This is a genomic window from Pseudoflavitalea sp. G-6-1-2 (assembly GCF_012927185.1).
Classification (GTDB): domain Bacteria; phylum Bacteroidota; class Bacteroidia; order Chitinophagales; family Chitinophagaceae; genus Pseudobacter.
Genome location: NZ_JABBGB010000003.1, coordinates 1325483 through 1440825 on the forward strand (window position 1 = coordinate 1325483; position 115343 = coordinate 1440825).

Consider the following 115343-nt stretch of genomic DNA (forward strand, 5'->3'; position numbering starts at 1 on the left):
CTGCAACATATCTTTTCTTCAGGCGACCTTCCCTGCATGAGAAAATTGCTGTTCATTGTAATCATCCTCCTGATGGCTTCGGCAAGCCAGGCACAAAACCAGGCCTGCATTACGGAAGACATCCATCGTTTCTGGGAAGCTTACGAAAAAATCATCACTACTTCAGATTCTGTAAAGCAACTCGAATACATCAAAACGATTTATATCGATAAAGGCACGCCAGGGCTGAAAAGCATCATGGCTGCCCGGCGATACACTGCCGAAGAGTATGTGAAAAACATCAACAGTTTTCCCCGCTTCTGGAAATCCATCAGAAGCAATACCCTCAAAGCAGACAGCGTTGCCAGAGAGATCGAAAAGGAGATCGGCAAACTGCGGAAGATCTATCCTGCGATGAAACCTGCACCGGTTTATTTTACTGTCGGCGCTTTCAGAACCGGCGGTACAGTAAGGGATGGCATGGTACTTATCGGAGCGGAAATAGCCATGACCGACCGGCAAACAGTTACGGATGAGTTTCCGGAAAGTATGGCACATCTCAAAAACATTCAATCGGACAGAATAAAAGAAATGGTCTTTCTGAATTTCCACGAGTACGTGCATACGCAACAGAAGGTAGCGTACGGCAATCACCTGCTGGCACAATGCCTGATGGAAGGTGGGGCCGAGTTTGTAGCCGAGAAAGGAAGTGGTCAGAAAACCACTGCAGCCTCCGTGATATATGGAAATGCCAATCGGGACAAAGTAAGAAACGTTTTCAGCAAAGTGCTCTTTTCTCCCAATTTCGGCTACTGGTTCTGGAGCAACGAAAAAAATGAATTCGGTACCCGCGATATGGGCTACTATGTTGGATATGCCATCTGTGAAGGCTATTACAAAAAACAAAAAAACAAAGAGAAAGCCATCAGCTCTATCATCGAACTCGATTACAACAACGATACGGCCATCGCTGCATTTGTAGATCAGTCCGGTTATTTCTCCGAACCGCTTTTTGCACTCCGCAAAAAATACGAAGCAGCACGACCGGTAGTAACAGGCATCAAAGAATTTGCAAACGGAAGCACCAGTATTGATACAGGCATCAAACAAATCACCATTCAGTTCTCTGCACCAATGGATACCCGTTACAGGAGTTTCGATTTTGGTCCGCTGGGAGAATCCAATGTGCTGAAATTAGTGAGCCTGATCGGCTGGTCCGAAGATCGGAAATCTGTAAGCTTTATTGTTGATCTGAAACCCGCATTGCGTCAGCAGATATTGCTGAACTACGGATTCAGAACTACGGAAGGCTTGCAGCTGGTGCCTTACCTGATCGATATCGAAACTGCGAAGTGATTATCGGGTGAAGCAACGGTCTGTTGTTGCCTTTTTTGCCCTTTGGCAGACTTTTCTTAAAAAATCTTTTCTGTGTCTCAACAAAATCGTTAACACGCTGTTAAGTGCAGCGGAAACGGGTGGCTCACCCTAACTAACTGGTAATGAATACCTATTTATCACAGGTTAAAAATTGGGCCGCCTACTTAATTTCACCCCCGGGGTAGGGTTTTTTGGACTAATTTTGCCCCCGGAATTGTTCCACATTATGAAAAAAACGCACGTTGTTATTTTGGTGGCCATTGCAGCCGGTATTATGATCCTGCTCAGCTTCATGGGCGATCTGTCTACGTATGAAACCCTCGCTTCTGCCCGTCAGAAAGAAGGAAAAACCGTAACAGTGATAACGCAGCTCGACAAATCCGTGCCTGTGCCCATCGAATACGATGCAGTAAAAAATCCAAATCTCACGAAATTCCATGTAGTGGATTCTCTTGGCAACAAGGCGCAGGTGATGTACTATTTCGAGAAACCGATGGATATGGAAAAGAGCGACCGTATTGTACTCAAAGGAAAAATGAAAGGAGACGTTTTCGAGATCTCACGCAAAGACGGTATTCTCATCAAGTGCCCATCCAAGTACAAGGATGATCCTAAAGCAGCCTACAATAATCTCACTACAAAAAGCTAATTGAAATCATGAACTATATCGGCGAACACCTGTTTCCGGGGCAGCTCGGTCATTTCCTGGTGGTGCTCTCTTTTATTGCGTCCCTCATTGCAACGATCGCTTATTACAAAAGTGCACAGGCGGTAATCCCCGATGATGCTGCCCGATGGAAAAAGCTGGGCCGCATGGCCTTCGCCGTGGACTTCGCTTCCATTCTGATTGTATTCGCAATCATCTTCTACCTCATCTGGAATCATTACTTCGAATACTATTACGTTTATAATCACTCCGATATTTCTCTTGAACCGAAATATCTCCTCAGCAGTATCTGGGAAGGACAGGAGGGAAGTTTTCTCCTCTGGGCTGTATGGCATGGTGTACTCGGAATGATTCTCATGCGCACTGCAAAAAAATGGGAAGCTCCTGTTATGACCGTGATCAGCTTTGCACAACTTGTGCTCGCTACCATGGTGCTGGGCCTTTATGTGTTTGATCTGAAAGTGGGCAGTTCTCCATTTCTGTTCACCCGCGATCAGTTTGCCGATGCTCCGATATTTCAACGTGCCGATTATCTCAGCCTGAGCTCCATGCAGGATGGCCGTGGTCTCAACCAGTTGCTGCAAAACTACTGGATGGTGATTCACCCACCCATTCTCTTCCTCGGCTTCGCTTCTACCATTGTGCCTTTTGCATATGCTACTGCCGGTCTCTGGAAAAAAGATTTCGGTGGCTGGACCAAAGACGCACTCCCCTGGAGTCTGTTCTCTGCAGCCATCCTTGGCCTTGGCATCATGATGGGCGCCAAATGGGCGTATGAATCACTCACTTTCGGGGGATACTGGGCATGGGATCCTGTAGAGAATGCTTCGCTGGTTCCATGGCTGATAATGATTGCAGGTTTGCATACACAACTGGTGTACAATTCAACCGGCCACTCACTCAGACCCACATATTTTTTCTTCATACTCAGCTTCATCCTCATTCTGTATTCCAGCTACCTCACCAAAAGCGGCGACCTGCAGGATACATCCGTACACGCATTCACCGGGTCGGGTATGAACTGGCAGCTGCGCCTTTTTGTTGCTGCATTTGCCCTTCCTTCTTTATTCCTTTTCATCAAACGATACAAACAGATACCCACCATCGCGAAAGAAGAAAGCACTTATTCGCGCGAGTTCTGGATGTTCATCGGATCGCTGGTACTGCTGCTTTCCGGCATGTACATCATCACCGCCACTTCGTTACCGGTGCTCAACAAGATCTTCGGCACCAACTGGGTGATCGGTGAAGACAGAGAGTTCGCTTACAACCGCATTCTGATCTTTGTAGCGATTGTACTGGGCCTGCTCACTGCATTCACGCAATTCCTCAAATACAAGAATACAGCGAAGAAAGAATTTCTGAAAAAGATATTGCCGGCAACTGTGATCGCTGCAGCTATTGCAGCTGCCATCAGCATCTGGGGCGGTATCAATTACGATAAATATGGCATGGGCTTTCTTTTCTCCATTCACCTGGCCATCTTCGCCGGTGTGTATGCTGTGATTGCCAATGCCGATTATATCCGTGTTGGACTGAAAGGCAAACTCAAAGCTGCCGGCGCTTCCGTTGCGCATATTGGTTTCGGTATGATGCTGGTGGGCATGCTCATCTCATCTTCCAAAACAGAAGTGCTGAGCAGGAACTTTCTGAACCCGCTCGATTTCGGTCCCGAAGCAAAAGAAAAAGGCGTAGAGAACATGACCCTCTATCAGGGTGTGAAAATGGATATGGGCAAGTACTGGGTAACGTATGTACGCGACTCCACTACTGCGAAGAACAAGATGTATTACTTTATGGTGGAGTTCGAATCGAAAGATGGCAAAGAGAAGTTCACACTCAAGCCGGATCTCATCAAGAACACCAAAGGGCAGGAGCAATATTCCAATAACCCCGATGCCAAACATTACCTCACGCGCGATGTATTCAGCTATATCAGTGCGGCGGATAAACTGGCTGAAGGTCCGGATACGGCTCAGTTCAAAAGTCATATCGCGAAAGTGGGAGATACCATTTTCTATTCAACCGGACTGATGCGTTTCGACAGCGTAACCGTTAATCCGAATAACGACAAACACAAATTTACTTCGAACGATACCGCTGTGATGGCCAACTTCACGCTCATCACCCGCGACCAGCGCAAGCTGAGAGCCAATCCTGTATTCTACCTCGAAGATGGTCAGCCACGTTATGCTATCGATACTGTGTTCTCACAGAGCATGGCTATTGCGTTGAGTCCGTCTGAGAAGCAGGGATACTTCAATATTGGTGTGAAAGAATCCTCCAAACTGGTGCCTTTTGTTGGATTGAAAGTATTACAATTTCCTTTCATCAATCTGGTATGGTTAGGAACTGTGATAATGGTGATCGGAACGGGAATGGCCGTTGTATGGAGAGCGAGGCGGCTGAAATAAGATTTTCACATTTCTTTTACATTAAGCATGGCTCTTTAGGGGCCATGCAGCTATTTGCTGTGGGGGAATTGTCTTATTTTAGTAACCGCCAATGAACCCTGCGCGAAACATATCATTCAATGTATTGTCTTCAATTGTACTGGTGCTGATTTTCGGTACGCAGTCTGTTGCGCAAACGCAGGATACATCTATTCTCAAAAACATTCCGCCTCCGGAGCTGGGTCCCAACGACACCATTCTTGTTTCAGCGAAAATAGTCGATCACGAACTGGTGCCTGCCGGAACACTTGATTGGTACTGGGTAAAAGCGCCCTATCCTAAAGAGCTGCTGAAACGCAGGCAGGAGTGGAACAGGCTGCGCAATGCTATTTATGTCACCCTTCCTTATGCGAAAAGAGCGGGCGCTATTTTGAATGATATCAATGCAAAATTGCGCGGCGTGGAGGATAAAGACGAACGCAAGAAGATCATCAAGAGCCGCGAAGCGGAGCTGAAAAAAGAATTCACACAACCATTATCGGATCTCTCCATTTATCAGGGCAAAGTGCTGATGAAACTCATCAACCGGCAAACTGGCAATAACTGTTACGAGATCATCAAAGAATACAAGGGTGGACTCACTGCCCGTTTTTATCAGACAGTTGCTTTCTTCTTCAACAGCAGTCTGAAGCAACCGTACAATGCCAACGGCGATGAACGCGAGATGGAAATCATTGTACAGGAAGTAGAGCGGATGTACCGGCTTTAATTATTTTCCCGACTTCATTTTTTCGATGGTGCCTGTGGTAGAGAATCCTTCCACGATGGGGTTGATCACTACGCGTCCGCCATTAGCGATCACTTCTTTTGATCCTGCAATTTGTTCAACGGTGTAGTCGCCGCCTTTTACCAGCACATCGGGCATGAGAGTTTTGATGAGTTCGAGCGGAGTATCTTCTTCGAAGATCACAACGGCATCTACCATCAGCTGGGAGGCGAGCAGCAGCGCACGGCTCTGTTCGTCGTTCACCGGTCTGGATGGGCCTTTAAGGCGTTTGCAGCTGGCGTCGGAGTTGAGGCCAACAATGAGGTAATCGGCTTCTACAGCGGCTTGCGAAAGAGAGAATACATGCCCGCGATGCAGAATGTCGAAGCAGCCATTGGTGAACGAAATGGTTTTGCCGAGCAATCTCCATTGGGCGATTGTTCTTTTGGCGTCTTCAATGGAGAGGATCTTTGTTTCAATTACCTGAGGCGATTTCATTGCTTTCTTTTTGTTTGTTCAGGTAGGGCAGGAGTACGAGTGCGATAAGTCCGAATACGAGTATCTGGAAGAACTGAACGGTCCAGAGTAGCCATCCGAAGGCTTTTCCGTAGGCTTCGTTGAGGCCGTAGAGTTCCAGTGTTTTGTATACCAGTATGGGGTAAGCGCCGATGCCGCTGGGGGTGATGATCATGGCAATGCTGCCGCTGAAAAGCACGGCCATGCTGGCGCCGATGCCGAGGCCGGATGTTTCTTTGAGTGCAAACATGCCAACCTGAACGCTACCGAGGTACATCGTCCAGATAAACAGGGTATGGAAAATGAACCAGCCTTTGCGTTTGATATGGCGGAAGCTGATCAATCCCTGCCAGATGCCATCCACAATTGTTCTGATCTTCTGGATGAACTTCACATGGCTGAATCTTTTGAAAACCCAGATGGCAGCGAGGAAACAGAATACGACTATGCCTGCGAGCAGGAGAATTTTTGTTAGGGAGATGCCCTTGGTTTTGGAACCGAAGAGATCGGCGGCCTGGCCGTATAGAAAATCTCCGATAATGCCAGATTGGGTAACGATGGTGATCACCATTACGATGATCAGGCAGATAAGATCAAAAGCGCGTTCAGCTACGATAGTGCCTACCAGTTTATCAGCGGGAACCTTTTCATAACGGGCCAGCACAGTGCATTTGAGCACTTCGCCCAAACGGGGCAGGGCGAGGTTGGCGGCGTATCCGATGAGCACGGCCATATAGGTATTGCCGAGCTTAGGTTTATAGCCCATTGGTTCCATCAGCATTTTCCAGCGGATGGCCCTGCTCAGATGGCTGGCCAGCAGCGCAAGTACCACAGGTACCAGCAACCAGTAATTGGCGTTGGAAAGTGATTGTTTTATCAGCGGCCACTGATCGGCGTTGATAGTGCTGAGAGACCACCAGCAGAGAAATACAACCAGGGCCAGGATGATCGCATACTGAATAAGGCTTTTGAGCTTTTTGTTCATAAGGGGCAGACCCTGCTGTTTTTTTTACAAGATATTACCTTCCTTGGGAAATACGATCCATGGTTTGAAAGTTTTTGCCTTTTCAAAATCCATTCTCGCATAGGAAATGATAATAACTGTATCGCCAACGGCGCCCTGGCGGGCTGCGGGCCCATTGAGGCAACAAACGCCTGAACCACGTTTTCCTTTGATGAGATATGTTTCGATACGTGTACCGTTGTTTACGTTCACTACCTGTATCTTTTCGTTCTCGATCATATTGGCCGCTTCCATCAGATTTTCGTCCAATGTAAGACTACCTACATAATTGAGATTTGCTTCGGTAATTACTGCCCTGTGTACCTTCGATTTGAGCACTTCGATATCCATGATCGGGTGGTTTGTTGTTAGGTGTAGGCGGCATATTTCAAAAGTCGCCTGTAATAAAACGGCCGCAAGCTAAAAAAGTTTGCTGACATAAATCGCAGCCTGCGGGCAATTATCATTTTCAATTGGTTACAATCATATTATCGATCAGCCTCACGCCTCCGATAAAGGCTGCTACCAACGCTACCAGCGGCGCTTTGCCATCCCAGTTCTCTGTCAGCTCCAGATTGTCTGCATTCGCGATCTCCACATAATCCACAGTGAACCCTGCTTTTTCCAATGTTGCCACTGCGTTCGATTTCAGTGTTGCAACAGGTTGCTGGCCCAGATTGGCTTTGATCTCTTTCAATGCCTGCGAAATGGTGGTTGCTGCATCTTTTGCTTCGGCGCTGAGACGCATATTGCGACTGCTCATGGCAAGTCCGCTTTCCTCCCGAACCGTAGGAGCGGGGATGAGTTGCGTTGAACTTTGCATGATCTCCAGCAGTTTTTTCACCACCATGCATTGCTGAAAATCTTTCTGTCCCATGAACAGCAGATCGGGTTTTACCAGACTGAGCAGGCGGAACATCACCTGACATACTCCCTGAAAGTGACCGGGACGGAACTTCCCTTCGAGAATTGTTTCGAGGTAACCCAGCTCATAATGTTCAAGATTTGTTAAACCGGTTGGATAAACCTCCTCAACGGATGGTAAAAAAAGTATATCTGTTCCTGCTTTTTCGAGCAGCAACACATCTTGTTCAATTGTTTTTGGATACTTGTCGAAATCCGATGGATCGTTGAACTGCGTAGGATTCACAAATATGCTGCAAACCGTTATGCCAGCTTGTTTGCGGGCTTCTGCAATGAGCGAGATATGGCCCTGATGGAGGGCTCCCATGGTTGGTACGAATCCGGAAATCAGTCCGCGTTCAGCCTGTTGCTGAAGGTATTGCTGCAGGCGGGCTGCTTGTTTGATAATAAGCATTGGTCTGTTATGTTATGGGCGGAAGGCCGGGTCTGGCCCCTTGTTTAATTAAAAAACCTTAACTTTGCACCCTGTTTTTCAAGGGTGGCTTAAACAATTAATATCATAATGCTGACAAAGAAAAGAATTTTATTTATTGCCAACGAAATGTCTCCTTATCTGGAAATGACAGAATTTTCAGAAACTGTCAATCGTCTGGCGATAAAAGCAAATGAAAATGGATATGAAGTACGTTGCATTATGCCCCGGTTCGGAGTGATCAATGAACGCAGGCACCGTTTGCACGAAGTGGTGCGCCTTTCAGGGATCAATGTAAGTGTTGATAACGACGATTACCCGCTGCAGATCAAAGTGGCTTCTCTCCCCAATGCCCGTTTGCAGGTTTATTTTCTCGACAACGAAGATCTTTTCAAACGCAAGTATATTTTTCATGATGAGCAGGAAAAATGGTTCGACGACAATGGTCTCAGAGCTGTTTTCTTCGCAAAAGGCGCCATGGAAACCGTAAAAAAATTCGGATGGCCGCCAGACATCATTCATTGCTCAGGCTGGATGACCGGCCTCATACCCCTGTTCCAGAAAACAGCGTATAAGAAAGAACCCGTATTTGCCCACAGCAAAATGATCTACACCATCGGCAATACCACTTTCAAGGAAAAACTGGGTGCAGACTTTCTCAAAATCTCCAACATCAACCCAAACATCAAGGAAAAAGACCTTGAACCGTACAAGGATGCCAATAACGTGGGTATGATGAGAGGAGGTGCCACTTATGCCGACGCCATCACTTTCGGTGCCGATAAAGTTGATAAGAAACTGATAGAAGAGTTTGGTAAAGTGAAGGGAAAGAAAGTGTTGACGTATAATGCTGAGTCTGATTTAACAGACTATTTACAATTGTATTCCGACCTTGCTAAATAAGCATTCAATTTCTGTAACCTACTTTTATAAATAACCATCTCTGCGTGAATAGGAAAATCTTTGCCCCGGTTGTAACGGCTATTGCCGGACTGTTGATTTATAGTTCCTGTACAAAACCTGATGCTACTGACCTGGGCACGGATCTGATCCCCGCGGTAGACAACGTGCATACGTTCGAGACCATTCTGGAAGTGGAAACCGATAACTTCCTTTATCCGGATACCACCCGTCTCAACTATAACGATATCTTCCCGCTCGGCCAGATCGGAGACGACCCTGTTTTCGGAAACACTACCGCAGACCTTTATGTAGGTTTTATCCCCACTTCGGCGAATCCTTTTATCAATAAAGACTCTGTGACGATCGATTCGGTGGTGGTATCACTCGCTTATCAGGGACTCTACGCAGATTCCACCTCCGTACAAAACATCGATGTTACGCAGATCAGCAATGCAGGTTCTAATTTCTGGGAGCCCAGCAATTACAGAATCAGCCATGCTCCATTTGCCACTACAGGCGGTGTGATCGGAACAAAATCGGTTGACTTCAGAACCCTCAACGATTCTGTGTACTACGTTAACAACGGAACCGACTCCATCCGCACAAACAATGAACTGAGAATCCGTCTCGATAACAATATCGGTCAGCAACTGCTGGCTCTCGATACGGCTACCGATTATAAAACAGATTCCAACTTCGTAAGAAAGTTCAGAGGCCTGGTTTTCAAAGCCAACAATGCTTCTCCGGCAAAGAGATCACTGGCATACTTCAACCTCGCTGCCGACAAGAGCAGGTTAATGGTTTATTGCCGCGTGATCAAGAATGGCATAAAAGATACCATTTCTCCTTACTTCGTTGCGGGCGCCACCGGTTATCCTGCCTACAGATATGCGGCCAACTACGCATCGCTGATCAGACAGACGCCTGCGCATGATTACAAAAATTACCTGCTGAACGGCAATGTCAAAGACGATAAAGTGTTTATCCAAAGCACTCCCGGATCTTATGCAACCGTTACCATTCCTGGCCTGGATACCTTCAAAACAGTGAACAGAGTGGTGCATAAAGCAGAACTCATATTGCCGCGCATCGATGCCACGGACGATAACCTGTATACGCCGCCATCGCTGATGTTTATCGATATGGTGAACGAAACACGCGACAGTTCATTTACCGTTCGCAACGATTTTGTGTATACCGGATCTGCCCCTAACTATTATGATGTGGCTAACCAGGGCGGTTTCTACAGTACCTCCAACAAGAATTACGTATTCAATCTTACCCGCTATATGCAAAGCCTCGTAACCAAGAACCTGCGGGCTTTCAAAACGATGCGCGTGTATGCTCCGCTCGAAACGCATCCGCATATTTCCACACCAGACGGAAAATCTGTGGCAAACATCAATTTCCCGTCCCTTACGATCAATACCCCCATTTCAAACGGAAGGGTAGTGCTGGGTGGAGGCAATCATGCCACACAGAAAGCGAGGATTCGAATTATTTATTCCAAAATCTGATCTGGCCACTTATATTTGCGCCACTATCTAACTAATTAAATCATCATGCCTTATTTATTTACTTCTGAAAGTGTGTCTGAAGGCCATCCTGATAAAGTAGCCGACCAGATCTCCGACGCGTTGATCGATAACTTTCTCGCATTCGACCCTCAATCAAAAGTAGCCTGCGAAACGCTGGTTACAACTGGTCAGGTTGTACTGGCCGGTGAGGTGAAATCTTCTGCATATCTCGATGTTCAGGAAATTGCAAGAGGTGTGATCCGCAAGATCGGATACACTAAGAGCGAGTATATGTTTGAAGCACATTCCTGTGGTGTACTGTCTGCTATTCACGAGCAATCATCAGACATCAATCAGGGTGTTGATAAGAAGAAGAAAGAAGAGCAAGGTGCAGGCGATCAGGGAATGATGTTCGGATACGCTACCAACGAAACCGAAGATTACATGCCGCTGGCACTCGATCTGGCTCACAAGCTGCTGATCGAACTGGCTGCTCTCCGTCGCGAAAATAAAGAGATCACTTACCTCCGTCCCGATGCAAAAAGTCAGGTAACACTGGAGTATGATGATAACAATAAACCTGTTCGCATCGATGCTATCGTGATCTCCACACAGCACGACGACTTTGCCACTGAAGCTAAAATGCAGGATAAGATCAAGAAAGACATGATCAATATCCTCATCCCACGCGTTCAGGCTAAATACAAGAAATACGCTCACCTGTTTGCAGGTAAGATCAAATATCATATCAACCCAACCGGTAAGTTCGTAATTGGCGGACCACACGGCGATACCGGTCTCACAGGCCGTAAGATCATCGTAGATACTTACGGTGGTAAAGGTGCACACGGTGGTGGTGCATTCAGCGGAAAAGATCCTTCCAAAGTAGACCGTTCAGCTGCTTACGCAACCCGTCACATTGCCAAGAACCTGGTAGCTGCCGGTGTTTGCGACGAAGTGCTGGTACAGGTTTCTTATGCAATCGGCGTAGCACAGCCAATGGGCATCTACGTTAACACCTACGGAACTTCCAAAGTGAAGAAAACCGACGGTCAGATTGCGAAGATCGTTTCCGAGTTGTTCGATATGCGTCCTTACTTCATCGAACAGCGCCTGAAACTCCGCAACCCCATCTACAGCGAAACTGCTGCATATGGTCATATGGGCCGCAAACCTGAAGTGGTTGAGAAAACCTTCAGCACGCCCGGCGGAAAAACAATCAAGAAAAAAGTAGAGCTCTTCACCTGGGAAAAACTCGATTACGTGAGCAAGGTGAAAAAAGCTTTCGCTATCAAATAATTTTGTCGGCACAAAAAAGAAAAAGCCTCTTCTTAACTGAAGAGGCTTTTTTGTTGGGGTAGCTTTAACTGATGCCCTATAAAGCAAAAGGATTGTTCGGAAAGAACAATCCCTTTGGTATGATGTGCAGGCAGTTTGTTTTACAGTGCCTCGATGGAGATTCTGGTATACTTCTCCTTTTTGTTGTATTCCGTAATGAGTATATGACCATCCTTGGCACGGGTTACCCCTCTTACGATATTCTTGTCGGAAGTAGGAATGCTTCGAACCACCTTCTTGGTAGCAACATTATAAATACTGCTTTTATTAGTTTCATTCACCACCAGATACTGTTGTTTAAGATCACTGTTGGCTACAGGCAAGTAGCTTTTGGAACCTGTATAATACAATGGTGATCTGGCCGGGTACCATTTGCTTTTTTCTCCCTCGAAAATAGTGCTGGTTGTAAGCTGCCCGTTAGCCCCCAATTTATAAATCAGGGGATCGCCCAGTTTCGCACTGCGGGTACCTACTGTAAGAAGAATAACGGGATTGAATACAGAAAGTGGTACAATAAATAAACTGCCGATAATTCTTCCGGGACGTACTTTTCTTCTTATTCCATCAGCAGCAAAATAAGTGTTGCCTTCAAAGTCTCTGAAAGAGTTTTGTATCAGCGGATAAGAATTATGCTCGATGTTGAATCCTTTTTGTGTGATCTGCGCATTGGAATTATCGTCCCAGTAGGTAAAGGTTTCCTTCATATCCTGTTTCTGGGTTCCTGTGATATCGTATGTGAACAGTCCTGCATATTCTCCTCTCATCAGAGAATTGGGAGAATAGTTGCTGGCTGATCCTCTGGTGCCTTTCAGCACTCCACTCATGAACGGTTTGCCTGTTGCAGGATCTGTACCGAAAGCCAGCAGCTCAAGCTGATGTCCCTTCTTGTCTTTGATCACTCTTTTGGCATAAGCGCTTCCTTCTTTCACATTGTATCCGAGTATCTCAAACGAGTTGGGTACATCGCTTCTTCTGATGTTCTTATTCTCCTTGCCATTTGTAAGCAGGTATACGCTGCTGTCTGAAGTAAGTATGCTGATATCACCAGCTATATCCTCTTCTACTTTTTTCTTCCAGATCTGTTTTCCCTGAGAACTGTAGAAAGAAAGTTCAACACCTTTTTTATCGCCGAATACACTTACAAATCCATGATTCGGTACCGACATTAATTGTGGCTTGCTCTTAAATTTTGCTGCAGGGCCAGTTTGTTTGAGTTCTGAAGCTCTCTCCACTACTACAGTTACAGGGATTGAATCAGTTCCGATTATCTTTCCATCCAGGCTAACAAACTGAAGCAACAGGCTGTTTTTGCGATCCGGAGCTGGTTCATCCTTCTGCTTCTTTTTTCTGACAACCCTTTTGCCCCAATCAGGTTTGACATAGGAGAGACAGATCACATCCTGCTCAAAGGCCACATGCTGCAGCATAAGATCCTTTTCCTTGAAATTGATTGTACCTATATCATTAAGGTTTTCATCCATCAGTGATATTCTGTAATTGAATTCCTCGTCAGTAATTTTTTCAAGCCGTGTAAAAGCCAGGTATCCGATCACTGCGCTATTCTGTGAGATAGCGCTTACCTGTGTGGAAATACCGGAATTGACTTCGTTGAATACTTTTGATTGCGAATAAGCCGTACTGGCTGCAATACCGATTGCCAGCAGGAGAGTGGTCACCTTTTTCATGTGAATTTCAAAGTGGGGGTTAATTATTTCTTTTCAAACGGGCTGGCGAATTCTATATATGGGCTGGTTGGAAATGCCTTGATAAATTCCTCTGCGGCTTTTGACCTGTTTTGACGGGAAACATCTGCGTCAAAAGTGAGCGTACTGAGGAAACTCTTCAGCGATTTTTCATCGGGCTGCGCCTTGCTCCAGAAGGAGGCTGATCCGAGCTTTTTAGCAATAGTTTCCAATTGCTCCCTCGGTATTTGCTCCAGCATGGTCTGCAGCTGGTAGTATTCCGAAGACACATTTTCTTTTTTCACCATACCGATGGTACCGAACCGGTGTAACTCGCGGTCTGCATAATACAGGCTGGTTATTGCATTGGCAAACATGAGATCGTACCAGTTGTTGTTGTTGCCTTTATCTTTCTCCAGAAGTATACGGTATAGTGAGCCGGTAATAACATCATTCCGGTAGAGATTCCAAACAATGATTCTGTTAGCGCGTTCTCTGATGGCTGCCGGAACAGGAGTGAGTGTTCTTCCTGCATCGGTAAGCAACTTGTTGCGTTCGTACCTCTCCTTACATTCAGGGTGGGTCTTCAACGAATCATCATTATTGGTGGAGTCTTTGAAATTATAGTTGCGGGTTGATAATCCTTTGGTGCGCTTCTTTGTCCAGGCATCGTCGATGGTGATGTCGTATGCCGCGAAATACTTACCCAGCTCCAGTTTCAGCGGTGTGTGATATTCCATATCGGCACTGTCGAGACGCAGAAAAAAACGGGAGTCGAAAGCAATATTGGCCTTTTTCATGAGCTGGATGGCCAGTGAATCTGCATCACCTTCGTGATAACGCTGGTGTTTTCTTCTGTTGAACGTGAAGTTCTTCAACACCTTGTTCAGCCTGGTAAGGCGTTCGTATTTTGATTTCAGGATAGCATTGAGCGAGTCTTTGTAGGCATCCGAAGCCAGCAGCTCCGCTCTGTCTTTCATAGAATTCTCAGCATGTGAGAGAATATTGTGAGACAGCTCATGCGCAATCACCAGCGACAATTCTTCCCGTGTCTGGCAGAAATTAACCAGTCCCATATTTACAGCGATGATGCCATTTCCGATGGCATAAGCATTCACTGAGCTGCTGCGATCGAGCAGCAGCATGGGTTTCGATTTGAAATGTGCAGGATTGGCCTTCATCAGCTGATCTATGATGCCATCGATATAGGCCGCAATCTCTTTTTCATAGACATAATCGTTATCCTCCAGTGAACCGGTGATAAACTTTGTGCGGCCGTCCCAGATCTCCTTGTATTTCTTCTGGGTTTCACGATCATCGAATACAGACGGACATTTCCATGCTTTCTGAATGGAGTCCGACTGATTTTTATAATATGTTTTGGAGAGATCCTGGTACTTGTACAACATTGGCTGCTGCGCCTGTGCAACGGAAATAAGAAACAGCAATGAAAGGAGGAGCTTTGAACAGGGGTTAAGGGAAAACATAAGGGTCAGAAATTTTCAGGGATATTTCTAGTAACGTAAAACTACCCGCGAAAGTACGCGAAGTTTAGGATAATTTTAAGTTTGAACAGACCTGGCTTTGCCTCAACTTTGCATACACGAAAATCTCACTATTAATTTTTACCCGCAATGAACCGCGCTATCCTAACCAAGATCACATTGATCGTTTGCCTTTTTACTGCTTCTTTTTCAGTTGTTGCCCAGCATGTGGAAGAACCCGCCAATCCTCCCAAAGAATGGACAACCTCTTATAAACCCTTCAGAATAGCCGGTAATCTCTACTATGTGGGAACTTATGATCTGGCTTGTTATCTTATCACCACTTCCGAAGGGAATATTCTCATCAATACCGGCATAGCTTCTTCTGCATCGCAGATCAAAGCGAGTATCGAAGCGCTCGGTTTCAAATACTCAGATACCAGAATTCTGCTCACCACGCAAGTGCATCACGATCACGTAGGCGCCATGGCAGCCGTAAAGAAAGCTACAGGAGCAGTGATGATGGTGAACGAAAAAGATGCACAGAACCTCGTTACCGGCGGCAAGAACGATTACTATTTCCATGCCGATCATGCCATCTTTCAACCCATCAAAGCAGAGCGCATGCTTCGCAACAACGATACCATCACGCTCGGCGATACAAAGCTCACCATGCTGCATCACCCCGGCCATACTCCCGGCAGCTGCAGCTACCTGCTCGATACAAAAGATGAAAAAAGAAGCTGGCACGTACTGATAGCAAACATGCCCAGCATCATCATCGAAAAGAAATTCTCCGAAGTGAAGGAGTATCCCGATATGCTGCGCGATTATGCTTACACGTTAGGCGTGATGAAAGACCTCAAGTTCGACCTCTGGTTAGCCTCCCATGCCAGCCAGTTCGATCTGCACGGCAAACGCAAAGAGACCGACGGTTACAAACCCGAAGCCTTCATCGACCAAAATGGTTACATCGAATCTATCGCCGAATTCCGTAAAGCTTTCGACAAAAAACTGGCCGAGGAATAGCCCGTCTGCAAACTGCCTCCATTATTGTACTTTTGCGCCATGAATGAAACTGAGAACCCCTGGAAGATCCTGAGTTCTGAGGAGAAATATGGCAATCCCTGGATCGGTGTCACCGAATTTCAGGTGATCAACCCCTCCGGCGGAAAAGGCATTTACGGGAAAGTACATTTCAGGAATATCGCAGTAGGAGTGGTTCCGCTCGACGAAGAACTGAATACCTGGCTCGTAGGCCAGTACAGGTTTACCATCGACCAATACAGCTGGGAGATTCCCGAAGGGGGAAGTCCGGAAGGCACTGATCCCATCGCATCCGCACACAGGGAACTGCTCGAAGAAACCGGACTGGTAGCTGCGAGCATGGAACCCATTCTTGAGATGCACCTCTCCAATTCAGTGAGTGACGAATATGCCGTAACTTACCTCGCCAGGCAGCTGACGCAGCAAACAGCCTGTCCCGAAGAAACAGAGCAGTTGCAGATAAAGAAACTGCCCTTTGAAGAAGCTTACCGGATGGTAGAACAGGGCCTCATCACAGACTCCATGTCGGTGGCCGCCATCCTGAAAATAAAACTCATGATCGCAGATGGAAGGATTTCATAGAAAACAATCGCCGGGTATCAAGAAATCGTCGATGATCATCGGCCGGCAACCGATCATCGAAGCAATAGAGGCAGGAAGGGCCATTGACAAGATCCTTTTCCAGCGCAATGTTACCGGAGACGCTATCGGCAAGATCCGTCAGCTCTCCAGAGACCACAATATTCCCATTCAGCAGGTGCCTCCTGAGAAGCTGAATGCCATGACAAAGGCCAATCATCAGGGAACCATTGCCATTGCCGGACTGGTACAGTACATGGACCTCCAGCAGGTGATCGATCACGTAGTGGGATCGGGCGAAGTGCCCTTGTTCGTAATGCTCGACGGCGTTACCGATGTACGCAATATCGGCGCCATCGCCCGTACCGCACTTTGCTGCGGAGCGCAGGCCATCATCATACCGGACAAAGGAGTGGGAGCCCTCAACGAAGAAGCCATCAAGAGTTCCGCCGGCGCACTCGAACGCATCCATATCTGCCGCGTAAACAGCCTCATGAAAGCAGTGGACAGCCTCCATCTCAACGGCATCAAAGTTTTTGCCTCCGAAATGACGGCCAATGAAACTGTTTTTGAACTGGAATACCGTGAGCCTTGTTGTATTATCGCAGGCAGTGAAGACAAGGGTGTTTTTTCGGGATTGCTGAAGATCAGCGACAGCATCTTCAAAATACCCATGGCTGGTGGATTTGAATCGCTGAACGTGTCCGTAGCAATGGGCATGATTCTGTACGAAGCAATGAAACAGCGCCTGTTCAGTACAGCACGCTAACCATAGAAATCATTATCCATGTCAACAGTGCATCTTGTAGAATGTCCGCGCGACGCCATGCAGGGCTGGCCAACCATCATACCGGTTGAGCAAAAGATCGAATACCTGAACTCCCTGCTGCGCGTAGGTTTTCAAACACTCGATTTCGGCAGCTTCGTATCGCCCAAAGCCATTCCGCAAATGGCCGATACGCGCTTTGTGCTGCCGCAGCTCGAACTCCACGATACCAAAACGGAGCTCCTTGCCATCGTAGCCAATGTTCGCGGTGCACTCGATGCGCTGGAATACGAACAGATCCGTTACCTCGGATTTCCTTTCTCCGTTTCTGAAACTTTTCAGCAACGCAATACCAACAGCTCCATTCAGGAATCATTGGCCACTGTTGCCGAGATGCAGACACTCTGTGTTCGCAAACGCAAGAAGCTGGTGGTGTATCTGTCCATGGGTTTTGGCAATCCGTATGGCGATGAATGGAACGAACAGATCGTATTCAAATGGGCGGAGAAACTGGTGGATATGGGCATCACCATCATCTCACTGGCAGATACCGTAGGGCTTGCTACGGCAGATCAGGTGGGCACTATCACCGGCTATCTCATCAAAGCCTTGCCCGATACGGAGATCGGCGTTCATCTTCATTCCACCCCATTCAACTGGCAGGAGAAAGTGGATGCAGCATTGCAGGCAGGATGCCTCCGCTTCGACGGTGCACTCAAAGGCATAGGCGGATGCCCCATGGCCGACGATGTGCTGGTGGGCAATATGAACACCGAACTGATGATACCTTATTTTGAAAGCAAAGGCATGCTGCCGCCACTCGATCAGCATGCACTCACATACAGCCTCAAACTGGCCGACAGGATCTTTGGAAAAACGCATAGGTAGTACTGTTATGAACTTCATGGTAGATATCAATATCACAGCTCCCGATCAGCGGATCGCCTATCAGCAACCTTTAATGCTGGTGGGTAGCTGCTTTACCGAACATATCGGTAACAGTTTGCAGGAGCTGAAATTCGACGTACTGCAAAATCCGAACGGCATTCTCTTCGATCCCATGAGTGTGGCCAACAGTCTCGTGAGCTGGGTGCAGAACAAACAATACACTACCAACGATCTTTTTCAGCTGAACGAAGTATGGCAGAGCTGGCATCATCATAGCCGCTTCTCCGGAATGGATGCGAATGCCGTTGTTGAAATGATCAACGCTTCGCAAACCGCCGCACATGAGTTTCTCAAAAAAGCGGAGTGGCTGGTGATTACGCTGGGCAGCTCTTTCAGTTATCGCCTCACAGACAGTACGCCTGCCAATCAATTCGCCGGCGTAGCGGTGGAAGGAGCTGTGGCCAACTGTCATCGTGCACCCAACCAGTGGTTCAGAAAACATATGATGACCATCGAAGAAACCAAATCGGTGCTGGATAATGCCCTGCATCAGGTTCGTTACTTCAACAGGAACATCAAAACCATCTTCACCATTTCTCCCGTTCGTCATCTCCGCGATGGCGTTACCGAAAACAACAGAAGCAAGGCACGCCTCATAGAAGTGGTGCATCATCTGGTGAATAAATTCGACAGGCTTTATTATTTCCCCGCATACGAACTGGTGGTGGATGTGCTGCGCGATTACCGGTTCTTCGATATCGATATGGCGCATCCGAATTATGCAGCCACACAATTTGTGCTGGATAAATTCATGGGCAATTTTGTGGAAGAACCTGCACAGCAGCTGGCGGCTGAACTGCGCAAGCTGGCGATTGCGCGGAAGCATAAGCCCTTTCATGCAGAAACAAATGCGCATCGGAAATTTCTGCAATCGCAGCATGAGAAAGCCAAGGAACTGAAGCAGCAATTTCCTTTTCTGAATCTGGACGATGAGCTGCAATATTTCGCAAAATCCTAGCGAAATCGCTCATCACATTCCTTTACTCCCGATAGAATAATCCTGTATCTTTAATACGATGAACGTAACTACCAAAGGAATGGAGATACCCTTGTATCTGCCTGCAAAAGATCAGGTGCCTGCAGAAGGTATCAATATCCTCGCAGGAGATATCGGAGGAACAAAAACACATCTCGCCATCTTCAGGGCCACCCCCGGAGAAATGGTATGCATCCGCGATCAGAAATTCAAATCATCGGATTATGCTTCTTTGCAGGATATCATTTCGGAATTTCTGAAAGGAAAGGAGGAGCATCGTCCGCAAAGGATCTGTTGCGGTGTTGCCGGTCCGGTGCTCGATGGGACTGTTGAACTCACCAATCTCAACTGGGTGCTCAGTGTGGCCGATCTGCAGCAAAGCACCGGTGTTGAAACTGTTCGTCTCATCAACGATCTGGAGGCAACCGCTTACGGGCTTGCCGCATTGCAGCCTACCGATTTCTTTACCCTTCATGGCGGCCATGAAAATGCAAAGGGGAATATGGCCATTCTGGCTCCCGGCACCGGATTGGGCGAAGCAGGGCTCTACTGGAATGGAAATCACTACTTTCCCTTCCCAACAGAAGGCGGACACTGCGATTTCTCGCCAAGATCGGGCCTCGATTTTGAACTCACTCAATACTTGCAGGAGCTCTATGGCGTTGTAAGCTGGGAGAAAGTGGTGGCAGGTCCCGGCATCTGGGACATCTATCAGTTTCTCCGCGATGTACAAAAAATGGAGGAACCCAAATGGCTTACAGAGGTCTGGAAAACAGAGGCTCACCCTTCAGCCCGCATCAGCAATGCCGCCGCACTCAACGAAGCAGAGATCTGTGTGCATACAATGAAACATTATGTTCGTTATCTTGGGCATGAAGCAGCCAATCTGGTATTGAAAATGAAAGCAACAGGCGGTCTCTTCCTCGGAGGAGGCATACCGCCGAAGATTGCCGGACTTTTACAAAGAGAGAATTTTTTCAGTCATTATATGGATAGCGACCGCATGCAGCATCTGCTTGAAGGTGTACCTATCCGCATCATCAACAACGAACAGACAGGATTGTCGGGCGCAGCATGGTTCGGCGCATACGGACAATCCAGCTAATTTCAACGATCATCAATAACCGCCTAAAGAGGGTAGAACATGAAGTGCTTTTCTTTTTTAAACCGTACATTGCTTGCAGGTGCCACCATTAGCCTGTTCAGTATCTCCGCTTTTGCACAAAAGAGCAAAGTGGCTGATAACATCGATCTGGTCTTTCACAATACCACCGGCATGCTGCAGCAGATCCATTATGCGCCGCAACCGCTGAACGATCATTTCTCCACGCAGGTGTTTAACGAATATCTGCAGCAGCTCGATCCCGGCAAACGTTTTTTCCTCAAAGCAGACATCACGCGATTCAAACAATTCGAATGGCAGCTCGACGATGAAATGCGCGGCAAAATGGTGCAGTTCTACAAAGTGGTGAACGAGGTTTACAAGCAGCGCGTGAAAGATGCTGAAAAGCTCATCAACGAATTGCTGGCACATCCATTCTCTTTCTCCAGCGACGAGTACTTCAACGATCAACCTAAAAATATCCTCTACAGCAAATCTGCGGACGAACTCAAAGCACGCTGGAAGAATTACCTCAAATACCAGGTGCTTGTTCACTTCGATGATCTTACCGAACAGAAGAAAAAAGATACAGCTGCCAGCAGCGAAGCACAGCTCGAAGCAAAAGCCCGCGAAACCGTTGGCCGCATCGAAAAACGCAGCATCGAAAATATTCTCAAACTCACAGTAGACGAAGAGGCATTCAATCTCTATCTCAACAGTGTGATAAACCTCTACGATCCGCATAGCAGCTACTTTCTGCCGGTTGACCGCAGAGAGTTTCAGGAAGGCATGAGCGGCATCTACTACGGCATCGGAGCGCTCTTGCAGGAAGCCCAGGGTAAAGTGAGCATCGCCGAACTGATGATCGGAGGACCAGCCTGGAAATCCGGACAAGTTGAAAAAGGCGACGTGCTCGTGAAAGTATCACAGGGTGGATCAGACAAAGGCACCGACCTCGCAGGTCTCGCCATCAGTGAAGTGATCAAACTCACACGCGGACAAAAAGGAACCACCGTAGTGATCACCTTCCGCAAGAACGATGGCTCGCTCCGCGAAGTGACCATGAAAAGAGAAGCGCTTCAACTCGAAGACACATTCGTGAAAAGCGCTATCATCAACAACGATTCAGGAAAGATCGGTTATATCACTTTCCCTAAATTCTACACCAACTTCGGCGATGCCAATGGCAGAAGCTGTGCTACGGACATGGCCGTTGAGCTGGAAAAACTCAAAGCGGAAAATGTAGATGGAGTAGTGATCGATATCCGCGACAATTCCGGAGGAAGTCTCTCCGAAGTGATCAACATGGTAGGACTCTTCATCAAGGAAGGTCCGGTGGTGCAGGTGAAATCCGCTACCGGAGCGCCTTACGTGAGCCAGGTGCGCAATGCCAATGTACTCTACGACGGACCGCTGGTAGTGATGGTGAACGAAATGAGTGCATCCGCTGCAGAGATCTTTGCAGCCGCCATTCAGGATTATCATCGCGGCATCGTTATCGGTGCAAGCTCTACCTACGGCAAAGGCTCCGTGCAACGCGGATTTGGCGTGAGCGACAACAAACAGACTTACAGCATCGACAACATAGATCTGGGAACCATCCATATCACGCTGCAGAAATATTACCGCATCACTGGCGGCACTACACAACTGAAAGGAGTGTCTCCGGATATTCTGCTGCCCGGAATTTATGAGCCATATAAAATTCAGGAGAAAGACAATCCAACTGCATTGAAATGGGATACCATCGCGCCGGCGCCATTTGTTGTATCCAATCACAGCGAAGAAGTGAAGAACACTATCGCTGCCGCAGGGAACAGGCTAACACAGGATTCGCTGCTGCTGGCACTTCGCAGGCAGATCAGCTGGCTCGATAACAGAAGCAGCATGCATGCCATGCAGCTCACCAAATTCAGAGCAGAGAAAAAACAACTGCAGCAGAACATCGCGCAGATCCGCAAAATGCTGATCACAACAGACAGCCTGCCGGTGATCAATACTGCCGATGTGCAGGAAGAGCTGAAAAACAAAGAACAATTCCGTAACGACAGCAATCGTTCATGGCTCAACAGCCTCAAGAAAGACCTCTTCCTCTCCGAAGCAGTTTGGGTAATGCAAACCTGGTTCAGAAGCAATCGTCATAACAGTTAAGCTGTTTTCACCTCATACATCATTGGCATCTGCGGCTGTTGAACGGTCGCAGATGCCAATCATTCCTTAATATTTTTGCTGCGCGCATACTTTGATAATCAACTGACGTCAATTGGGGTGATGAAAAAAATACTCTTCCTTCTTCTTTCTCTTTTCTTCGCATGGCAATCTTTCAGTCAGGCAATTACACATAACGAAAAACCGAAAGGCCGTTTGTACGGCAAAGTGGTGGATGGCAAAACAGGTAAAGGCATCGATGCAGCCAGTATCCGCCTGTATCTGTTATCCGGCGCGGGCGATAGCCTTGCCGGTGGAATGCTCACCCGGCAGAACGGCGACTTCAGCATCGATCAGCTGAATGCTGCTGATTCGTTTCGTTTGCAGATCACTGCTATCGGATACAAAGAGATCAGCCAGACAGTTGCCTTCAGCAGAAAAGGAAAAGGCGAGGGACCGGTAGAAACGGATCTCGGCAATATCAGGGCCGAAGCCGAAGCGCAGTACCTCAACACCGTAACGGTTGTTGGTTCCAAACCTGCATTGCAGATGGGCATCGACCGGAAAGTATTTGATGTGGAACGCAATATCACATCCAGCGGAGGAACAGCCATCGATGTAATGAAGAATATCCCTTCGGTGAATGTGGATGTGGATGGAAATGTAAATCTGAGAAACCGTGCACCGCAGATCTTTGTGGATGGACGCCCCACCATTCTTTCACTCGATCAGATACCAGCAGACAATATCGAACGCGTAGAGCTGATCACCAATCCATCTGCACAATTCGATGCGGCAAGCACCGGCGGTGTGATCAATATCATTCTGAAGAAGAACCGCAAACTCGGACTGAACGGACTGGCCACAGCAGGCATCGGAACACCCGGTATTCTCACCGGTGGATTGAGCCTGAATCTTCGCCAGAACAAATTCAATTTCTTTGTGAGCGGCAACTACAATAAATCCGGAGGCACAGCCAGAGGCGAAACCTATCGTACCAATTTCGCGAAAGGCGAAGTGAGCAATTACTTCAATCAATTCTCCAGAGGGGATCGCAGCAGATCGTTCACCTCACTGCGTTTCGGCGTCGATTATTTTCTCGATAACCGCAACACCATTACGTTATCGCATAACTTCACAGACGGACGTTTCACTACCGGCGAACGTCAGGAACAACAATATTTCACGGCAGCGAAACTCGCAGATCATTTCGGATACAGAACTTCGGACAACGAAGCAAAATTTCTGCGCAACAATTCTCAGCTGCTGTACAAACATAAATTTGCATCGCCCGGAAGAGAGCTGAGTGCCGATGTGAACTACAGCTGGAGCGACAGCCGCGATTTCACGCGCATCCTCAATACTTACCAGAAGCCCGATGGCAGTGCGTTTGCAGCCGACAACCTCGTGCACAACGATGGAACCAGCAATGGAGATCAACTCACCGTTCAGGTAGATTTCGTGAATCCGAAAGGAGAGCATGCCAAACTCGAAACAGGCGTGCGCAGCTTCATCAACAATTACACAACACGCTTCGATGCATTGTCGCTCAATACAGGTACACCAGTGAAACTGCCGCTGAGCAATCACTACAAGTATCGTGAGATGATCAATGCGGCTTATATAACCTACACCGATAAGATCGGCAGTATCGGTTATCAGGTGGGGCTTCGTGCAGAATATTCAAGGTTCGATGGCGATCTGATAGATAGCGCAAAGAAATTCGGGTACGAGTATCCAAAGGAGATCGGCAATTTGTTCAAATCGCTTTTCCCCAGTGTGTTCCTCACTAAAAAGCTCACAGATAACGATGAGCTGCAACTGAACTATACCCGCAGGATCCGCCGTCCGAACTTCTGGAACATGAATCCATTTGTAGACATCAACGATCCGTTGAACCTGCGTATGGGTAATCCGAATCTTACGCCGGAGTTCACCAATTCGTTCGAGTTCAACTACAATAAAACCTACACGGGAGGCAGCTTTCTTGGTGTGATCTATTTCCGACATTCAACCGACGAGATCACACAATTCAGCGATACTCTCACGGCAGAGCAATACAAGCAGCTCAACAATGCAGCGGTGGACCCGAATGCGATTCTCAGCACATTCATCAATGCCAACAGCGAACAAAATTACGGACTGGAATTAACGCTTCAGCAAAAGATCGGCAGCAGCTTCGATTTTACACCAACAGTAAATCTGCAATACACCAAAGTGAATGCAAAGCTTGCCCATACCGATCTCAGCAATGAAGGTTTCAACTGGGAAGGAAAGATCACTGCAAACTATAAGATCAGCAGCCGTTCGCCGATATGGAACAAACTGAGTTTTCAGGCGATCGGAGAGTATGAATCTGCTGAAGTGATTCCGCAAGGTAAGCGCAAAGCCAGGTACGGCGTGGATTTGGCGCTGCGCAAAGATTTCCTGAAAGATAAGGCTTCTGTAACCGTTGCCGTGAATGATGTGCTCAACTCATCGCGTTTTGGCGCCATCTACGATACGGAGAATTTCTATCAGGATTTTTACAGAAGAAGAAATATCCGATCCGCACGTATCACTTTCACCTGGAAGTTCGGGAAGAACGATTTCTCGCTATTTAAAAAGGAGCGTGGTGGCGGCGATGAAATGTTCAAAGACTAATTGACCGGAAAGAAATATAAAACAGCGGGCCCCGACATAATCGGGGCCCGCTGTTTTATTAATTATTTATACAATCAGAATGGAATACCTAAGTTGATATAAGATTGCAGCTTCTTCGTCTGATCGGAATACATAGCCGATATCTCCAAAGGCCCCAGCGCGAAATTGTATGCGAACGTGAGTGAATATCCCGAAAAGAAATCAGGATACTGGAAATACAAACTCTTCGAGAAAATATTGTTGAATAATGTATTTGCTCTTGCTGTGATGTAGGTATTGCTCAACATCATCACACGCATGCCCGCCTGCAGAGCCACCACACTGGGTGTGTAGATGGTTCCTTCCTGAAGACCTGCAAAAGTGATCTGATTGCGGAATGTTTTGGTGAGTCCACCTACCACAAACTCATTCATGATATTTTTACGGTAGCTGAAATTGGTGCCGCCCTGTGCCTGAAACAGCAAAGTGGTGCGTCTGCTGAATGGCAGGTAGCTGTCTAAATTGAATGATATGCGCGGATAGGAACTGCCCGATACCAGGTCTTCTGTTGCCGGTACGGATGTATTGCCCTGAATGAATTTGATGCGCGGACTTTGTCCGGCTATATAACCCGCCTCTGCCTCGAACCTTACGCCACGGCGCGGATACACGGCTTTATCGAGCGAGTTATGTCCGATATAAGCATAGTTGGTTACCCAGGCATTGCTTCCTTTGAAAGACAGGTCCGAAGACAGGGTAGGATCGTACCGGATCCAGTCCCAGCGCGAGCCCAGACCGATGGTGAATTGCCTGTTGGCGGAGAACTGAAAACGGCCTCCTGTTCTGAAGAGATTCTGCTTGTACAATCCATCCTGTTTGTACTCAAGCGTGTAAGTAGATACATCGAATCTGTCGAATTGCAGATCGGCAATGATGGCAAAATTCTTACGTCGGCCTAAGTATTGCAGGTGCTCACCCTTCACCCGGAAACTCTCACCGATATTCAGTGTTACGAGGCTTCTGGAATTGGTGATAAAGAAATTACGTGTGGTTAAGTTGGCAATTACACCAATGCCGCTGAACCGGTTGTAATGCATGCCCAGTTTGGCAAACGTGAGTGGATTCTCCGTTACATCGAAGATGATCTTTACGGTGGAGTCTGGTTGCGGGATCAGTGAATAGGCCACGCGTTTGTAATAGCGGGTGCCTACAGCCTGACGCACCATATTGGTGAGTTGTTTTACTGTGTACGTTTCGTTGTTGAGGAAGTTCATGGTATGCGTGAAGAAATCGGGAGATGTCTTTACGGTTCCGTTCACTTCGTAGGAACTCACTTTCACATCATGTACTTCGGGTAGCCTGTTGGGAACTACGGGCTCAGGTCCGTAAATGGCGTCCAGTGAATCTTTCAGTTGTTTGAGACGTGGATAGAGTTTCCTTCCTTCTTCCAATCCAACTTTTATGATGGCACCTGCATCGGAGAAGCTGCCCATACTGAATTTCTCCATGTTGAAGGGGATGTAGATATTGCATTGGGGAACTTCAAGTTTATTATCCTCCGCTTCGCGGAAGAATGCTACCTGTAACAATATCTGTAAAGCGTTGCGCACTTTATCGGAAGGAAGCAGTCCGCTCGATACATTGCTGCCGATCACAAAATCCGCACCCATCTCCTTCACATCACGCACGGGGAAGTTGCGTACCACACCACCATCGATCAGTTTCTTTCCGTTGAAATCAACGGCAGTGAATACCGATGGAATGGCCATGCTGCTCCGGATGGCAGAAACAATTTCGCCTTCCTTCATTACTACGGCTTCTCCATTGCCTACATCGGTACCGATGCATCGGAAGGGTATGCTGAATTTTGAAAAGTCTTTGACATTGTAAACCGGGAAGAAGAGTTCGGAGAATTTATTCCAGAGTTCCTGTCCTTCCAGTACACCGCTTGGAAGGCGGAAACGATGGTTAACCCAGGGGAGCTCCAGTATGTATTTGGAGTACTCATCTTTTTCTTCCATGAAAATGCTTCGGAGCGAAGATTGATTGCTGAGCAGCAGATCCCAGTCGATGCTTCTGGAGATCTTTTCGATACTGTCTGCGGAATACCCAATGGCATAGAGGCTGCCAATGATGCTTCCCATGCTGGTGCCCGTTATGTAGTCTATTTTGAGACCGGCAGAGTCAATAGCTTTCAGAATACCGATATGAGCCAGCCCCTTGGCCCCGCCACCACTGAGGGTTACGCCGATTTTCGGGCGCGCGGATGGGGTCTGAGCCTGCACTATCAGTAAGCAACACATGAAAAAACCGGTCAGCACATAATTCCTGGCTAAGATTTTTGACAGCATAACACCAAATTAAGAAGCTTTGGCTTACCGTCCATCTTCGCAGGAGGAATTATTTGTTATTTGCCCGCCTGTTCTTCCAGCTCCATTACTTTCTCGAATATTACTTCGTACTCGGCATTGAGTTCCTTGAGGGAAGCATTGATGGTTTTGAGACTGTTCTCGGTCTCCATGAATTTATTTTTATCGGCATATGTATCCGGAGCGGCCATGAGGGCTTCTTTCTCCGCTTTCTGCCTGTTGAGGTCTTCGATCTTCTGTTCCAGCTCCTTGAAAATGCGCTGCTGCTTCTGCAGTTCTTTCTTCAGCTCTTTATTGATCGGCGCATTGGCCACGGGCTTTGCTGCAACCGGTTCAGGTTTGGGAGCTGCTACAGGAGCGACTTCACTTTTTTTTTCAGATTTCTTTTCGGGTTTGGAACTGGCGGCTGCGTTCTTTGCCATCCTTTCTTTCCATTCTACCCATTCTTCGTATCCACCGCTGAAAGATTTCAGTTCGTGGTCTTCAATAGCCCAGATCTTGTTGGCTACTTTGGAGATGAAGAAACGATCGTGGCTCACCATAATGATGGTTCCCTGATAGCGGTTGAGGGCATCGATCAGCAGCTCCACTGAGTGGAGGTCGAGGTGGTTGGTAGGCTCATCGAGCATGAGGAAATTGGCCTTGCTCACAATGGTTTTTGCGAGCGCTACGCGGGCTTTCTCACCACCGCTCAGTACTTTGATCTTCTTATCGGCATCGTCTCCGCTGAAGAGGAAACAACCGAGCAGGGTACGCAGTTCCAGTTCGGTTTTCTGGGAACCTGCTGTTTTCATTTCTTCGAGCACGCTGTTGTTGAGTCCAAGACTTTCGAGCTGGTGCTGTGCATAGAAACTTTCTTCTACGTTGTGGCCCCAGCGGCGGTCTCCGCTGAATGGCTCGATGCCTGCAATGATGCGGAGCAGGGTAGATTTACCTTTACCGTTGGCTCCGATCAGCGCAATTTTATCGCCTCTTTCGATCTCGGCTGCGCCGTTCTTCACAATAACATTCTCACCGAATTGTTTGGTGATGTCTTTCAGTTCTACCAGCACTTTTCCGGGCATTTTATCTACCTGGAAATTGATGCGTATATCGGGGCGCTCGATTATCACTTCTTCCACACGATCCAGCCTGTCGAGGCGTTTTACGATACTCTGTGCCTGTGCGGCTTTGGAGGCTTTGGCTTTGAATCGCTCGATGAATCTTTCCTGCTGACGGATATAATCCTGCTGGTTCTCGTAGGCGCGTTGCTGCAGTTCGGTACGGATCTGCTTTTCTTTCTCGTAGAATTCGTAGTTGCCGTTATAGATATGCAGCTGACGCTGGTAAACTTCCACAATTTTGTTCACCATGCGGTTGAGGAAGTATTTGTCGTGGCTCACAATTACTACCGAGCCCTGATAATGCAACAGGTATTTTTCCAGCCATTCGATGGATGGAAGGTCAAGGTGGTTGGTAGGCTCATCGAGCAGCAGCAGGTCGGGTGCCTGCAGGATCATTTTGGCCAGCAGCACGCGCATGCGCCATCCACCGGAGAACTCGCGGTAGGGGCGTTGCACATCGGCATTGGAGAAGCCGAGACCCTGCAGTACTTCTTCTGTTTTGTGATGAATATTGTAGCCGTCGAGGGTATCCATTTCGTGGAGCCTGTCGGTATATGCGATGAGGGTGGTTTCGTCGCCGGTTCTTTCCAGTTCCTTACCCAGTTCCTCGATTTCTTTTTCCAGTTGCAGCACGCGTTCGAATGCGCCGAGCGCCACCTGAAGAATGGAGTCGCTGGTATCGAAGCTCAGCAGATCCTGATGGAGGTATCCGATAGAGGTGGTCCTGCTACGTTCCACCGTTCCTTCGGAGGGGGAATATTGCCCTACCAGCAGTTTCAGCAGGGTAGATTTTCCGGTTCCGTTGAAACCGATCAGTCCTATGCGTTCATTGGGTTGGATATGCCATGTTGCATTCTCAAGAAGCGCCCTCGCTCCAAATTCAAAAGTTACGTTCGTCAGGCCGGCCAGCATAAATGTTCAATTTTACGCCGCAAAAGTAACACAATCACGCGGTAACACGCAGAAATGTTACATTTGGAAAATTTTATTCGGATGAAAAAAGGCATACTCGTTATTCTGGTTCTGGTAATCCTCGGTATTGCTGGTTGGATGATCTGGGGAGGCAAAAAAGAAGCTGCCCCCGAAAACAAGCAACAGCCCCTGACTAAAGCAGATAATTCCGATGCTTTTAACAGCTCTTTCGGTGTAATGCTGAATGCTTATTTCAAACTGAAAAATGCCCTGGTGGCCAGCGATTCGGCCCAGGCTTCCGCTGCCGCACTCGAACTGGCAACCGCTGCCGACAGTCTCAAAGTGAATGAGATCAAGGGCGACAGTACCGGCGCCATCAAACTCACGGCACAGGATTATTCCGGTACCATTAGCGGTTCAGCAAAAGCGCTGGCAGGAGAAAAAGGGCTCGATCCCAAAAGAAAAGAGTTCAAAATGATCGCAGACGCCCTGTTCACCCTCTTCCAGACCGTTCGCTACGATGAACAGAAAATTTACTGGATCAACTGCCCCATGGCATTCGACAATACCGGCGCCAACTGGATCAGTGAAGATTCTGTGGTAAGGAATCCTTACTTTGGAGACAAGATGCTCAACTGCGGAACAGTTGAAGCAAAACTTGACTTCACACAAAAATAACTATTGAGATTAGCCCCTGTTCTGGTAAGCGTTCTGTTGTTTTCACTGTCCGCATCAGCCCAAACCAAACATACGCTGAGTGGATTTGTGAGAGACTCGCTATCGGGCGAATCGCTGATCGGAGCCACCATTCAGGTGATCGATGATGGAAGCGTAGCCAGCAACCAGTTCGGGTTCTATTCGCTCACCCTGCCCGCAGGGCAATACACCCTTCTTGTTTCATTTGCAGGTTATCAGCCGCAACAGCTGCCGCTGAATCTGAACAAAGATTTTAGTCTGAACTTTCAGCTGCTCCCAAGGGGCATGCTGCAGGAGGTTGTGGTCAGTTCCAAAAGAAAAGATGGCAATGTGATGAATGCCCAGATGGGCAAGATAGATCTGAGCATGCAGCAGGTGAAAGCAGTACCCGTATTGCTCGGAGAAGTAGACCTGCTCAAGACATTGCAATTGCTTCCCGGCGTTCGAAACGCCGGTGAAGGCAATACAGGCATGTACGTGCGCGGAGGCGGTCCCGATCAGAACCTCATTCTGCTCGATGATGCCATCGTGTACAACACCGGCCATCTCTTTGGATTCTTTTCCATCTTCAACAGCGATGCTATCAAAAATATTTCGCTCATCAAGGGCGGCATGCCTGCGCAGTATGGCGGCCGCCTTTCCAGTGTGCTCGATGTGGCCATGAAGGAAGGGAACATGAAAAAGTATGAAGTGGAAGGAGGGATCGGCGCCATTGCATCCCGCATCTCCGTTCAGGGACCCATCAAAAAAGACAAAGCCTCTTTCATTGTTTCTGCACGACGCACTTATGTTGATCTGCTGGTGAAACCCTTCATTAAAAAGAGCAGCAATTACTACGGATCAGGTTATTATTTCTACGACCTGAATGCCAAAATGAACTATCGCTTCAGCGATAAAGACCGGCTCTATCTCAGCGGCTATTTCGGGAGAGATGTATTCGATTTCAAAAGCGGGCAACGTGCTTTCAGTGCCAATATTCCATGGGGCAATTCAACCGGTACGCTCCGCTGGAACCACATCTTCAGCAAAAAGTTATTCGCCAATACCACGGTTGTTTTCAACGATTACAAATTTGCTTTCGGTGCAACACAACAGGATTTCTCTTTGAACCTCAGCTCCGGCATCCGCGACTGGAGCGGGAAGATTGATATCGATTACTATCCATCGCCCAATCATAAAATGAAGTTCGGCGGCATGTACACCTGGCATCGTTTCACACCCAATATTCTCCGCGGCAATCAGGGCGAGACGCAGCTCGAACCCAATAACGAAAGCAGGAAGTACGCAGCAGAAACGGGCATCTACGTGCAGGACGACTGGAGCGTCAGCCGCCGCCTGCAAGCCAGCATGGGACTGCGTTTCAGCACGTTCTCGCAACGTGGTCCGTACAAGATCTACGAAACAGATGCACACGGCAATAAAACCGACAGCGTTGTATATGGCCGGGGCAAAACGGTAAAAACCTATGCGGGGATCGAGCCACGTGTCACACTCCGGTATATCATCGATGATGCCACCAGCATCAAAGCATCTGCCGGGCGGAACATGCAATACATCCATCTCGTAAGCAATGCCGGATCGACATTACCCACAGATCTCTGGGTGCCCAGCACCTATCGTGTGAAGCCGCAGATCAGCTGGCAGTATGCATTAGGACTGTTCCGCAATTTCAACAACAATATGTTCGAAACATCTGTGGAACTGTACTACAAGCAGATGGAAAATCAGATAGAATACGGAGAAGGATATACGCCATCGCTCAAAGATCCGGAGAGTGAATTCGTATTCGGAAAAGGATGGAGTTACGGATCGGAGTTCTTCATCAACAAAACCCGCGGCAGGTTTACCGGCTGGATCGGATACACCATCAGTTACACCTGGCGCAAATTCCCTGATCTCAACGGGGGAGAAAAATATCCCGCGAAGTACGATCGCAGGCACGACCTGAGTGTGGTGAGCATGTATCAGATCAGTCCTAAATGGAAAGCTTCGGCAGTGTTTGTGTATGGCACCGGCAATGCCACCACGCTTCCGGAAAGGTTCTATGTGGTAAGCGGAGTGTTAACGCAGGAGTACGGAAAACTGAATACCTACAGATTGCCGGCTTATCATCGGATGGATCTGTCGGCCACGTATACCCCAAAGAAAAGAGCAGGGCAGAAGTGGGAACAGAACTGGGTTTTCAGTGTGTATAATCTGTATAGCAGACTCAATCCTTACTTTATTTATTTCGATCAGGAGGGAAGCCCTTACAGTGGTGAAATGACCATTCAGGCGAAGCAGGTTTCTTTGTTTCCGGTGATACCGGCAGTGACCTGGAATTTCAAATTCTGAGACCAACTGCTTACTTCTCATTTCTTATTTACAAATAATCCTACGCAGTTTACCGCGAAATTTCATAATTTGAATTTAACCAAAACTAGTTGAGCCAATGGAGTCTGCAACATTGCAATTAGACTGGATCCTGCAACTGATTGCATCTTTGCCGGAAACGAAAAAGATCAGGAAAACAATTTTCGATATAGCGGGGTTCCCCCGCTGGGAAAACGTAAACAGCAATACGCTGGCCTTCTACCTCGACGAAAATGAAGAACACGGCTTCGGAAGATTATTCTTTGATAGTTTATTGGAAATTCTGATTGCGAAAGGAGCAATAGAAAAAAGGGATCAGGAACGATATGAAATCAACTATACAATAGAGCGAGAAACCTATGCTGATTCCAAAAGGATCGATATTGTATTAAGAAGTGCAGAAAGCAAGGATAGCAATAAACTTTGGGCAATCATCATTGAGAATAAGATCGATGCAAAATTGTATAACGATCTGGAGGCGTACTGGAAAAGCATTCATGCTGAAAATAAAACAGGTGTTGTGATTTCTTTGCACGATAACCAGAACGTTTTGCAGGAGTTCGAAAAAAATAAAGGGATCAAATTCACCAATATCCTCCATGACGAACTCATCAAAGTTGTATTGGGTAAGCTTTCCGAATATTACCTATTCTCTGACGATCGACATCTCTTAATGCTAAAGGATTATTTTCAAAATATTTCAAACATGACCCAGCAAACAGATCATGAATTGCTTCAGACACAATGGGAAATTTACAAGAAATATGCGAATGAGATTGAGAAATTGAAAAAGGTAGAACAGGAGTTGAAGGACTATACTGCCAAGTGTCTTTATGAAGGAGTTAAGACCTTTGGATTTGATCCTGCAACGATATACGCAGCCAAAGGGAAACATTTTTATGCAACTGATACATTTGTCAAGGAAACTGGTTTAGTGTATCTTAAGTATTTCAGGTTTTATTTTGCATATGAGAATCTTGTTTCAAACTCGGCGATATCAATCTACTACGAACTACATGGCGAGTTTGTGTCAAAAGGAAAGGACGTGGTTGATGGGCTGAAAAAAAGGATGAAAAAGAAAGAATTTTCGCTTTCAGAAGATTTTTCGGTTAACGAAAGCGGTAGCGCTTCTTCAGCATTCTTTCATCTGATTACTTGCAATAAATTCAAATTTAAAGGTGCTGATCCATTACAAGAGCAGGTAACTCAATTAATGAAGCGAGTTTTCTTCAATGATCAATTTAATATTGTTCTGCAATGTGCAGATGTGCTGAGGGAAGCATTAAATGAACCATCACTGGTAAAAGAAGCGCTACAACAACAGACCATAACATAAACAAATGCCTGAAACACTGCCCATACGTTTTATTGCCATCGATGATAATCCTGTAGACCTGATGATCATCAAAGAATTCTCCGCCGCATATCCGCAATTGCGCCACTGCGGCAGCTTCCATGCAGTAGGAGAAGCGTTGCAGGCATTGGACGAAATCAATCCCGACCTTATTTTCCTCGATATCGAACTACCCGGACTTTCAGGAATAGATCTCCTCCGGAAGATCAGAAACAAAGTGCCTATTGCCGTATTCATCACTTCGCATGCAGAGTTTGCATTGGAGGGCTTTGAATTGTCTGCCTTCGATTATATTCTGAAGCCACTAACCGAAGAAAGGTTTGCTCAGAATGTCCGCAGGATCGAAGAATTCTGGGAAATGAAGCAGAAAGCAAATGCATACGAAGTGTTGTTCGAGCAGGAGATGCTGATCATCAAAGAAGGGCATACTCAGATCAGGCTGCCACAGCAGGATATCATCTTTCTCGAAGCCATGCAGGACTATACCAAAATAGTCACCGGCAAGAAAAATTATATGACGCTCACCACGCTCAGTGCATTTCTTGAAAAACTGCCTGCAGACCGGTTCCTGCGTGTACACAGAAGTTACGCAGTAGCAAAAAGCAGAATCAAAACACTGAGTGCGGGTAAACTGGTTTGCGATAATTACACCATTCCCATCGGAAAAACCTACCGCTCGCTTTTATCGAATCTAAATCTATTGCATTGAAAAAAATCTGTGTATTAATTGCATGCCTGTTTTTTCTGCACCAGTTGTTGGCTCAAACACCTCCCGATTTAAGTAAGATCAATACGCTCGCTGACAGAATTGAAGCATGGAGAGTGTATTGCAATGAGTTGCTCTCCTATTCGGGAGAAGGCACAGAGCCCTATAAAAAACTGGTGCTGGAAGCTAAGAAAGGCCTTGCGATGGTACCTGATGACAGTGCCAGGATTAAATCGATGTTCTCCTTATTTACGGGAGTTGCCTATGAATATACCATGCAGTACGACAGCGCCATCGTATACCTTAACCAATCTGCAACGATTGCCAGAAAGCTCCGCAAAACTAAATATGAAATGACGGCGCTCAGCCGTCTGTACAATATCTACGACTACCTCCGCAAACCTGAACTTTGTGTTCAGATGATGAAGCGCATGGAACAGATCGCAGATACATCCACCGACATCAAAATAAAAGAACAGGCAGCCACCATGCTGGGCGGGTATTACAGGGATATCAACGATTATGAGAAAGCTATCAGCTACAAGGTGAAGAGCATCGATCTGTATAAAGAAGGATTGAAAAAAGGCAGTGATGAATTCGAACCTGTAAACCTGGGATACGAACTGAGCAATATAGCGCAGGTGTTCAGCGAAATAGGACAATTCGGGCGTGCCATCGATTATCTGGAACAGGCAAGACCTTATCTCAAAGACAGGGCCTTTGTAGGGATCGAAGAAACCTACTACGTAAACTATGTTCAGGCTTTTCTGGGGTTGAATAAGATCGATAGTGCAAAACATTACTACCGGCTTATCTACGATGCCATGAAGGGAAGGGATACGCTGTTTCATGTGCTCTGCACTGCCAATTATCTTTTCGGGTCGTATTATTATGATCGAAAGCATATAGACAGCGCCAGCTATTTTATTGAGCGGGCCAGAAAAGAAGGAGTGAAGTCGTTGTCCAGATCAGCACCCTATATTCAGGCTACGGAAATGATGGCCATGATCAATTTCCGGAAAGGGAATTATGCATTGACCATCAGTCAGCTCAACGAGACATTGAAAAACTCTTACGATTTCGAGAAAAGAGCTTATGCAGATATTCATAAAACGCTGGCCGAATCTTATGCAGCATTGAATCGTTGGGACAGCGCATATAGTCATTATGTGATATTCAGCAATCTGAATGATACTTTATTGCAGGCAGCAGGCAATAAGAATTTTGCCAATGCAGAGGCATCATATCAGAACAATGAGAAAAAGCTGCAACTTAAAGTACAGTCCGGAGAACTGGCAGCGGCCCATAAACAACGAATGTGGCTTATCGGCGGATTGGCGCTTGCTGCGCTGATAGCGCTGTTGCTCGTTATCATTTATCGCAACAAGAAGCGTGCAGCCGATACGCTCAATCAGAAGAACAAACAACTGAACGAACTCAATGCAAGCCTCGATGAAGCCAACAGAACGAAAGCAAAACTGTTTGGTATCATCAGTCACGATTTACGTTCTCCGATCAGTCAGGTGTATCAGTTTCTGAAACTGCAACAGCTCAATCCAACAGCATTGAATGATGAGCAGAAAGCAGCGCTGAGTGGAAAGATCCAGCTGGCAACAGGTTCCCTTCTCGAAACCATGGAAGACCTGCTGACCTGGAGCAAAACCCAGATGAATGAATTCTCTGTAAGCGTTCAGCCGGTGGAAGTGCAGGAAATAGTGCAGCAATCTGTTGAATTGCTGCAACTGCAGATCGGCGCAAAAAAGCTGAAAGTATCCAACCAGATAGCCCCTCATTTTATTTTACAGACCGATTTCAATTGTCTGCAAACCATCATCCGGAATCTGTTGCAGAATGCAGTGAAAGCATCGCCTGATGATGGCAGGATAATTATCACAACAAATGCGCAGGCCATTCAGCTGGTCAATGAAGGCCCCTTGTTCACACAACAGCAATATGAAGATGCAATAGAGAACAGCCAGGCATCCACAGGCCTTTCCGGCTTCGGTTTAAAACTGGTGGATGAGCTGAGCCGAAAGATCGGAGCAAAGCTCTTCTTCGATCATACTGACAATGGCTTTACCAGAGCCAACCTTCAGTTTTAGTGTCGCTTCGGGTAGTTGATTTCCGTTTAACGATTATGTACCTCCGTTGGTCGGTTGTATTTCAGGTTGGCTGCCGGTCTGAATAGTTTTACGGAAACCACAACTCATGAAAAAATACCTTTGTTTCTGGATACTGTCACTGATAGTTTCAGAATGTGCAATGGCACAATCCGGCGGGATCAGGATCCCCGGCAAAAAAAACTCACAGGGACTCAATCTGCTCGATGATCCCAAATTCAAAAAAGCACCCATCAATTTTGTACCGCTTGTACCCGATGTAAGAAGAGGGTATGATCCGGAAAAGATCTATACCTGGAGCGATCCCGGCAATCCACGCAAGAAGTACAGTGCAAAAGGAAAAGATATTCTCGCGCAGGTAAATGAAGTGGAAAGATCGTTGAATGAACGTGGACATTCCCTGAGAGAAAAGAAGCCATTCATTCAGCTGAATCTCACGCTGCCGCAAATTCAAAAGAATGATCTCAGCAATTGCATCATTACAAACCGGCTGAACAAGTCCATTGCTGTGGGCGGGTTTGGAAAAACCGGCGCCAATACACCGGGGATACCGAACACTATTCCAAAGCCATTTTTGCGTGGAAGAAGAATGCCTCCTGTTCGCGCAATTGGAGATATCACATATACCTATACCGGTACGCTGATCACCAACGCCGCTGAATTCAAATCAGGCACATTCACCAATACCTCGCAAATCGAATGGAGGAACGGTACACCATATGCGAAGCTGATGATGGGCATTCCTGCTGCATTATGGAGCAAAGCTGCCTCCTGCAAAATGGACCTTTCACAATCTGAAGGTGGACCGGTTATTACTTCGGTACAGGTGAATATCAAAAGTCCGGAAAGTACAGTAGCGCTCAATGGCGGCTACAATATCGAATATGCGGACTGTGAGAAAATGTCTGCTTATCAGGCGGGGCAGCCATTCAGGGTTTATAGTGTAAACCTTGCAGGGAGCGGTTATCAGTTGCCTGCAGCAGGAAAAAAAGAGCAATTCTATTTTGCCACCATCCGCTTTTTCGATGCAGGAGGCAACGTGCTCAATACGTATCAACCGAATTCACTGGCATTCAATAATCAGCTGCCATTTCCCATCAATATTGCATCGGAAGGCAACAGAACTTATAATGGTTTCAATTACGAACTGCTCGATCCGGGTATACATGCATTCGGCTTTTTTGCAAATTCCGGAGGGTTCAACTCCAAATATTACTACACAGGAATAATGTACGACGGAGTGAAGAAATCAGCAGCAGTGAGCGGAGACATGCGTGTAGGACTGAAGTATTTCAACTTCAAACATCTTGTAAACAGCAGTGAGCCGCTTTCTGAAGAATTCATTTTGTTTGGATACAAATTCAATTCCGAAGAGAACTATTACAAAGGAGATGGAATGCCTGGTATCCGCAGACCGGGAGGCCGGATAGATCCCGACTACGGCATCGTTACTTTACTGAACAAGGAATTCGATCTGAGCAAGACAGACAAGACTTACTTTTCGGAAACAGTTACGCAACACTTGACTGGTTTCAGGTTTTTTATCGGACCAATTCCATGTTCCATCAATGTGAATGTCGACGGAACAGTAAGCATGACTGTAAATTATCAGAGCAGCAGCGCCTGCGACATCAAAACAACATTTACGCCGAGAGCCGAAGTTAATCTTACAGCATCGGGTGGGATAGATGCCTTCGATATTGCCTATGCAAAAATTGTAGCGGGCATCAACCTGATCACTATGGAAATGCCTTACACACTGGAAGCAAATGCAAACGATAAAGTGGCGGTGATCAATCCCGTGCTGACAGTAGGTGGTTTATCTGGTCAGATCTATTTCCAGGCGGGACTCTGTATTCCCATTCCTTTTGTGGATGATATCTGCACAGATTTTCGGGTTGATATCCTCAACTGGAACGGATTGCAGAAATCGCTTAAGATAGATCCCGCAAAAGGTATCTCATTGTAAAATCTTTTGCCGCTATGAAACGAATAACACTTCTGCTAATAATACAGGTTCTGATCTCAGGTGGTTTTTTCATACAGCATGCACGCGCAGGTGAGTCGAAGAATGCAGGAACAGGTCAACCGGCGAAAGACTCCCTGCCTGCATTCCTGTATCCGTTGCTGCAGGCAGACAGCAATCTGCTGGTGGCTGCTTGCACCTACAAAAGTGAGCGCTGGTACGCCTTGCATCAGTATTCTGATAAAACGGTAACATCATCCACCAATATTCAGATACGTTATTACAATGCAGCAGGAGAGCTGAAAGCCACGTTCAAAAGGCAGGGTGGATTTATCAGTAAACCAACAATGGAACCTGCAAACATCCGGAAAGATTCCATTGTGTACTATGTTCCGGATACTGTGTTGAAACTATGCAGAAAAGCTGGTGCAAGGATGATAGAGATCTGCAATCATCATCAGCAAATCATTTATCTGATCAGGAAATCTGACTATGGAAAAACTACCCGGAATGCTCCGCTATTTACTGATGCCTATTACGATGATAAGGGGCGGGCAGTGACTACATTTCAATACATCCGTCAATGGAATCTGCCGCGGCAGCATCTGAACATTTACCGGCCTGTGTGCACCGTGATTCCGGCAAAGCCCCTCCCTTAACCGCTCCATATTTACGAAACTAAAATTACAACAGTATGAAAGTTATACTCTTCCTGTGCGCGCTTGTGTTGGTGAATAATCTGCAGGCACAATTCTGGAAAGAAAAACTAAATCAGGCTAAAGAGTTAGCCAAACAAAAAGGAGAACAGAAGATCGATCAGAAAATTCAGGATGGCATCGATCAGGGCCTTGAAAAAACAGACAGTGTGGTGAGTGGAAAGAAAAAGATCAGCATCCTGAAAAAGAAAAAGACCGGAAATAAGAATGGAAAAGAGGCTGATCAACCCGGACAACTCAACAGCAATGGTGAGTACCTCATCAAAACAGATATCAACTGCGAAGCAGGGAAAAGGCTGATCAGTAATATGCTGGAAGAAGAAGAGGGGATTGAAAGCATCACCATCAATATTGAAACAGGATTGGTTACGCTGATTCCTGTGAAAGGTCAGACCGATGTTTACAACAAAGTGGTAGACATCATTTGCAAAACCGGTTTTACTGCAGACAAGAAACGGATCGGGACAAAAACAAACCCCTGTCAATAATTATTTAAATCGAACAATTATGAAGAAAGCAATATTGTTTCTGGCATTCACTTCAGTGTTGTTATCCTGCAATAATGAAGCAGATAAAACAGCTGCGAAAGTGTTGAAAGAAGAAGCCGGCATAACCGTCAACGACGAAGAAACCAAAATAGGAGAGTTCTCCTTCGATGATAAAAAAGTAAAAGGCGAAGTTAGCACGCAGTATTTTGGCAGTGATAAGGAAAAATCAAATTTCTCGGTGTTGTGTCAGCACGACGACGGAAGGCCTGGTGAAGCTGGTTACGAGCTATTACAGATCACATTCCTAACCAGAAAGGATGCAGCTTCCGGCGTTGATTTCAAGATCTACGATGGTGGCTCCATATTGCCAATGACGGACCCGATTCCGGGCGTTGTAACGGTATCCCTCAAAGGGATCGGCAGCAATCTGGGAAAGCTGGAATTTACGGGGACAGGCAAATCTGCAGGCACCATCAGAGTGAAGAATGATGTAGTGGAGATCAATAACCTGTTACTGTTCAATCGTGATGGGGAGAAACGAACGGTTAATGCAAAGATTCCTTTCTAAGCAATATCATAGGAGTTACCGCAGCTGCAAATGATGCAGCTGCTTTTTTGTTTTACAGATCGTACCTGAAACGTACTACGGCGCTCTTCTGTTCGCTGGAAGATATTCTGATCTCATATCTTTTCTTTCCAACCGTTACAATCATCAGTGAAGTGTTCGGAGGAATGCGTCCCAGATTTTCTGCGTACATCATCAGTTCATAATCTGTATTGGGCATGGTATTGATGGAGAGCGTAAGCGCTTTATCGGTGAGTCTTTTTTTATAGAGCAGCAATGCGCCATTGAGAAAAACACTTACGGTGTCGTCGTCGATCTCTGCATTATCGTAGAGATCGATTTTTATGAGCGAGGTATCGAGCTTTAATGTTTGCACTACTTCCTTTTCGCGTTGTTTCAGTTGCAGTTTCTGTTGAAGCAGTGCGAGGCTGTCGGATTGCGGAATGGTTACCGGAAAGATGGGCTGCGGTTCCATATGCAGCGTAATGTTGCCGGGGATGCAGGCATTTTTGTTGCCCATTTCGTGGCCGGTCCACTGACCATCTAGCGTAGGCTCCTTGCCTTGCTTCGAGAAACTGAGCTGATATGTTTTGATGCAGGGAATGCAGGATGCCGGTACATTGTAACTGAGCACACTGTTTTCGATCAGTACCAGTCTTTTTGTTTGCGGATTGTATCGCCCTGTGAACAGGGTTTTCACATACTGTTCTTTGCTTACGTAGGTGTAAGCATTGCCCATTATCGTTTGTTCGTTACTGAAATAGATATGCAGTTCGAGGCCATATTCGGGAAAGCATCCCTGTGCGCCCTGTGTTCTCTTGCCACGCCAGATGCCGGTAAGGTTCTGGGCTGAGCCCGTAACGGTTAAGAGCAGCAGGAGTATGGCAATTCCGGAACGCATGAAGAGCATTTACAGAAATTTCCTACTTCCTCTTCAATAAGATGGTCAAATTTATGTGAGCGGTGTGCTTTGGGGTTGCGAGGTGCTATGGTTTCGTTTTATCGAATTTGAATACCACCACTGCGTTCTTCTGTTCGGTGGAAGTGATGCGCACTTCGTAGTATTTGCCTCCTGCATTCACTACCATCAGTGAAGTGTTGGGAGGGATCTCTCCGAGGTTCTCGGCAACCATTACCAGTTCGTGCACGGCATCATCTTCATTCAATTCGAATTCGATGGAGAGCGCGCGGTCGGTGAGCCGCTTTTTGGAAAGCACCAGTTTTTTATCGAGATAAACAGAAATGGTATCGTTGTCGATGGCGCCGTTATCGTAGATGTTCACGGTTATTTTGCGTGCGCCTGTGGTGATGGTCTTCACCAGTTCATTGTCGCGAGTGGCCAGCACTTTTGGTGTTACGATCACTGGTTTTACTTCGATCTTTTTCGGAGGTTCAACCGGTTTGGTATCAACCACCACTGGTTTGGGATCGGGTGTTTTAGCCGGAGGGGGCGGGGTTACCGGTTTTTGTGGTGTATTGGTTTTGGCGGTATTGGTCTTATTGGGTGTTCCGGGTTTGGCCGGAGTGGTAGTTTTATTTCCTGTGCCTGGTTTCGGATTGGCAGTAGGGTTCTTTGCCAGAGGAGTGGTGGTTTTCGCTGTTCCGGTAGTCGGATTGGCCGGAGCAGGGGCCGGTTTGGTTGCAGTGGCTGCTTTCTGAGCCTCTTTTTTTACGAGAAAAGGTTCTTTGTAAAAATCGGAGGTCACCACTTTACGGAGGAAAACGGTTCCGCGGCCGCAGCTCGAAGAGTCGCGGTTATTGACGCTGGTGTAGCTTCCTTCGAGGAATTCTTCGTCACCGATCTTGGAATATTGCAGAAAATAGGTCATAACGCAGGCCGATGACTGCCCGCTCATTCTTACTTCCACAATCTTCAGTTCTTCGAGAAAAACCTTTTTGGTATTGGGGTTCACGGTTCCACGGCAGGTAGCCTTGCCATAGAATACGGTGGTAAGGTAGGAGTAGGTGACTCCCGAAAAGGCTTTATTGGTCTGATCTACCTGTAATTCGATCTTATAACGGCTGTCTTCGCCCAGCGCTTCGAGATAGCGGGCATTTTCAGATTTGAAACTCCCTCTCCAGATGCCTGTAAGGTCTTGAGCAGACGCCGAAAAACCTATCCCGATCAATACTAAGAATAAAAATCGCTTCATGGTGAACCCTCAGTGTAGCAAATTAGTTAAAACCTTGTTTTACGACAAATATCGTAAATGGTCGTCTGCGAATTCTTCGTTAAATTTGCAGACCCCGGTTGTATACAGGGTAGGATTAAAAAAAATTAAAGCCGCCAAGTTACAGCATTTGCGGGGATCGGCCTCATAAAAAAGATACACGGAGTTAAAACTTATGATCAGGATTACATTCCCCGATGGAGCAGTTCGGGAGTATCAAAAAGGAATTACTGCACTGGAAATAGCGAAATCAATCAGTGAAGGGCTGGCCAGAAAAGTGCTGGCTGCCAGCGTGAACGGTCAGGTTTGGGACGCTACGCGACCTATCGAAGACGATTCGGCGCTCAAACTGCTCACGTGGGATGATGCAGATGGTAAATCAACCTTCTGGCATTCCTCTGCGCACCTGATGGCCGAAGCTGTTGAAAGCCTTTTCCCCGGCGCCAAATTCTGGGTTGGTCCGGCTATCGATAAAGGGTTCTATTACGATATAGACCTCGGTGGCCGTCAGATCACTGAAGAAGATCTGGCTAAGCTCGAAAAAAAGATGAACGAACTGGTAAAGCAGAACAGCAGCTACGTTCGCAAGTCTATTCCCAAAGCCGAAGCCCTCGCGTATTTCACTGAAAAAGGCGACGAATACAAGCTCGACCTCATTGGTGGCCTCAACGATGGAGAGATCACGTTCTACACGCAGGGCGCCTTCACCGACCTCTGCCGTGGACCGCATATCCCCAGCACGGGCCCCATCAAGGCGATCAAACTCACCAATATTGCAGGTGCATACTGGAAGAACGATTCCAACAATAAAATGCTTACCCGCATCTATGGCGTAACCTTTCCTTCTCAGAAGGAGCTGGACGAATACCTGGCGATGCTGGAAGAAGCTAAAAAGCGTGATCACCGCAAACTCGGCAAAGAGCTCGGCATCTTTACCATGGATGATGATATCGGCCCAGGTCTTCCTCTCTGGATGCCCAACGGAACCATCATTATCGAAGAGCTGGAAAAACTGGCCAAGGAAACCGAACAGGCTGCAGGCTACAAGCGTGTGGTAACACCGCATATCGCCAAGGAGAACCTGTATCTCACCAGCGGTCACCTTCCATATTATCAGGATGGCATGTTCCCTCCAATGGAGCTGGATGGTACGAAGTATTATCTCAAAGCCATGAACTGCCCGCATCACCATAAGATCTTTTCTGCGGAGCCCCGCAGCTATAAAGACATGCCGCTTCGTCTCGCAGAGTACGGTACCTGCTACCGCTACGAGCAGAGTGGCGAGCTTTTTGGTCTCATGCGCGTGCGCTGCCTGCATATGAACGATGCGCATATCTATTGCAGCCGCGAGCAGTTCGCTGCCGAGTTCCGTGCCGTGAACGATATGTACATCAAGTATTTCAAGATCTTCGGCATCGAGAAATATGTGATGAGGCTCAGCCTGCACGACCCTGCAAAACTGGGACAGAAATACATCAACGAGCCCGAACTCTGGCTCGAAACCGAGGATATGGTGCGTAAAGTGCTGATCGAATCGAATATCCCATATGTAGAAGTGCCCGGCGAAGGCGCCTTCTACGGGCCTAAGATCGATGTGCAGATCTGGAGCACTATTGGCCGCGAGTTCACCCTCGCTACCAATCAGGTAGACTTTGCACAGGGAAGAAGATTCAAACTCGAATATACCGGGGCGGACAATGCACCGGCTACGCCACTGATCATCCACCGCGCGCCGCTGGGAACGCACGAGCGTTTCATCGGATTTCTGCTGGAGCACTATGCGGGTAAATTCCCCACATGGCTGGCGCCGCTGCAGGTGAAGATCCTGCCGATCAGCGACAAGTTCATGGACTATGCAAATACTCTTTTGCAATCCCTGAAAAATGCGGATATTCGTGCAGAGGTCGACGACCGTAACGAGAAGATCGGAAAGAAGATCCGTGATACAGAGCTGATGAAAGTGCCTTATATGTTTGTGGTAGGAGAGAAAGAAGTGAATGAAAATAAGGTAGCGGTACGCAGACAGGGTAAGGGTGATCTGGGATCGATGGATATCGACACCATCATCAATCAGCTGAAGCATGAGATCGCAACACGGAGTTCAGATCAGGAGTAACTGATCCGTGAAAAAAAGAATACTCCATTTTAACATCAAAAATTGTAAACGTAAAAATTGTAAATGGCATTTCCACCAAGACCACCGAGAGGTAACTTTAATCCGCGTTTCAGAAAAGAACAGCAACAGGAACATCGTACCAATCACATGATCAGGGTACCGCAGGTGCGGTTAGTAGGAGATAATGTGGAAGTTGGCGTCTATAACACGCAGGATGCACTGCGTATGGCGCAGGAGCAGCAACTTGATCTGGTTGAGATTTCCCCGCAGGCGGATCCTCCGGTGTGTAAGATCATCGATTACAATAAATTCCTGTACGAGAAGAAGAAGAAAGAGAAGGAGATGAAGGCCAACAGTAAAACGGCTGAGGTTAAAGAGATCCGTTTTACACCAGGAACCGACGATCATGATTTCGATTTCAAAGCACGTCACGCAGAGAGCTTCCTGAAAGAAGGCAATAAAGTAAAGGCCTATGTGCAGTTCAAAGGCCGCGCCATCATGTTCAAGGAAAGAGGAGAGCTGGTGTTGCTGAAATTCGCAGAACGTCTTTCTGAATTTGGTCAGCCTGAAGGTCTGCCCAAGCTCGAAGGAAAGCGTATGCTGATGATCATTGCGCCTAAAACCGCGAAGAAGAAGAAAGAAGGTCAACAGGGTTAATCCTGCCGGAATGATATTTAGTATGGAGGTCGTCTTGAAAAAGACGACCTTTTTTTGTACAAGACATTCCGTGGTTTTTCCGTGGTTCACCCGTGGTTGCTCCGTGGTTCTTCCGTGGTCTGTCCGTGGTGGGGCCGTGGTTACCCCGTGGTTTTTCCGCAGTCTGTCCGAGGTGGGGGCGTGGTTGTTCCGTGGTTGTTCCGCGGGCTGTACGTGGTAGAGCCGTGGTTCCTCCGGGTCTTGTCCGTGGCCTGTCCGTGGTGGAGCTGTGGTATTTCCGTGGTCTGTCTGTGCTATCCGAATGCCCGAAGTATTTGTTTCATCTCCCGTCAGATTTCCTCTTCAGAAACCGATCGGTTACACGTAAATTTGCTGCAAATCCCCGTTCATGAGACGCGATGTATTTCAGGCCATTGCAGACCCTACACGCCGGCAGATTCTCGAACTGCTGGCCAGCCAGCAGCTCACGCTCAACGGAGTGGCCGCCTACTTCGATATGAGCCGTCCCGCCATCTCCAAGCATATCCGCATACTCACTGAATGCGGACTGGTAACCATTCAGCAGCAGGGCCGCGAAAGGTATTGTCAGGGCGAACTCAACAAACTCAAAGAAGTGGCCGACTGGCTCAAACCTTACCAGCAATTCTGGAATACCAAACTCGATGCCCTCGAAAAATTCCTGTACGCTCCGGAAACAAAGAAAGGCAGATCAAAAAAGTAAATAAGTTCCTTCTCAATTATTTTTCCGTTTTTCGATAGTTAAATCGATGCGCAAAGCATAACACTATTTTACGCGAATTGCCGTCGCCGGTGGAGGTTTTATACAAACTTTGATTATTTTTAGTAGACCGTACTCCATACCATTCTATTTGCAAAAATTCATCCTTCACACTAGTCGCTGTGATCAGTGATTGACGGGCAATTCCTTATCCTGCTTAGCTATCACCACTAATTCTAATGCTTACATGGTTTATTCAGACGATGAATTGCTGCAATTGTACAACGATGGCACAGATCGTGGCTTCAATGGAGTTTACGAAAAATTCTGGCTGCAGATCTACCACTACGTACTGCGACTGGGCCTCACTGTGGAAGATGCAAAAGATATTACTGCAGACACTTTCATAAAACTGTTCAAAAAGCGTAAGACCTTCGATCAGCTGCAAAATATTTACGCCTATCTGCTCACCACCGCCAGAAACGGCAGCTTCGATTTCGTTAGCCGCAATATCAGAATGGGCAAACTGATCGATGAACTCGAAATACACGAAGGCAATCAATACGAAGAAGAAGATCCGCAAACAACTGCGTCCTACAACGAAGAAGTAGTGCAGGAAACCATTCGTGCCGTTCTCGAAGAAATAGAAAAACTCCCCAATCAGTGCAGAACTATCTTCATGCTGGCTTTTCTTCACGGAAAAAGCAATCCTGAAATTGCAGCCCAGCTGAATATTCAGGAAAAAACTGTGCGCAATCAGAAACATAAGGCGAGGCAGCATCTCCGCATGACCATCCCACTCAGAAACTGGCTGAAATGCTGGGCCACATTAGTTGTGATGGCTTAGAAAATACACCGTTACGCTGCTCTTATTAATTTAACCATGCCCTTCCCGCGGAAATAATCATAAAATAATTTGCAACATTTCTCCTGAAATCTATAGGACAAATGCACCTGATGCCTGTTTATATATACGTGCCATCAATTCTAATAACCTTATGCCAGATACAGTCAAAAAGATTGCAGGGCTGATATTGAAGTACTGGAGGCAGGAACTGGAAGAAGAGGAACAGGATGAACTGATCGACTGGGCAAATCGCTCAGCTGCCAACAAACAGACCTTCAACAGGCTTACAGACCCTGATTTTTTGGTGATGCATCTCAGAGAGTTGTCCGCCATCAAACAGGAGATCAGAGACCGTATCTGGGCCGATCTGGATATCGTACAAACAGAAGAAGTATCCGAATTACCCTCCGGAAATAGTCCTGCCAGGCTCATTCCATGGAAAAGACTTGCTGTTGCCGCGATCATCATCACTGCTGCCGCATTGCTGGTTTTCCGTTTCATCCGGAGCGGATCATCCGAACCTGCCGATGTGCTCCTGGTTGAAACAACCGAAGCAATCAGCCATGCCGATTCTCTGCAAGGTGATTATGCTAAAGGAAATGTGCGGTTCGGTGATGGTTCTTTTGTGAATCTCGATACCATGCAGAACGGATCGGTGCTCACAAAGAGCGGCCTGCGGCTGGAAAAACATGCATCACTGATACAGTTCACCAGATCGGGCAGCGAAAATAAATCAGACAGCAATCAGATCAGCACCATCAGCACACCCAGAGGAGGCAACTACACCGTACAGTTGCCCGATGGAAGCAGGGTAAGTCTCAATGCCGTATCCAGTCTCAGTTTCCCGGCAAATTTCGGCAACAATGCACGGGTAGTTACCGTAACAGGTGAAACCGGTTTTAAAGTGAAGAAACTTACTGTTGGCGGAAAGAATATTCCCTTCATTGTAAAAACCAGCCGAATGAATATGGAAGTGCTGGGAACAGAGTTCAACGTAAACGTATACCCGAAAGAAAAACTGGCCCGCGCCACACTCATCGAAGGCAGCCTCCGTGTTTGGAAACAATTGCCCGATGAAGCAGGCAAACCCACTGCCAATGCAAGGCTCGATGTAATTCTTCAGCCCGGTCAACAGGCACAGGTAAGTAATAACGATGAAGGCGCCGCCACCGGAGGCATCCGCGTAGAGAAAGTGAATACCGGCGATGCCATCAGCTGGAAGAATGGCGTATACATCTTCTCCGACGTGGATTGCGAAACACTCACCAGAGAACTGCAGCGTTGGTACGACGTGAAATTTGTATATCCCGAAGGAAAACCAACCATTACTTTCTCCGGAAGGTTCAGCCGCAACACTCCTCTGGAGACCATACTCGAAAGAATCGGAGCATCCACCAATGTGAAGTTCGACCTGCAGCAATACAATACGGTGTTTGTTACCCCAGGAAAATAATTCGGATCTGTCCGCGAACGCATTTTGCACATTGCACCACTAACCATTAACCTGCCTATGTAGTCACCGCCCGAAAGGGCGGTGCTTAAACTATTAGGCAGATGATACAGCACTTTACTATCTCATTTCTGCAAAAGCCTCTGAAACCACTATTGATGGCTATTCTAGGGCTCCTCTCCGCCACCGGCTATGCACAGTCGAAAATCACCCTCCATTACAAGAATCAACGTTTAGACACAATCTTCAATGCCATCGCCAGGCAGGCCAACATCGATTTTATCTGCGATGGCCGCAATGTGGGCGCCATCCTCATTCCACGCATCAGCCTCATCGGTGTGGGGCTCGAAGAAGCTGTTCAGAAAGCATTACGCGGCCTGCCCGTTACTTATGCGTTCATCGGCAACAGCATCGTTATCCGCCTGAATCAACAGTCACCTGCCATTTCTGTTGTGCACCGAAGCATTCGTTGTACTGTTACCGGAGCACAAAAAGAACCGCTGCCCGGCGCCAGCATCGAACTGATCAAAGCCGCATGGGTATTAACTGCCGATGGTTATGGGAATTTTGAACTGCAGGGCGTTGCTGCCGACGAAATGCTGCTGATCAGCGCTCAGAACCATCTGCCCATGCGTGTTCCCGTTAGCATGCTGCCCGATACCATTGCATTGAAACCAATTTACAAACCGCTGGATGCCGTGGTAGTGCTGAGTCTGGGCAGGCACGCAAGAAGCGAATCGGTCTTATACGAACCAGTCTTTGCCGGCTCGGAAGTGTTTGCGCCCGGTGATCAGAATATTCTGCAGGGACTGAACGGACGAGTGGCGGGCCTCAGTCTTCAATTGAACTCCGGCATGCCGGAAGCTTCTCCCAATGTTGATATCCGGGGTGGCAAAACCATGGACAGGCTGGTATCGTCCAGCGACCCGCTGCTGGTGATCGATGGTGCGCCCTTCGATCCCGGCATTGCTCCGCTGAACCTGCTCTTCTCACCCGCAGGAGGAGGCGATAACAGCAAGGGCATGGCCGCACTCAACTGCATCAACCCAATGGATATAGACAGTGTAACGGTGCTGAAAGGTCCGGCTGCAACCGCCCTCTACGGCTCCCGCGGCGGCAACGGCGTTATCGAATATTTCACCAAAAGAGCGCGATCCGATAAACCGGTATTTTCTCTCAGCATCCTCAGCGGAATAAGACAGGTGGTCCATCTGATGCCGATGTTCAGTTTGCAGCAGTACCGCAATTCGCGGACCGAAGCATTCAGCAACGATGGCATTAGCATCACCGATAAGAATGCTCCAGATCTGAACTCCTGGGGCAACAGCTATACCGACTTCGGTAAACGATACACCGGCCATAACAGCGGCCTGATAAATCTGCAACTGAATTATGCAGGAGCACTGCATGGCATACGATACTATCTCGGCGCCGGAATGAAGAAAGAGGGCGCTGTATCCGGCCTCGGCCTCGGCAGCCGGCAATTCAATCTGCGCGTCAACCTTAGTCGTGTTTCTGCATCGGGCAAGATCGAATGGCTGTTCAATAATTATCTGTCGGGTCAATCGCTGAACACTACTCAGTACGATCTTACCCGTTATATCATCATGCCACCGAATTATCCGCTGTACGACAGCAGCGGGCGCTTATTCTTCACCGGTTTCAACAGGCTTCCGAACCCCGATGCCATGGCCATGAAACGCTACGATTTTGCGAACAGCTACGGTTCTTCCAATCTGCGGGTAAATGTGAAACTGCTGCCGCACCTTGAGTTGCACAGCACCATCAGCCTCTCGAAACTGGTGATACGCGAGCACTCCACCAATCCCGCAGCATCCAATGCGCCATCCACCCAACCGATGGGAGAGGCTGCATTTGCCAGAACCGTAATGAAAGGACTTTTCCTTCAAACCTATGCCAGCTATGAAATTATTACAACCGGCTTCGAAGCCAGGCTGATGGCCGGTACCAGCTGGCAACAGCGGAACACCGGCACCTGCACGCGATACGGATATGAGTATAACAGCGACGAACACCTGAATAATCCCGACAGCGCAGGCAGACTGGATAAACAGGCTCCCGTGAACAGCCGCTACAAATACGGATCTGTGTTTTCATCGGGTATGTTCTCTTTCAAGAAGAAATATCTGCTGCAATTCACGGGCAGAGCAGATGCCAGCAGCAGGGTCGGTCCAAAAAAACAACTGGCGCTCTTCCCTTCAGCAGCTGCCGGCTGGATTGTTTCACAGGAGAACTTCTTCAGAAAATGGGTAAGCTTCGTTAATTTCCTCAAGCTCTCTTTTACTGCCGGCAGAAGCGGCAATGATGTGATCGGCGATCGAAGGTTCGACGGCTCCTGGGTGGAAGACGGTACCATGGAAGGTATGATCATCTATCAGCCTCAAACACCCTACAATCCTGCATTCGGATGGGAGCTGAACAAAGAACTGGAAGCAACGCTGGAGATAGGTTTGCTGAACGAACGCCTGCAGGTGATCGCCAGCGCCTACCGCAATCGCAGTACCAATCTGCTGATGCGCACCCGCCTCAGCGACCAGACAGGTTACAGAAGTATGGTGTCGAATGTGGATGTAGAACTGGAAAACCGGGGCATCGAGCTCACCACGAGTTATCGCGGGGACAGAAACAAAAAGCTGAACTGGGAAATCTCCTTCAATATAACTCTTCCGGATAACCGCTTACTGAAACTGCCTGCAGAGGTAGCTGCCGAATATCCTGGCTTGTTCGAGGTGGGCCGTTCGGTGCAGGCATACAGCGCCTACAAATGGCTGGGCGTTGATCCGGACAATGGTAATGGCCGTTTTGCCGATGAAGACAAAAACGGACAGTTCCCATCTGCCGGAGATCTCCGTTTTCGTGGAGACCTCGATCCTCGTTTCTACGGCGGATGCAGAACGGGTCTCCATTACAAAGGCTTCAGCCTGATGCTCGATCTCTATTTCAGAACGCAGACCGGCAGAAACTATCTCTGGTACACCGGCAATCTGGTAGCAGGCCGCGCCAATAACCAACCATTGGAAGAATGGGACCGCTGGCGCGAAGCGGGCGATCTCAGTGGCAATATGAAATTCACTACTGCCGGCGCTGGCGCCATTCCGGATGCCAAACGCTGGAAATCCATGTCCGATGCGGCATACAGCGATGCCAGCTATCTGCGTTGCAAAGCTGTTATGCTGAGTTACGACTGGAATATGAAACAATTCAAAATGGCCGGCATTCAGTCGGCGAGGATCTATCTCAATGCAGCAAACCTATTCACTATTACGGGGTTTAAGGGCCACGACCCGGAAACACAGGGCCTCTTCAGCCTGCCGCCGCTCAGGCAACTGACGGCAGGCATCGAACTCCGGTTATAAATTCAAACTGTTTTATGTTCTACAGGTTAAGGCTCAGATCGATGGCAGCAACAGTAATGCTCGCGGGATGTCTCCCGGCCGGCATAACATCCTGCAAAAAACTGGTGGCCGTGCCTCCGCCAGACGATAAACTTCCTACCAGAAAAGTATTCACCAGTCTGCCGCAGGCAACCGGTGCAGTGATTGGCATGTATGGCGCCATCACCAGCAGTCCGCTGTTTATTTCCAATGCCGGGCTCTCCGTATATCCGGCCCTCGTAGCAGATGAATTCACCGTTAACAATACTTCGGACAAAGACCTCAGGGGCTTCGCCGCAAACGATATCAGTCCGGATGACGATATCGGACTTGGCGCCAATCTCTGGTCCGCCAGTTACCGCATCATCGGTCATGCCAACAATGTGCTCGAAGGACTGCTCGGCTCTCCCTTGCCGGAAAGCGAGAAAGCGCCCCTGCGCGGAGAAGCACTGGTGATCCGTGCCTGGCATTATTTCTATCTCTGCCTTCTTTTCGGCGATGTACCGTTGATTACAGACACCGATGTGGAACGCAACAATAAACTGCCCCGCAGTCCCAAAGAGCAGGTGATAGCACAGGTGCTCAGCGATCTCGAGGAAGCGCTCGGTCTGCTGCCCGACAATTACCGGGGTGATGGAAAACTTCGGGTGAACAAAGCCGTGGCAAGAAGTCTGCTTGCAAGGCAGGCATTGTTCAATCAGCGATGGGAGCAGGCCGATTATTATGCCGGTACCGTGATCAATGATGATCGCTTCAGGCTCGAAGAAAATCTCCGCACTGTTTTCAGTACCGGCAGCCGCGAAGCCATCTGGCAGTTTACGGCAAGGCCGGAAGATCCTTTTGCTACGGCAGCAGCAGGCGTGTTTGTGCCGTCCACTCCGGCAGAGCAGCCTCACTTTGTTGTAACCAGATCATTGAACAATGCATTCGAAACCGGAGACCGCCGAAAAACAGACTGGCTGGGACAAAGCGCATCCGGTCAGCCACTGTATTATCCTTTCAAATACACGCAGCGCGAAGGTTTTCCGCGCAGGGAAGGCAATGTGCTGATCCGGTTGGGAGAAGTGCTGCTGATACGTGCCGAAGCGAGGGCAAGAATGGACAGGAGTGAAGAAGCCTGGCAAGACCTCAACAGGGTGCGCCTCCGCGCGGGATTGCCTGCTCTGTCGGGTAACAAACAGCAGCTGATCCGTGCCGTTATCAACGAACGCAGGCTCGAACTGATGGGGGAGAATGGCAGCCGCTGGTTCGATCTCAAACGAACCGGTGAAATAGATAAAGTGATGCGCGAAGAAAAAGGCAGCAGCTGGCAATCCACCGATGCGCTGTTTCCCATTCCGGCGAGCCAGATCAGGATCAATAGCAACCTTACGCAGAATGCGGGCTATTATTGAGGTGCAGATTATTACGGGTAAGCCTTGTAGATCACTTCATCGCCATACGAGTTATCGGGGAAGCTGGTAAGCGGATACACAAATCCCCGCATGCATTCCACCGATTCGCCGTTTCCGCAGGCGCCGTATTCCTTGGCATACGACCTGGTACGGCGGCTGGCGAAGGCCAGTGAATAAGAATATACATATCCGTCGGAAGCCACATAATACCAGTAGTATTCCGCTACGTCGTGCTGCGTTGAGGCAGCAACTGGTTTTTCTTTTTTATCCAGCACTTTAAAGGCAATGAGAGAGAGGGAGAGGAGAAGGGCCAGGAGGCCGGAGAAAACAGATTGCTTTTTCATACCCATAGGTTTAATGGTTGGAGAATAGCAGTACAAATACCGTGTATCCGGAAGGCCATTGCTGACAGATCCGGTACACGGATTAAAACCAGGAAGGGGCTAAAAGTTGAATAAAATGTGTGGTGTTACGCAGGTAGTAAAGCCGGTGCGGAGACAGGGGCGGGAACGGAATGCGTATAACGCGGGTGCCGGTAGTGCAGGGTAAGAATATTACCCATGTATGGATTGCCGGAGCGACAGGGCTTTCCAAAGTATGGCTACGATCAGCCGAAAGACATTTGATTATGTTGACCCTCTGCATCCTGAACATAATCAAAAAATCATCCGGTATCACATAGTTTACGCACCACCGGCAACCCGGTTAATACAGCTACTTCTCAAGTGGCCTTATAGTGTGATCGACATAAATGACTAATGTTGAAAAGAACGTTCACAGTGCTTTCGGCAAGGTCGCTTTTCAGCCGCTGTTCAATTCAAATTTACTGGCAGTATCATCAATGCAGTTATGAAATCGGGAGTAAGACTTTCGTTAAAAATACCATTGAGTTTCAGCGAGAAACCTTCGTTTTAACACCTAAGTGATAACCCGTAGATATTCGTATAGGCTTAAACGTAATCAGTGGATTTACCGGATTTTCTTTCGGTGTTTTCACGGTTTTTTTGTAGATTTATGCATCGTCAAAAAAGATCCTGATATCCATCGGAAAATACTGGTTAAGGCTCTACTTTTTCATGCTCCCTCATCCTTCTTCATTTCCCCAACTTTTTTCAATAGTTCTACGTAAGTGTTTATTACCTGTTGCCATTTGCTGTAACGCAGGATTATGAACATTCAATACTGATTTGTATCTTGCCTCCGCTTATGCAGCTTACCGCATTTTGGCGCGAATATTGCGACCAATGGCCAGACTATTAACGGCCATACCCCCAATCTCCTCTGACCGTACCAATCCAAGCCCTGGCTGAAAAACTGCCTTACTTTACTGAAACCAAAAACAATCCCTGTATGCGCAAGCTATTGGTATGGTGCCTCCTTTTACCGGCGGCAGGATACTCTCAGTCTAAATTCAGCCTCAATCTTTTTGGTGGGTTCTCCAGTTATCAGGGGGATCTGCAGGACAAACGTTTTACGCTCGATCAGTCGAATCTGGCCATCGGAGCGGGTCTTCAATATGATTTTACGCCGAACCTTGCCGTTCGCCTCGGCTTCGTTTACGGAAAGCTCGAAGCAGACGACAAGCAGAACAGCGGCCTCCGCAGATTGCGTAACCTCAATTTCCAGACAAGCCTTTTTGAAACGCACCTATTGATGCAATACACATTATTCGATCTCTCTGAGAAGAGGATCTCTCCTTATGTATTTGGTGGTGCAGCACTCTTCCATTTCAATCCGTACACCCACGATCTGAATGGCAATAAATATTACCTGAAGCCGCTCAGTACAGAAGGGCAGGGTATCATTGCAGGAAGAGACGAATACAGCCTTACCCAATTTGCCATTCCTTTCGGCGTTGGTGTTAAATTTCAGGTATCCGAAAAAGTGGGACTCGGCTTTGAAGTGGGCCTGAGAAAAACATTCACCGACTACATCGATGATGTAAGCACAACGTATGTAGATCAGTTTCAGCTGGCAGCTGCAAAGGGCCCCATGGGTACCAAGGCAGTTGAACTGGCCTATCGTGGAGATGAACTGAAAGAGGGTAACCCTGTTTACCCTGATGCGGGCACAGTGCGCGGAGGATCCAAACAGAAAGACTGGTACTATTTCACCGGCCTTACCCTCTCCATCAGACTGGGTAGTGGAAACGGTGGCGGTAGCAGCTACTCCGGTTGGAACGGAAGAAGAAGCAGGCTCGGATGCCCACCCGTTCGACAATAAGAATCAGTAATATAATTTCCCTTCCTGAATCGCATGCAGCGCTGTGATGATCTCACGTGTATCTGCATGCGATTTGATTATCATGCCCTCGATACCCAATTGTTTCAGGTCGTCTGCAGGTACACGATCATCAAATAACGTAGTTAGAAGTATTTTTACTGCAGGGCAATTTTCGCGCAGCCAGCGCAGCCCCGCCAGGTTATCCACCCGGCTCGATTTGAAGGCGATGATGGCGATATCCGGCAGATCGGTGAGGTCCACCATCTGCTCCAGCCCGGCATCCAGCCTGAAAGTCTGGATCACTCTGAATCCGTTCCGATCGAGAAAATCTCTCAATACGTCACGGTAAAGGTCATGATCATCTGCTATCAAGATTCTGATCATGGTAAATAGACATTAAATGGTTAGTGATCCCGGATGCTGTAAAAAAGGGTACGGATCAAAAAAGTACGATCAACAAAATATTACGGAAGCCCAGGTATTCCGGGCGGAAAAATTATTTGACCTGATAAGGGAATATCTACCTGAAATGATGAAGGAGAAGGTTTACTTTGTGCGATGCAGCGAGGCCACTGTATGAAAACAGTTTCAATATTGAAATTACTATTACTTTGGTAGTCAGCAAAATAATATGTCAGCACTTGTATCAATTCATTGAAGATGGCGTAGTTTATTCCGGAGAAATGTAAAAGTTCAACTAATTGAATGAACATCTTCAGGTGTCGGTCAAATTCACTATATTGCTGTAGGCATCAGGTTACATTTTTAGCAGTTCAAGGCTCTGGTAAAAGGCATAAACCTTTTTTCCATACTTACCAATTAGGAACCTATGAGATCATGGATCCCTGTATCTCTGATTGCGTGTGCATTGCTAATTTTCAGTTCTCCGGCAGCAGCCCGAAATAACGACAGTCTGCAAATTTTTATTCAGCAGTTGCAGCAACGGTACGAAGCCCGCAGCATTCCCGACTCGCAGTACATCAAAGCCATCGACTCCATCATTTTCTATTGTTTCGACCGTACAGACTTTCCGCAGTTTCTGGAGAATTACCGGATCATCACATCCAACAATGCCGCATTGCGCGAACATAAGATCATCTACTTCCAGTATCGGGGCATTCATGCCGTTAACAATGGCAGTACCGGGCAGAGCATCTTCTTTTTCGAGAAGATGGGTGAAGAAGCCAGAGCGCAGAAAAACAGACCGAGAGAATTGGCTGCAGACCGCGCCATCATTACCATTCTGGCCGATAACGAGAACTTTACCAAATGCCTCGAACGATACCAGAAGCTGCTTCCTCAGCTCAAAGCGGAAATAGATTCAGTTACTGCCGGAAGATCCAGTGGCATAATGATGGAAAATGTCAGCGGCATTCTGATCACCATGATCAGGAATTTTTATGAGAAAGGGAAAAAAGAAGATGCCTATCAGACAGAAGCGTTGCTCAATAAGATAAAGACCGCCGTACAAAAAGATCCTCCTAAATACGAGCCTTTCCTCGCCAAGATCAACGTAACTTTTGCGGAAGGCGCCAAATTCAAAGCCATTTACGATGCCAATGATCCCAGAGAAGCGGGGGCAAAACTTTCTGAAGCCATCTGGGAGATCAATCACAAAGGCATGAACGAATCGATGAAACCTTTCTTTCTCTACGATCAGTATACCACCGGCAGCAATTATTTCATGAAAGCCGGCATAACAGACAGCGCTTTCAAATACCTGACACTGTTGCGGGATCTCGAATTGCCGATGATCAAAGACCGCAAGTACCAGTTCTATCACGAACAAATGGCTACGTTGCAGGCCAGGCAGGGAAACTGGCAACAGGCCTATGAACACGATCATCTGGCGCTGAGGCTGAAAGACTCCATTCTTACCAATCTGCAGCAGGACAGGGACAATAACCTCTATGCACAATCGGAATCCGAATTCAATCAGCTGCTGCTGAATCAAACGCAACTCGAAAAAGCCAAAGCCGAAAAAAGATTAACCTGGCTGCTCTTTGCTTTCGGCATACTGTTGCTGCTTGGCGTCGGCAGCTGGTTCTGGCTGAGACAACGCCAGCTCAACCGCTTTTTGCAGGATAAGCTGCGCATGGCCCGCAACATACACGATGAGATTGGCCCGCTTTTACTCTACATCAAATTGCTGGCACGCAAAGAAAAAGAGATCGGCACCGTAGATTCTCCTTACATGCCGGAAGTGGAGACGAGTATCAATCACGTGATAGAGACCGTGCGTGGATTGTCGCACGATCTCAAATCCACCAAAGAAGCTACCACCGATCAGCTTTATGAAGAGATCAAAACCCTGCTCGATAAAACGCAGGCCCTCACCGGCATCACCTACCAGTTCTATTACAACAAAAAAGAAAAGCCGCTCAATTATTTCCAGTATCAGCACCTGCGGAATATTTTTTCCGAACTGGTGAACAATACCATCAAACACGCGGAATGGAACAGCATCGATTCGATGCTGAAAGTGGAACCTAAAAAAATAATGATCGTGTATACCGATAACGGATTGGGCTTTGAACCATCTTTCGAGGAAAAGAAAGGCATTGGTTTGGCCAATATCCGCGAAAGAGTAGAGAAGCTCAGAGGTGAGCTCGAACTCCGCAACCATTATCCCGAAGGCTATACAATTGAAATAAATATTCCTTTCTCATGAACAGAGAACCTTATCAGTCAGTATTGGTAATTGATGATCACAAAATGATCATCAACGGCATCCGTGTAACCATCGAAAATCTCTTCGAGCAATTCTATGAAGCCTATACCGGCGAAACCGGTGTGGAGCTGGCGTTGAAGCATCAGCCTCAACTGGTGATCGTAGATTTCAGGCTGCCCGATATCGAAGGCAATATGGTAGTGAAAGAGATCAAATACAAATTGCCGCAGAGCAGAATACTCAGCTACAGTTTCAATTTCGATGAGAATGCCATCAACAAGATGTTTTCGGTAGGTGTAAATGGCTATGTGCTCAAAAGCGAAGACGATGCTGAATTCCTCCGGGCCATAGAGCTGATTATGAGCGGCCGCGATTATTTCTGCAAGGAAGCCCGCAATCATATCATCAACCGCATATCGTTTCAGGACGATAATACCCGCCTGCTCATCGCCAATATGGAGTTCACCCACAAAGAGGTGGAGATCATCCGGCTTACCTGCTACCAGAAGACCGCCAAGGAGATCAGCGATCAGGTTTATCTCTCCGAAAGAACAGTGGAGCAGTATCGCAGCAATATCAATAAACGGATAGGCGCCCGCAACCTGGTAGGCGTTATCAAATTCGCCCTGAAAAACGGCCTCATCAGGATCGAGGAGTTGTAGTAACTTGCGGGCCATAATCCGCAAAAAATGGCATTCAGCAATCAGCAGCAATTCATAGACGTACTGGAGAGGGCAGGAGAACTGATCCGCATCAAAACCTATGTAGATCCCAAGCTCGAAATAGCCGAGATCACCGACCGTATCAGCAAGGAACCCGGCGGCGGCAAGGCCCTGCTCTTCGAGAATACCGGCTACGATTTTCCGGTTCTGATGAATGCCTACGGCAGCGAACGCCGCATGTGCCTGGCGCTTGGCGTGGAAAAGCTCGACGATATCGCCGCCGATATCGAAAACCTGTTCAAACTGCTCACCGGCCCAAAAGAAGGCCTGCTCGATAAACTGCGGCTGCTTCCCAAACTCAGCGAGTTCGCCTCCTGGATGCCCAAAGTAAAAAAGGGCAGAGGCGCCTGTCAGGAAGTGGTGATGGCCAATCCCGATATCACCAAACTTCCCGTGATCACCTGCTGGCCTAACGACGGTGGTCCGTTTGTTACGCTGCCCGTGATCCACACGAAAGATCCCAATACCAATATCCGCAATGTGGGCATGTACCGCATGCAGGTATTCGGCCCAACGCTCACAGGCATGCACTGGCATCGCCACAAAGTGAGCGCCCGCCATTTCAGCGAATACAAAAAACTCAATAAAAGAATGCCCGTAGCGGTAGCGCTCGGCGGCGATCCCGCATACGCTTATTCCGCCACGGCGCCATTGCCCGATAATGTAGACGAATACATGCTCGCCGGTTTCCTTCGCAAGAAGAAAGTAGAACTGGTGAAATGCATCACCCAACCCGATATCGAAGTGCCTGCCGATGCAGATTTTGTGATCGAAGGATATGTAGATCCCAATGATGAACTCATCTGGGAAGGTCCATTCGGAGACCATACGGGCTACTATTCACTGCCCGACTGGTATCCGCGTTTTCATATCACGGCCATCACGCATAAAAAGAATCCGGTTTATCCTGCCACCATCGTAGGCATTCCTCCGCAGGAAGATGCATGGCTCGGAAAAGCAACAGAACGCATTTTTCTTGCACCCATCAAAATGACCATGGTGCCTGAGATAATGGATATGGACATGCCAGTTGAAGGCGTATTCCATAATCTGGTGATCACTAAAATTCAGAAAGATTATCCGGGACAGGGACAGAAAGTGATGAATGCCATGTGGGGTGCCGGACAGATGATGTTCAATAAAATTCTCGTGCTCACCGCAGGTGGACAATTCCCCATCACCGATTACAAACAACTGGCACAGGATGTGTTCAGAAACCTGAACCCCGCTACAGACCTGAGTTTCACGCAGGGCCCGATGGATGTGCTCGACCACAGTTGCAGCAAACTCGGCTTCGGTGGAAAGATGTGCATCGACGGTACCAACAAATACGACGAAGAAACAGACCACAGATATTTATCATCCAATAAGCGATTGATGATAAACGTTATGGAATGGAAAAATAAATACCCCGAAATAAGTTCTGTTAACGGCAGCCTTACTGCAATTGATATTCCCTGCCTCATCATTAGCGTAGAAAAGAACCGAAAAGGGCATATAAAAGAATTGCACCAGCAGCTCTGCAGCGATGCAGCAATCGAAGGTGTAAAAATGATCCTCTACGTAGAACATACCGTAGATGCCAATGATCTGCCCGTTGCACTCTGGCGCTTCTGCAATAACCTCGATCCCAAACGCGATCATGTGCTGAGCGAACAACCATCCACTCAGGAACCCGGAAAGATCTGGGCCTGCATGGGACTCGACGGTACGTTGAAAACAGCCGCGCTCGACGATTTTTACCGCGACTGGCCGAACATTATTGTTGCAGATGATGCTACCATCATTGCTGTAGATAAAAAATGGAAAGAGCTTGGCTTAGGCAAGCTCATTCCATCTCCATCGTTGAAATACAAACACCAGGTGTACGGCCAGGATGCCGTTGCCCGGAGCTGATTATGATCAGGCTTTCTTTTTGAATACGAACTGTTCGCTCAGCTTGTCGAACAGCAGTTTGTAGAATTCCTTGAAGTCGGGATATTCGTCCGGATTGTAGAACGGACGCCTGAACTCAAGCGTAATTCTGTATGCCACTGCGCCGGGTTTCACTTCCACGATACGGCGGAAGATGATGCTGGTATCGGGCATTATCATCGCCATGTTCTTCGGCGGCTGCTCAAACTCATACCCTTCGGGGATTGTGATATTTCCTGTAAGCACATAGTGTTGGTTGTAGCCGAAATCTACCATCGACTGACGGGTGTCTGCCGTGAAAGGATTGCTGCCTAAACCTGCAAACATATTCGCAGTAAGGAACATATACTCGCCGGAGCTGTTCACTGGTGCAGCAAATTTGAAATGCTGATTGAGCGGAAGCGTATCGTCATCAGCATTCTCAATTTCAAGATCGGTGATCTTCATGTTGGAGGATTGCTGCAGGTACCGGTCAGCATATTTTTCTTTTCCTTCTTTCACATAGCTGGCGCGATGTTGTCTGCCATAATCGTAGCTGCTCACATGGGCTTCGCCTTTCAGCTGGCCTTCTGCATCTACGGCGCCATTGAGTGTAATGAACTGACGGTAAGTGTTCTTATTATTCCAGAGCGTTACGAACTGTGCATTCTCTTTATCGGCGAGATAAGCTTCTGTGCCCAGCACTGATTCGGGAATAAGGCGCGGCGAATTCAGTTTCGAGCTTGCGTCGAGTACAAAAGCATCGTTGTCGAAATTAACCAGTACCATCACGTTGTTGAACTGCGAAAGAAAAGGGTAGGTAGCGTTTACCAGTCCATGGTCGCGGGTGCTTACCAGCAGTGGCTTTGCGGGGATGCCTGCATCGTTGAGCAGGTTCAGCAGAATGAGGTTGATATCGCCAGAGCTGCCTGTTTTTTTATTGTAACATTCTTTTACGTTGGTGCAATAGAAGTCTTCAATCCCATCCCATGTCATGCTGTGTTGCACATGGTAGAAAATGGCATTCATCTTTTCTTCGGGTGTTGTGGCTTTGGCGAGAATGGTATTCATCGCATCATTCTTCAGCAGGTTGCGTTTGATCTGCTGCCCGAATAAGGAGCTTTCCCAGAGCGATTTTGTGAGCCCCGGCCAGGTGTTCTTCACATTCTGAACCGGCTGCTGAGGAAACTGAACGGAGTTCAGCTGAAACTCCACTCTTTGCAGGTAATCCCTTGCAGCGCTCATGTAGGGCTCATCTTTCAGGGCCGGAACATTCTTCATCTTGTAGAAATATTCCTTGGCTGTATAGTTGATGATGTCTCCGCTGATGGCAATGCTCTGGCGAAACTCATCTTTCTTCGTTTCAGCCGGAAAGCTCATCTGCGAATTGGTGGTGAAGTTGAAATATTCCGGAATGGCGAGCCTGAAAGCGCTTACGCGTGTAGGAATGCGATCCTGAAATATCCATGGGTTGATGCTTTCGATCGTTTCGCGAACAATGGTATATCTGTATTCGATGATGCTGCCCACTTTCACTTCGGGGAATGCGAACTTGAGTGCAGATACATTGGCATTTACCTTCTCTTTGAAGAACGATTTTTTGTCCACCTTGCTCTCCACTATGTTGCCCGCTGCATCGAGGTTGTAGGTGACTGCATCTACATCCATCAGTTTTTCATAATTGTCGTCTGAGTAGAACCGGATCTTTACGGTAGCACGGTCGAGCCCTGATTTTTTGAGGATCTTGATTCTTACGCGGCGCTCATTCTTGATGGCAAACACGAGGCGGTTGCCGCGCTGGAATTCGGTATTGCCATATTCGAGCAGAACCATCGCTTCTGCGTCTTTATCGAATTCGCAGGTGGTCATCTGGAGATCAGCCTTGTCGATTTTGCCGAATGCCGGCAGGTCTTTGTCTTTTTGTGCATACGTCAGTGCAGGCAGCAGGGCTGCCATCACCAGCGTGATCAGCATTTTCATGTTGGTTTGTTTTTATGGTTCTTACCTGGGGCTGACAGGCATTTTTTACTCTCCGATAATTACCAGTTTTGCCATATCTGTTTTGTTCACCTTCTGAAAGAATTCTGCCAGTGCATTGTAGTCTTTTGCAGGTACGATATGGTTCTTGATATTCAGTTGTGTTACTACTTTGATACGGTTTCCGTCTGCTTTGGTTACCTCTTTACGGTAATATCCGTAGGGCGAATCGTACTCCACCAATGGAGGTAGCACATCGGCATTGAGACCTGCAGGAAGCAGGTACTCGGTAGTATCTGTTCTTTCATAGGGATAAGAGAAGAGATAATCGCGGGTGCGTTTGGCATCTGATTTCAATTCATGATCGTTGATCTCGTTCATGCGGGGGCGGTAGAAGTACTTGCTGCCCGCTTTGAAATCATAGACCTGATCGTATGCGAACACGGCGTTATAACGTTGCAGATGGGCGCTGTCGGTATCCGGCTTAAAAGTGTAATTGTCCGGTGATTTGTAGTTGAGCCATTTCACCAGAAAATGTTTCACTTCGTCTTTATCCAGTTCGCGCACCTGCAGAAAGTAATTGGCGAAAATACCGGTGCAGGCAAAGGATGTTTCCATTTTTGCATCGCCTTCCTTGCCTACAGTAATTATTGAATGAGTGATGAGTTTGTTGCTTTTGCTGCTGCTGCGCGGTGTGGAAACCAGTTTGCCTCCGTTCTCTGTTATCAGCAGTGCGTTTTTGTTCTCTGTGCTGCTGCCCAGTTCTCCAAATTCGTTGGTGCTGCTGGTGCATTCGAGCCAAACGGTATCCTTCTGCATAGGCACACAGAGTATCACGTGATTGAATCCGTCGGCGATAAAGCCGGGGTCAACCGGTGGTTCATCCGCATCGGCATTGATCAGTGCGGGATACGATGGTATGTCCACCGCTTTCAGCAGATAACGCATGTAATGGGTGAGGGCTTTGCAATCGCCATATTTCTTATCGTCTACATAACTTACGGGGAATGGCTTGATGCCGCCAATGCCCAGCTGAATGCCCACATAACGCATGGTTCTCTTCAGGTAATTGTAGAGTACGGTTGCTTTCTCTTTATCGGTGGTGCAGCTGGCCACCATTTTTTTGATCTCCGCAGTACGCGCTGCCGTGAAGGGAGCAGGATCTTCATAAAAAGGGTAGTAGAATTGTCCGTATGTTTTCCAGCTGCTCATTTCGCCTTTGAATCCATCGAACTCGAACTTAACCGGTGAGAGTTCGATCATGCCATTGCTCACCCATCCGGCATAACCGCCCGATTCGTGTCTCAGCGCTTTCAGATTATTGGCATTCCACTGATAGGTTTTGATGCCGTCTTTTTCGGAGATCACCGGCTTGATATCGCTGTTGCGCGTTACGTGCTGAATATCCAGTCCTGCCGGCACTTTTACCGTTAAGCTGAATTTCTCCGTGCTCTGCGAAGGCATCTGAAAAGTAGCGGTAGGCAATACAAGTGTACCGCTGTTTTTGATGGTGTAATTGATTTCGAGTGTGCAGGGATATTCAGCCACGGGCAGATAAGCTCTGAGTTTCTTTGCGTCGGAGTGCAGGCTCATCTGATCGTCGTAGTAAGATTCTTCAAAATCTTTTCGTTTCACTTTTCTTATTTCCTGCCCCATGGCGCTGTAGAGCTTTACTTCGAGCTCATCGATTTTTCTGAATTTATCGAACACGTAGATCTGATGCAGATAAGAGGCTGCATCTTTATTCAGCAGGGTAACTATCTTATGAACCGAGCGGGAAAATTTAGAAGGGGAGCTGATCTCCACTACTTCTTCATGCAGGCGCAGTACCGCATCTGCATCTTTTTTTAAACTATCCGGAATACCGAGTGCCGAGTATTTCAGCAGGTCGGAAGGCGACTGTGCAATGGCTCCGGTAAAAGCAGTGCATAACAATGCAAGCAGTAAATGTTTTTTCATAGCGGTTATTTTTTGTTCCGGAGAATGATCTGCTCATTGAGCACATTCACCATTTTTTTATAGAATTCTTTCAACGTTGCATATTCCGCAGCTTCAAACACACTTCGGTTGAATTCGATCCGGAACAATACATTGAGCGTATTATTGTTGTACGTAATAAAACGGGTACAGCTGATGCCATTGCCGGGGGTGATCAAACGGGAATCCTTTGGAAGGCTCTCCGGTTCGAGGTCCGGCGGCAGTGTGATCATTTCCAGCAACTCCAGACTTTGATTTACGCCAAAATCCACATTGGTGAATCGGATATCCGAAATAAAGGGATTGGCTGTAAGACCCGTGAACAGGTTCAGTGAAAGCAATTTGTATTCAGCGCTCGCATTGATGGGAATCTGAAAATTGAATTTCTGCTCAAGCGGCAATGAATCGTTGTTGGCATTCAATACTGTGAAACTGTCTGTTTTTATTCCGGGATAATCGTTGGTGAAATAGTCTTCGAGTAATTTCTCTTTGCTCTTGTTAAGAGATCCAACCCTGATCAATTTTCCATAATCATAACTTCTTGCAGTAGTTGCTCCGGTGAGAAGCCCTTCCTTGTCGAGAGACGCTACCACCACAATGCGGTTGCGATCCATGCGGTCGTCGTCGAGAGAAACGATGCCGCCCTTCTTTCTGTTCACTACAAATCCTTTGGTGTTCACTACTGCAGGCGGTATCAGATGTGGAGGGGTGTAGGATGCTGCTGCATCCAGCACATAGGCCTTATCTCCGATGATCACTCTGGCCATTACGTTGTTGAACTGATCGAGAAAAGGATATCCTTCCTTTACTTTTCCTACTTCACGGTCGCTAACCAGCATGGGATATACTTCCAGATCGGCAGCCTTCAGCAGATTGATCAGCAGCAGATTCACATCGCCGCTGCTTCCCAGTTTCTTAGACCATACTTCCTTGACGCCGTTGAGCGACCAGAAGGTTCTGGCATTGGCGAAAATATTCTTCTGAACATAACGATAGATCTTGCTCATGCGCTGGAACGGATCGCTGATGGCTTTGGCTTCATTGACGAGATCATCTGCGCCCGAAACATTCTTATTCAGTTGTCCGCCAAACTCAGGATAGCCCAGCAGTTCTTTTCCCAGATCTTCCCAGGTGGTCATGAATTTTGTTCTGCCACCGAATGTTCCCTGATAACCTGCCAGCTGAAATTCTACCCGCTGAATGTAATCTTTTGGAGCATCCATGAAGGGCTCGTCGCGCAGTGCAGCGATGTTCTTCATCTCGAAACAGATCCTTCCCGAATTCTTGTTGTTCTTTATGTCGATGGGGCAATGATGGTGATTTGTACACCTGGTAAGCAAACTCCAGATTGGGCATTATTTCGAGATCGAAAGTGCTGAGCATGATGGGGAGGCTCGACTGAAATTTCCAGTCGTTCAGTCCATTGTAGTTTTTGGCAACAATGGTGTATTCGTATTCGAAAATGCTTCCTACGCGCACATCGGGGACGGCGAATTTTGCGATGGAAACCCTTTCGTTGATCTTCGATTTGAAAATAGCGGAGGAGGCCAGCTCTTTGGTGTCTTCAGCGCCGGAAGGAGATACATTGCGCACAATTGCCTTGATGCCTGAGATCTCTTCAAATTCATCTTTTGAATAGTAGGGGATCTCCACATTGCCCCGCTCGATACCTTTTGCTTTCAGAACCTTGATGCGGATTCTTCTTTTGGTAATGAGGTTGCGGTCTTCGTTATGTGTGGTGTAAGCCTGATCGAAAATGATCACTGCTTCTGCTTCGGGATCGAACTCACAGATCTGCAGTTCTTTTTCGGTGGACAGAAATGTTCCGTACTCCGGCACCTTCGTCTGTGACATTGCGTTGCTCATCAGCAGGATAAGCGCGCAACAATACACGAATCTCATAGATTTTTTTTTAGGAGTTAATGGCTGGTCCTATGTAAATGCACGATCAGTAAAAGCGGTTGGGAAACGGTGGTGAACAGCACGCGTGGCGATGCCCGTTATTGGTCAGTAAAGGAGAAGGGTGCATAGGGGGTTAATTTGCACAATATTAGTAAAAATTTGTGCAGCATTCAATACCGGCGGGGGCTAAGCCCAAAAAGAAAAGTTATTGTTTTTTGAGCGCGGCGAGCACTTTCCGGCCGCGGCTGCGGAAGGCAGCTGTTTCTTCGTCCCAACGGTCTTTGATGATGAATGCCAGCTCGTCCCCGATTTCAGGATATTTACCGCTCAGCTGATGCAACAGCGTGATAGAGAACGCCTTCACAGCCGCCGGAGCGGTGATGTCGGCCATCCAGTCGAAGCAGGCCGTCATTATTTCGCCGTGGTATTTTTCTGGGAGTGGCACATACTGCAGCAGCCGCAAGGTATTTCTGAGCACCGAATTGTGAACGCCGGGCTCCTTCATTTTTTGCATCAGTTTACCGTACCAGGGCTTCACTAGTTCCGGATGATTGATGCCGCAGATACGCATCGGCCATGCTGCGCGCTGGGTAACCCGGTACTCGCCTTTGAGAAAGAGGTTCATCAGATCGGCAAAGCGCTTTGGGTCTTTGCCGATATATTTTACGATGAGATCTGTTTGTTCTTTTGAATGTTTGGCAAGAATGGTCGACAGAAGATCCATGCATCAGCTATTTGCAAAGTCCAGTAATTTCTTTTTCAGTTTCGCACGTCTCTTTTCAGGGATCACAGATTTCAGCCAGAGTTTTACCCGTCCGCTAAAACTGCTTCTCTGCTGCTGCAGCACATGCGCATTGTGTTTTTCCACGTAGTAGCAGCGGTAGGGGTTGGTTTGCAAATATCCTTCATCCAGCACAATCTGCCTATAGGCCATGAACAATTCTTTGTTCAGTGGAAGATCGGCATCCGTATATCGGTCCTGCTGTTTGTGGAAAAGCAGTCCCTGCTTAATTCCCACGCTGCTGAAGTGATAGATGCTCAGCGGGAATTGCTCATTGATGAAGTATTGTCCGTTGTACTCACTGAGGGTTCTTTCCTGCAAATTCCAGTAAGCCACGTTGTAGCCGGGATGTTTCAGTACAAATACACTTTCGAAGAATACCGGAACCAGGTTAACCCATTTCTGGTCTACGAACAGTCCGCTTGGGAAATCGAAATAGCAGAAGTGACGGAGACGCTCACTCCACCAGTCGAGAAAAGCAGTGGTATTCGGTCCCTGACGAAGAGAGAGGAAACCAAGATTGAACGTACCCGTTGAGAGATAAGAGATCTCTGTTGGGTTTTTGCCATCGAGCTGCATCGGATGCAGAATATGCGGCGTGAGCAGAATTTCATATTGCTGATGGCCTTGTTCGAGTTCTTCGAGACGGCGGTAGATGAGCATATCCGGATCGAGGAACGTAATGTATTCCGCGTCTGGATACTGTTTGAACAGGTGCTGAAAATAAAAAGGCTTGAGGGCCGTATTGAATTCAGCGATGCTGTATTTCAGCGCTATTTCTTCGAGGTCGGGAATACCTATCTGATCGCAGGGAAGAATGGTGAAACCTTCGTACCAATCTTTGAGCTGGTCGTCCATTTTATCTACCAGTCCGATAATGAAATGATAGTCGTTGCCGGTAGCAGCCAACGTTTTTCCCAATGCACGGGCGAGGCTCAGGTAGTTGTTGGAACAGATAGTGAATGCGATCTTCATACAATCTAATTAATAAGTTGAATGGCTGTTATGCCGCTGGTTGTCTGATTAGTTTTTTTCTGAATGCCCAGATATCACGATAGCTCTGGATAGTGTACTTCACAATATTTTTTACTTCGAGCTGAATTTGTTTTTTCAATACAAAGTACATGATGGCTCCGCCGATCACACTGTTGATCACAGTGGCATAAGCAGCGCCCATTCCTCCCCATTGCAGCAGGCAGAGCCAGGTGGTTACCAGGGCAATCACCATCATTACGGCGCTGGTGTAAAAATTCACTACCGGCTTGCCGATGGCATCGAGCGTTGATCCGTACTGGTAGCCCAATGGTTTAACCAGACTGGTGAAAATAGTGATCTGCAATATGGGAATAGCTTCGTAATAATTGGGGCTCGCTATAACGTAAATGATCAGTTTCGGAAACAGAAAAATGAACAGCGTAATAGGGATAATGATGGCGAGAATTGTACCCACCATTCTTTCAAAATAGTATTTCACTTTCGCCATTCCATGTTCTTCCATGCTCTCCACATTCTTGGGGAACAATACATCGGCAGCGGCCAGCGACGGCACGTCGATCATATTATTGATGCGCGCCACCGTGTTGTAATAACTCACGTATTGCTTGCCCACAGCAGCACTCAGCGTATTGGCCGTAATGAAGTGATCGAAGCTTCGCGTAACGTTCGAACAAAGATTGGTTCCGAAAATATATTTGCCGAAATGGAACATCCGGATGATGATGCTCTTTTCGTAATGGAATTTTTTAACCAGATAAGACCTTGCCGGCAGATACAGCAATATGGTTCCGGCAATGAGTGATATCACCTGCAACAGCAGCAGGTTCATTAGCGTAAACTGATGAGGGTAGAAGAAATACAACACCACAATGCCAATAAAAAAACTTCCCTGTCTGATGAAGTAAGCCCAGAATATCTGCTGAAACTGATACCTCGCCTGCAGCAATATTTCAAAGTGATTGAAAGGGATCAGCAATACAATGAACGCTGCACTCCAATGCAGCAATGGCACAAGGGATGGCGATTTGAGCATGCCGCCGATCACTCCGCCTCCAACTACCAGCGCAATCAATGCAATGGCGGAGAAAAGCAGATTGATCACCAACGAAGATGATTGCACGGCATATTTCTTCTCAGCATATTCGTTTAAGCTGAGGAATTTGATGGTAGGATTGCGCAGCAAACCCTGTTTGATGGTTTCAAACAGTGAGAGGATAGTGAGGTAGAGCGCCCACACGGCATTCACTTCTTTATCGAGCCCGCGTACGAGCACCATATAGGCCACTGCGCCAAAAAAGAACAGCGAAAACCGCTGTAACAGTGTATAAAAAATAGAATGCAGCCAAAATGACGATTTCAACAGTTTCAAGGCATAAGCTTTGGGGCGTAGAATGGTTTCGCAATGTTTGCTTTAAGAAAACGGGCTACATCATAAATTATTGGATGGGGAGGATATCAGGATGGATATGGGATGAGGATCTTTCTTTTACGCCCGATTTTGTAAATGAATTCCCGGCAATATTACGATATTTTGCCGTAACCTGCAATGGGGTCTGTGGAGGGGGGCATTTATTGCTTAATTTAGTTTCCCAAATCTTCTTCCATGAAAAAGTGCTGTTTGATTATTGCATTGCTGATAATCTTGTTCGCATCCTGCTCACGCCCTGCAAAACCTGCCGTTGTATTTCAATCGGACTTTGGATTAAAAGACGGAGCTGTCAGCGCCATGAAAGGTGTAGCGAGTGGCGTATCTCCTGAACTCAAACTCTACGATCTCACACACGAAATCCCTGCTTACAATATCTGGGAAGCCGCATACCGGCTCGAACAAACCGCAGCGTACTGGCCGAAGGGAACCGTATTTGTATCGGTAGTGGATCCCGGTGTTGGTACCGTCAGAAAATCGGTAGTGATGTTATCCAAATCAGGACATTACTTCGTTACACCAGATAACGGCACACTTACACTTGTAGCAAAATCGATGGGCATTGCAGCCGTCCGCGAAATCGATGAAGCTGTAAACCGCCGCAGTCAATCCAATCAATCCTATACTTTTCACGGACGCGATGTATACGCATTCACCGGCGCCAGACTGGCTGCCGGCGTAATTTCATTTGAACAGGTAGGAAAACAACTACCCGATACCGTTATCAGCATTCCTTTTCAGCAGGCCGCTAAAAACGGAAATCAGCTTTCCGGCATGATACCGGTGCTGGATGTGCAATACGGCAATATCTGGACGAACATTCCTGACAGCCTGCTGCACAGCCTGGGTGTAAAAGCCGGTGATTCTTTACAGGTGCAGCTGCTGCATAAGGACAGTCTCGTTTTCAATCAACCCATACCTTTTGTGCATACTTTCGGAGATGTGCCCGAAGGAAATGTGATGGCTTACATCAACAGCCTGATGCAATTCTCCGTTGCCATCAACATGGGCAATTTCGCATCCCACTATCAAATCGGTTCCGGACCTCACTGGAAGGTGAAAGTGGAAAAGGCTTCAGTTAAATAGCAGGTCTCGTGAATGATTGATGTTTTTTCGCCGGAGAAAGATATGCTGATCAGGTCTGAAAAATATGCCGGCCAGCATTGTATCTCCGATGGAACTTAAGGTAGGTAGGATGGGGCTGTAGTGCTATGCTGATCTTTCGTGCAACATATTTTAAGGACCTGATCAGCATATCTTTCTCCGGCCTGGCTCGCTGATAGTGCAGCTTTTCCGGACTTCAGCAATAATATTTCAGCTGCACTTTCACGGAGCAGGCCAGGGCGGCGGAGGTATTGGAAAACTGCCCTTGAAATGTGTTGCACAAAAGCGTGGCTTTGTACCAACGCTCAATGCTGCCAACGGTAGTCTTCATCGGAGATACAACTCTGCCGGGCACATTTCGCGGCATGTTTTTCAATGCCTCCGACGCCCGGCCGGTGAGATCATCCCCGCAACTTCTCTACATAGACTTCCGCAAAATGCGGGATCTGCTTTCTTCTGTACTGCATCACCCAGCGCGGATGCGGCAATGGAATGATCTCCTTGAAGAAGCCATGCTGTTTATTCAGCTTCTGAAATATTTTGAAATTGGTGCCTTCACCCAAACAAAAACAGGTGTCGCTGTCTGAACGGATATTGCGTTGCTGCGTTCGGATGGTATCAATTATGAATGGTTCGCTGGCTTTCAGCAATTCTTTATCATCATAATAATTAAGGTTGAGACCATTTTTTGTGAATCCGAGCGGAGAGAGTGCCGTTATAAAAAAGTTGTTGTAGAAGGCAGTTGCTCCACCGTATAATTTAATCACTTCGTAGATAAAAATGGAGCTTAGCTCGGCTTTTTTGGGCATATCGTTTGGAATTGCGCAATCGATTTCGAGGCGTATCGGGTCTGTGAATGGAACTCCGGTTACACCACCTCCAAAGCGTCCGGGATTGATGCCGAAGATAAATTTTCTCGGATGGGTATCGTTGTAGAATTTGTTGTAGAAGCGTGTTGCCAATTCGCTGGAAGCCTCATCTGCAAAGGGATTCATAATCTCTACTCCTTCGGGCATCGCGAAGTTTGGTTGCAGATTTTTGTAGAAATTGAGTATCGCATACGATTGCGTAAGTTTTGTTGTCATGGCGTTGGTTTTACTCAAATTTGGCTATTATTGCTGCCTACAATTTATACAAATTTAACAGCATGGATCGCAGATCATTTGTAAGGAATACCGGGATAGCTACCGCTGGGTTTGCTTTCCTTCCTTCGTCGCAGTTGTTTGCACAGCAACAGATAATCAGGATTGGAATGATAGGAGTAGGACTGAGAGGACAGAACCACCTCAGCAATCTGCTGCGCAGAAAAGATGTGAACATCACCGCTATCTGCGATATCGACGATAACATGCTGCAACGTTCACTCGATATTTTCAAAAAAGCCGGCAAGGCCGAACCAAAAATATTCAAAGGCGATCCGTTTGCATGGAAGAAGTTGCTGGAGATGAAAGAGCTCGATGCGGTGATTATTTCCACACCATGGGAATGGCATACGCAGATGATTGTAGGATCTGTCGAAGCCGGGATCAAATATGTAGGTACCGAAGTAATGCTCGGCATCACACTCGAAGATCACTGGGAAGTGGTGCGCGCTGCTGAGAAGCACAAAGCACAGGTGATGATGCTCGAAAATGTTTGCTACCGCCGCGATGTAATGGCTGTACTGAACATGGTTCGTCAGGGAATTTTCGGTGAGATCATTCACCTGCAGGGCGGCTACCAGCACGATCTTCGTGGTATCAAACTCAACGACGGAACCAGCAACAAAGAAGGGGTGGAGTTCGGTGAGAAAGGATATTCTGAAGCAAAATGGAGAACCAATCACTCCGTGCATCGCAATGGCGATCTCTATCCTACGCATGGTATCGGACCTGTTGCACAGATGATCAACATCAATCGCGGCAACCGTTTCATCTCATTGAGCTCATTCTCCACAAAAGCGCGTGGACTGCATAACTACATCGTAGATCACGGAGGCGCGCAACATCCGAATGCAAAAGTTGAATTCAAATTGGGTGATGTTGTAACCACTATGATCAACTGCGCAAACGGCGAAACCATTTTGTTGCAGCACGATACCAATCTTCCACGCCCATATTCACTCGGCTTCAGAGTGCAGGGTACAAAAGGATTGTGGATGGATCTCAACGACAGCATCTATCTCGAAGGCACCAGCCCGAAAGGACATACATGGGAGTCTGCCGATCCATACCTGGCGAAGTTCGATCACCCGCTCTGGGCGCGCTGGAGCAAAGAAACAGAAGGGGCTGGTCATGGAGGAATGGACTTCTTTGTGTTGCATGCTTTCGTAGAAGCCATCAAACGAAAAACCGCTACACCGCTCGATGTATATGATGCAGCAGCATGGAGCGCCATCACACCGCTCAGTGAAACCAGCATCGAAAGGGGCAACACCGTTGAGTTCCCCGACTTCACCAGCGGACAGTGGATGTACAGGAAAAATGATTTTGCAGTGAACGACCAATTTTGATCCGATGGATAATCACCAGCTTGTTGAAGCAGCCCTTCAGTTCGGAAAGGGCAAACCCTATATGGAAATTCTCAAAGGAGGTCTCATTCATCATACTTACAAGATCTCTTACGACGAACAGGATGAGCAGGTGGTGCTTCAGTGCATCAACCAGACCATGTTTCATTCTCCCGAAGACATTGTACATAATTACCAGCTGATCTATGAAGCGGTTCATGGAAAGAATGGCATCACCATTCCACCTTTGATCCCTGCGCGCGATGGGCAATTGTTTTACATCGATGCACAGCAGCAGTTCTGGAGAGCAGTTAGGTTTGTAAAGAATTCATACACGGCCTCAGTGCCACAGGATGCAGCAGCAGCAAGGCTTACAGCCGACTGTTTTGCGCACTTCACCAGCGCGCTCGCATCGGTGAAGCTGGATGATCTTAAACCGGTGATCCCACGCTTTCATGATCTGGCCATGCGATACGATCAATTTGAAAAGGCCGTAACTACGGCTACGCAGCATCGCCTGCTCACTGCCACGCATGTGATTGCAGAGCTGAGGCAACGCCACCATCTGGTGGACTTCTACAATGAAATACAGAAAAACCCAGACCAATACAAATTGCGGGTGATGCATCACGATTGCAAACTCAGCAATATTCTTCTCGATGTAAATACGCATCAGGCTATTTGTCCGGTGGACCTCGATACTGTTATGCCCGGACTCTTCTTCTCCGATCTCGGCGATATGATCCGCAGCATGGCCTGCACGCTCGATGAGAACAACACGAGCTGGGAAGCCATCACCATCAGGCCCGATTTCTACGAAGCTATTGTGGACGGCTATCTCTGTGGCATCGGCGATCAGCTGACTGCATCGGAGCAGGCGAATATCCACAAAGCCGGACTGATGATGGTGTACATGCAGGCGCTCCGCTTCATTGCCGATCATCTCAACAACGATGTGTACTACAGAATCAGCTACCCCGAACAAAATCTCAACAGGGCATTGAATCAGTTGCTGCTGCTGGAGCGGCTGGAAGACTATCTGGAAAGCAGAAAGAATTAATGCATTCTGTCTCCACGCACTTCGAGGCGCAGCATGAGGTCGGCTTCGTAGTCGAGCCATTCCTGCCAGCGTTTCCTTACTTTTTCGGGATTTGAATAGGTGTCTGCCAGTTCGATGAACAGGCGGTAATGGCCTGCTTCACTTTCCATGAAACGGCGATAGAAGTTGCGGAGATATTCATCTTCGAGTCCTTCGCTCAGTCTTTTGAAACGCTCGCAGCTGCGGGCTTCGATGAGGGCGAAGATGAGCAAACGGTCGAGCAGCACGTCTTCGGGATGGCCGCCTTTCTGCTGGAAATTCATCAGCGCGTTCACGTATTCGTCCTTGCGCTGCTTGCCGAGGCGGAGTTTGCGTTTGTCCAGTTCCGCGAGTACGAGTCGGAAATGTCCCCATTCTTCCGTTACGATGGGAGCCAGTTCTCTTACCAGCCTGTCTCTGTCGCTGTATCGTTGGATCAGCGAAATGCAGCTGGTGGCGGCTTTCTGCTCGCAATAGGCATGGTCTGTGAGAATGTATTCGAGGCTCAGGCCTGCGAGATCAACCCAGCGGGGATCCGTAGGCAATTGAAGCCCAAGGATATTTTTGGTATCAGTAACTGGCGTACTCATGCTGCAAAGGTAGTAAAACCGGCATTATTGGTTCATGTCAAAAGGGCTTCTACCTTTGTGGTATGAGTCAGGAAAACTTTCTGGAGAAAAAATTGCAGGAACGCAGGGATCAGCAGGCCTTCCGCACACTTCGGCTGCCCGAAGGCAAAACCGATCTCTGTTCCAATGATTATCTGGGCATCATCCATAACGGACTGCTCGAAAGAACGGAAGCTCCCTGGCTGAAGCATGGTTCCGGCGGTTCCCGGCTGCTCGCGGGTAATGATGTGCTTACAGAAAGTACCGAGCAGCTGATGGCAAAATTCCACGAAAGTCCGGCAGCATTGCTGTACAATTCCGGATACGATGCCAATGTAGGATTGATCAGCTGCGTTCCCCAGCGTGGCGACACCATTATATACGATTACCTCAGCCATGCAAGCATCCGCGATGGCATCAGGCTGAGTTTCGCGCAATCATTTTCATTCAGGCACAACGATCTGGAAGACCTGGAGAAACGATTGCAATCCGCTACCGGCAATGTTTTCGTAGTAACCGAATCTGTTTTTTCGATGGATGGAGATATGGCGCCGCTGGTAGAAATGCTGGCGCTCTGCGAAAAATACAAGGCCCATCTGATAGTGGACGAAGCGCATGCAACAGGCGTGGTAGGAGAGCAGGGGGCAGGATTGGTGCAGCATCTTGGGCTGCATACCCGTGTATTCGCGCGCGTGCATACATTCGGCAAAGCCGTGGGCTGCCATGGAGCGGTGGTGCTGGGAAGCAAGCTGCTGCGCGATTACCTCATTAATTTTTCACGGGCATTCATCTATACCACCAGTTTGCCGCAAAGCAGTGTACGGGCTATCCGGGACGCATATGCGCTTTTCCCGCAGATGAAAAGTGAACGCGAATGGCTGGCTTCATTGATAAAACTATTTCAGCAAGCAACTATCCGGTTTGAGAAGCTGGTATCGGAAACACCGATACAGGTGGTGATCATTCCGGGCAATGAAGCAGTGAAACAGGTGGCCGCTCAGTTGCAGGATGCCGGGCTGGATGTGCGGCCGATACTGTATCCCACGGTTCCCAAAGGCGCCGAGCGATTGCGCATAGTGCTGCATGCATTCAATACCGAAAAAGAAGTTCGCGCATTGCTGAAGTTGTTGCAGTAACCAGCTTTAAGGGCAGGTTTATTCTTTGGGCGTTTCTATGCCGTGCTCCTGCAATACTTTTTGCTCATCTCCTGCGATGTACGCGAATATTTTCAGTTCGTCTTTCAGGTGTTGGAGAAAGTAGATCACTTCAAAGTTGATGGGCTCATCCGATCCGTCCTTTTTGCGGTACACCGAATTCCAGTGCACTTTCACCATGTAGTGCAATTGATCCAGCGGAGTAATGTCCAGGGAATGCACTTTCATGGAAACCATGCCGGATCTGCGGTACATTTCATTACCCTTGGGAATCATATTTCTGAACTGCTCATTGTTTTCTCCGCATTGCACTCCGGCAGGAGAGGCTTCGAGAAAGCTGGATGCGAAGGCTGCGGCAGTGGCTTCCACATCATCCTTACCTGCAAGTGCTTCAGTGAACCGCTGCTCGTACTGGCTGAAAAATTCATGGATCTTTTCGTTCATCATAGTATTTTGTTTTGAAGTGGATTGTTTCGGCTCCGAACGGTGGCCATTACACGCGGACATACATAACAGCAGTAGCCCGAAAATGCCGATCCGCGCGGTTTCCGCCAAATGCATTATTTTTATCATGTATTGTTCTGGAACTGTCATTTCATTATTTTTTTACATAAGAAATCGGATAGTGATGAAGGATATACAACTATAAAAAAAATGATTACTTTTATCCGATTCTTTAAACCCTTCCGAGTTTATGCGACTTGTTCCCTTGCTGGTATCCGGCGTAATTACAATAGGTTTGATCCTTGCATTGAACAGGCCCTGGGGCAGCGTGCCGCCACTGGGCAGTTTCCTTAGCCCGCAGCATGGCTGCTGGCAGAATGCAGAACCAGTTGATCAGTCTTATTCCCTCGACCTCGATTTCGATGCGCTCAAAGAGAAAGTGTCGGTTTATTTCGATAACCGGATGGTTCCGCACGTATTTGCGCAGAACGATCACGATCTCTATTTCGTTCAGGGATACCTGCATGCTAAGTTCCGCCTCTGGCAGATGGAGTTCCAAACCCATGCCGCAGCAGGCCGCCTGGCCGAAGTGCTGGGAGCCGGGCCCGATAACGCCATCCTGAACAACGACCGCAACATGCGCCGCCTCGGAATGGTGTACGCCGCCAAAAATGCCCTCACTGTAATGGAAGCCGATACCACCACCAAAACGGTGATGGACAGCTATACCGCAGGTGTGAACGCATTCATCGAAAACTGCACTGTTGCTGAATTGCCACTCGAATACCGCTTGCTGAATTATGTCCCCGAAAAATGGACCAATCTCAAAACAGCACTCTTTCTCAAATACATGAGTTACGATCTGTCTGGAGAAGAAAGCGATATCGAATACACCAATGCAAAAGCTGTGCTCAGCAGAGCTGTGTTCGAGAAACTCTATCCGATTCAGCCGGATTCACTCGATCCCATCGTGCCCAAAGGCACGGCCTTCGATGCTCCGCTGATACACGATGCTATGCCTGCAAACGCAGACTCGGCTTACTTCGACTGGAAAGAACCGGTGCATATTCAACCGGTTGCCAAACCCGATAAAGACAATGGCAGCAATAACTGGGCAGTGAGCGGAAGCAAAACTGCGAGCGGCGCGCCCATCCTTTGCAGCGATCCGCATCTCGGCCTCAATCTACCTTCCCTCTGGTTCGAAATGCAGTTGCATACACCCGGCAGCAATGCATATGGTGTGAGCTTTCCCGGCGCACCTGCCATCATCATCGGATTCACCGATCAGGTAGCATGGGGCGTAACCAACAGCAGCCGCGATGTGAAAGATTATTACAGCATCCGATTCAAGGACGATTCCAAACAACAATACTGGTTCGATAGCAGCTGGAAGAGTTCCGTGATCAATATCGAAACCATCAAAGTAAAAGGTGGCGCAGATGTGAAAGACACGGTGGCTTACACTGTTTTCGGTCCTGTTCAATACGATGCCAGCTTCACCGGCAGTGGCAGAACCAAGGGCGATCTCAACCTCGCCGTTCGCTGGAAAGCACATGATGCCAGCAATGAACTCAGAACTTTCTATGAGCTCAACCGCGCTGCCAATTACGAAGATTACCTGCATGCGATCCGCAATTTCTCCTGTCCCGGACAGAACTTTGTGTTCGCTGCAAAGAATAACAATATTGCTATCTGGCAGCAGGGTTCGTTCCCTGCCAAATGGCGTCGCCAGGGCGATTTCATCATGCCCGGCACCGACAGCAGTTATCTCTGGACGCAAAAGAATATGATCGATTCCACACAAAACCCGCATCTGATCAATCCTGAGCGTGGATTTGTGAGCAGCGCCAATCAGCTTCCCACCGATTCTACCTATCCATATTATTTAGGTGGAAGTTATAATCTGTATCGCGGCATCTCCATCAACCGCAGGTTGCATCAAATGAGCAATATCACGGTTAACCAGATGGAACAACTGCAGACAGACAATCTCAATGTGATGGCAGAGACCGTTGTGCCTGCATTGCTGAAACATCTCAATGCAGCAGGATTATCCGCCGACGAACAAAAATACCTCGGCATTATCTGCAGCTGGAATTTCCGCAACGAACCCAAAGAAAAAGCAGTAGCCATCTTCAACAACTGGATGCGCCTGCTCGAATCGGAAGTATGGAGCGATGAATTTGCAAATGTTCCCAAACCATACGAGTTCCCTACCAACTACACGCTGGTGGAAGGCATACTGAAAGACAGTGCCTTCACTTTTGCCGATAACATCACCACACCGCAGGTGGAAACACTGAGCGATGTGATCACTACCGCTTTCAAAAAAGCAGTGCCCGAAATTGCGAAAGCAGAACAGGAAGGCATGCTCGAATGGAGCAAGTACAAAGATTCCGGCATCAGGCACCTGTTGCGTCTCAGCCCGCTGAGCCGTTTCCATCTCACCACAGGTGGAGGTGCAGATATCATCAATGCCACCAAACAATACCATGGTCCAAGCTGGAGAATGGTTGTGCATCTTACAGATAAGACCGAAGCATTCGGCATCTTCCCCGGAGGACAAAGCGGCAATCCAGGCAGCAAGTACTACGACAATATGGTGAACGACTGGAGCAAGGGCGCTTATCAACCACTCTGGATAATGACCGAAGAAGACGCCAGCAACAAGCAGGTAAAATATACAATGACCTTTCAAAAATAACCGCTCAGCATTATGAAACTCATTATCTCCATTCTCATTACAGCGTTGCTGAGTTTTACTGCCGGGCTTTACCTGCCCTGGTGGAGCATTGCACCCGCAGCTTTGCTGGTAACGGTGCTGATACATCAATCGCCTTTCAGGAGCTGGCTTACAGGCTTCCTCGCCATATTTCTGTTATGGGGATGCATGGCCATCTGGATCGATATCAGAAACCTGCATATCCTTTCAGGCAAGCTGGCTGAGATCTTCCCGCTGGGCGGATCTTCCGTTTTGCTGGTACTGGTATCGGCAATAATTGGTGGATTGGTAGCGGGTTTTGCTGCACTAACGGGCAGCTACATCCGCAAACGCTGATACATTTTCTTCCGTATGTAAAAATGGTGTGAGTGCCTGGTACAACTGGCGATAATTGAACCGGTCGCCGATGATGCCATCTGCCCCTGCGGCCAACAGGCTGGCAGAAGGTTCGTTGTTGTCTTCTTCCGAAGTTACCAGCACAGGAATGGCTTTCAGCACTGCATTCTTCTTCAATCTTTGCAATACTTCTTCTGCACGGATGGCGGCCAGATGATGATCGATGATGATCACATCGGGCACATCATTGCTTACCATGGCCAGTACTTCATTGCCGTCGGAAGCGCGGCTCACGCGGCATCCCATGGTTTCGGGAAGGTTCAGCAGCCCGTGAGGCTGCTGCAACGGTCCGGCCAGGAGCACATGCGTATGATGCAGCTCGCTGTTCTGTTTGGCAGCAGGCAGCGCCTGCATGTCTTCGGGATGTGCTCCTTCGAGCAGTGGTAAGGTAACCGTGAAAGTGGTGATAGCACCGGGCTCGGAGCAAACCCGTATTTGTCCACCCATCGATGCCACTTTGGTTTTTACGATGTAGAGTCCGAGCCCGGTTCCCTTGCGGTGTTTATTGCCTCCGGTAACGAAGGGATTGAACAGATGTTCCTGCACTTCCTGCGAAATGCCCTGTCCGTGGTTGCTTACGCGGATCTGCATGGTATCGTTCACGCGAACCACTTCCATTTCTACTGTAGTGTTTCTGTATGCGTAGTGTATAGCGTTCGACAATAGGTTGGTGGCGATCTGATTGAGCTTCAGAGAATCGCTGATGATGAGATCGGGCAGTCTGTGATCGATTTGCAGTTTCAGTTTGATATTGCGCGTACCGGAAATCACTTTGTGCACGTGCACGATATTGTTGAAGAATTCCCGCACAATGAAAGTGCCGGCTTCGGGTGTTTCCATTTTTCCTGCTTCGATCTCGGCCATGGTGAGCACATTGTTCACGAGCGTATTGGCGCTGATGCCGGCTGCCTGCAACTGTTCCAGCAGGTCGTCCACTTTTTTATGCGGATGCTTTTTCTTCAGCTCCTGTTTGATGAGAGATGCGGCGATGGTCATTACATGCAGCGGAGTTTTGAGATCGTGCGTTACCTGATAGAGATATACTTTTTTGTAGTGGTCTGCTTTGATGATGGCAGTATGAACGTCGTTGCTCATCACATAGGGCCTGCAGATCACCATCAATACACCAAACACGCTGATGATAACCACGGAGTGTATGAGCAGGGTAGTGTTCTTATCCATTTCCAGAACGGCAGGCATGGCATTGTAGTAATTCAGTTCGAGAAACAGCAGTGCGATGAATGCGCAGGCGATGCAGAACCTTCTTTCGAGCCTTGTCGGAAAAACCAGGTACACCACTGCAATGAGGTACACCACTGCAAACTGCAATTGCACGGCGCTGCCCAGCAGATTACCGAAATACATGATGGCAGCGCATTGCAGCAGAAACAACCAAACAGCGGCGAGGGAATATTGCCTGTAATGATTGGCCACCAGCACCAGATTGTTCAGCACCAGTTCAACTACCATGGGCAGCATCAGGGCAGATTCCCATCTGGTAGGCATGGCGATGGTGCAAAGCACCAGAAAGAGCGCTACCGAAAATGTAATGCATAATGTGTTAACGGTGGTGATGCGTTTGATGAGCTCCTGATCCTGCAGGTCTTCCGTACCCGTCATACGCAGCTTTGCAGCAAGTGTTCTGGCTTGTTGAGCGATGTTCATAGCAATGGATTTTAAGATTCATTCTCGTGAATGAACAGCAACAAGTGGTGTTGTAAAAAATAGACGTGGGTATTTGAAACAATCGATGCCAAACGGCTACGGGAGCAGGGAGGAAAATGATCTTTACGAATATATCAAAAACTTTCAGGAATAATGCCGACGTGCATATTTCTGGAATTACTTGTGCATAACGGTCCGATTTGTGGAATCTATCAGCTCCTCCGGCCACGGGAGGTTTAACAGCGATGTTGTATCTTTGCCCTGTTTCAAAATTTTGACTGTCACGCAAACGGTCACAAAATTTTAAAAAAATGGCATTACTGCACAACCGTGTCTCCCAGAAGGAGCTGAAAGAATTATTGTATCAGGAGACTGAACCCCGCACTACCATTTCGTTCTACGAGTACTTCCCCATCGAAGATCCGCAGCTTTTCCGCGACGAACTGTACAAAGCGTTGAAAGAACTCAAAGTGTTCGGGCGCATCTATGTGGCCAATGAAGGGATCAACGCACAGATCAGCGTACCCTCCGGCAACTTTGAAGCGTTCAAAGCACACCTGTATTCGTTACCGCACCTCAACGGCCTGCGGTTGAATATTGCAGTGGATGATGATGGCAAATCTTTCTGGGTACTCAAGATCAAAGTACGCCCCAAGATCGTAGCCGACGGTATCGAAGATGCCAGTTTCGATATGCGCAACAAGGGAAAATATGTTTCCGCAGCACGCATGAACGAGTTGCTGAAAGATCCGGAGACCATTGTGGTGGATATGCGCAATCACTACGAATTTGAAGTGGGGCATTTTGAAAATGCCGTGGAAGTGCCCAGTGATACATTCCGTGAGCAATTGCCCATGGCAGTGGATATGCTGAAGGAAAAGAAAGATAAGAACATCGTGATGTACTGCACCGGTGGCATCCGCTGCGAAAAAGCCAGTGCGTACATGCTGCATAATGGATTCGATAATGTATTCCATCTCGAAGGAGGCATCATCAATTATGCACAACAGATCAAAGAGCTGGGGCTCGACAGCAAATTCATCGGCAAGAATTTCGTGTTCGATAACAGAATGGGGGAGCGCATCACGGAAGATATCATTTCCAAATGCCACCAGTGCGGCAAGCCTGCCGATACGCATGTGAACTGCTCCAACGAAGGATGTCACCTGCTCTTTATTCAATGTGAGGAATGCGCAGCAAAATACAAAGGCACCTGCAGTGATGCCTGCCACGAAGTGGTGCAACTGCCGGAAGAAGTACAGAAAGAAGCACGTAAAGGAGTGAGCAAGGGACAGACGTTCAATAAGTCGAGATCAAGGCTGCGCCCGCGTCTCGACGAAATCAACAAAGAAGAAGGAGAGCACTCGGACAAGTAATAGGAACTAATCAAAATACAAACGGCCTGAACAATTTTGCTCAGGCCGTTTTTTATGCAATGATCTTATTCTAATTACTGAATCCATTTCAGACAAACGGGATTGCCAACTTCTACTGATTGTTGCAGTAAAGTGAGTGTTCCTGTTTTCTTATTTCTTTTATACACTACAATTTTATCTGAAGTCTGGTATGCAGCCAGCAGGTAATTTCCTGAAGGGTGAATCGTGAAATTTCTGGTGCCGGTACCTTGCGCGGGTTCATTGGCAACATGCCTGAGCATGCCCGTAGGATCTTCTGTTCTGAAGATGGCGATATCATTCGATTGCCCACGGTTGGAACCATACACAAATTTGCCGTCGGGGGAAACATGAATATCGGCGCTTCCGATATCTCCATTGTAATCTTCCGGTAATGCAGATACATTCTGAATAGGATTGAAGCGGCCCGTATTGTAACGGAAGGTTACGATATCGCCACTCATTTCTTCCATTAAATAAGCGATGTCTTTTCTCGGATGGAATACCAGATGCCGGGGGCCGCTGCCGGCGCTGGTAGCTGTAAATGCAATGGCCGAATCGGAAACACCAGTGTCAGCAGAGAACGCGTAGGTGAAGATCTTGTCTACACCAAGATCCTGAACAATCAGGAATTTGTTATCAGGAGAGAAAACAGTTGAGTGTACGTGTGGGCTGCCTTGTCTTTTTTTATCGGCGCCCCAGCCATAATGCCGGATGGTTTTTGCTGCAGGTTGCAGGCCGCCATCTGCATTCACGTGATACACAGAGAAACTGCCGCCGGAGTAATTGCCTACTGCCACCCATTTGCCGGTTTTGTCTACCGAAACATAACAGGGATGGGCGCCATTGGTAGGCTGCTGATTGATCAGGCGCAAAGTGCCTTTGGTTTTATCGAAGGCATAAGCGCTTACCTGGGCCTGATCTTTAGGCTCTTCATGCACCGCATACACGAATTTCTGGTCGGGCGATACTTCGAGATAGGAAGGGTTGTTGGTCACTACCTTGCTATGCTGCGTGAGTTTGCCCGATTTCTGATCGAATTTGTACACGTAGATGCCTTCACCTTTGCCTTGCGTGTAGGTGCCAACGAGCAGGTACTGCGTTTGCGAAAAGCCTTTCAGAGCAAGGAGGAGAAACAGAATACTGGCCAGTAGATTTTTCATATTCCTAAATTAAGCATCATTTCAATGGCTGCAAAACGAAGGGAAGCGATTCACGGTAGTTTTATTAACCTCACTGCTGGAATTCCCGTTCCTGATAAAATCAATTCAGTATCAGTCGGCATGCTTACATCGAAAGTAAGTTTCCCTATTTGAAGCTGCTTCCCGTTATTTAGTAATTTATAGGTATTTTTCTCTGATTCTGTTTTGCCGTCTTTTTGAATTTTAGAGGTTACAAATTTTGCATCAAAAATGTACCTCAATGATTGGTAGGATAGTTTGGCTTTGGCATTCGTTTTAGCTGCATTCTTAACTTCTTTCGGGAAAATAAAATTGCTGAATTTCCATGTGCCGATAAGTTTAGCATTAATAGAATTTTCCTTTTGAAAAGAAGCTGCCATTAAAGCTATAAACAGCAGGAATATCAGGTGCAGGTTTCTCATGAATGATCTTATGAGGTTAACATCTAAACTCAACCAGTAGGCTGCATCTTTTGGGATGCAGCTTGTTTGAAATCAGTTTTTCCTTGTGAATTTCATTGTCATCTTCGCTTTTGGGTCGCCTGATTCTATCTCCATAATAGTTTCAAGCACCATGCTGGTATCGTTGAGTTTGATGATGGAGGAAATTCCTTTTTCCATCTGAATTTGAAAATTAATGCTGGCTGGAAACCCACAAAATAATAAAAAAAGGTTGCAGTGTTACCTGCAACCTTTTATCTGTGCATATATCTTTTGTTAATACTTAGCCAGTGATTCCGCTACTTTTTCGAATGTAGCCGCTTCGCTCAGATTGCCGGGAATGAATTTTTCTCCGATCACCTGCTCGTACAGCTCGATGTAGCGTTTTGAAATGGTGTTGATCCAGTCGTCGGGCATTTCAGGTACTGTTTGTCCTTCTTTACCCATGAAATTGTTAGCGATCAGCCATTCGCGGACGAACTCTTTGCTGAGTTGTTTCTGGCGTTCGCCGGTTTGCTGGCGCGCTTCGAAACCAGATGCATAGAAGTAACGGCTGGAATCGGGAGTATGGATCTCATCCATCAGATAGATGGTATCGCCGATCTTACCGAATTCATATTTGGTGTCTACGAGAATCAGTCCTCTTTGGGCGGCAATTTCCTTTCCTCTTGCGAATAACTGCAAAGCGTAGTCGCTGAGCTGTTTCCATTCTGTTTCGGTTGCGATGCCTTTGGCGATGATCTCTTCTTTGGAGATATCTTCATCATGGCCTTCATCTGCCTTGGTAGATGGGGTGATGATGGGAGTGGGGAAGAAGTCGTTTTCCTTCATTCCTTCCGGCATTTCAACACCACAGAGCATACGTTGACCGCTGCTGTAGGTTCTCCAGGCATGGCCGGTAAGATTTCCTCTCACCACCATTTCGATCTTGAAGGGTACGCATTTTTTGCCGATGGATACATTGGGGGCAGGTACTTCGAGCAGCCAGTTGGGACAAATATCCTTCGTGGCATTGAGCATCCACGCAGCGATCTGATTCAACACCTGTCCTTTGTATGGGATGGGTCTCGGAAGAATAACATCGAATGCAGAGATCCTGTCCGATGCAACCATCACGAGTAGTTGATCATTGATCGTATACACATCACGGACCTTTCCTTTGTAAAACTTTGTCTGACCTTGGAATTCGTACGATTTCATGGGGGCGAAAATACAATAGATATTAACATCCGGCCATGAATAATTCATAAATAAAATTTTCAATTGATGAATACAATTGTTATTTTCAGGTACAATACGCTCACCAAATCTGCCATTATGAGAAGAATGTTTTTTTTCCTGGCGGTCTTATCCTTTTTTACCCTCCCGACCGCTTTGGAAGCCCAGCAAACCTATACTGTAACCGGATCTGTCAAAAACAGCCTGAATAAAGAAATTGTTCCTGCTGTGTCTGTGGTGATCAAAGGCACTACTACCGGCAGCTTCACCGATGAACGTGGAAATTTCCGCATCATCAGTCCTAAAGCTCCTCCCTTTGTACTTGTATTTTCATCCATCGGATTTGCTACGCAGGAAGTGACCGTTACCGATGCGTCTGCCCCTGTAGAGGTAAAATTCGATCCTGCTTCTGCACTCGGCGCCGAAGTAGTGGTTTCTGCCAGCCGTGTTGCTGAAAGAATACTCGAATCGCCCGTATCGGTTGAAAGAATGAGCGCAGCCAATGTGCGGGCATCCGCCGCTCCCAACTTCTATCAGGGCATTGCCAATCTGAAAGGGGTTGACATGACAACTTCTTCCATTACTTTCAATACCGTGAGCACCCGTGGATTCAACGGGAGCGGAAACCTTCGTTTCAATCAGCTGGTAGATGGAATGGATAACCAGGCACCAGCGCTCAACTTTGCGGTGGGCATCATTCTTGGACCAACCGAACTGGATGTAGACAATGTGGAACTGCTTCAGGGCGCTTCCTCTGCGCTCTACGGTCCGGGTGGTACCAACGGTACTTTGCTGATGAACAGCAAGAATCCGTTCAAATACCAGGGCCTCAGCTTTCAGATAAAGCAGGGCATTATGCATACCGATGGCAAACAGCGCAACGCGGCTCCTTACTACGACTGGGCCTTCCGCTGGGGCAAGAAAGTATCGGAGAAATTTGCATTCAAGATAGGTGGACAGTTTATCCAGGCCAAAGACTGGCAGGCGCAGGACTACCGCAATCTGAACCGAAACAACGTGCTTAGTTCGGTGAAACCCGGCGACCGCAAGTCAGATAATAATTATGATGGCATCAATGTATATGGTGATGAAGCAAGCGCCAGCATGGCGGGCATCGCACAGGCAGGGATCTTTGGTCCGGCCAACTCATCGCTGCCTGGTGTAATCACATATCTGTCCGGTCAATTGGGCCGCCCTCCTACACAGAATGAGATCGTAGGCTTTTATGCAACTGCAGCCGACCCCGCACTTACTCCGCTGAAACTGCTGGCCAATGGCCTCACACAAGGCTTTTATGGCCAACAGGTAGTAAGCCGTACAGGGTATGCAGAAAAAGATATTGTCGATTACAACTCATACAGCGTAAGACTGAATGGTGGTCTGTACTACAAGATCACCAACGATGTGGAAGCATCACTGGTGGCATACTGGGGAACTGGTACCACTGTTTACACCGGTGCTGACCGTTATGCATTGAAGAACTTCAAACTCGGCCAGTACAAAGTTGAAGTGAAAGGCCGCAACTGGTTTGTGCGCGGATACACCACGCAGGAAAACTCAGGCGACTCCTATACTGCAACAACAGCAGCGCTGGCAATAAACAATGCATGGAAGCCCAATGGCAACTGGTTCGCCCAATATTCTGCTACCTACTCAGGAGCAAGATTGGCAGGCGCCCCCGATGCACAGGCGCATATTGCAGCAAGAACAGCTGCTGAAACAGGAAGATATGAGCCCGGTACACCTCAGTTTCAGCAGGCATTCGATAAAGCCATCAACACCAATATCAATGATGGTGGCGCTAAATTCGCGGATAAATCATCGCTGTACCATGTAGAAGGTCAATACAACTTCTCTGAACATATTAAAGTATTTGAACTGATCGTGGGAGCCAACTACCGTTCTTATCATCTGAATTCAAACGGAACCATTTTCGTTGATACCGCAGGTACCATCAAGATCGGTGAATATGGCGGATACGTTCAGGTAGCCAAAAAACTCTTCAACGATGTGCTGAAACTCACAGCCAGCGGTCGTTACGACAAGAGCAAGAATTTCGACGGCCGATTCACTCCAAGAGTAACGGCACTGATCCAGGTGGCGAAGGATAATAACCTGCGTCTGTCTTATCAGAACGCTTATCGTTTTCCTTCAACACAAGATCAGTATATCAACCTGAAAACACCGGGTGCCCGACTGATCGGCGGTCTGCCTTCCTTCCTCGATTATTTCCAGTTTGGATCTAACCCGGCATATACTGCAGAAAGCATTGGTGCGTATCGTGCAGCGATCGCAGCCGGACAAACACCACCGGCATTGGAGAAAGCGCCTTTTGCTCCGCTGAAACCTGAGACGGCCAACTCTTATGAGTTCGGTTATCGCGGTCTGCCTACCAAAAGATTGCTGATCGATGCGTATGTGTATTACTGCGAGTACAAAGATTTCATTGGCCGCAGAGCGGTAGGCCGTGCAACCCCCGGAGGAAGTATTGCCAACCCGCTTACTACCGATAACTTCTCTTATCCTGAGAACAGCTTCCAGAAAGTGAAAGCCATCGGATGGGGTATCGGTTTCGATTATCAGCTTCCACAACGCTACAGTATCAAAGCAAACGTTTCCGGCGATCAGCTGAATGACGTGCCAACCGGTTTTGTTACTTTCTTCAATACACCGAAAGTGCGTTACAATATTGGTTTTGGCAACGACGGCATCAACAACGGAAACTGGGGCTTCAATGTACTGTTCCGCTGGCAGGATAAAGTGGATTGGGAAGGAACATTTGCTTCCAGCCAGATCCCTGCATACAGCACACTGGATGCACAGGTTAGCTACAAGTTCCCTGCTATCCGCAGCATGGTTAAACTCGGCGCATCTAACCTCCTGAACAAGTACTATGTGAGCGCACTCGGTAATCCTGAGATTGGCGGACTGTACTATGTTTCATTTGGATACAATATCTTCTAGTAACGGTTCTCTGAAAATAGAAATGGCGGCAGATGATTCTGCCGCCATTTTTTATTGAATGTGTTTACCATTCGGGATCGGGTGGAGGAGGTGTTGCACCTCTCTTAACCTTGAACCAGCATGGGATCTTGTAGCCAGTATCAGGATCCAGTTCGGATGGCATCAGGTGATCGAGCTGTTGTACCAGCTTGCCTTCCATATATCCTGGAGTGGTGGGGACAAACGAAAATTCATCCGGGTAAGAAGCAAGATCAGCACTGCCAAAGGTGATGCCCATGATATTCCCGAATGATCCACCGGAATAGGTAGAAATTCTTACTGTAACAGACGGATCACTTGCCATGGAAAATGCATATTCACCCATCTCCATCATGGGTTCCCACCAGAAACCAAAATTATCTGTAGGGGTTACCATTCTGTAATGCACACCATTGACCCTGAAAATGAAATACTGATCCGGAGGAGTGGTTTCACAGGTGGGGGTATTCGCCATTACCGCGATAGTGGTATCAACGGTTTGCCCTTGTGCAAAAGGACCGAAGCCTCTTTCGTACAACATAATGCCGCAATGACTGATGATCTCCAGCCTTGTGGCGGTGTTCACAGGGATGTTTGCATTCACAAATCCGTTGGAATCTGTAACAACTGAATCTTTCATAGCATTTCCACTTTCTGTGTAGTACCATCTGATCTTTGCATTAGGAACAGCCAGGTTCTTTTGTTTTACAGTGAAATTGATGTTGCCGGGAGTGGGAGTGAGTTCTGTTACAGGTTTAGGATTGCTGTTTTCTTCCTGAGGAGGAGCTGCGTCTTTTTTACAACTCGCAAATACGAGCAATGATGCGGCCATCGCTGTAAGAACAAAATTCTTGCGTTTCATACAAGGGGTATTAAATTAAGATATTGGGCTGGAATGCAAACCTCTGCAACTTTCGCTGCTTTGTGAAATTTTCTGTATCAATTCGTTGTTTCCTAGGTGAAAACCCTTAGGGGTAACCGAAGATTTCCGGAGATGTCAACAAAAGCAAAGAGGCCGCATATAGCGGCCTCTTTGCAAATATTTAATATCTGATTAATGCGGAATGTTGAGGGTATCTACCACAACAGGGTTGCTATAGAGTGGCCCGATAGTTTTTTCTTTCAGCAGTGTACCTGTATTGGTATATACTTTCAGCGTTGCAGGAGTGGCATATGGAATGTAGGTTCTCAGTTTACCGGTTTTGTCGGCATAGCTCACATACGTGTTGGTGACGTCTTCTCCGGTATAGGTAACGGTAGTATATGCAAAAGGCACTACATCAGAAGAGTTATTGCCCATATTCACCAATGCTTTGTATTGTACGATAGTGAATTTATGATGCAGCTCCCAGTAAGAGAACTTAGTTACTTTACCGATGAATTTTGAGCTGGCATAATCTTTAATGGCAACGCCGGCTTCCTGCCACATGCCGGTAGAATCGTTCAGCTGCGACATGGAGAATGCGGCCGGCAGATCGGGAAATGCTTCCGAAGCAAAAGGAAAATACATGCTGGCAGGTGTTTCTGGTTTAACCTGCAGTTGCTCTCCGGCACTGCCTGTAAGTGATGTGTACATCATGGTGTAAGGCAGGGTTCCGAAAATAGCACCCGAAGTAGTAGCACCAGTTAAAGTGCCGGGAATGTATTTAGGGAAGTCTGCCGATGAAACATCGATCAGCTGCGCAATAAACGACACTGTTCCGGTATAAGCTGCACCTGTGGCGGCATTGATGATGCTGTTGGCAGGGAACTCAATTGTAGCAGTGCCACCCAATGGAAGCGTAGCTCCGGCCTGAGCGCTGAAAGTGGCGGGCGTTGCTTTTTTGATCATTTGCAGGCTCACGAAATTCTCACTCGCCGAATCTACAATGTATGTTCTTTTTCCTAAGAGGTAATTGTCTTTGGTTACGGTAACCACTCCGCCATTTCTGGCGAGCGTAGCATCGGCCAGACGGAAATTTCCGTTTGCATCGGTAACACCTGATTTTTCTCCTGCTTTTACAGCTGCTCCCGCGAGCGGATTGCCCAGTTCATCAGTAATACGACCGCTGACAGACGCCACTACTGTAGGTGATAAAGGAGTCGGAGGAGGTGTCTTTGTTCCGGAACCATTTTTATCACAGCTGTTCAGGATCAGGGCTGATAGGGCAACGGCTGATAGAGCAAGGAATTTTTTGTTCATGTTTACTGATTGCAAAAAAATAATATATTATCAAAATTTATGATCACAAATCCGGGGCACCTCGTTGCATGCGCGGCAAAGTTGCTAAAGATAAAGCGCAATTAAAAGAAAGCTGTCCAAAAAATACCGGTTCCTGCCGATAAATTATTGAAACTGGCAGATTATGGCAGGTTTTAACTTCTTTTTAAAGAAAAACCCCGGATGGTCCGGGGTTTGCTATTTTTTCAGGGACTGAAAATGATGTTATACGTTGAAACGGAAATGCATTACATCTCCATCTTTCACGATGTATTCTTTGCCTTCGATGCGGAGCTTTCCTGCATCACGGGCAGCAGATTCTGATCCGAACTGAATATAATCGTCGTACCCGATCACTTCTGCCTTGATGAATCCTTTCTCAAAATCGGTGTGGATCACGCTGGCAGCCTGTGGCGCTTTCCATCCTTCATGGATAGTCCAGGCTCTTACTTCCTGCACGCCGGCTGTGAAATAGGTGTAGAGGTTGAGCAGTTTATAGGTAGAACGGATCAACCTGTTCAGTGCGGGCTCCGTCATTTTATATTCTTCCATGAACAGTTCGCGGTCTGCAGGATCTTCCATTTCTGCGATCTGCGCTTCGATATTGTTGTTCATGATAATCACCTGTGCATTTTCATTGGCAACGGAAGCTTTGAGCGCTTCGGAGAATTTGTTGCCGGTATGCATGCTGGCTTCATCCACGTTAGCTACGTAGAGTACAGGTTTTTCTGTGAGGAGGAAGAGATCAGCAACGGCAGCTTTGTCTTCTTTGGAAAGATCGAGGCCGCGGATGCTCTTGCCTTGTTCGAGATGCGCTTTGCAGCGAAGCAATACTTCGAGCTCTGCTTTCATTTTGGGGTCGGTGCGGGCCATCTTCTCAGTTCGCTGGATCTTCTTATCTACACTCTCCAGGTCTTTCAGCTGAAGCTCCGTATCGATGATCTCTTTGTCGCTTACAGGGTTGATGGCGCCCTCATCGCGGAGAACGTTCTCGTCTTCAAAGCAGCGGATTACGTGAATGATGGCATCCACTTCACGGATATTGCCGAGGAACTTGTTTCCAAGACCTTCGCCTTTGCTGGCGCCACGCACCAGTCCGGCTATATCAACGATCTCGATCTGAGTAGGAACGATCCTGTCCGGAACTACCAGTTCTGCCAGTTTGCTGAGGCGGCTATCCGGTACATCCACCAGGCCAATATTCGGCTCGATAGTACAGAAACGATAGTTGCTGGCCTGCGCTTTTGCGCTGTTGCTCACTGCATTGAAGAGGGTTGATTTCCCTACGTTCGGTAGTCCTACGATACCTGCTTTTAAACCCATGATAATAAATTTGCTGTTTTTGCGCCCGCAAAGATACAGTATACCATTGATTTTACATTTTCCATACGCTAAATGGTTACATTACTGTAGTTTCTGCTATCTTAGGCCATAATTCCGGAATCAGCCATCAGGCCGTTCCGGCCCTCCCTTAAAACCGTAAACAACAAATCTCCGGCAATGGTATTAAACTTTCTCTGGATCGCATTCTTCCTGATTGCATTTGTAGTGGCACTGATCAGGTTGTTGATGGGCGACACAGAAGTGTTCAAACACATTATGGATGGCGTATTCGAATCGGCCAATACAGGAGTTACCATTTCGATCGGACTGATCGGTGTAATGGCGCTCTTTCTCGGATTCATGAATGTGGGAGAGAAGGCAGGAGCCATCCGTTTCCTGAGCCGGATAGTTGGTCCATTCTTCAGCAAACTCTTTCCCGAATTGCCCAAGAACGATCCGGCAATGGGGCATATGATGATGAACTTTTCCGCAAACCTGCTGGGGCTCGATAATGCGGCCACGCCATTCGGATTGAAATCGATGGAGAGCCTGCAGAAATCCAATCCTAATCCGGATACAGCTTCCAATTCACAGATCATGTTCATGGTGCTGCATGCATCGGGACTCACCATCATACCCGTGGCCATCATCGCGCAGCGGGCCATCCTCAAATCGAATAATCCTACAGAGATATTTGTACCTGCCATCATCTGCACATTTGTGGCAACAATGGTAGCTATCTGTGTTACGGCTCTTTGGCAGAAATTCAATTTCAAGCAGTGGAGAATGATCATTCTTGTGGGCGCGATCGGTTCTATCATTCTCGGCAGCCTCGGTTATTTTCTGCGTTATTATCTCAGCAACGAATCTGCAACAGCTTTCTCCAATATCATCAGCAATGGATTGATAATGCTGTTCTTTGTAGTAATGATACTGGGAGGGATGTGGAAGAAAGTGCATGTATACGATTCATTCATCGAAGGAGCGAAGCAGGGGTTTGATGTGGCGGTTAAGATCATACCGTATCTCGTAGGAATGCTCGTTGCCATCAGCGTGCTGCGCAATTGCGGAGTATTCGACATCATCGTAAATGGCATGAAATGGCTGGTGACTGCACTCGGTTTCGATACTGCATGGGTGGAAGCCTTGCCAACGGCGTTGATGCGTCCGTTCAGCGGAAGCGGTTCACGCGCAATGATGATCGATGCGATGAAAGTAAATGGTCCGGATTCATTCATCGGAAGACTGAGCTGTTTGTTTCAGGGATCTGCCGATACAACCTTCTACATAGTGGCGCTTTATTTCGGATCGGTGGGCATCAAAAAAACGCGGTATGCGATACCTGCTTCGCTGATAGCGGATCTGGCGGGGATTATCACGGCGATATTGATTGCGTACAACTGGCCGTGGAGTAGTTAGCATCCAATTTTATTGCGATTATTTATTATGCATCTGTGCTGGGAAAGCATGGGTGTAGATGCTATGTATGATGATGATGATGAAAGCTGGCAATCAAAATCGTAATATTTGATTTAGTGATGTTGTTGTACATTTGTTCATTACTGTTAGAGCCAGCCCCGGCACTTTTATATGTCACCAGGAGAAATTCTTAGTGAGCAACCCCTAATTACCTCGAATGCGCAGATTTTTACTTTATCAGTTCTTACTGGTTTTATTTTTTCCATTTGTTTCAAAATCACAAACTCCGCGGCCTGTTCCAATCAATTATCCTGCTGGTGCCAGGATCAACTATGTGCGAACTTGGGATGCGAGAGCACCTGTGCAGGACCCCGCCTTATTGGTCACAAGGCCTTTGTCTGATGTAGTGCAGACCACGGCCTATTTTGATGGTCTGGGGAGGCCACTGCAAACTGTTGTCAAAGAAGGAGCCATGCAAACGGATCATAATCCGGTGGACCTGGTTAGCCCGGTGGAATACGACGCATTTGGCAGAGAGGAGTTCAAATACATGCCTTATGCAGCAACTGCCGTTGGTGGTCTAGCAGCTCAGAGCAATGGTAGTTTTAAAATCAACCCTTTTCAGCATCAGGCAGCTTTTGCTGCACAGCAATACGAAGGAGAAACTTTCTATTATTCCAGAACGCAGTTTGAAGCTTCTCCGCTCAACCGCCCGGAAAAAGTATTGGCTGCCGGGAATAATTGGGTGGGAGCAGGCATCGGAGCTACTACAAAATACTGGATCAACACAGCAATCGATGCAGTGAAGATATGGACAGTGACAGAGAACGCAGGTGGACTGGCCAGCTACAGTGTGAGTGGAGACTATGTTCCCGGTAGCTTGTACAAAACAGTACTGGTGGATGAGCATGGCAAACAGCTCATCGAGTTCAAAGACAAAGAAGGCAAAATAATTTTACGTAAAATTCAACTCACCGCCACTGATGATACTGGTGCCGGGCAGGGTTATGCGGGTTGGCTAAGTACCTATTATATGTATGATGATGTTGGCAACCTGCGCTGTGTACTCCAACCAAAAGGAGTAGAGTTGATCAGCAGCAACTGGCTGTTAACAGATCCAACCATATTGAAAGAACAGTGTTTTCAATATACCTATAACGGTCGTCAACTCCCGGTGATCAAAAAAATGCCGGGAACAGAAGAGTCCTATATGATATATGATTCCCGCGATCGGTTGGTATTTGAGCAGGATGCCAATATGCGCAGTTCAAGTCAATGGATGACTACACTTTTTGATGTTCTCAACCGCCCTGTAATTACAGGTCTTATCACTTATAGCGGTACAAAGGAACAACTCCAGACCCTGGTTACCGCGCAAACCTCCTCTGCATCCGGAGGAACTTCAGGTGTAACAGCAGATCTTATTTTAAATAGTATCACTGCCTCCGGCATCTTTTATGCTACTAACTCCATTTCCCTGGAAAATAATTTTGAGTCTGCCGCTAATGCAGAACTGTCTTTTGAAATCATCAATGGAAATGGAAACTCTGATGAAACACCTGCACTCATTGAAGGTGCAGCCGTCAACCGCAATCCCATTCCTGTCGGTGTTACGCTCAATGTATTGACAGTTCAGTATTATGATAACTATGAGTGGGCCAGCTCATTGAGCACTAACCTCAAAACATTTGATGTAAGCAGTATTAATACAAATTTTTACATCCCCGGTACTTCATTTCCCTGCCCTAAACCAGTAGCTGCTTCAAGCCAGGTAATGGGGTTGACTACAGGAGGGAAAACTAAAATTCTGACAAACGATCAGTCTGTGCAATTTAATTATTCAGTTAATTTCTATGATGAAGATGGTCAATTGACTCAGACGAGATCTCAAAATATCACAACCGGGATTGATGTGCTAACAACTCAGTTCAGCTGGTCAGGCGTTCCTCTTGTAACCGTACAGCAGCAACAGAAGAAGGGTGCCAATGAACAAACTCATACCATTGTTACCAGCAATACTTATGATCACTTATGGCGTGTGTTGACAGTAGATAAAACAGTTCAGAGTGATATTGCTGGCGTTTCCGTCAATAAAGCAAAGCAGGAGATTGTGCAACACAAGTATAACCTTGTTGGGCAGATTCAAAGCAAAAAAATCGGAGGGGGTATTGCTGACCTCGTGCATTCATATAATATCCGGGGCTGGCTTTTAGGAGTGAATCGCACTTTTGTAAAGGATGGTGGAAATACCGGCTACTTTGGCTACGATCTGGGATACGACAAAAAGCCAACTCCGATAAGTGATAAGAATTATGAGGTTCAGCAGTTCAATGGTAATATCAGTGGAGTTACCTGGCGAAGCGTGGGTGATAATGAGGTTCGAAGGTATGACTATACTTATGATGCGGCGAACAGACTCACCGGAGCAGATTTCAAACAACTGGCCGGTGGAGATTTTACCAAGCCTGATGGATTAAATTTCAGCGTAGAAAATCTCAGTTATGACGCCAATGGCAATATCCTGACAATAAAACAGTATGGTTGGAAAACGCTTGAACGTGGTGCATTGATCGATCATTTGCAATACAACTATTACGATAAGAGTAACCGCCTGCAAAATGTAATTGATGCAAACAATGATTCAAAAACCACATTGGGCGACTTCCGGAGTTCAGCCCGTTACATGAGTACCTTCAATCAGAACAAACTTCAATCGGCCACTGACTATACGTACGATGCTAACGGCAATTTGAAAAAAGACCTGAACAAGGATATTGGTGATGCCAATACCAATGGCATCGAATATAATATCCTTAATCTGCCTGAAACTATTTCTGTTCGAAATTCAGATGGATCTGAAAAAGGAACGATCAGATATGCTTATGATGCGGCAGGTGTGAAACTGTCCAAAACAGTAATCGATAAAACGCAGAATAATAAAACTACTACCACTTTGTACCTGGGCAACATGGTTTATGAAAATGATGTATTGCAGTTTATCAACCATGAAGAAGGGCGCTTACGTTATGCAAAGCATTATTTTGTTAAAGGGGATAATGCAATGGAATATAATTATGACTATTTTCTGAAAGACCATCTTAGTAATATTCGAATGGTGCTTACCGAGCAAAAAGATACAACAAGGTATGCAGCTACCCTGGAAACTGATTTCAGAACAAAGGAAAACCTCTTGTTCAGTAACATAGGCACAACAGCGGTTGCTACGCCCGATTGCTACCCGGATAATGATGTAATGATCACTAACCCCAACAATTTTGTTGCGCAACTGGATGGAACGCCTGGCAGGAAATTTGGCCCTGGCATAGTTCTTAAAGTAATGAAGAATGATGAGGTCAGCCTCTTTGTGAAGAGTTTTTACAAACCCGGAGTACATACTGCAGGGGATAACAATATCGAAGAACTTATTGCATCACTTGCCAATGGTTTGGTAGGAGCAGTGGGCACTTCCAAAGGAACACTGGAGCAACTTACGAACTCAGGCAGTCCATTGGGATTAGGACTCAGCTCATTCCGTCAGGGGCAGGAATCACTTCCCCCATCCACTCCCAAAGCCTACCTGAACTGGATATTGTTTGATGAGCAATTCAAACCGGTTGGCGATAATGCCAGTAGCTACAGTCAGGCGAATCAGCCCAATACTTTACAGGCACATTCAAAGGAAATGACAATTACAAAGAATGGTTATCTGTACATTTATACAAGTAATGAAAGCAAGAACTGGAATGTATTCTTCAATGACCTGATTGTTGAACACAGGTCAGGAAAGATTGCTGAAGAAACCCATTTTTATCCATTCGGACTAACGATGGCAGGGATCAGTTCAAAGGCTCTGAACAATGCGCCGGATAATAAATATGGCATTACCGGGAAAGAATTACAGTCTAAAGAATTTGCAGATGGAAGCGGATTAGAGTTGTACGACTTCAATGCAAGAACGTATGATCACCAGATTGGAAGATTTTTACAGACAGATCCTAATTCTTTTAAGTACAATGCATGGACACCGTATAATTATTGCGCCAATAATCCTGTTATAATTATGGATCCTACAGGAATGGATTGGTTTACTGATAAAAACGGAATGTATCAATTTGACCCAAATGTAAATAAGGATACCAAACTAAAGGAAGGAGAAAAATATGTGGGGGTTACACATCAGGTGAAAGACAAAAAAGGGAAAGTCACAGAAGACTATCGAAAAGACGGAAGCATTATGTATGCAAATGAATCAAGCGCATATTCGAGAATGATTGCCCGAAGTGAGCAAACCGGTAATGAATCAATGGCTGCTATGACTGATAACGGTACGCTTGTTTTGCCCGATTACAAAAACAATAATTCTACAGTTAGTTTGGCAGACTACGGGTACAGTGCCAAAAATGGAAATATAGTGGATGGTTCAGGAAAAGAATATAATACAACTGCTACTGTACACACGCATCCTGATGGAAGCCCTCCAAGTACATATGCCGCAGGTGGTTATGGAGATCTTGGGTTTGCTTCTTCTCAAACGCCTTACAAACCTGTATTTGTTATTCAATTGAAGAAAGGGAATAAAACGCCAGCCCCTATCAGCTTTATTGTAGCAGCACCAAACCCATCCGGGAAATCTGCTGCTTATAAATATCAGGTTGTTCATTTTAGCAGTATGTCTAAGGACATGCAGAAAATAAATGGCCAAAGCATTCAAAGTTTGCCCAATTCAGAGAATCTCAGGCAATTTGCAAAGCAGAATAAAGATCTTATATTGAAACTTGTTAATAAATGAAAAAGCAGCATCTACTAATTGGCCTTGCTATTCTTCTTGTCTCTTGCAGGCAAACTGCCGAAGCGCCTGCCTGTGGATTATTGGAACCCCGAGCTGAAATAAAAGCGTTGTTGGATTCCTTTGTAAAAGTGAACGGATCAAAAAACGCAGATTACGGATTGTATATTGATAAAACATCTCCCCATGAGTATGACTTAATCATATACACGGGAAAAGGAGCTCTTACAAAAAAGGAGGATGCGCTAAATCATCAATATCCCGTCAATAAAGTGTTGGCTTCTGAAGTTGAGTTCAATGTGTATTCAGGTGTGGAGCACTATTTTCTGCCTTTATGCAAAGATGGGAAACAAAGTCTTCCTCAAAAGACTTCAGAAAATGATGATTTTGTAATTTGGGCAGTCAGAGATAGTTTCGGTATTCTTACTACTTATGAAGCTTCTGGTGCATACCCTTTTATTGGGCTGCCTGGCAAACTTCCTGAGAACTTAGAGTTTAAATTGCCAGGCGGATCTCGCTGATTCGTTTCTGAAAACATCATAAAAATGGCGTTCCAAATCAATTGGAACGCCATTTTCTTTTCTCATGTAACCCCTTCCGGAAATGATCTAACCCGGAACGAATATCTTCCTATAAATTAAACACGAAACTCAGGTACGGTCTTCTCGTATCAGGAGACGCCAGCCCCAGATACCCCGATGTAAACAAAGTAAACACCCGTTGGTTCGCCTGTGAACTTATCACGCCTGCTTCAGTAGTATAGGTAACCAGTGCGGCGCCTGTTGTTACACCTGTAGCTCTTACCCACCATCCGGCTTTAGCAGCAACCAGACTGGCTGGTTTGGTAAATATCTTCGTCTCTTTGTATGCTACATTCTCTGCCACCAGTGTTGAATCGTAATAGAGATTCAGGGCCGGTGAGTTGGGCATGAGGTTAACGAATCTGTATCTGACAGTGCTGGTGTCTGGTCTGTTCAGATCATCAGTTACCATTGTGCTGAAAGTATTGTCTTGTCCATTGGTGATTGCAGTATCCGTAATATGCAGTGTCTGATATTTTCCTCCTTCGAGACTAATGCTTGTTTTGTAAAGTACCAGCGAATCTTCATTGGTGAGTTTCGATGGAATGATCACCGAGAAATTATACGTACCAGAATTGAACACCATGTAATTGGCTGTTGAGCCTCCACCAGTGTTAAGACCGCCACCGGGGAACGGTGTACGGGCTGTAATAGGATTGTTCACTCTCTTACCATCGATACTGAATACTACCGATGGATTGGTTTTGTACTGCGACAAAAAGTTCACTTTAAAGAGTGCCTGGTTGGCGCCCACCAGATCGAAATCGCCATATTTTATTTCATTCTTTTTGCAGGAGGCGACCATCAGTACGCCTGCCAGCAAAGCCAATGAAGAATAGATTACCTTTTTCATGCGAAATGTTTTTGTAATTACTAATCAGGGAAGATTTGACCAGGTTTCCTTTGTATTGTAGTCAACATCGAGCCCCCCCCATTTTGCCAGCTCGTCTTTATTCCATACATACTCTGAATTGTAGCGGGGTCTGAATCTGTAGCAAAGTTTTCCTTTATTTCCGCTAACAATATCTTCGGGTAAATAGGCGTACAGTTGTTTGAATACATTGATGTCGTAATGGTATTTTCTCAGGTCGGAGAAGGTTTCCATTCCTGCCCATCCCCATTGTGCAATGTATTTCTGAGTCATGATGTCAGAAATGCCGAGCTCTGCCGGTGTTTGAGCTACTTCGGAACTGAGCATGTAAGCATCGATCTCTGCTTGTGTTATCTTCTTGTCTCCATTGCCTGCAGTTCCGTACAGGTTCACGAAATCCATATGTCCCTTGATGCCATTCAGGTAAGCCTGGTGTGCATTGCCTGTTTCGCCTTTCACAAAGAGCGCTTCCGCTTTTGCAAACTGAAGTTGAGCATAAGAGAGAATAGGGTAGCGGCTGTTGGGATAATACAGATACTTGCCTACCCATGAAGTGGCATTTACTGCTCCCCATACCAATGGTACACGCTTCACAGTTGCCGGGTCTCCGAAGGTGGGCACTACACCACGGTACACACTGTCCTGAGGGCTGTAGGCCATCATGCGACTCAGTCTCGGATCCACTGAGCTCTTCGGATTTAAAGTGGGTGTTCCGCGAACACCGCCGGTAAGCATGTTCACAATAGTTGAAGTAATTCTTCCTGTGTATTGCTGTGTTGCGGTGGTTGTAATGTTCACCAGATTGGCAGGCCCGTTTGGTGAGAACACATTACCGTCAGCAGAAGAGGTTGCTGCAAATGGAACAGTAGCATCTTCTGATGAATTGGCAAAAGAAAGATCTACATACTTCACCACACTGTCTGCATACTGACTTTGGAAGAGCGATTTATTTCTCAGGTGGCTATATTGCTGTGCCAGCACAGCATACACAAACTTCCTCCATTTGGCACGGTCGCCTTTGTAAAGCTGATCACCTGATGGTCCTTTGAGGATATCATCGTAATTGATGGCATCCTGGCGGGTAAAGCAGGCGATAGAAGAATCACACCATTTGCGCACCTTGGCATACACTTCATTTTGCTCCTGATAATTGAAGAAGAGGCGGGTGGAATCCATAGCCTGATCGAGGATAATTGGACCATGCAGATCTGTAGTGAGCTGATACGCCCACGCTTTCATCGCATAGCCGATGCCGGCGTAAGTCCATTTACCTTTTGCAGTAGCATCCTGTATCATCTGCTCCATGTTAGGACCGAAGTTGATATAGGTCATTCTCCAGATGGTACCACCATTATCGTTTCCGGGTTCATAGCCATGTGCTTCCCAGAAGTTGTCCGCAGCCTGACTGCCCCAGTTCTGAATGGTTTTGAAAAGAAAACGATAGTCGTTGGCTGTTCCATTGGCCATATGAAACTGCATGGGAGGCAGCATTACTTCAGCGTTTCCGTAAGAAGGTACAGTTGGGTTGAAGTTAATATCCAACCATTTCCTGCAACTGGTGATGGTCGATGCCAGCCCAGCTGCCAGTATGATGAATTTAAGTTTTTTCATAATTCAGTTCTTTTGTAATTGCTGAATAGATTAAAGTTTCACACGCATGCCGAAGTTGATACCAATAGGGCGACCCATATTGCCAATATCAATTCCAAATCCGCCAAGTCCGCCTGTGGCAGGTGTTGTTCCATTGCTTTCAGGATCGATGCCTGAGTAGTTGGTGATCAGCAAAACATCCGTTGCGGTAACAAAGAGACTGAGATCTTTCAGCCATTTTACACGCTCTAGTGATTTTTTGGTGAAGTAGTACGAAAGTGTGATGTCCCTTACACGAAACGCATTGATATCTTTTTCAACAAACATTTCCGGTGCAATACCGTTGGTGGTGGAGGTGTAGAATGCACTGTTGTTGTACGGTGTAACTACAATGGTATTCTGGGTTGGGTTCTTGCTGTTTTCCAGTCCATCTTTCAGCACACCTTTTACAATACGTGGTGTTTCACGGTCGAGTGTTTTAGTGCTTAGGCCGGTGGTATACAGCGTATATTGTGTAGCGTTATAAACGTCTCCACCTTTTCTCAGATCAACCAGCATGGACAGGCTCCAGTTCTTGTACGAGATTTTGTTTACCAGACCTATCTGAAAATCGGGTGTTCTGTCTCCGATGTAGTAGAAATCACCGCCGGTTTTCAGAATAGGGAGACCATTTGCAGGATTGATCAGTACATCGCCGTTGTTGTTGCGTTCGAGTATCCAGCCGCCCATAGCCCCTGTGCTTCTTCCGGGGAATACCGAAGCGCGAACACCATCTTGCAGCCAGGTATCGGAGCTGTAATATTCAGGAAGTTCTTCCGCCACTTTTTTAATTACTCCTTTGTTTTTAGTGAAGTTCACGGTTACGTCCCAGGTGAAATCTTTTTTGCTGATAGGAGAACCTGTCAATTGCAGTTCAATACCATTGTTCACCAGTTCACCACCGTTGAAGATCTTAACAACATAACCCGTTCCGTAACTCAGGCGGGGGTTGATGATCTGCTTCATCGCGTGCAGTCTGTACCATGTGAAATCGAAACCCAGCCTGTTTTTGAAGAACTGCATTTCGAGGCCTGCTTCAATATTTCTGGAGTATTCAACTCTCAGCTTGTCGTTCCCGCCGTTTGTAATATTGTAAGCGAAACCACCACCGGTACTGTTTGCAGGTTCCAGAAAGGGAGCAGTTTTGTAAGATTGTCTGGGCTCTTTACCTGTATATGCATAAGAGGTCCGCAGCTTTCCTGATGAAAGCCATGAAATATTCTTAAACTGCTCCAGGTCTGTAAAGTTGAAAGCCAGACTGGCAGCAGGGTAGAAGAAGTATGGGTTATTGCTCATCAGCCGCGAAGCTGCATCCATACGTGCAGTCAGTGTCAGATATAAAAGCGACTGATAACCGAGCACTGACTGTGCAAAAACACCAAACTGTCTGAAACGCTCTACCGAGTGTTTATTTCTTTGAGTAGTGGTAAGTGTGTTGTTGATGTCATAGAAATTAGGATCATACATTTTTTCACCCAACTGTGCCGTAGTATTCAAATTGTAATCATTGAAGTTGGTTCCAATGATATAAGTATTGTTGAACTTGCCGAAGTTATGTACCGCGGTAGCTGTCAATGCACCATTGATGATCTTATTCAGTGCCTGGTAAGTTTCAATGCGGCCTCCCGTTGGTGAGGCTGATGAACCTGAGCCTTTGTAAGACTGGGCATGATATACAAGCATGCCATTGGTGGTAGAGATGTCTGCACCAATAGTACCTGCAACCGTAAGCCAGTTGGTAGGCTTTAGTGTGATGGTTCCGTTTCCAAGAAAACGGTTTACCTTGTCTTCTCCGATATTTTTGTATACATCCCAGAACGGATTGTCCGTTTCTGTGAAAATAGTACCCGTATTCAATACGCGGTTGCCATAAATATCCTGCCAGTTATTCACATCATATCTCGAAGGGAAGGTCAACAGTCCCATCAGGTATCCTCTGTCTCCTTTATTGGCTTTCTTGTTGCTGGTGTTGATATAGTTCAGCGATGTATTTACCGAGAGTATGGGATTGATGGTGGCTGTTGCAGATAAACGCGAGGAAAACCTTGTGTAGCTTGTATTCGGGATGGTACCGGTATTGTCTGAAAACTCGTTGGACCATCTATAACTGAGACCACTGTTTCCGCCTTCTATTGCCAGGTTGTGTTTCTGGCTGAAACTGGTCTGGAAGAACTGATGGATATTATCGTAGATCTGCATCCCATCGGCATACTTAGGACCAAAATACAACCTTGTATTTCCATTGTAAACGCCATTGCTTGTACCCTGACTGTACACTTGCTGTACTTCCGGGAAATTCAATTGCTTTTCAAAGCGGAATGAGTTGTTGTAAGTAACGGCACCCTGACCAGCTTTTGCTTTTTTGGTAGTGATAACGATGGCGCCCGAAGCTCCCATATTGCCATACAAAGCAGTGGCTTCAGGTCCTTTCAGGATAGTATATTTCTCAATGTCGGCAGGATTAATGTCGATAAAGCGGTTGGAAAAATCCTGGTCCCTGTTGTTACGGTTTCCGGCAAGTGTTCCGCCATTCATGATTGAGTTGTCGATAGGTAATCCATCGATTACTATCAGTGGCGTATTATCCTGATCGAGTGAAACGATACCACGAAGGATAACCTGTGATGATGCACCCGGATTACCTGTAGTGGAGTTCACCGTAAGACCCGGAACGCGGCCCATCAGACCATTCACGAAGCTTTCGCGCTGCGTTTGTGCTACCTCATCACCTGCAACTACCGGAGTGGAGTAACCGAGACTCTTCTTGTTACGGTTAATGCCGTGAGCCGTAACGATTACTTCTCCCAGTTGTTTGTCGGTAGACAGGAGCTGCACATTCAGCACTTCATTTTTTACCGGAATGGATTGTGATGAAAACCCTACAAACGTAAAAGTGAGTACCTGACCGGCTTGTGCCGAGATCGCGTAGTACCCTTTTTCGTTTGTAAATGTTGATTTTTTGGTGCTTTCGTTGTACACCGTAACTCCCTGAAGCGGAGAGTTATCTGCGCCGGAGACGGTTCCTTTGACCGTTTTTTCCTGCGCGAATAGGGAGCCGAGCGACAATAGCATTGCTATCGCCACCAGCCGGAGCTTTTTACTCATAAGCGGGTGATGTTTGACGTTAAAGTATCAGAGATGTATGCAGTCTATAAAACTTCTATTCCAGCGTCTTTGTATGGTTTTAGCAGAGGATCATCGGGTGGTAATTCGGTAATCAGTGTATGGATCTTACTGATGTCATCGATATGGATCGGCTGCAGCGAATTGATCTTCTCAGCAATGGTAAGGCATACCACTTTCTGCGCAGATTCTATCATCGCCTTCTTCAGTGTAACAACATCCCAGTCGTTATCTGTTATTCCGTTTTTGATATCGATGGCATTGATGCCAAGGAAACAGAGGTCGGCACGGATCCTTTTGATCTGAGCAATCGCTTCTGCACCCACTGTGATCTTGGAGTTCTTGTTCACCTTGTCTCCAATCAGTATCACTTCGATGCTCGGATGATGCATGTACTCCAGCACTACAGGTATGCTCCCCGAAATGAACGTGGCCTTCAGCTGAGGTGGCAACGCTCTTGCCAGCTCGATGATGGTGGTTCCTCCGGTGGTAAGCACAAACATGCCATCTTCTATCAGCGATGCCGCTTTCTGTGCTATTATTTTCTTGTTGTCGAGAGAGTAAACGTTGTTGGAAGGATAATAAACCTGGCTGAACGAATGGGAGAGGGCCCCGCCATGCACTTTTATGATCTTGCCTTCATCCGCCAGTTCCTGCAAATCTCTGCGGATGGTGTCTTCAGATACACTGATCTCTGTACTCAATGAAGAGGACAGCACTTTGTTGTGGAGATTAACCTGGTGTAAAATATACGCCTGTCTTTCCTTTTTAAGCATATCGTTAGCTGGGTTACGCGGTAAAATAAAGTAAATTCCTGCATAAAACCGCACGAAATGTTAAAATTATGGATTAAACGCGCATTTATTTTTTATCTACCGCAGGTACTTGCAGGTTTCTAAAAAGTCAGGCCGTGTTTTTGCCAGTTCGGTTGCAGTTTATTGCAGAAACAAGATACTTATTTCAACGTAAACCGCACAGTCAATGCAAAGGCATCCGGTACAAAATTGATGGAAGGGATGATGTCCAGCTCAGGTTTCCAGTCTGCCGATACCGCTATCGGTGCGCTGGGAAATGTATATTCGATGCCGAGTATGCCGGTTGGACCAAAATAAGTGTTCTTATCCTGCCAGCCCACATAGGCGCCACCTCCATAGAACCATCGAAGTCCTGGTGTGGAGAAATTCTGATGAAGCTCCAGCAATGCGCCCATTCCAAACCTCGATCCGAAACTCACCATGCCTTCCACGGAACTCCTTTCCGTTACATTGTATTTTCCGGTTACCGAACTGTTGAGTGTAGGAGTGGAGTTGCTCAGGCGAAGACCCAGCCCGAACCGATAATCCTGCGCATGGCTCTGCATGCCCGTTAGAATGATGGCTACCGTGAGAAGCAGCGCTACCGTTACCCTTTGCATATTTTTGTTTTATCTGGGGAAACGAAAATAGTGCCAGTGTACAGATAACTGCCCTGTTAAAATTGGTGCAACGAAAAGTGAAAAAAAGGTGAATGCAATCAATTGCCGAATAGCTCGAACTTGGTTTTCGGTCTGCGTGCATCGCGCCATTTGAAATTGCGCAATCTGCGTTCCTGCTCGGATGCCTGATTAACGGGGATCATGGAACCTTTGGGCTCGCTGATCACCACCACTTTATCCAGCTCCTTGTTCACAAAACGAAGATCGATGATATCGCCATACACATTGTTGATGGCCACCAGCGCACTGTCTTCGTCCTTCACATAATAGATGCTCTCTGCATTGCCTTTTGAGCGCATGTAGTCGAGATTGCCATCCGTGAATACGCCTGTGAGACGGTTGCCTTTGAGCTGGTTGTACATATCCGGACCCGTCTTGTTCACCGCCAGTGCATTCTCCCAAACAAAAAGCCTTTCGGGCTTTTTGTTCTTCGTGTGCATATAAATGGTATCGCCGGTGAGTTGATTATCGCCCGACCATACGATGGGATCGGTAAATAAACGGAAGATGGAATCCTTTCCGGAATAGAAGAGGCTGTCGGAGACTGCCTGCAGCGAATCGGAGAATATGCGTACATGGTGATATGCCATGAAAAAGCGATCAGCGCTGTCGTTGGTCTTAGTGGTATCCCTAATGATCACCGGATTTCTGCCCCGGTTATTTGCCGGAGCACCCGCCGGAGACTTTGGAGGAGCAGGCTTCGCCACAACTGGTTTTGCGGGTGCAGTTGGTACTTTTGCGAGGTCTACCGGTATGCGTGCCGTTGAATCGATTATCTGTTTTGTACTGTCTGTTAGCCGTTTGATATCACTCACCGGGGGCGCTGCCTGCCGTGCCGTATCAAGCAGCATATTCCGCAGTTTGGCATCTCCACGATCTTTCAGCGCGCTTAACTGCGAAGGAACCAGCAGGCTGTCGCGCTCTGTTCCTTTACGGTTGTTGATGGCTGTGAGCTCCGTAGAATCGGTGATTTTTTTGGCCAGCTTTGCTGCTTCAGCTACCGCCAGACTGTCCCTGCGGGCATTCACGGCTGCAATGGAATCGAGCTGCTGCTGCAGTTTGCTCATGCGTCCGGAAAAGAGGGTGTCGGCTGCAATGTAGAGGGAATCTGCATCCTGCTTGATGATCATCAGCGGCTGCTGCGTGGCAAAGAAAGTGCCGTCGTGACTGCGTGCTTCGATGAAGTTGGCAAGTATGCTCACTCCCTGTGCAGAATCGATGTACACGGCATTTCCCCGAAGGGTATTGATGCCCGTTGCATCGTCGCGGTCGATCTGATTGGCCACAATGCGGGTTCTCGCTTTTGCATCGGTGATGATGGGGCGGCTTCCGAAATTGGCTTTCTTATTCTTTACATCGTAATTGCCTTCACGCGTTTGAATGGTGCGGCCCGATGTATCGGTAATTACTGTCTTTGTTATAAAGGTAGAGATCTCCGTCTCGGTATTATAGAGCAGCGAATCTGTTTTCAGCGTATAGGCAGGGTCTTTCAGAAATACATTCCGTTTGAAATATACGTCTTTCATCTCTCCGTAATAAGTGCCTTCTTCGCTGGTGAGCACGGTCTTGCCGTTTTCAACACGGCCTCCATGGTAGTAGTCGCCGATCTTCTCATTGGCATCGTAGCGAAGCTCTTCGGTATGGAGTGTGATCTTTCCGTCGGTGAGCTTTACCTTCTTTTTGAGATTGGCAATGCGGCTGTCTACATAATACAGCAGGTACTGACTGTAGGTATGCACACTGTCGGCATCGTTGATATGTACATTGCCGAATGCTTCTACCTGACGGGCTGTTTTATTGTATATGGCGCTATCGCAGTAAAAAGTGGTGTTGTTCTGTTTCAGGATCACTTTGCCCACCATTATCTGAAACTCGGTTACGGAATCCTTTCTTTCGAAACGGAATTTTTCCGAGTTGATCCATTGCACAACCTTCCCGCTGGTATCGGCAGGTACATTCTGTGAAAAGCTGTTGAAGCAGATAAGCAGGCCCGCAATCAGCAGTGCTGAGATTTGCTTCATCTTATTGCTGTGCTTTGGTAGCCGTTGAGTCATAGATTGGTGCCTTGAGCGGCCCGGATTTATCTTTTCTTCCGAACACTGAGATGTTCACGTAGCGTTTGGGGTGTACGCGAAAATCGTCCAGCAAAGTAGTTAAACTCCTGTTGGTCTGTAAAAGCTCATCGTACAATTTGCGATCATTTAACAGCAGCCCCATGGTGTTGTCTTTGGTGGTGGTTTTGGCTATTGCTGCATTCAGCTTGCTGGTTACTCCTTCGAGATTATCGATGGCTTCTTTGATCTTCGCGTTGGCGATATTGTTAGATGTTTTCTGCAGATTGTCTACAGTGGCAGTGATCTTCTCATTGCTCTTTGCGAGATTGCCTGTTACCGATTCAACATTCACCAGAGATTTTGCCAGCATGCCGGTTTGCGCATTCAGCAATTGCTCCAGCGATTTGGTAGAGCGGGTGAGGCTGGCAATGATGCTCGCGAGATTGTTCTTTGTATTGGGATCGAGCAGACTGTTCAGATTTCTTACCAGAGAATCCACCGAGTGCAAAGTAACGGTTGCGCTGGCGAGGGCAGGGTCGAGGCTGGCCTGCAGCTTATCGGTGAGCCCTTTGGTTCTTTGCGTGGTGAGTGTTCCGCCATCCGGCACCATCTCCTTGCTGTCGCCCAGTGTGATCTTGGCGGTAGTGGAAGATCCGAGCAGATCGGTGGCCAGGCTGGCAAATGAGTTATTGGGAATATTCACATCCTTGGTAAGGGTCATGGCCACTTTGATACCGGTGAGGTTCTTGTCGGTTTCCTCGATCTCGGTAACTTTCCCTACCTGCAGGCCATTGATCATAACCGGGTTGGAGATCATCAGTCCGTCCACAGATGGAAATACGGCATATATGGTATGCTTGGCAACAAAGTCTTTTCCCTTCAGGAAGTTATATCCCAGGATCAGTATGGCTATCGCTATTGCTGTAATCGAACCTACCTTGGTCTCATTAGAAATTTTCATGAAAATGATTTTTAGCGCTATCTCCTTTCAAATCAGGAAGCAAGATGCAATATTTTATATGCCGCAGCAAAAATAAAACAATTGGGGGAAGATGCGGGCGGCATCATTTCGGTTCCGTGCTTTGTTTATACCGTTTAACGGCCTGGAATATCTGCCGGGCAAGCTCTTCCTGCCCCTTTGCATTGTTGAGATAATCCTCATCTTTTCTATTGGAGATGAAGCCGGTTTCTACCAGTATGCTGGGCATGGCGGTTGCCTGCAATATCCAGATGCCTTCGTTATTGCGTTGTTTTACTCCCCGGCTGCTTCTTCCTCCTTTCGTAAATTCGTCTTCCACCAGCGTGGCCAGGCGCAGACTTTTGTCGAAAAACTTTTTGGTCCAGAGCAGACTCTTGATCTTGAACTCCGGATCGTGGATATTGGGGGTGTATTCTCCCTTCTCCGCTTCTTCGGAAATGCGTTCTCCTACGAAATCTCCTTTTTCGTCGTCCCGGTCTGCCGCCCAGATATAAGTTTCGGTACCATGGGCCGGATTAGGGGATGTATAAATCTTGTACCGGGGTACTATGCGGGTCTTCTTCTTCCTTTTCTTTCCCTTGCCCACGTAATACACTTCTTTTTTAGTGCCGATCTTTTTCTTTGTAACCGAAGGAGGAGCGGAGTTGGCATGGATGGAAATATACAGGTCGCCTTTGTTGTTGTTGGCCATGGTGGCCCTGTAACGGTTATCTACATATACATCGCTGGTGCGTGTGTACACCACTCTTACTCCGGGTATCTGATCGAGCATTTTACCCAGCTTCAATGCGATAGCCAGACAGACTTTCTTTTCTGTTGAATATTTTCCACGGGCGCCGATGGCTTTGCCGCCATGACCCGCATCCACAATAATGGTTTTGAGTGTTGGTTTCTGAGGAGGCGCGGGCGCATTTACAAATGAGGTGATAGCTGTGAGAGCAATGCAGAGGCTCAGTGTGCAAATGGCTTTTTTGATCATGCTGTTTCGCTTCGGTTCAGAATTTATTTTCGGTTGGCTCCCGGAATCTGCTGCCCGGTCTGCTGTGTTTCCCGGGCGCTGGACGATGAGTCTGGTTGCTGTTCTGCCGGATGATGACTCTTTCCTTCGAGCAATGCTTTGTATCGGATGAGGGATTGCAGCACACTGTTCACAATCTCTTCCTGACCCTTTTCACTCATGATGTATTGCTCCTCTTCGGTATGCGTTACAAAACCGGTTTCTACCAGCACACTGGGCATTCCGGTTGCCTGCAGCACCCAGATCCCTTTTTCGTTGCGCTGTTTAACGCCACGGCTTACACGACCGCTCTTCACAAATTCTTCTTCGATCATCGTTGCCAGCTGGAGGCTCTTGGCGAAATATTTTTTCTCATACAACTGAGCACGGATGCGGGCTTCAGGAGAATTCAGGTCGAGTACGTTGGCGCTGTCCTCTACATTCTCGCCACCTTCTCCGCCTTCTTCCTGCTTCTGATTGATGGCATCACCTTTATATCCTACACGGTCGGCCGCCCAGATAAAGGTTTCGGTTCCGTGCTGCCAGTTCTTTACCCAATATGTTTCGTAGATGGGTTCTCTCACCACCTTCTTTTTCTTCTTTTTTCCTTTGCCAACCAATATGGTTTTGTTCTTATGACCCACCACACGTTTGGCATACCAGCCACCGGGTTTCAATCCGGCTGCATTGCAGTGGATGCTCACAAACAGATCGCCTCTGGCTTCATTGGCCATCGATGCCCGGTAACGAAGGCTCTGCTGCACATTGGTGCCACCACCCGCCAGCACATCGGTGGTGCGGGTGTAGATCACTTTCACATCCGGCATCGCTTTTTCTATGGCCTTGCCCAGTTTCATCGACACTGAAAGTGCAATCGCTGCCTCGGTTGAATTCTGACCTCTCGCTCCCGGATCAACGCCACCATGACCGGCATCGATAATAATGGTGCTCAGTGCGGGCTTCTGCGGTTCGGTATGTTCGGGGCCTTTTTTAGTAAAGGCTGCCAGGGCTATCAGCGAACAAATAAACAGACTCACTTTTAATAAGCTCTTGGTCATTGCTGGTACAATTTATCAGGAAACGAAACCTTCACAACATCTTAATGCTTTAATAGTTATTTTTGCCACCACTGCATTATGACTAACGGACGCAAAAATAGCTTAAAACAGGGTTCAGCGTGGATTTTATTCGTATCACTTTTGCTAATAACGTCCAATGTACGCGCGAATTACGAAACAGATTATCTTTTTTACAATTCATTAACTGCTTTTCAGGATACGAGCAAGCTCCCCAAAAAGGATACGATCCCTGTAAAGAAGGATAGTGCAGCATTGAAAAGAGATACCTCAGTCGTAAAAACCGACACCTTCTCCATAAAGATGAGTAAGGATTCTCTGGATGCCCCCGTGCATTACCAGGCTTCCGATTCTATGGTGCTCGATGTAAAAACCAAGCGCATCATCCTCTTCAGCAAAGCCAGCGTGAAGCAGAAAGATATGGAGCTCACTGCCGACAGCATCGAGATGGATCAGCCATCCCATATTGTTACCGCCGTATTCCGGCGCGATACTTCCGGCAAAATGATCGGCCGCCCGAAAATGGTACAGGCCGACTCCAAAATGGAAGCCGATGTGATCCGATACAACTTCGAAACCCAGCGGGGCCTCACCCAGTCTACCATCACCACCCAGGGTGAAATGATTGTTCAGGTGGAGAAGATGAAAAAGATCAACGAAAATGAGTACTACGGTCTCCGGGCACAACTTACTACCTGTAATCTCGATACACCGCACTTTGCCTTTCGGGTAAAAAAACTAAAACTGGTTAATAAAAAACTGGCCGTGAGCGGACCCGTTCACCCCGAATTCGAAGGGGTGCCCGTGCCCATCTACCTGCCATTCGGCTTTTTTCCCATCTCTCAGGGGCGGCATTCCGGATTGCTCCCGCCAACGTTTACAGCGAGTGAACAGTTTGGTCTGGGACTCGAAGGACTGGGCTACTACCATGTAATCAACGATAAGTTCGATGTAAGAGTACTCACCAATATCTACTCCTACGGAGGATGGACCGTTAACGTGTCGCCCACCTACCGTAAGCGTTACCGTTATAATGGTGGTATGAGTTTCAGCATGACCAATACCCGCATTCTCAGCAATACGGGTAAACAGGAATTCACCACCACAAGGGCCTTCAACATCAACTGGAACCATACCATGGACAACCGCGCAAGGCCCGGAACTTCATTCACTGCCAGTGTGAACGCAGGTTCTACCAAATACAACCAGCTGGTGACCAACAACCCCACGCTCAACTACAACAATCAGATGAGCTCTTCGATCACGTATCAGAAGAACTGGGACAATAAATACAACCTCACGCTCAGCGCCAACCATAACCAGAACAACGTTACACAGCTGATCAATATGAGCCTGCCGACGGCAGCATTCACGGTAAATACATTCTATCCTTTCCAGTCGAAAGATTTTGTGGGAGGAACCAATACCAAATGGTATCAGAAACTCGGTCTTGGTCTCAATACCAACTTTGCCAACCAGATCAGTGTATACGAAAAGGACTTCAATATGTCGAAGATCCTCGATACACTGCAGTGGGGCGCACAGCACAGCATTCCCATTCAGCTGGCATTGCCGCCGCTGGGGCCTGTTACCATTGCTCCGGGTATCAGCTATCGCGAGAACTGGTACAGCCGAAAGTTGAGAAAAGGATTTGTTGCTGAACATAACAAAGTAGATACATTAACCAACTCAACTGGTTTCTTTCAGTCGCGCGAAGTAAGTTTCAGCCTTGGTTTCAATACTGCCATCTTTGGTATGTTCAATAAGTTCGGAAAGAACAGCAAGGTCACTGCCATCAGACACGTGATACGCCCGAACGTATCATTGAGCTACAAACCCGATCTGGCCAAGAAAGATTGGTACGATGCTGTAATCGACAGCACAGGAAGAAAACAGCGCTTCTCTTATTCGGAAGGAAGCATCTACGGAGCTTTCGGCGAAGGGGTGTTCGGTGGTTTGAGCTTTGGTATCGACAATAACCTCGAGATCAAAGTGCGCTCCAAAAAAGATACCGCCAACGGCGGCATCAAAAAAGTGCGCATCCTCGATGGTTTCGGTTTCAACAGTAACTACAACCTGGTAGCCGACTCGTTCAGACTGGGTAACTTCAACCTGTATGCGCGAAGCACCCTTTTTGAAAAGATCAATATCTCTGCCAGCGCTACCCTCGATCCGTATAAAGTAGACGAAAACGGATACCGTACCAAAGAATATATGTGGTCTGGTGGCGGCGGATTCAAACCCGGTCGCATCACCAACGGAACGGTATCGGTATCTACCTCATTCCAGAGCAAACCCAAAGACGAGAAGAAAGCAAAAGAGGCGGAAGAAGCAGCCAAAAACAGCGGACTGCCACCACTTACCATGGAAGAGCAGCAGGCGCAGTTGCAATATGCACGCCAGAACCCTGCGGAGTTTGCCGATTTCAATATTCCCTGGTCTTTGAACATCAACTTCTCCTATAGTTTCTCCCGGCATTTCCGTTCGGATTACAAAGGGTGGGAAACCACTACCAATGCGAGTCTGGGCCTCAATGGAGACTTTAACCTCACGCCACGCTGGAAACTTGGCGGCAACACATTCTACGACATCAAGGCAAAGAGCATTCAACAGCTCACCATGTCGCTGTCGAGAGAAATGCACTGCTGGCAGTTGTCCATCAACGTTACACCAGTGGGAGTGTACCGGTCGTTCAACATCACCATCAACCCGAAAAGTGGATTGCTGCGCGATCTGAAAATTAACAGAACAAGATTCTTCTACGGCAACTAGTGGAGCAAAAAATTGCGACTATGTCAGATAAGTCTTCGGTTTCTTACAGACCGGCACGTTTGCCACTCGATGAAGCAATCCTTCATGTGAGAGAAAATGCTGCAAAGCAGCATATTCCCATTGGGGATAATGATATAGCGCAGGCGCTTGGTATTTCTTCTGAAGAATTCCGGCAATATGTTGCAGACAATACTATGCCTGATGCCCTGTTTGGTAAGTTTGAAAAGCACTTCAGTGCATTCTATACTTTACTTATTGCTGTATCTGTTCAAAATGAAGAAATCCCTGATCCTTTTGATGAGGAAGAAGCAGAATAGCAGCCAGATGTTTTCCATCTATCTGTTCTTCACATAATATGCTTCCATGATCGCGTGAACCCTGTCTCTCAGTTCCGCTGTAGTTTCATTGGGCAATGGAGTAATGGCAGGAAGGAAATCTATCTTTAATCTGTGCGGCATCAGATAGAAGGGAATGGATGCCGGCAATACTTTTCTCGTATTGAAGATGATACCGGGAATGATAGCTTTACCCGTTTCGATGCTCAGTCTGAAAGCCCCGTCGTGAAAGGATTTCAGCGGCTGATCGGTTTGGTTTCTCGTGCCTTCGGGATAGATGCACATATGCAGTTTCAGGTTCTCCAGCACATTCCTCATCTTCACATAACTGTCTTTCCGGCTCTTCTCGCTCTTGCGATCTACCAGCACACTGCCTGTTTGATAGAGCAATCCGAATACTGGCACTTTAGCCATCTCGCTCTTGGCAATGGTTTTATTTCCACCGGGAATCGAAGGGGAAGAGATAGGCACATCCATCAGCGAATTGTGATTGCATACCACCACATAATTCTCACCTTTTTTGAAATGCTCTTTACCTCGCACGCGAAGCGGACAGCCAATGGACGTGAGATACACTGCCATCCATACACGGGCCATGCTGATAAAACGGGATGTCTTCTTCGGATCGGGCTGAAAATAACCGAACAGCAGAAAGGGGATCATGAAGATCAGCAGGGTGATCACAAACATCAAAATGGCCCAGGTGGCCATTATTCTTCCGAGTATTGCTTTTAGGATGCGCATAGGTAAACGCAAAGATAAGGTCAAAGCGCCCAATCGATGGGATCGATGCCGTTCTGAACCAGAAACTGATTGGTTTTGGAAAAATGTTTGCATCCGAAGAAGCCGGAATCTGCCGAGAAAGGAGAGGGATGCGCTGCCTTCAGTATCAGGTGATGGCGTGTTACATCTATCAGCTCCTGCTTTTCCTGTGCAAACTTTCCCCAGAGAATAAATACCACATGCTCTTTCTCGTCGGAGATCTTTTTGATCACGGCATTGGTAAAAGTTGCCCAGCCGATCTTGGCATGGCTCATC

The 115343-nt window shown here is 47.2% G+C and carries 87 protein-coding genes (2 of these 87 running past the window's edge); 48 read left to right on the top strand and 39 right to left on the bottom strand.

The window, feature by feature from the left end; genetic code table 11:
• The 4 genes from HHL16_RS22740 to HHL16_RS22755 form a co-directional block, all read left to right on the top strand.
• A protein-coding gene (locus HHL16_RS22740; protein ID WP_169427630.1) for a hypothetical protein crosses the window boundary here: on the top strand, nt 1-1335 show its 3' portion. The gene continues 3 nt to the left of window position 1, outside the view; 1335 of the gene's 1338 nt are visible here — the last part of the coding sequence; the start codon falls outside the window, past its left edge; its stop codon occupies nt 1333-1335.
• A gap of 247 nt (nt 1336-1582) precedes the next feature.
• Entirely contained in the window at nt 1583-2005 is a 423-nt protein-coding gene (locus HHL16_RS22745; protein WP_169427631.1) for a cytochrome c maturation protein CcmE, read from the top strand.
• Nucleotides 2006-2013: 8 nt separating this feature from the next.
• A complete protein-coding gene (ccsA, locus tag HHL16_RS22750) occupies nt 2014-4437 on the top strand; it encodes a cytochrome c biogenesis protein CcsA (RefSeq protein ID WP_169427632.1) in 2424 nt (807 codons plus the stop codon).
• 91 nt (nt 4438-4528) lie between these two features.
• On the top strand, nt 4529-5185 hold the full coding sequence (locus tag HHL16_RS22755) for a DUF4294 domain-containing protein (RefSeq protein WP_169427633.1): 657 nt from the start codon (nt 4529-4531) through the stop codon (nt 5183-5185).
• Here HHL16_RS22755 and rfaE2 read toward each other — a convergent pair whose 3' ends face one another.
• The 4 genes from rfaE2 to panC form a co-directional block, all read right to left on the bottom strand.
• Complete coding sequence (rfaE2, locus tag HHL16_RS22760; RefSeq protein WP_169427634.1) at nt 5186-5680, bottom strand: D-glycero-beta-D-manno-heptose 1-phosphate adenylyltransferase; 495 nt, start codon at nt 5678-5680, stop codon at nt 5186-5188.
• On the bottom strand, nt 5658-6683 hold the full coding sequence (locus tag HHL16_RS22765) for a lysylphosphatidylglycerol synthase transmembrane domain-containing protein (RefSeq protein WP_169427635.1): 1026 nt from the start codon (nt 6681-6683) through the stop codon (nt 5658-5660). Before HHL16_RS22765 ends, rfaE2 begins: the two co-directional genes overlap by 23 nt.
• Nucleotides 6684-6707: 24 nt before the next feature.
• Complete coding sequence (panD, locus tag HHL16_RS22770) at nt 6708-7052, bottom strand: aspartate 1-decarboxylase (protein ID WP_127125585.1); 345 nt, start codon at nt 7050-7052, stop codon at nt 6708-6710.
• A gap of 118 nt (nt 7053-7170) precedes the next feature.
• Entirely contained in the window at nt 7171-8019 is an 849-nt protein-coding gene (gene panC / locus HHL16_RS22775; RefSeq protein ID WP_169427636.1) for a pantoate--beta-alanine ligase, read from the bottom strand.
• A gap of 108 nt (nt 8020-8127) precedes the next feature.
• Between panC and HHL16_RS22780 the strand changes: the two genes are divergently transcribed.
• The 3 genes from HHL16_RS22780 to metK are packed head-to-tail and all read left to right on the top strand — an operon-like array spanning nt 8128 to nt 11756.
• Entirely contained in the window at nt 8128-8940 is an 813-nt protein-coding gene (locus tag HHL16_RS22780; protein WP_169427637.1) for a glycogen/starch synthase, read from the top strand.
• Between the two features lie 44 nt (nt 8941-8984).
• A complete protein-coding gene (locus HHL16_RS22785; RefSeq protein WP_169427638.1) occupies nt 8985-10457 on the top strand; it encodes a DUF4270 family protein in 1473 nt (490 codons plus the stop codon).
• Between the two features lie 42 nt (nt 10458-10499).
• A complete protein-coding gene (gene metK, locus HHL16_RS22790) occupies nt 10500-11756 on the top strand; it encodes a methionine adenosyltransferase (protein ID WP_346766854.1) in 1257 nt (418 codons plus the stop codon).
• Nucleotides 11757-11896: 140 nt separating this feature from the next.
• Here the strand turns inward: metK and HHL16_RS22795 are convergent, their stop codons facing one another.
• Both HHL16_RS22795 and HHL16_RS22800 read right to left on the bottom strand, forming a co-directional pair.
• The gene (locus tag HHL16_RS22795; RefSeq protein ID WP_169427640.1) at nt 11897-13480 is read right to left on the bottom strand and encodes a DUF6770 family protein; all 1584 of its coding nucleotides are present in this window, start codon (nt 13478-13480) and stop codon (nt 11897-11899) included.
• Between the two features lie 23 nt (nt 13481-13503).
• Complete coding sequence (locus HHL16_RS22800) at nt 13504-14964, bottom strand: M48 family metalloprotease (protein ID WP_169427641.1); 1461 nt, start codon at nt 14962-14964, stop codon at nt 13504-13506.
• Nucleotides 14965-15111: 147 nt separating this feature from the next.
• Between HHL16_RS22800 and bla the strand changes: the two genes are divergently transcribed.
• From bla to HHL16_RS22840, 8 genes are all read left to right on the top strand, one after another.
• Complete coding sequence (gene bla / locus HHL16_RS22805; protein WP_169427642.1) at nt 15112-15990, top strand: subclass B3 metallo-beta-lactamase; 879 nt, start codon at nt 15112-15114, stop codon at nt 15988-15990.
• A 39-nt stretch (nt 15991-16029) separates the two neighbouring features.
• Complete coding sequence (locus HHL16_RS22810) at nt 16030-16590, top strand: NUDIX hydrolase (protein WP_169427643.1); 561 nt, start codon at nt 16030-16032, stop codon at nt 16588-16590.
• Nucleotides 16574-17356 (top strand): 23S rRNA (guanosine(2251)-2'-O)-methyltransferase RlmB, encoded by a 783-nt coding sequence (gene rlmB / locus HHL16_RS22815; RefSeq protein WP_169427644.1) that lies wholly within the window; start codon nt 16574-16576, stop codon nt 17354-17356. Before HHL16_RS22810 ends, rlmB begins: the two co-directional genes overlap by 17 nt.
• A gap of 18 nt (nt 17357-17374) precedes the next feature.
• Nucleotides 17375-18241 (top strand): hydroxymethylglutaryl-CoA lyase, encoded by an 867-nt coding sequence (locus tag HHL16_RS22820; protein ID WP_169427645.1) that lies wholly within the window; start codon nt 17375-17377, stop codon nt 18239-18241.
• Nucleotides 18222-19259: a GSCFA domain-containing protein gene (locus HHL16_RS22825; protein WP_240966294.1), complete on the top strand. Its 1038-nt coding sequence runs from the start codon at nt 18222-18224 to the stop codon at nt 19257-19259. Before HHL16_RS22820 ends, HHL16_RS22825 begins: the two co-directional genes overlap by 20 nt.
• Nucleotides 19260-19317: 58 nt before the next feature.
• Entirely contained in the window at nt 19318-20382 is a 1065-nt protein-coding gene (glk, locus tag HHL16_RS22830) for a glucokinase (protein WP_240966295.1), read from the top strand.
• Between the two features lie 39 nt (nt 20383-20421).
• Entirely contained in the window at nt 20422-22530 is a 2109-nt protein-coding gene (locus tag HHL16_RS22835; protein ID WP_169427646.1) for a carboxy terminal-processing peptidase, read from the top strand.
• Nucleotides 22531-22650: 120 nt separating this feature from the next.
• Nucleotides 22651-25170 carry an outer membrane beta-barrel family protein gene (locus HHL16_RS22840; RefSeq protein WP_169427647.1) on the top strand — a complete coding sequence of 840 codons (2520 nt, stop codon included), beginning with the start codon at nt 22651-22653 and terminating at the stop codon, nt 25168-25170.
• 74 nt (nt 25171-25244) lie between these two features.
• On the opposite strand, the gene HHL16_RS22845 is transcribed toward HHL16_RS22840, so the two are convergent.
• Nucleotides 25245-27500 carry a patatin-like phospholipase family protein gene (locus tag HHL16_RS22845; protein WP_169427648.1) on the bottom strand — a complete coding sequence of 752 codons (2256 nt, stop codon included), beginning with the start codon at nt 27498-27500 and terminating at the stop codon, nt 25245-25247.
• A gap of 56 nt (nt 27501-27556) precedes the next feature.
• The gene (locus HHL16_RS22850; RefSeq protein WP_169427649.1) at nt 27557-29533 is read right to left on the bottom strand and encodes an ABC-F family ATP-binding cassette domain-containing protein; all 1977 of its coding nucleotides are present in this window, start codon (nt 29531-29533) and stop codon (nt 27557-27559) included.
• An 81-nt stretch (nt 29534-29614) separates the two neighbouring features.
• Between HHL16_RS22850 and HHL16_RS22855 the strand changes: the two genes are divergently transcribed.
• From HHL16_RS22855 to HHL16_RS22895, 9 genes are all read left to right on the top strand, one after another.
• Nucleotides 29615-30211, top strand: a complete 597-nt coding sequence (locus HHL16_RS22855; RefSeq protein WP_169427650.1) for a DUF3347 domain-containing protein — start codon at nt 29615-29617, stop codon at nt 30209-30211.
• A 3-nt stretch (nt 30212-30214) separates the two neighbouring features.
• Nucleotides 30215-32563: a TonB-dependent receptor gene (locus HHL16_RS22860; RefSeq protein ID WP_169427651.1), complete on the top strand. Its 2349-nt coding sequence runs from the start codon at nt 30215-30217 to the stop codon at nt 32561-32563.
• A 97-nt stretch (nt 32564-32660) separates the two neighbouring features.
• A complete protein-coding gene (locus tag HHL16_RS22865; RefSeq protein WP_169427652.1) occupies nt 32661-33917 on the top strand; it encodes a PD-(D/E)XK nuclease family protein in 1257 nt (418 codons plus the stop codon).
• 4 nt (nt 33918-33921) lie between these two features.
• The gene (locus HHL16_RS22870) at nt 33922-34644 is read left to right on the top strand and encodes a LytTR family DNA-binding domain-containing protein (protein ID WP_169427653.1); all 723 of its coding nucleotides are present in this window, start codon (nt 33922-33924) and stop codon (nt 34642-34644) included.
• On the top strand, nt 34641-36743 hold the full coding sequence (locus HHL16_RS22875) for a HAMP domain-containing sensor histidine kinase (protein ID WP_169427654.1): 2103 nt from the start codon (nt 34641-34643) through the stop codon (nt 36741-36743). Before HHL16_RS22870 ends, HHL16_RS22875 begins: the two co-directional genes overlap by 4 nt.
• Before the next feature lie 106 nt (nt 36744-36849).
• The gene (locus HHL16_RS22880; protein ID WP_169427655.1) at nt 36850-38730 is read left to right on the top strand and encodes a hypothetical protein; all 1881 of its coding nucleotides are present in this window, start codon (nt 36850-36852) and stop codon (nt 38728-38730) included.
• 14 nt (nt 38731-38744) lie between these two features.
• Nucleotides 38745-39386, top strand: coding sequence for a hypothetical protein (locus HHL16_RS22885; protein WP_169427656.1), 642 nt, complete (start codon nt 38745-38747; stop codon nt 39384-39386).
• A 35-nt stretch (nt 39387-39421) separates the two neighbouring features.
• Nucleotides 39422-39931 (top strand): hypothetical protein, encoded by a 510-nt coding sequence (locus HHL16_RS22890; RefSeq protein WP_169427657.1) that lies wholly within the window; start codon nt 39422-39424, stop codon nt 39929-39931.
• 19 nt (nt 39932-39950) lie between these two features.
• The gene (locus HHL16_RS22895; RefSeq protein WP_169427658.1) at nt 39951-40499 is read left to right on the top strand and encodes a hypothetical protein; all 549 of its coding nucleotides are present in this window, start codon (nt 39951-39953) and stop codon (nt 40497-40499) included.
• A gap of 52 nt (nt 40500-40551) precedes the next feature.
• Here HHL16_RS22895 and HHL16_RS22900 read toward each other — a convergent pair whose 3' ends face one another.
• The gene (locus tag HHL16_RS22900) at nt 40552-41397 is read right to left on the bottom strand and encodes a hypothetical protein (RefSeq protein WP_169427659.1); all 846 of its coding nucleotides are present in this window, start codon (nt 41395-41397) and stop codon (nt 40552-40554) included.
• Between the two features lie 85 nt (nt 41398-41482).
• Nucleotides 41483-42649: a hypothetical protein gene (locus tag HHL16_RS22905; protein ID WP_169427660.1), complete on the bottom strand. Its 1167-nt coding sequence runs from the start codon at nt 42647-42649 to the stop codon at nt 41483-41485.
• A 193-nt stretch (nt 42650-42842) separates the two neighbouring features.
• Here HHL16_RS22905 and thrS point away from each other — a divergent pair, with 193 nt between their 5' ends.
• The 7 genes from thrS to HHL16_RS22940 all read left to right on the top strand — a co-directional run bounded on the left by thrS (nt 42843) and on the right by HHL16_RS22940 (nt 53244).
• On the top strand, nt 42843-44783 hold the full coding sequence (thrS, locus tag HHL16_RS22910) for a threonine--tRNA ligase (protein ID WP_169427661.1): 1941 nt from the start codon (nt 42843-42845) through the stop codon (nt 44781-44783).
• Nucleotides 44784-44846: 63 nt separating this feature from the next.
• Nucleotides 44847-45440 (top strand): translation initiation factor IF-3, encoded by a 594-nt coding sequence (gene infC, locus HHL16_RS22915; protein WP_169427662.1) that lies wholly within the window; start codon nt 44847-44849, stop codon nt 45438-45440.
• A 388-nt stretch (nt 45441-45828) separates the two neighbouring features.
• Entirely contained in the window at nt 45829-46161 is a 333-nt protein-coding gene (locus HHL16_RS22920) for a metalloregulator ArsR/SmtB family transcription factor (protein ID WP_169427663.1), read from the top strand.
• 244 nt (nt 46162-46405) lie between these two features.
• On the top strand, nt 46406-47005 hold the full coding sequence (locus tag HHL16_RS22925; RefSeq protein ID WP_169427664.1) for a sigma-70 family RNA polymerase sigma factor: 600 nt from the start codon (nt 46406-46408) through the stop codon (nt 47003-47005).
• Nucleotides 47006-47156: 151 nt separating this feature from the next.
• On the top strand, nt 47157-48458 hold the full coding sequence (locus HHL16_RS22930; protein ID WP_169427665.1) for a FecR family protein: 1302 nt from the start codon (nt 47157-47159) through the stop codon (nt 48456-48458).
• A 155-nt stretch (nt 48459-48613) separates the two neighbouring features.
• Entirely contained in the window at nt 48614-51832 is a 3219-nt protein-coding gene (locus HHL16_RS22935) for a SusC/RagA family TonB-linked outer membrane protein (RefSeq protein WP_169427666.1), read from the top strand.
• Between the two features lie 14 nt (nt 51833-51846).
• Complete coding sequence (locus HHL16_RS22940) at nt 51847-53244, top strand: RagB/SusD family nutrient uptake outer membrane protein (RefSeq protein ID WP_169427667.1); 1398 nt, start codon at nt 51847-51849, stop codon at nt 53242-53244.
• A gap of 11 nt (nt 53245-53255) precedes the next feature.
• Here HHL16_RS22940 and HHL16_RS22945 read toward each other — a convergent pair whose 3' ends face one another.
• Nucleotides 53256-53588 carry a hypothetical protein gene (locus HHL16_RS22945; protein WP_169427668.1) on the bottom strand — a complete coding sequence of 111 codons (333 nt, stop codon included), beginning with the start codon at nt 53586-53588 and terminating at the stop codon, nt 53256-53258.
• 1006 nt (nt 53589-54594) lie between these two features.
• Here HHL16_RS22945 and HHL16_RS22950 point away from each other — a divergent pair.
• A complete protein-coding gene (locus tag HHL16_RS22950; protein WP_169427669.1) occupies nt 54595-55467 on the top strand; it encodes a DUF6089 family protein in 873 nt (290 codons plus the stop codon).
• A gap of 3 nt (nt 55468-55470) precedes the next feature.
• On the opposite strand, the gene HHL16_RS22955 is transcribed toward HHL16_RS22950, so the two are convergent.
• Nucleotides 55471-55851: a response regulator gene (locus HHL16_RS22955; protein ID WP_169427670.1), complete on the bottom strand. Its 381-nt coding sequence runs from the start codon at nt 55849-55851 to the stop codon at nt 55471-55473.
• Nucleotides 55852-56296: 445 nt separating this feature from the next.
• On the opposite strand from HHL16_RS22955, the gene HHL16_RS22960 reads away from it, so the two are divergent.
• From HHL16_RS22960 to HHL16_RS22970, 3 genes are read left to right on the top strand one after another with little or no spacing between them, the layout of a single operon-like run.
• Complete coding sequence (locus HHL16_RS22960; RefSeq protein WP_169427671.1) at nt 56297-58138, top strand: ATP-binding protein; 1842 nt, start codon at nt 56297-56299, stop codon at nt 58136-58138.
• Nucleotides 58135-58800 carry a response regulator transcription factor gene (locus HHL16_RS22965; RefSeq protein WP_169427672.1) on the top strand — a complete coding sequence of 222 codons (666 nt, stop codon included), beginning with the start codon at nt 58135-58137 and terminating at the stop codon, nt 58798-58800. The genes HHL16_RS22960 and HHL16_RS22965 overlap by 4 nt, the downstream gene beginning before the upstream one ends.
• Before the next feature lie 27 nt (nt 58801-58827).
• On the top strand, nt 58828-60756 hold the full coding sequence (locus HHL16_RS22970) for a menaquinone biosynthesis decarboxylase (protein ID WP_169427673.1): 1929 nt from the start codon (nt 58828-58830) through the stop codon (nt 60754-60756).
• Nucleotides 60757-60762: 6 nt separating this feature from the next.
• Here HHL16_RS22970 and HHL16_RS22975 read toward each other — a convergent pair whose 3' ends face one another.
• The 6 genes from HHL16_RS22975 to HHL16_RS23000 all read right to left on the bottom strand — a co-directional run bounded on the left by HHL16_RS22975 (nt 60763) and on the right by HHL16_RS23000 (nt 69755).
• Nucleotides 60763-62733 (bottom strand): DUF3857 domain-containing protein, encoded by a 1971-nt coding sequence (locus HHL16_RS22975; protein ID WP_169427674.1) that lies wholly within the window; start codon nt 62731-62733, stop codon nt 60763-60765.
• Nucleotides 62734-62778: 45 nt separating this feature from the next.
• Nucleotides 62779-64689, bottom strand: coding sequence for a DUF3857 domain-containing protein (locus HHL16_RS22980; RefSeq protein WP_169427675.1), 1911 nt, complete (start codon nt 64687-64689; stop codon nt 62779-62781).
• A gap of 1110 nt (nt 64690-65799) precedes the next feature.
• On the bottom strand, nt 65800-66609 hold the full coding sequence (locus HHL16_RS22985) for a DUF3857 domain-containing protein (protein WP_169427676.1): 810 nt from the start codon (nt 66607-66609) through the stop codon (nt 65800-65802).
• A gap of 205 nt (nt 66610-66814) precedes the next feature.
• Nucleotides 66815-67333, bottom strand: a complete 519-nt coding sequence (locus HHL16_RS22990; protein WP_169427677.1) for a hypothetical protein — start codon at nt 67331-67333, stop codon at nt 66815-66817.
• Nucleotides 67334-67336: 3 nt separating this feature from the next.
• Nucleotides 67337-68365, bottom strand: a complete 1029-nt coding sequence (locus HHL16_RS22995; protein WP_169427678.1) for a glycosyl transferase — start codon at nt 68363-68365, stop codon at nt 67337-67339.
• Nucleotides 68366-68393: 28 nt separating this feature from the next.
• On the bottom strand, nt 68394-69755 hold the full coding sequence (locus HHL16_RS23000; protein ID WP_206022541.1) for an oligosaccharide flippase family protein: 1362 nt from the start codon (nt 69753-69755) through the stop codon (nt 68394-68396).
• Nucleotides 69756-69989: 234 nt separating this feature from the next.
• Here HHL16_RS23000 and HHL16_RS23005 point away from each other — a divergent pair, with 234 nt between their 5' ends.
• The gene (locus HHL16_RS23005) at nt 69990-70898 is read left to right on the top strand and encodes an S-adenosyl-l-methionine hydroxide adenosyltransferase family protein (RefSeq protein WP_169427680.1); all 909 of its coding nucleotides are present in this window, start codon (nt 69990-69992) and stop codon (nt 70896-70898) included.
• A 419-nt stretch (nt 70899-71317) separates the two neighbouring features.
• Here HHL16_RS23005 and HHL16_RS23010 read toward each other — a convergent pair whose 3' ends face one another.
• Nucleotides 71318-72001, bottom strand: coding sequence for a uracil-DNA glycosylase family protein (locus HHL16_RS23010; RefSeq protein WP_169427681.1), 684 nt, complete (start codon nt 71999-72001; stop codon nt 71318-71320).
• A 62-nt stretch (nt 72002-72063) separates the two neighbouring features.
• Here HHL16_RS23010 and HHL16_RS23015 point away from each other — a divergent pair, with 62 nt between their 5' ends.
• Both HHL16_RS23015 and HHL16_RS23020 read left to right on the top strand, forming a co-directional pair.
• A complete protein-coding gene (locus HHL16_RS23015; RefSeq protein ID WP_169427682.1) occupies nt 72064-73407 on the top strand; it encodes a Gfo/Idh/MocA family oxidoreductase in 1344 nt (447 codons plus the stop codon).
• A 4-nt stretch (nt 73408-73411) separates the two neighbouring features.
• A complete protein-coding gene (locus HHL16_RS23020; protein ID WP_169427683.1) occupies nt 73412-74464 on the top strand; it encodes a phosphotransferase in 1053 nt (350 codons plus the stop codon).
• On the opposite strand, the gene HHL16_RS23025 is transcribed toward HHL16_RS23020, so the two are convergent.
• Nucleotides 74461-75072 (bottom strand): tRNA-(ms[2]io[6]A)-hydroxylase, encoded by a 612-nt coding sequence (locus tag HHL16_RS23025; RefSeq protein ID WP_169427684.1) that lies wholly within the window; start codon nt 75070-75072, stop codon nt 74461-74463. The genes HHL16_RS23020 and HHL16_RS23025 overlap by 4 nt on opposite strands.
• A gap of 62 nt (nt 75073-75134) precedes the next feature.
• On the opposite strand from HHL16_RS23025, the gene HHL16_RS23030 reads away from it, so the two are divergent.
• Complete coding sequence (locus HHL16_RS23030; protein WP_169427685.1) at nt 75135-76226, top strand: pyridoxal phosphate-dependent aminotransferase family protein; 1092 nt, start codon at nt 75135-75137, stop codon at nt 76224-76226.
• Between the two features lie 18 nt (nt 76227-76244).
• On the opposite strand, the gene HHL16_RS23035 is transcribed toward HHL16_RS23030, so the two are convergent.
• Nucleotides 76245-76691 carry a hypothetical protein gene (locus HHL16_RS23035; RefSeq protein ID WP_169427686.1) on the bottom strand — a complete coding sequence of 149 codons (447 nt, stop codon included), beginning with the start codon at nt 76689-76691 and terminating at the stop codon, nt 76245-76247.
• A 247-nt stretch (nt 76692-76938) separates the two neighbouring features.
• On the opposite strand from HHL16_RS23035, the gene HHL16_RS23040 reads away from it, so the two are divergent.
• Nucleotides 76939-79392, top strand: coding sequence for a penicillin acylase family protein (locus HHL16_RS23040; protein WP_169427687.1), 2454 nt, complete (start codon nt 76939-76941; stop codon nt 79390-79392).
• Nucleotides 79393-79404: 12 nt separating this feature from the next.
• Entirely contained in the window at nt 79405-79746 is a 342-nt protein-coding gene (locus HHL16_RS23045) for a hypothetical protein (RefSeq protein ID WP_169427688.1), read from the top strand.
• Here the strand turns inward: HHL16_RS23045 and HHL16_RS23050 are convergent.
• On the bottom strand, nt 79717-81471 hold the full coding sequence (locus HHL16_RS23050) for a hybrid sensor histidine kinase/response regulator (protein WP_169427689.1): 1755 nt from the start codon (nt 81469-81471) through the stop codon (nt 79717-79719). The two genes, HHL16_RS23045 and HHL16_RS23050, sit on opposite strands and share 30 nt — an antisense overlap.
• Before the next feature lie 311 nt (nt 81472-81782).
• On the opposite strand from HHL16_RS23050, the gene HHL16_RS23055 reads away from it, so the two are divergent.
• Entirely contained in the window at nt 81783-82847 is a 1065-nt protein-coding gene (locus HHL16_RS23055; RefSeq protein WP_169427690.1) for a rhodanese-related sulfurtransferase, read from the top strand.
• A 74-nt stretch (nt 82848-82921) separates the two neighbouring features.
• Here the strand turns inward: HHL16_RS23055 and HHL16_RS23060 are convergent, their stop codons facing one another.
• The 3 genes from HHL16_RS23060 to HHL16_RS23070 all read right to left on the bottom strand — a co-directional run bounded on the left by HHL16_RS23060 (nt 82922) and on the right by HHL16_RS23070 (nt 85686).
• Complete coding sequence (locus HHL16_RS23060; protein WP_169427691.1) at nt 82922-84028, bottom strand: lactonase family protein; 1107 nt, start codon at nt 84026-84028, stop codon at nt 82922-82924.
• Nucleotides 84029-84078: 50 nt separating this feature from the next.
• Nucleotides 84079-84468: a hypothetical protein gene (locus HHL16_RS23065; RefSeq protein WP_169427692.1), complete on the bottom strand. Its 390-nt coding sequence runs from the start codon at nt 84466-84468 to the stop codon at nt 84079-84081.
• A 294-nt stretch (nt 84469-84762) separates the two neighbouring features.
• Nucleotides 84763-85686 (bottom strand): phosphoribosylaminoimidazolesuccinocarboxamide synthase, encoded by a 924-nt coding sequence (locus HHL16_RS23070; protein ID WP_169427693.1) that lies wholly within the window; start codon nt 85684-85686, stop codon nt 84763-84765.
• A 66-nt stretch (nt 85687-85752) separates the two neighbouring features.
• On the opposite strand from HHL16_RS23070, the gene HHL16_RS23075 reads away from it, so the two are divergent.
• A complete protein-coding gene (locus tag HHL16_RS23075) occupies nt 85753-88668 on the top strand; it encodes a TonB-dependent receptor (RefSeq protein ID WP_240966296.1) in 2916 nt (971 codons plus the stop codon).
• A gap of 64 nt (nt 88669-88732) precedes the next feature.
• Here the strand turns inward: HHL16_RS23075 and HHL16_RS23080 are convergent, their stop codons facing one another.
• The 3 genes from HHL16_RS23080 to ychF all read right to left on the bottom strand — a co-directional run bounded on the left by HHL16_RS23080 (nt 88733) and on the right by ychF (nt 92209).
• Entirely contained in the window at nt 88733-89548 is an 816-nt protein-coding gene (locus HHL16_RS23080; RefSeq protein ID WP_169427694.1) for a hypothetical protein, read from the bottom strand.
• Nucleotides 89549-89740: 192 nt separating this feature from the next.
• Nucleotides 89741-90868 (bottom strand): carboxypeptidase-like regulatory domain-containing protein, encoded by a 1128-nt coding sequence (locus HHL16_RS23085; RefSeq protein ID WP_169427695.1) that lies wholly within the window; start codon nt 90866-90868, stop codon nt 89741-89743.
• Between the two features lie 243 nt (nt 90869-91111).
• Nucleotides 91112-92209: a redox-regulated ATPase YchF gene (ychF, locus tag HHL16_RS23090; protein ID WP_169427696.1), complete on the bottom strand. Its 1098-nt coding sequence runs from the start codon at nt 92207-92209 to the stop codon at nt 91112-91114.
• Between the two features lie 177 nt (nt 92210-92386).
• Between ychF and HHL16_RS23095 the strand changes: the two genes are divergently transcribed.
• The 3 genes from HHL16_RS23095 (at nt 92387) to HHL16_RS23105 (ending at nt 98935) form a co-directional block, all read left to right on the top strand.
• Entirely contained in the window at nt 92387-93628 is a 1242-nt protein-coding gene (locus tag HHL16_RS23095; RefSeq protein ID WP_169427697.1) for a spore maturation protein, read from the top strand.
• 217 nt (nt 93629-93845) lie between these two features.
• Nucleotides 93846-98417 (top strand): DUF6443 domain-containing protein, encoded by a 4572-nt coding sequence (locus HHL16_RS23100; RefSeq protein WP_206022543.1) that lies wholly within the window; start codon nt 93846-93848, stop codon nt 98415-98417.
• Nucleotides 98414-98935 (top strand): hypothetical protein, encoded by a 522-nt coding sequence (locus HHL16_RS23105; RefSeq protein WP_169427699.1) that lies wholly within the window; start codon nt 98414-98416, stop codon nt 98933-98935. Before HHL16_RS23100 ends, HHL16_RS23105 begins: the two co-directional genes overlap by 4 nt.
• A gap of 109 nt (nt 98936-99044) precedes the next feature.
• Here the strand turns inward: HHL16_RS23105 and HHL16_RS23110 are convergent, their stop codons facing one another.
• From HHL16_RS23110 to HHL16_RS23150, 9 genes are all read right to left on the bottom strand, one after another.
• Entirely contained in the window at nt 99045-99848 is an 804-nt protein-coding gene (locus HHL16_RS23110) for a DUF4397 domain-containing protein (RefSeq protein WP_169427700.1), read from the bottom strand.
• A 24-nt stretch (nt 99849-99872) separates the two neighbouring features.
• Nucleotides 99873-101477 carry a SusD/RagB family nutrient-binding outer membrane lipoprotein gene (locus tag HHL16_RS23115; RefSeq protein ID WP_169427701.1) on the bottom strand — a complete coding sequence of 535 codons (1605 nt, stop codon included), beginning with the start codon at nt 101475-101477 and terminating at the stop codon, nt 99873-99875.
• 30 nt (nt 101478-101507) lie between these two features.
• Nucleotides 101508-104600, bottom strand: coding sequence for a SusC/RagA family TonB-linked outer membrane protein (locus HHL16_RS23120; RefSeq protein WP_169427702.1), 3093 nt, complete (start codon nt 104598-104600; stop codon nt 101508-101510).
• Nucleotides 104601-104644: 44 nt separating this feature from the next.
• Nucleotides 104645-105394 (bottom strand): DeoR/GlpR family DNA-binding transcription regulator, encoded by a 750-nt coding sequence (locus tag HHL16_RS23125; protein WP_169427703.1) that lies wholly within the window; start codon nt 105392-105394, stop codon nt 104645-104647.
• Nucleotides 105395-105573: 179 nt separating this feature from the next.
• Nucleotides 105574-106032 carry a hypothetical protein gene (locus HHL16_RS23130; protein WP_169427704.1) on the bottom strand — a complete coding sequence of 153 codons (459 nt, stop codon included), beginning with the start codon at nt 106030-106032 and terminating at the stop codon, nt 105574-105576.
• 98 nt (nt 106033-106130) lie between these two features.
• Nucleotides 106131-108113: an OstA-like protein gene (locus HHL16_RS23135; protein ID WP_169427705.1), complete on the bottom strand. Its 1983-nt coding sequence runs from the start codon at nt 108111-108113 to the stop codon at nt 106131-106133.
• A 1-nt stretch (nt 108114) separates the two neighbouring features.
• Complete coding sequence (locus HHL16_RS23140) at nt 108115-109107, bottom strand: MlaD family protein (RefSeq protein WP_169427706.1); 993 nt, start codon at nt 109105-109107, stop codon at nt 108115-108117.
• 103 nt (nt 109108-109210) lie between these two features.
• Nucleotides 109211-110104, bottom strand: coding sequence for an N-acetylmuramoyl-L-alanine amidase (locus HHL16_RS23145; protein ID WP_169427707.1), 894 nt, complete (start codon nt 110102-110104; stop codon nt 109211-109213).
• Between the two features lie 23 nt (nt 110105-110127).
• Complete coding sequence (locus tag HHL16_RS23150) at nt 110128-111180, bottom strand: N-acetylmuramoyl-L-alanine amidase (RefSeq protein WP_169427708.1); 1053 nt, start codon at nt 111178-111180, stop codon at nt 110128-110130.
• A gap of 141 nt (nt 111181-111321) precedes the next feature.
• Between HHL16_RS23150 and HHL16_RS23155 the strand changes: the two genes are divergently transcribed.
• Nucleotides 111322-113970, top strand: coding sequence for a putative LPS assembly protein LptD (locus HHL16_RS23155; RefSeq protein ID WP_240966297.1), 2649 nt, complete (start codon nt 111322-111324; stop codon nt 113968-113970).
• Nucleotides 113971-113990: 20 nt separating this feature from the next.
• Nucleotides 113991-114287, top strand: a complete 297-nt coding sequence (locus HHL16_RS23160) for a hypothetical protein (protein WP_169427710.1) — start codon at nt 113991-113993, stop codon at nt 114285-114287.
• A gap of 18 nt (nt 114288-114305) precedes the next feature.
• On the opposite strand, the gene HHL16_RS23165 is transcribed toward HHL16_RS23160, so the two are convergent.
• Together HHL16_RS23165 and ung are read right to left on the bottom strand one after the other, a co-directional pair.
• Nucleotides 114306-115049 carry a lysophospholipid acyltransferase family protein gene (locus HHL16_RS23165; RefSeq protein ID WP_169427711.1) on the bottom strand — a complete coding sequence of 248 codons (744 nt, stop codon included), beginning with the start codon at nt 115047-115049 and terminating at the stop codon, nt 114306-114308.
• 20 nt (nt 115050-115069) lie between these two features.
• Nucleotides 115070-115343 carry the 3' portion of a uracil-DNA glycosylase gene (gene ung / locus HHL16_RS23170; protein WP_169427712.1) on the bottom strand. It continues 401 nt past the right edge of the window, so 274 of the gene's 675 nt are visible here — the last part of the coding sequence; its start codon lies off the right edge, out of view; its stop codon occupies nt 115070-115072.

Bases quoted from the DNA above. Each gene is read 5' to 3' on its own strand.
- HHL16_RS22885 (WP_169427656.1), top strand. From the start codon at position 38,745: ATGAAACGAATAACACTTCTGCTAATAATACAGGTTCTGATCTCAGGT.
- ccsA (WP_169427632.1), top strand. From the start codon at position 2,014: ATGAACTATATCGGCGAACACCTGTTTCCGGGGCAGCTCGGTCATTTC.
- HHL16_RS23035 (WP_169427686.1), bottom strand. From the start codon at position 76,691: ATGATGAACGAAAAGATCCATGAATTTTTCAGCCAGTACGAGCAGCGG.
- HHL16_RS23065 (WP_169427692.1), bottom strand. From the start codon at position 84,468: ATGAGAAACCTGCACCTGATATTCCTGCTGTTTATAGCTTTAATGGCA.
- HHL16_RS22895 (WP_169427658.1), top strand. From the start codon at position 39,951: ATGAAGAAAGCAATATTGTTTCTGGCATTCACTTCAGTGTTGTTATCC.
- HHL16_RS22950 (WP_169427669.1), top strand. From the start codon at position 54,595: ATGCGCAAGCTATTGGTATGGTGCCTCCTTTTACCGGCGGCAGGATAC.
- HHL16_RS23075 (WP_240966296.1), top strand. From the start codon at position 85,753: ATGAATACAATTGTTATTTTCAGGTACAATACGCTCACCAAATCTGCC.
- HHL16_RS23020 (WP_169427683.1), top strand. From the start codon at position 73,412: ATGGATAATCACCAGCTTGTTGAAGCAGCCCTTCAGTTCGGAAAGGGC.
- HHL16_RS22920 (WP_169427663.1), top strand. From the start codon at position 45,829: ATGAGACGCGATGTATTTCAGGCCATTGCAGACCCTACACGCCGGCAG.
- HHL16_RS23085 (WP_169427695.1), bottom strand. From the start codon at position 90,868: ATGAACAAAAAATTCCTTGCTCTATCAGCCGTTGCCCTATCAGCCCTG.
- HHL16_RS22980 (WP_169427675.1), bottom strand. From the start codon at position 64,689: ATGAAAAAACATTTACTGCTTGCATTGTTATGCACTGCTTTTACCGGA.
- rfaE2 (WP_169427634.1), bottom strand. From the start codon at position 5,680: ATGAAATCGCCTCAGGTAATTGAAACAAAGATCCTCTCCATTGAAGAC.
- HHL16_RS23100 (WP_206022543.1), top strand. From the start codon at position 93,846: ATGCGCAGATTTTTACTTTATCAGTTCTTACTGGTTTTATTTTTTCCA.
- HHL16_RS23080 (WP_169427694.1), bottom strand. From the start codon at position 89,548: ATGAAACGCAAGAATTTTGTTCTTACAGCGATGGCCGCATCATTGCTC.
- HHL16_RS22960 (WP_169427671.1), top strand. From the start codon at position 56,297: ATGAGATCATGGATCCCTGTATCTCTGATTGCGTGTGCATTGCTAATT.
- HHL16_RS22850 (WP_169427649.1), bottom strand. From the start codon at position 29,533: ATGCTGGCCGGCCTGACGAACGTAACTTTTGAATTTGGAGCGAGGGCG.
- HHL16_RS23130 (WP_169427704.1), bottom strand. From the start codon at position 106,032: ATGCAAAGGGTAACGGTAGCGCTGCTTCTCACGGTAGCCATCATTCTA.
- panD (WP_127125585.1), bottom strand. From the start codon at position 7,052: ATGGATATCGAAGTGCTCAAATCGAAGGTACACAGGGCAGTAATTACC.
- HHL16_RS22955 (WP_169427670.1), bottom strand. From the start codon at position 55,851: ATGATCAGAATCTTGATAGCAGATGATCATGACCTTTACCGTGACGTA.
- HHL16_RS23005 (WP_169427680.1), top strand. From the start codon at position 69,990: ATGAAAAAGTGCTGTTTGATTATTGCATTGCTGATAATCTTGTTCGCA.
- HHL16_RS22925 (WP_169427664.1), top strand. From the start codon at position 46,406: ATGGTTTATTCAGACGATGAATTGCTGCAATTGTACAACGATGGCACA.
- rlmB (WP_169427644.1), top strand. From the start codon at position 16,574: ATGGAAGGATTTCATAGAAAACAATCGCCGGGTATCAAGAAATCGTCG.
- infC (WP_169427662.1), top strand. From the start codon at position 44,847: ATGGCATTTCCACCAAGACCACCGAGAGGTAACTTTAATCCGCGTTTC.
- HHL16_RS23060 (WP_169427691.1), bottom strand. From the start codon at position 84,028: ATGAAAAATCTACTGGCCAGTATTCTGTTTCTCCTCCTTGCTCTGAAA.
- HHL16_RS23095 (WP_169427697.1), top strand. From the start codon at position 92,387: ATGGTATTAAACTTTCTCTGGATCGCATTCTTCCTGATTGCATTTGTA.
- HHL16_RS22810 (WP_169427643.1), top strand. From the start codon at position 16,030: ATGAATGAAACTGAGAACCCCTGGAAGATCCTGAGTTCTGAGGAGAAA.
- HHL16_RS22905 (WP_169427660.1), bottom strand. From the start codon at position 42,649: ATGAAGCGATTTTTATTCTTAGTATTGATCGGGATAGGTTTTTCGGCG.
- HHL16_RS22930 (WP_169427665.1), top strand. From the start codon at position 47,157: ATGCCAGATACAGTCAAAAAGATTGCAGGGCTGATATTGAAGTACTGG.
- HHL16_RS23070 (WP_169427693.1), bottom strand. From the start codon at position 85,686: ATGAAATCGTACGAATTCCAAGGTCAGACAAAGTTTTACAAAGGAAAG.
- HHL16_RS22840 (WP_169427647.1), top strand. From the start codon at position 22,651: ATGAAAAAAATACTCTTCCTTCTTCTTTCTCTTTTCTTCGCATGGCAA.
- HHL16_RS22780 (WP_169427637.1), top strand. From the start codon at position 8,128: ATGCTGACAAAGAAAAGAATTTTATTTATTGCCAACGAAATGTCTCCT.
- ychF (WP_169427696.1), bottom strand. From the start codon at position 92,209: ATGGGTTTAAAAGCAGGTATCGTAGGACTACCGAACGTAGGGAAATCA.
- HHL16_RS22890 (WP_169427657.1), top strand. From the start codon at position 39,422: ATGAAAGTTATACTCTTCCTGTGCGCGCTTGTGTTGGTGAATAATCTG.
- HHL16_RS23030 (WP_169427685.1), top strand. From the start codon at position 75,135: ATGAGTCAGGAAAACTTTCTGGAGAAAAAATTGCAGGAACGCAGGGAT.
- HHL16_RS22975 (WP_169427674.1), bottom strand. From the start codon at position 62,733: ATGAAAATGCTGATCACGCTGGTGATGGCAGCCCTGCTGCCTGCACTG.
- HHL16_RS23110 (WP_169427700.1), bottom strand. From the start codon at position 99,848: ATGAAAAAGGTAATCTATTCTTCATTGGCTTTGCTGGCAGGCGTACTG.
- HHL16_RS22985 (WP_169427676.1), bottom strand. From the start codon at position 66,609: ATGAGATTCGTGTATTGTTGCGCGCTTATCCTGCTGATGAGCAACGCA.
- HHL16_RS22880 (WP_169427655.1), top strand. From the start codon at position 36,850: ATGAAAAAATACCTTTGTTTCTGGATACTGTCACTGATAGTTTCAGAA.
- HHL16_RS23015 (WP_169427682.1), top strand. From the start codon at position 72,064: ATGGATCGCAGATCATTTGTAAGGAATACCGGGATAGCTACCGCTGGG.
- glk (WP_240966295.1), top strand. From the start codon at position 19,318: ATGAACGTAACTACCAAAGGAATGGAGATACCCTTGTATCTGCCTGCA.
- HHL16_RS22795 (WP_169427640.1), bottom strand. From the start codon at position 13,480: ATGAAAAAGGTGACCACTCTCCTGCTGGCAATCGGTATTGCAGCCAGT.
- HHL16_RS22745 (WP_169427631.1), top strand. From the start codon at position 1,583: ATGAAAAAAACGCACGTTGTTATTTTGGTGGCCATTGCAGCCGGTATT.
- HHL16_RS22900 (WP_169427659.1), bottom strand. From the start codon at position 41,397: ATGCGTTCCGGAATTGCCATACTCCTGCTGCTCTTAACCGTTACGGGC.
- HHL16_RS23140 (WP_169427706.1), bottom strand. From the start codon at position 109,107: ATGAAAATTTCTAATGAGACCAAGGTAGGTTCGATTACAGCAATAGCG.
- HHL16_RS23045 (WP_169427688.1), top strand. From the start codon at position 79,405: ATGAAACTCATTATCTCCATTCTCATTACAGCGTTGCTGAGTTTTACT.
- HHL16_RS23105 (WP_169427699.1), top strand. From the start codon at position 98,414: ATGAAAAAGCAGCATCTACTAATTGGCCTTGCTATTCTTCTTGTCTCT.
- HHL16_RS23115 (WP_169427701.1), bottom strand. From the start codon at position 101,477: ATGAAAAAACTTAAATTCATCATACTGGCAGCTGGGCTGGCATCGACC.
- HHL16_RS22800 (WP_169427641.1), bottom strand. From the start codon at position 14,964: ATGTTTTCCCTTAACCCCTGTTCAAAGCTCCTCCTTTCATTGCTGTTT.
- panC (WP_169427636.1), bottom strand. From the start codon at position 8,019: ATGCTTATTATCAAACAAGCAGCCCGCCTGCAGCAATACCTTCAGCAA.
- HHL16_RS22755 (WP_169427633.1), top strand. From the start codon at position 4,529: ATGAACCCTGCGCGAAACATATCATTCAATGTATTGTCTTCAATTGTA.
- HHL16_RS22820 (WP_169427645.1), top strand. From the start codon at position 17,375: ATGTCAACAGTGCATCTTGTAGAATGTCCGCGCGACGCCATGCAGGGC.
- HHL16_RS22835 (WP_169427646.1), top strand. From the start codon at position 20,422: ATGAAGTGCTTTTCTTTTTTAAACCGTACATTGCTTGCAGGTGCCACC.
- HHL16_RS23055 (WP_169427690.1), top strand. From the start codon at position 81,783: ATGGCATTACTGCACAACCGTGTCTCCCAGAAGGAGCTGAAAGAATTA.
- HHL16_RS22845 (WP_169427648.1), bottom strand. From the start codon at position 27,500: ATGCTGTCAAAAATCTTAGCCAGGAATTATGTGCTGACCGGTTTTTTC.
- HHL16_RS23150 (WP_169427708.1), bottom strand. From the start codon at position 111,180: ATGACCAAGAGCTTATTAAAAGTGAGTCTGTTTATTTGTTCGCTGATA.
- HHL16_RS23050 (WP_169427689.1), bottom strand. From the start codon at position 81,471: ATGAACATCGCTCAACAAGCCAGAACACTTGCTGCAAAGCTGCGTATG.
- thrS (WP_169427661.1), top strand. From the start codon at position 42,843: ATGATCAGGATTACATTCCCCGATGGAGCAGTTCGGGAGTATCAAAAA.
- HHL16_RS22965 (WP_169427672.1), top strand. From the start codon at position 58,135: ATGAACAGAGAACCTTATCAGTCAGTATTGGTAATTGATGATCACAAA.
- HHL16_RS22970 (WP_169427673.1), top strand. From the start codon at position 58,828: ATGGCATTCAGCAATCAGCAGCAATTCATAGACGTACTGGAGAGGGCA.
- HHL16_RS22865 (WP_169427652.1), top strand. From the start codon at position 32,661: ATGGAGTCTGCAACATTGCAATTAGACTGGATCCTGCAACTGATTGCA.
- bla (WP_169427642.1), top strand. From the start codon at position 15,112: ATGAACCGCGCTATCCTAACCAAGATCACATTGATCGTTTGCCTTTTT.
- HHL16_RS23135 (WP_169427705.1), bottom strand. From the start codon at position 108,113: ATGAAGCAAATCTCAGCACTGCTGATTGCGGGCCTGCTTATCTGCTTC.
- HHL16_RS22940 (WP_169427667.1), top strand. From the start codon at position 51,847: ATGTTCTACAGGTTAAGGCTCAGATCGATGGCAGCAACAGTAATGCTC.
- HHL16_RS22935 (WP_169427666.1), top strand. From the start codon at position 48,614: ATGGCTATTCTAGGGCTCCTCTCCGCCACCGGCTATGCACAGTCGAAA.
- HHL16_RS23025 (WP_169427684.1), bottom strand. From the start codon at position 75,072: ATGAGTACGCCAGTTACTGATACCAAAAATATCCTTGGGCTTCAATTG.
- HHL16_RS23125 (WP_169427703.1), bottom strand. From the start codon at position 105,394: ATGCTTAAAAAGGAAAGACAGGCGTATATTTTACACCAGGTTAATCTC.
- HHL16_RS22990 (WP_169427677.1), bottom strand. From the start codon at position 67,333: ATGGATCTTCTGTCGACCATTCTTGCCAAACATTCAAAAGAACAAACA.
- HHL16_RS23120 (WP_169427702.1), bottom strand. From the start codon at position 104,600: ATGAGTAAAAAGCTCCGGCTGGTGGCGATAGCAATGCTATTGTCGCTC.
- HHL16_RS23165 (WP_169427711.1), bottom strand. From the start codon at position 115,049: ATGCGCATCCTAAAAGCAATACTCGGAAGAATAATGGCCACCTGGGCC.
- HHL16_RS23010 (WP_169427681.1), bottom strand. From the start codon at position 72,001: ATGACAACAAAACTTACGCAATCGTATGCGATACTCAATTTCTACAAA.
- HHL16_RS22870 (WP_169427653.1), top strand. From the start codon at position 33,922: ATGCCTGAAACACTGCCCATACGTTTTATTGCCATCGATGATAATCCT.
- HHL16_RS23160 (WP_169427710.1), top strand. From the start codon at position 113,991: ATGTCAGATAAGTCTTCGGTTTCTTACAGACCGGCACGTTTGCCACTC.
- HHL16_RS23145 (WP_169427707.1), bottom strand. From the start codon at position 110,104: ATGATCAAAAAAGCCATTTGCACACTGAGCCTCTGCATTGCTCTCACA.
- HHL16_RS22945 (WP_169427668.1), bottom strand. From the start codon at position 53,588: ATGAAAAAGCAATCTGTTTTCTCCGGCCTCCTGGCCCTTCTCCTCTCC.
- HHL16_RS22995 (WP_169427678.1), bottom strand. From the start codon at position 68,365: ATGAAGATCGCATTCACTATCTGTTCCAACAACTACCTGAGCCTCGCC.
- HHL16_RS22855 (WP_169427650.1), top strand. From the start codon at position 29,615: ATGAAAAAAGGCATACTCGTTATTCTGGTTCTGGTAATCCTCGGTATT.
- HHL16_RS22765 (WP_169427635.1), bottom strand. From the start codon at position 6,683: ATGAACAAAAAGCTCAAAAGCCTTATTCAGTATGCGATCATCCTGGCC.
- HHL16_RS23040 (WP_169427687.1), top strand. From the start codon at position 76,939: ATGCGACTTGTTCCCTTGCTGGTATCCGGCGTAATTACAATAGGTTTG.